The sequence below is a fragment of the Burkholderia sp. HI2500 genome, from assembly GCF_002223055.1.
Classification (GTDB): domain Bacteria; phylum Pseudomonadota; class Gammaproteobacteria; order Burkholderiales; family Burkholderiaceae; genus Burkholderia.
In genome coordinates, this window is the sequence record NZ_NKFL01000006.1 from 971,248 (window position 1) to 1,085,904 (window position 114,657).

Sequence of the window (114,657 nt, forward strand, 5' to 3'; positions counted from 1 at the left end):
CACCCACACGCGATGCAGCTCGTAGCGAATATACGACGGGTTCTCGTGGCCCTTGGTCAGCAGGTCCGCGTACTTCACCGAGCTGTCCATCGCCTTGTAGTTGTCGTACGGCACGTAGATCTCGCGCTTGCCGACGATCTTCCAGTCGTAGCGGTCGCCGGGGCCGTTGTACAGGCGGTCGTCGTCGACGGTACGGAAGCCGCCCGGGCCCTGCGGCTGGTCGTAGCCGTACTCGGGCGCCTGGCGCACGCGCCGCGTGCCCGGGTTGTACATCCACGTGCGCGACGAGTTGTCCGCGCCGGCCTTGTCCCAGTTCGTGAAGCCGACGATCAGCGACCCGCGGTCGGACAGCGGCAGCTCCGTCGCGTTGCGGTAGTACGTGCGGTTGTTCAGGTCGCTCTTCACGTCGTACTTGCCGGCGTTGCGCGGCGAGTAGATGTCGTAGCGCACCTTGCCCCATGCGATGTTGCCGTCCGAGTACACGACCGCCTGGTCGTAGGTCGCCTGCTCGGCGCCGATCGCCGACGAGAAGCGCTGGTTCCACAGCAGCTCGGCGGCCGTTTTAGGGATCGGGTAGGGCACCGTCGGCGGCGCGTTCGTGAGGCCGTTCGCGTCGGATGTCATCGTCGAATCCGGCGCGTACGTGCGGATGTCCTTGTACACGGCATCCGCGTAGCGGAAGTCGCGATGGCTCGGATAGACGATGATCTTGAACGTGGCCGGGTAGCGCTTGAACATCGCCTTCTGGCCGTCGGTCAGGTGCTCGGCGTACTGCGCCATGTTCTCCGCGGTGATCGTCGCGACCGGCTTCTCGCCCGCGAACGGATCGGGGTAGCGGTTGCCGCGCTTGTACTGCACGTCCGGCGGCGTGCCGAGCCACTTGCCCGACCACTCGGGCACGCCGCTGTCCTTGCTCGCGGCGCGCACCGCGCCCATCGGCGTCAGCGGGCCGTCGAGCGCCTTCAGGTCGTCCGGCGTGACCTTCGGGTACGACGCCGTCGCGACGACCGCGCACGCGGCCATCACCGACGCGCGCAGGAGGGGGAGATGAATGCGTTTCATATCGATCCTCATAGTGCTGAATGACGAGCGGCCGGGCCGCTCAGAAGTGGTAGGTCGCCGTGGCCAGCACGTAGTCGCGATCCGCGAGCGGGCGCGTGACCGGGTTCGGCGAGCCGAGGAACTTCGCGTAGACGAGCGACAGCTGCAGGTTGCTCAGGCGCGTGAAGGTCACGCCGGCCGTCACGCGGTGGTCGCCCTGGCCGGTCAGCGAGCCGAGCGCGCCGGCGAGCGGCGACGTGCCCGTCAGGTCGTGCGTGTAGGTCAGCGGCACGTCGAGATCCCAGCCGTTGAACACGTTCTTGTAGCTGAGCGTCCACGCGATCTCCATCGCGAGCGCGTTGCGCGAATTCGCGAGCGTGGTCGAGCCGTCGAGCTCGGAGATGCTGCCGGCATGCACGTACGTGAGTTCGCCGATCAGCGACTGCGAATTCGCGAGGAAGCTCGGCCCGATCGAGTAGATGCCGGACAGGTTCGTCTGCAGCACGTTCGCGCGGGTCGGCTGCGGGCCCGCCGGCGTGTTGACGAGCACGGCCGCGCCCTGGCGGTACGACACTTCGCCCGCGACGTTCACCGGGCCGACCTGCGTCGAGAAGCTCGCGCCGGTCAGCTTGATGTTGCTGAAATACTTCTGCTGGTACTGGAGCGTCGGGAAGTAGGTCGTGACGACGCTCGGGTTCATGTCGTTGTAGTGCAGGTGGTACAGGCCGAGCTCGGTGTCGCCGAGCACGCGGAAGCGCGCGCCGATCCCCCACTGGTTGCGCGCGCTCGGCTTGTCGTCGGGGCCGCGCGGAATGATCATCCCGCCCGGGCCGATGATGAACTGCGCGCCGGGGCCCGTGACGTCCGAATAGCTCCAGTACGTGCCGGGCGCGGTCAGCCGGTTCTGCTGATACGAGAACTGGTAGTAGCCGAGCAGGCTGAAGTTCGGCGTGATCTGCCACTGCGTCGAGATCTGCGGCACCGGCAGCAGGATGTCCTTCACTTCGGCGCCGGCCATGTACGACTTGGTCGCGTCGGACGGCCCCTGTGCGCCGGCGATGTTCGGGAAGAACAGGCTTTCGCCCCACGCGACGACCTGGTCGCCGACCTTCACGTTCAGGCTCGTCGAGCCGATCTTGAACGTGTTGTACGCGTATGCGGCCAGCAGCGTCGTGTGGCCGCCCGACCAGTAGCGCGCGTCGCTCGTGAAGTTGTTGTACTGGCCCGACTGGTTCACGGTGCCCGGCGCGTCGTTGTAGTTCGGGCGGCGATACGCCTGGTCGTAGAACGTGTCGGCGCGCACGAACACGCCCCAGTCGTCGTGCTTCAGGTTCACTTCGCCGAGCAGGCTGACCTGGTTCTCGATCAGCTTGTTCTTCGCGAAGTTGCGGTCGCCGTCGTCGCCGTTGATGTTCGCCGGCGTGAGGAGATTGCCGCTCGGTGCGCGGGTGCGCATGCCGAGGCCGTAACTGAGCGTGAACGTGTAGTCCAGCGTCGTGTCGGCGCCCAGCTCGATCGTGCTGCCTGCATGTGCGCCGGGAGCGGCACACGCGAGCAGCGCGGCGGCCAGCGTCGACAGCGTGGCGGCTGCCCGCTTGTCGGTACGGCGCGAAATCCGTTGATGCATGGTGTCTCCTCTTGGGGTATCGACGACGGTCGACTGTGTGTGTTGTCGTGAGAGGCAGAGTAGGGAGATCGCGGTAGCAGGGAATCGTCAAAATGAACTAGATGACTTCCCTAGGGCCTGTTCACGCTAATAACGGGCTTGCGCTGGCCCCCAGAAGGGCCGAGCGCAAGGAATGCGACGAAGCGAATACTCAACGTATTCGCAAGGAGCATGACGCGGCGATCGGCCCTTCTGGGGGCCAGCCCCACGAGAGAATTTTTCCAAACAGGGGAACGTGCCTTTCCGCCCGCATTGCGGCGTCGTTCGTCGTTGCAATAGCTACGGCTATTGCGCCTCCTCTCTCCTTGCACTGCGGGCGGAAAGGCACGTTCGCAAGCCCGTTATTAGCGTGAACAGGCCCTAGGACTGGCAACGATTCGTGCGGCACCGATTTGCCGTGCGTGCATCAACGTGCGGCCACCTGCGCGGCCGACAGGAACGCGGGCCGCTCGCCGCCGCCGTCGAGCCGCAGGTTTGCACCCGACGTGTACGACGCGTCGGGCGATGCGAGGAACAGGCACGCGGCGGCGACGTCGTCGGGGGTCGCGAGCCGGCCGGCGGGAATCGTCGCGCGGATCGCGTCGAGCGCATCGTCGTCGCCGTAGTGGCCTTCGGTGGCCGATTCCGTCTGCACGAGGCTCGGGCTGATCGCGCACACGCGCACGCGCGGCGCCCACTCGACCGCGAGCGACGTGACCGCGTTGACGAGGCCGGCTTTCGCGGCGCCGTATGCGGCCGTGCCGGGCGACGGACGCGACGCGCTGACGCTCGCGATGAACAGCATCACGCCGCCTTCGGGCTGCGGCTGCATGATCGCGTTCACGCGCTGCGCGAGCTGCAGCGGCGCGATCAGGTTCAGCCGCACGATCGATTCGGTGAAGCGCGGCGATGCATCGGCCGCGAGCGCGAACGGCGAGCCGCCTGCGTTGTTGACGAGCACGTCGAGGCGGCCGGCCGCCGCGCGAATCGTCGCGAGCATCGCGTCGACCTGTTCGATGTCGCGCAGGTCGGCCGCGACGAACGTCGCCGTGCGGCTGCCGTCCGCGGGCGGCGTGTCGGGCGCGCTGCGTCCGCACACGAACACGCGCGCGCCCGCCGCGAGAAACCGTTCGGCGATGCGCCGCCCGATGCCCTTGGTGCCGCCCGTCACGAGCACCGTCTTGCCGCTGTAGTCGAATCCGTTCATCGTTGCCTCCGTTTCGGTGGGCCGATGATAGGAAGAAGCGCGCGCGGCTTCGTAGTCTGAAAGGATGATGCCGGCCGGCGCCGGCGGCGCAATCATCGTGGCAGACAGCCATCGAACGACGAAGGAGACAACCCGCGATGACGATCCTCACGACGCCGCCGGCCGGCAGCTTCACCGACGTGCCGGGCGGCCTGCGCCTGCACCACTACGAGGCGGGCGCAGGCCGGCCCGTGGTGTTCATCCACGGCAGCGGCCCGGGCGCCAGCGGTTTCAGCAACTTCAAGCACAACGTGCCCGCGTTCGCGGCGGCCGGCTATCGCGCGATCGTCGTCGACCTGCCCGGCTACGGGCAGTCGTCGAAGCCGTCCGACGTCGCCTATACGCTCGATTTCTTCGTCGGCGCGCTGCATGCGCAGCTGACCGCGCTCGGCATCGGGCCGGCCGTGCTGCTCGGCAACTCGCTCGGCGGCGCGATCGCGCTGAAGTACGCGCTCGACTACCCGGACGACGTCGACGGGCTGATCATGATGGCGCCGGGCGGCGTCGAGGATCGCGACACCTATTTCCGGATGGAGGGCATCCAGCGGATGGTGAAGCTGTTCACCAACCGCCAGATGAATGACGACACGATGCGCGAGCTGCTGACGCTGCTCGTGCACGACCCGGCGATCGTCACCGACGCGCTCGTCGCCGAGCGGATGAAGGTGTGCGTCGAACAGCCGACCGAAGTGCTGTCGACGATGAGCGTGCCGAACCTGACCGACGCGCTCGGCGACCTGCGTACGCCGGTGCTCGGGTTCTGGGGCACGGACGATCGCTTCAATCCGGTCGGCGGCGCGCTGAAGTTCCTCGAACGCTGCCGCGATGCGCGCTTCGTGCTGATGAACCGGTGCGGCCACTGGGTGATGGTGGAACACGCCGACTATTTCAATCGGGAATGCCTCGATTTTCTTGCGACGCGGAATACGCGATAACGCCGGATGCCCTTGAAGGCCGGCCTCGATGCGGGCGGCCTGCCTGTCTGAACAAATACCTGGAACCTGGAGACGACATGAAGCTCATCGAAGACCTGTTCGACCTGCGCGGCAAGGTGGCCGCGATCACCGGCGGTGCGCGCGGCATCGGCGCGGAGACCGCGCGCACGCTGGCGGCCGCCGGCGCGAGCGTCGCGATTCTCGACGTGCTGTCGCAACCGGCGGAAGCGCTGGTCGAGGAAATCCGAGCGCAGGGCGGCCAGGCCGCGTTCTGGTCGCTCGACGTCACGCACGAAGCCGACGTGGCGCGCGTGTTCGGCGAGATCGTCGCGCGCTTCGGGCGCCTCGACGTGCTCGTGAACAACGCGGGCATCGAAGGCCACAACGTGCCGACGCACGAGCTCACGCTCGCGCAATGGCAGCGCGTGCAGGACGTGAACGTGAACGGCGTGTTCCTGTGCACACGTGCGGCAATTCCGCATATCGACGCGGCCGGCGGCGGCTCGATCGTGAACCTGTCGTCGATGTACGGGATCGTCGGCGGGCCCGACGTGCCCGCGTATCACGCGTCGAAGGCGGCGGTGCGGATGATGGCGAAGGTCGATGCGATGCTGTACGCGGCGAAGAACATCCGTGCGAACTCGGTGCATCCCGGCTATATCCGCACGCCGATGCTCGAGGACGCGTTCCGCCAGATGGGGCAGGACCCCGATCGCGCCTTCGAGTACATGCAGACCAACGTGCCGATGGCGAAGATCGGCAGCCCGCGCGACATCGCGGCCGGCATCCTGTATCTCGTGTCGCCGGCGGGCCGTTACGTCACAGGCGCGGAGCTCGTGATCGACGGCGGCTTTACCGCGCGCTGACGCGGCGCGGCGCACGCAACGGAACAGGAGACAGGCAGTTGAAAGCGCTCGTGGCAGTGAAACGCGTGGTCGATGCAAACGTGAAAGTCGGCGTGAAATCCGACCGGACGGGCGTCGACGTCGCGAACGTGAAGATGTCGATGAACCCGTTCGACGAGATCGCGGTGGAAGAGGCCGTGCGGTTGAAGGAGGCCGGCGTCGTGACGGAAGTGGTGGCCGTGTCGGTCGGCGTCGCGCAGGCGCAGGAAACGCTGCGCACGGCGCTGGCGATCGGCGCGGATCGCGCGATCCTCGTCGAATCGCATGAAGGCGTCGAGCCGCTTGGGGTCGCTAAGGTGCTGAAGGCGCTGGTCGACAGGGAGCAGCCGCAACTGGTGATCCTCGGCAAGCAGGCGATCGACGACGATTCGAACCAGACCGGGCAGATGCTGGCCGCGCTGGCGGGTTTGCCGCAGGCGACGTTTGCCTCGAAGGTTGTGGTGGCCGATGGCCGTGCGACGGTCGCGCGTGAAGTGGACGGCGGTGCGGAAACGCTGTCGCTTCAACTGCCCGCCGTCGTCACCACGGATCTGCGCCTGAACGAGCCGCGCTACGTGACGCTGCCGAACATCATGAAGGCGAAGAAGAAGCCGCTCGAAACCGTGAAGCCCGACGACCTCGGCGTGGACGTGACGCCGCGCCTGAAGGTGCTCGAGGTGAACGAGCCGCCGAAGCGTGCAGCCGGCGTGAAGGTGCCGGACGTGCAGACGCTGGTCGAGAAACTGAAGACCGAAGCCAAGGTGCTGTAACAGGGAGCGGAAAGAAATGACGATTCTGGTGATTGCGGAACACGACAACGCGTCGATCAAGGCCGCGACGCTGAATGCCGTCGCGGCCGCACAGGCGCTCAATGTGGTGGGCGGCGGCGACGTTCATGTGCTCGTTGCTGGACACGATGCACAAGCGGCAGCCGATGCAGCGGCGAAGCTCGCCGGTGTGTCGAAGGTGCTGCTGGCCGATGCACCGCAGCTGGCCGACGGTCTGGCCGAGAACGTCGAAGCGACGGTGATGACCGTCGCGAACGGCTACTCGCACATCGTTGCGCCGGCAACGGCCTACGGCAAGAACATCGCGCCGCGCATTGCGGCGAAGCTGGACGTCGCGCAGATCTCGGACATCACGGCAGTCGATTCGGCCGACACGTTCGAGCGCCCGATCTACGCGGGCAACGCGATCGCGACGGTGCAGTCGGGCGATCCGGTCAAGGTGATCACGGTGCGCGCGACCGCGTTTGATCCGGTGGCAACTGAAGGCGGCAGCGCGTCGGTCGATAAGATCGAAGCGGCAGCCGATGCCGGCAAGTCGCAGTTCGTGAGCCGTGAAGTGACGAAGCTGGACCGTCCGGAACTGACGAGCGCAAGCATCATCGTGTCGGGCGGCCGCGGCCTGGGCAGCGGCGAGAACTACACGAGGGTACTGGAGCCGCTGGCCGACAAGCTTCAAGCCGCACTGGGCGCCTCGCGCGCCGCAGTCGACGCCGGCTACGTACCGAACGACTACCAGGTTGGCCAGACCGGCAAGATCGTCGCGCCGCAGCTGTACATCGCGGTCGGCATCTCGGGTGCGATTCAGCATCTGGCCGGCATGAAGGATTCGAAGGTGATCGTCGCGATCAACAAGGACCCGGAAGCGCCGATCTTCAGCGTGGCTGACTACGGTGTGGTCGGCGACCTGTTCACACTCGTGCCGGAAGCGGCCGCGGCGCTCTGACCGATGCCGCTGTTCGAATTCAACGGGATGCGGCCGCGCATCGATCCGTCCGCGTACGTCGATCCGAGCGCGGTCGTGATCGGCGACGTGACGATCGGCGCGCGCTGCTACATCGGCCCGCATGCGAGCCTGCGCGGCGACTTCGGCGCGATCGTCGTCGAAGGCGGCAGCAACGTGCAGGACGGCTGCGTGCTGCACGTCGGGATCGGCGAGACGTGCCGGCTCGGCGTCAACAGCCACGTCGGCCACGGCGCGATCGTGCATGGCGCGACGCTCGAACCCGACACGATGATCGGAATGAATGCGGTCGTGATGGACGGCGCGACGATCGGCGCGACGACGATCGTCGCCGCGTGCGCGTTCGTGAAGGCCGGCTACGACGTGCCGCGCGGCGTGCTGCTCGCGGGCGTGCCGGGGCGCGTCGTGCGGCGGCTCAGCGACGCGGAGATCGACGCGAAGGCGAACGGTACGCGCATCTATCAGCAACTGGCGGCGGACTGCCTGAGGACGATCAGGCGGATCGACGGGTGAGCGGGCAGCCGGGCGGCCGGGTGGCCCAGGATGTGACGGATTGCCGGGCAGCTTGCCGTTGCCGTAAGATCGGCACAGGCTTTCCCACCGGCATCCGCGTCACATGAAAAAGCACGTCCGTTTGCGGCTCACAGTCATTGCGTCGGCATTTGCCGTCTACAGCGTTTATATGCACATCCAGCAGTTCATCAGTGGCTGTGTGTGGGTCAGGGGCCATCAGCGCTGCAGTTTCGAAAACAACACGAACTTCGAAGGCTGGATGGATCTCGACCTGATGATCGCGTGCTGCTGGGTCGCCGCGGCGGTGGTGGGCTGGATCTCCGTCATGCAGGCCGCGAAGAAGCCGGGTTGAAGCCGGGCGCTTCCGTCACGCGAAACCCATCGCTGTCAATCCGTGACAACGATCATCGATGCGGCATCGCCGCAATCGTCAGCGCCTCTTCCGCATCCTCGCGCCGCAGGCGCAACCGGCCACCGGGATCGGGCTCCGCTCGTTCGACGTGCTGGTCGGCTTCGACGTCGGGATGAGCGTTGCCGTCCGTCGGCCGTCATTGTGCTTTTTCCTGCCGTGCCCGGATAATGATCCGGCGTCGCGCACGCCGCGCGAGGGGAGGCTGCCATGCAATTTCCGACGGGATCGGTGGTCGCGCTCAGTTCGGCCGCCGCGACGATGTTTTCGATGGGCATGCTGTTTCTCGGCTACTGGGGCTGGCACGAGCCGCTGCCGTGGCGGATCGGCGACTACGTCGTGATCCTGCCGGCGCTGGCCGGGTTCGCGTGCCTCGTCAGTGTGCCGTTTCTCGCCACGTCACCGATGAAGACCCCCGACGACGAATCGCGGATGTTCGTCGCGCGGCGTGTGTTTCTGTGCGGTGCGAGTGCGCTGTGGTGTGCGATCGTCGCGTCGCTGGTCGTGTGAGATTCGCCGGGCGACGCGTGCATCACTCAGAGGCGTTGCCGAGATCCACGAAGACCTTGTTGACGCCTGCCTTGTACAGCCACTTGCCGAGCTTCGGATAGTCGCACACGTCGTGTTCCGGCCGGTCGCCTGCCACGAGATAGACCAGCGGCAGATCGCCGGTATTCAGCATCGTGTGTGCGGCGCCGCCGCGTGGAAATCCCATGAAGTCGCCCGGGCCGATCGCATGGGTCCGGCCATCGATGATTGCCTCGCCTGATCCCGAAAGCACGTAGACGCATTACTCCGCGTAGAGATGCCGGTGGTATTCGGTGGATTCGTGTCCGGGCATCAAGGTCATCAGGTGGACGCCGAGTTGTGTCAGTCCGGTTGCGTCCCCAAGCGAGCGCTTCAGGCGGACGGCATTCTCGTTCAACGGATGGACGGAATGCTCCGGTTCCATCGCCGCGATGTCGGCGGCAGCGCAGTTTCGCGTGCTGGGATGATGGCGATACAGGGCAGGACGATGTCTGTCGCCGCGCGATGCTACGTAACGCAGGGCCTCGTGTTACGCACGCGTTACCCGGGGCGCAAGGCGTTGTCGCGGTCGTGAGATCGGGCCCGGATGCCCTGCATCGCGCCCGGGAAGGCCGTCGGGATGAGGCTGTGCGGCGTGTGTGTGAAGTCGTCGTTGATGCCGATCGCAATGGCACGATAGGTGCTTGTCTGGATGATCGAGCTGAAAAGCGAACGGGGGCTTCCATGCAAAATCATTTCATCAAGGCGAACGTTGCGCTCGCCGCCATTGCCGCGGCTTGCGCGCTGGCTGCGTGTGGCGGCAGCGATGTTACGGCGCCGAAGCCGGGTGGTAACACCATCGGGACGAGTACGAGCGGGACGAGCGGGACGAGCGGGACGAGTGGGACGAGTGGGACGAGTGGGACGAGCGGAACCAGCGGAACCAGCGGAACCAGCGGAACCAGCGGGACGAGCGGAACCAGCGGAACGAGTGGAGCGAGTGGAACCAGCGGAACGAGTGGAACCAGCGGAACGAGTGGAACCAGCGGAACGAGTGGAACCAGCGGAACGAGTGGAACCAGCGGAACGAGTGGAACCAGCGGAACGAGTGGAACCAGCGGAACCAGCGGCACAAGCGGAACCAGCGGAACCAGCGGAACCAGCGGAACCAGCGGAACCAGCGGAACCAGCGGAACCAGCGGGACGAGCGGGACGAGCGGAACCAGCGGCACAAGTGGAACCAGCGGGACGAGTGGAACCAGCGGGACGAGTGGAACCAGCGGGACGAGTGGAACCAGTGGCACGAGTGGAACCAGTGGCACCGGCGGGACGAGCGGAACCAGCGGCACCCCCGGCACGAACGGCATCGTCAGCGCCGTCGGCGCGGTCGTCATCGACGCCGGCGCCACGATTTCCGGCGAGAGCCCGCCGGGACCGACCAAGGGCGTGACCACCGGCCTTGGCAACACGGTCGCGGGCGCGGGCACGATCATCCGCGACACGTCGAACGCCGTGAGCAACGGCATCGGCCAGACCGGCTTCACGGCGAACCCGGTCGGCACGACGGTCGCCGGGCTGGGCTCCATCGTCGGCTCGACCAGCAACCCGGTCACCGGCCTCAGCGACACGGTGAAGGCGCTCGGCACCGGCCCGCTGTCGCCGTTGGCGCCGCTCACGACGCCGGTCGGCGGGCTGCTCGATACCGTCGCCGGTGGCCTCAAGACGGGCGGCACGATGCTCGGCGCGGCCCTGTCGTCGGGCCCGGTCCAGCAGACGACGCAGGCGATCAGCACGGCGATCACGCCGCTCGTCACGACCGTCGGCCAGGTCACGCAGCAGGTCGGCACGGCGACCGGCCTCGGGCAGCCCGTCGCGGGCCTGCTCGGCCAGATCGGCGGCGCGATCACGTCGGCGGGATGGAAGGTGACGTCCACGTCGCCCCAGCCGCTGGTCAGTGGCGTCGGCGACCTCGTGCGCGCGGTCGGCAACACCGTGACCAATGCGGGCGGCCTCGTGAACCCGGGCGGTGCGAACGGCGCGGTGCCGGTCGCGGGCCTGGTGACGAGCGTGGTCGGCGGTAATACGGCGATCGTCCACAACGGTTCCACGACGGGCACGGGCGGCGGCTCACCGTTGGGCGGTCTCTCCAACCCGCTCGCACCCGTGACGGGGCTGGTGGGCGGCCTGCTCGGCGGCTTGGGTGGCTTGGCCGGCAAGTAACCGATCGATTGAGATCGTCATGGCGGTAACCGGCCAACCGACAATCGGCCTCCGGTTACCGCCAACCAGAATGGCTTGATGATCCCCTGCGGGAAGCGGATCGGACGGGGCCTCTCGATGCGTCAATCGCGCACGACGTCGCGCTGCGACGGCGGCCGCGCCAGCCCGCGTGCGGGCAGCGGCGTCGACATCACGATCGACGTGCGTGTTTCGCCATACAGGTTGATGCGTTCGATCAGTTGTTCGAGATGGGTCATGCTGATCGCGGCGAACCGCATCATGTACGAGTCCGCGCCCGTCACGTGATGGCATTCGACGACTTCGGGAATGGTCTCCAGCAACCGGAGGAATTTTGCTTTTGCCGGTTGCGGCACCGTGATGCCGATCAGCGCGCTGACCGGATAGCCGGCCGCGACAGGATTGATCCGGGCCGTGTAGCCCTCGACGACACCGGCCGCTTCAAGGCGCTTCACGCGCTCCGTCACCGCCGGCACCGACAGGTGCACCTGGCGCGCCAGCTCCGTGTAGCTGATGCGGCCGTTGGCCTGCAACAGCGTCACTACCTTCCAGTCCAGATCGTCCATCGCGGCGGTATTTTTTAAGGCGGAGTGGCCATTTTTCCTTAAAAACCGCATTCAGCGATGACGGGACTTTCCCTACGATGCCTGTTCCACCCGTTGCATGTTGCAAGGAGCAGGCGATGCTGTTCATCAAGTCCGTCGTGATGGGGCTGTCGATTGCGGTGCCCGTCGGCCCGATCGGCATGCTGTGCATTCAGCGCAGCCTGAGCCGCGGCTTTCAGGCGGGATTCGCGACGGGCGTCGGCGCCGCGTGCGCCGATGCGATCTACGGCCTGCTAGGCGCGCTCGGCATCGCGGGTGTCGTCACGGCGTTCCCGATGCTGACCGTCGGCCTGAAAATCGGCGGCGGCGCGTTCCTCGTGTGGCTGGCGTGGACCATCGCGCGTCAGGCGCCGGCCGCGTCGACGGCGCAGCGCGATCTGCCGCGCACGACCGTCCTGCGTGATTTTGTGACGACGTTCGGCTTGACGCTGTCGAACCCGATGACGATCCTGTCGTTCGTCGGGATTTTCGCGGCGCTCGGCCCGCTGTCGGGCGCGCGGGAAGGGGCGATGTGGCCGGCCGTGGCGCTGATGGTCGCCGGTGTGTTCATCGGTTCCGCGACGTGGTGGCTGTGCCTGAGCGGTACGACCGCCGCATTGCGCACGAAGATGTCGTTCGCGTTCATGCACGGGCTGTCGCGCGTGTCGGCGGCGGTGATCGCGGTATTTGGCGTGATTCAGGTGGTCGCGGGTGTACGCGGTGTCATTTAGGCCGATGCGCCGCGTGGATCGCGTCGACCGTCGTCCGAATATGCGCGAGCAACTCGACCACGACGGCTTTCCGGAAATACTGGTTCATTCGCGTGCTGACGACGAAATCGGACGGCAACGCGTCGATCGAATGCTGAACCGTCAGCAGATCGTCGGCGAGTCGCGCCAGCGCATCGCGATCCCGCGTGGCCACCGCAACCTCGATCTCGTCCGGCCAGAAACCGAACGCGTCGATGCCGCAGCATTTGGCGACACAGTTTGTCTCCAGCGCATCGATCAAAGGCATGACCTCTGCCAGACAGGCGTCGATCGTGGCCGCATGTGCGTGGCCACCCGACAGATCGCCGAATTCGATCCAGCGATCCGGGCCGATGCTGATGTCGTCCTTGTGGGGTTTGCCGTTCATCGGTTGACGCTCGACGGGTTCAATTCAACGCCGGCAAATGTGCATGCACGAAGCGCGCGATTTCCTGGCTCAGTTCCCTGTCCTCGGGCGCGCCCATGAACCCGCCATGCGGCATCCCTTCGAATACGTGAAGCTCGGTCGGCACCTGCGCGCGCCGCAACGCGCGATGCAGGCGTACCGCGTTCGACAGGAACAGATCGCGCGTGCCGCTCTGGATGAAGGTCGGCGGGAAACCGGCGGAGAAATCGCCGAACAGCGGCGACAGATACGGATGCGCGAGATCGGCGCCGTTCGCGTAGAGCAGGTTGTTCGGCATCAGCGACGCCGGCAGCACGACATCGACGAGGCGATTGGTTTCGAAGCTGTCGCCGGATTCGGTCAGGTCGACTTCCGGCGACAGCAGCACCAGCGCGGCCGGAAGCGGCAAGCCTTCGTCGCGGGCGCGCAGCACCATCGCCGCGGCGAGGTTGCCGCCCGCCGAGCGTCCGCCGATGACGATGTTTTCCGGCGCGTAGCGCTCGAGCACGTACGCATACGCCGCGATGCAATCGTCGAGTGCGGCGGGATACGGATGCTCGGGTGGCAGGCGATAGTCGACGCCGTAGCACCGAATGCCGAGCCGGTCGGCCTGCATCTGCGCGCCGGCGCGGCACGCGGCGCCGCCGCCGAGCACCAGCGCGCCGCCGTGCAGGTCGATGTACGCGCATTCGCCGGAAGCCGCTGCTTCGGGCGTGGCGACATGCACGTCCGCCGCGCCGGTCCGGATCGTCTCCACGCTCGAACGCAGATGGCCGCCGAGTTGCTCGATGGCGGCCGCGTAGTGTGCGTCGGCGGCCGCCTTCACACGCATCCATGCGTCGAAATCGTCCGGGGCCGGCATCACGTGCAGCGCGTTCAGCGGCACGCCGTCGCTGCCGACCAGACGTTGCAACGCGGCTCGCGCTTCGTCGCTGATCGAGGCCGGGAAGGGGACGACGCGGCTCGGCAGGGCGACGCCGTCGGGTTCGTCTTTCATCGATTCGGTTCCGTTGGACGTTGGGCGAGTCATGCGGCAGAGGGCCAGTGGCGCAGCATCACGTCCAGCGCATCGAGACTGCGCGACCACGACGTGTCGGAAGCCGGTGCGCTGTGCGCGAAACCGCCCGCGCTTTCAAGTGTGACGTAGCCCATGAAAAAGCCGCCGAGCAGACGGATCGCATGCGCCTGTTCGGCTTCCGGAATGTCGTAGCTGCGCAGCACTGCCGAGGTCATCCTGACGAGCCGCCCGCCCGCGCTTTCGGCGGCGCGTTCGGCGCTTACCGGGTGGCGCGCTGCGGCGAAGCGACCGGGGTGCTCGCGGGCGTAGTCGCGATAGACGTCGGCGAGCGCGGTGAGCGCGTCCTTGGCGGTGCGGCCGGCCAAGGCGTCGGTCGCGCGATCGGCAAGTTCCTTCAGCGCGAAGAGTGCGATGCGGCTCTTGAGGTCGTCGAAGCTCGGGATATGGGAGTACAGGCTGGCCAGTTTGACGTCGAAGTGACGTGCCAGCGCCGCGCCGGTCAGGTGCTCGAAGCCGGTTTCATCGGCGAGTTGCGCGCCGGCTTCGACGAGTTTGTCCAGGGTGATGCCGGCGCGTGCCATAGCGAATGCTATTCAGATTAGCGAAAAGGCTAATTGTATTAGGTTTTGGGTTGATGTCAATTTCCCGAATTCGGTCACAGCCATGTCCATGACGATCACCCCAGCTCGAACGACGTCACCCCGAACACGCGGTCGATCGCAATCGCCGGCGCTTCTTTCGTGTACATCCGTGCGGTTTCGAACACGCTCGTCATGCCGTGCCGTTCCGCCAGCGCGACGGCCGCGGGGTTCGTTTCCGGCACGTCGAGCACGACGACCTCGCCGGGCATTCGCGCCGCGAGCGCGCGAAACAGCCCGGTGGCGACGCCCGCGTCGTCGGCGAAAAGCGGGCCAATCTTGCAGCCCGTCCTGCAACGGCGCACGACACCGTAGCCGGCGACACGGCCGGCGTCGATCGTCGCGAGCGCAACGGCATCCGGCTGCGCGATCCAGGTGGAGATGAAACGCTCGCGCGCCGACGGAAAGCATGCGCGATCGTAGGCAAGCAATTGCTCGAACGGCACGTCGGCCGCTGCCACCACGTGCGCGCACCCGATGCCGTCCACGCGCCCCTGAAAGCGGATGTTGCGGTACGCGAGCGCGAACCCGGACTTCCTGTAGTTCGCCTGCTGGGCCACGACACCATCGAGCCCGATGTTGCGGTCGCCGAGGTAACGCATGCCGTGCTGCCAGATTCGCATGCCGAAGCCTTTGCCGCGAAACCCGGGTTTCACGATGTAGAGGCCGATGAAGCCGAAACGTTCGTCGTAAGCGACAGCGGAGAGGCACGCGACCGGTTCGCCGCGCCAGACGCCGACGAAGAACCCGGCCGGGTCCGCTTCCCTGAAACAATGAGGATCATGCAGGCCGGGGTTCCAGCCCTCTGCAGCCGCCCATTCGACCGACATCGCTACTTCGTCGGCCGACATGGTGCGCACGATAAAGTCACCGCCTTGGTCCATGGTTCACCCCAGTCGCTGCGCTCGGGAATGCGCGTTGCGTTACCGGCTGCCGAGCCGAAGCAGCCATGACGGGCGAGTTGCCCCGTTTGGCGCCGTTCCCGTCAGCGAAAAGTCTATGGATGGATGGTTTCGCCGCGATTCAGCATGTCGATGAATTCCCCGATTTTGCGCGCCCGTGTTTCCGGCTTCTTGGCATTCTGTATCCGATACAGGATGGCATATCGGTTACGGCTGTTCAGTGTCGCGAAAAACGTGCGGGCTTCCGGATTGGCGTCCAAGGCCGCCTGAAGGTCGTCCGGCACGGTCGAATTGCTTGCCGACGTGTAGGCAGCCTGCCAGCGGCCGTCCTTTCTCGCTTTCTCGATTTCGCACAGGCCGGGCGGGCGCATTCTGCCTGCGGCGATCAGCGCTTCAGCCCTGTCCGTGTTGAGTTTGGACCAGATGCTTTTTGCGGAGCGCGGGGTGAAGCGTTGCAACCAGTATTGCTCGCTCTCGGCCCGCTTTTGACCGTCGATCCAGCCATAGCAGAGGGCGCTTTCCAACGCCTGTTCGTAGGTGAGGGTTCGCTGCCCGGCGCCTTTTTTCGCCAGGCGCAGCCATGTTCCCGCCGACGTGCTGCCGTTCTGCCCTAACCAGTTTTCCCATTCGACCTGACTGGTGAATGTTAGGGCGCATTCGGTCATGTCGCTATCCTGAATGGTGGAGTACATGGGCGGGGACGGCGTCCGCAGTCTAACAGTGTTGATACGGACAGCAACGTGCGCAGTGCGACGAAAGACCGGTCGCTCGTCAGCCGTCAGTCCGTCGCCCGGTTTGGGGGCGGCATCACCCGTTTCAGGCATCCGGTGGCGCAGGTATCGGATGCTCGATTTCAAATGGGAGGCTTCGCCAGCTATCCGGCGAAGCCTCCCCATCCCGGTCAGAACGTGTAGCTGACCTTCCCGAACGCCGTCCGCCCGAGCGTGTTGTACCCATACGCGGTCATGTACTGCCGGTCGAACAGGTTCGACACCGTCGCCGACACGGTCAGATGCGAATTGATCCGGTACGACGCGCGCAGCCCCACCGTCAGATACGAAGGCAGATAGGTCGAATTGGCCGGATCGTCGAACGTCGTGCCGCCATAAAGCAACGACGCCCCCGTGCTCAACGCATGCAGGTGCAGTTCATCCCACGTGTGATCGATGTTGAGGCTGACCGTCTGGCGCGGCCGGCGGTTGAGCCACGAGTCGTTGGTTTCGTCCTGCGGATTCAGGATCCCGACCGCGACGCTCACCGGCGTCGAGCGGCCGATCGTCCCCTTGTACGACAGGTCGATGCCACGAATATGCGCGCGGCCGATGTTGATCGGCGAGAACGTCGCCGGGTTGTACGCGATCAGGTTGCTGACGCGCGTATCGTAGATCGCGGCCGTGAACGTACCGTACGACGTGTTCGCATCGACCGCGGCCTCGACCGACGTGCTGCGTTCCGGGCTGAGGTTCGGATTGCCGTAGCCGGGGTAGTACAGGTCGTTGAACGACGGCAGCTTGAACGCATTGCCGTACGACACACGCGCCGTGTACACCGGCGTGATCGCCCACGACAGCGCCGCGTTACCGGTATTCACCGACCGCCCGGCGATGATTTCATGACGCCCCGCGAGGAACATCGTCACGCTGCCGAGCGTCGCCGATTGATGCAGCGAGAACGCGGAATCGTTGCGCGTCGGCACGCCGTTCGGAATGTCGACCGGCAGGAATGCCTGCTCGCGGGTGAAGTCGTAGGCGAGCTTGGTTTCGCCCGACAGCGGCAGCCCGAACAGATGGAATCCGCGCGCCTGGTGCGTCAACGACGTCGACGTGCTGATGCGCTGCGAATTGATCTGGTCGGTCGGGGTGGTCGGATCGCTCGCGTAGATGAACCCGCGATCGTTCGCATAACCGAACGACTGGTCGAACTGCGTGTCCGGCGTGATATCGAGGTGGAACGCGATACCGGTCGTCAGCTGATGATCGAGCTGGCGATTCGCATAGCCGCGGTTGTCGTAGGACAGATCGGACCGGTGATACAGCGCGAACGTCGAGATCGACCAGTTGTCGCGCGCGTAGCCGAGGCGCGCATCGAGATCCTGCGCGTGGTACGGATTGCGGCCCGCCTCGTGCCCGTACGCGAAAGGCCGCGTCGCGTCGATGCCGGCCGTGTTGTACGAATGCAGGCCGAGCGAGTAGGTGAGCCCGCCGAGCGCGGCGAGCGGCCCGGTCGACGGCACGGTGCCCGACGTGCGCAGTTGCGTGTCGAACGTCTTGTTCGACCCGCCGCCGAACGACACGGTGGTCTGGTTCGGCTGGCTGGCCGCGCGGCGCGTGAAGAGTTGCACGACGCCGCCCATCGCATTGGCGCCGAACGACGCGGCGGCCGGCCCCGAGATCACTTCGACGCGTTCGAACGATTCGGTCGGCAGGTCCGCCCAAGGCGCGATGCCGGTGGTCGGCGAGCCGATCCGGATGCCGTCGATGAACACGGCGACCTGGCTGGCCGACGAGCCGCGGATGCTGACTGACGCGGACGAGCCGGGCCCGCCGTTCTGCGAGACGGTCACGCCGGGCAGCGTCGCGAGCGCCTGCGTGATGCTCGGGTCGCTCGGCGACAGCCGGTCGAGATCGGTGCGCGTGAGCACCTGGGTCGTCGCATAGCGCTGGTCGAACGACTCGGGCAACCGGCGTGTGTCGGTCACATTGATCGTCGGCAGGTTGGCGCCTTCGGCGGCCGGGGCCGGTTGCGCAACCGCGGTGTCGCCGGCTGCGTGGGCGAGCGGCGAGAGGAATGCGGTCGCGGCCGACGTGGCAAGGAGGTGTCGAATCTTCATGAGGCTGTCGTTGTGGTCGGGCTGCGCATGCGTCGATCGGGGGAGCGCGGCGGGCAGCGCCGGTTTTGTCATCGGTGATCGGGCTATCGCGCGAGCGGGCCGAGCGGGCCGCGGTCGCGGGCGTCGGCGCGGCACATGCCGGCGGACGCGATCGACAGAGAACGACGCGCGCGAGCAGGCGGGCCGTGCATGCCGGCGGCGTGCCGGCGCGACGCTTCCGGTGAGGAAGCGGATGCGGTAACAGTGGACATCGGGCGGATCCTGAGGTCGGGCCGTCCATGCAACGGGCACCGCCAAAGGCGGTGTTGGCGCATCGGGACACCCCGCCCGGTGCGGCTGCTTGGACCTCGGGTCGATGGCAGGTCTCCTGGCTCGCGGGTCCTGATTCGCGCCGGCCTTCCCGGTTTCCCAGTGGCACGCAGTGGCACGGATTCGCCGCTCACAGTTGCGGGGGCAGCCGCAGATTCGAGGCACTGCCTCTCCTGCGTTCCCTTTTGATCCCATCCCTGGGAACCATCAGCGCGCAAGGGTAATGGCGTGCGCGCCGGCGCGTCAATTGTCGGACAGCCCCCGGATGCGAAAAAACGTCATCGATGCGCAAAAACTTTCGAAATCCTGTCTTTCAGGCGTCGGCGGTGCGTTTCATGTCTGACGAAATGGCATGGTTCGCTGCGATGAAATCGCGCCGGTACCGGCTCGGCGCGACACCCGTCCACCTGACGAACGCGCGGCGGAAGGCTTCCTCGCCGCCGAACCCGAGATGCGCGGCGATCCGCGCGACCGGCCAGTCCGACTCGCGCAGGCAGCGGCGCGCGGCCTCGGAGAGGCATTGCTCCCGCAGCACGTGATAGCCGCTGCCTTCGGCCACCAGCCGCCGCCGCAACGTCGCCTCGCTCACGCCGAGCCACACGGCCAGCTCCGCGAGTGCCGGCAACGCCTGCTCGTGCGCGAGCGCCGCGTCGAGAAAACCGCGCACCTGCTGCGCCCACGACACGACGGCCGGCGCCGCATCGATCAGGCGAAACGGAAAATCGACGAGAAACGCGTCGAGTTCGGCTGGCTGCCGCACCACACGGCATTCGAGCCGCGCCGCATCGAATGCGAAGCCGTAGGTCTTGCGGCCCACTTCGACCGGCGCATTGAACAACCCGAGCAACGGCATCGCGTCGTCGCGGCGCGGATGGCCGAGCCATACGTCGGTCGGCCGCAGCGGCTGCCCGATCAGCCAGCCGAACAGCTGCAGATAGCAGAACAACCCCGTCAGGTCGACGAGGCACGCGGCCGGGCTGCGTGTGCGGCGCAGCGAATCCATCCGGAACGTCGCGCGCCCGTCACGCACGGTGAGCGACAGCGCGCCGGCGCGCGGGGTCAGCATCTCGCCGAATTCGCGCGCGCAGCGGATCGCGTCGGCGAGCGTCGCGCAGCTCAGCAGGCAGCGGCACATCAGGTCGACTTCGCGCTTGCGCATCGGTGGGTGGCCATCGCCGCGCGCGACCTGCGCCTCGAGGCGTTCGATCGCGTCGCGATACAGCGCGACGAAATCGCCCGGCGTCGCTGCCGGTGGCGGCGGCTGCGCATCGCGGTCGGCCGGCGGCGCGCCGCTGCGCGTGAGTTCGCTCAGCAGGCGCGCGCCGAGGCCCGGCAGGACGCGGCTGCGGGCCGGGATGGCGCGCTGTTTCATGAGTTTCCCGATCTGATCGTTGCGACAGGGGGCGGTGAGCGGGCCGGTAGGGGGCTGCGAATCGTCACCACGCAAGAATGCTATCCACGCCGACCGCCTTCGGCCTCGCCGGAACGGCGTAGGCCGGCTGCGCATCCCTGTCACGAACGACCACGGACGACACGCGAATGATCCAGATCGTAGACGAAATCACGCTCGCGCCCGAGCGCATTCCCGACGTGCTTGCACTGCTGCGCGACCGTTACCTGCCGGGCCATGCGGCGCGCGGGCTGACGGCGGCCGGCCGTTGGATATCACCGCCCGTCGCGGTGCCGGGGCAGCCGAGCACGCTGTGGCTGACCTGGCACGTGGCCGACGCGCCGGCCTATTACCGGATGCGTGCGTTGACGGATGCCGATGTGGTCGGATTCTGGATGGCGGTCGACGCGCTGTGCGACCTGCGCCGTCGCCATGTGATGACGGACGCCGACGCGCCGCTGCCCGCGCTGACGGAGGTCGATCATGCGGCATGACACGGCACAGGTATTCGTGTCCTCGGATTGCGATGCGAGCGCGATCGAGCATGCATTGCACGAAGCCGCGCACGCGCGGGTTGGCACGACACGCGTGGCATTGGCACGCAATCTGGACGGCAGCTGGGGCGCGGGCGACTACACGCTCGACGTGTTGCGCGACGATTCGGCGGCCGACGGCACGGCGGATTTCGCGGCGCTGGCTCAATTGCCGGGCATCGAGCGCATCGATGGCGCTCAATGCCGCTCGATCGGCGGCGGCCTGCGCGAACCGGCGCTGCGCGACGGCGTCTGGCGCACGCTGATGCTGCGCGTGCGGCCGCAGGCCGGCGCAGCGCAGATCGCCGCGCTCGAACGCGAACTGCTGCAGATGCCCGCGTTCATGCCCGGCATCCGCAACTGGCGCCTGAGCCGGATCGAAACGCCCGGCGCGTGGACGCATGTGTGGCAGCAGGAATTCGCGCACGTCGGCGATCTGCTCGGCGAATACCTGATGGATCCGTATCACTGGGGCTGGGTCGATCGCCGGTTCGACGTTGAAAGCCCCGACTGGACGGTCGATGCGATCTCGCATGCGTTCTGTCCGCTCGCGTCGAGCCTGCTGACGGACACGGCGGCGTGACGCGCAGCTCACATCGAGCTGACATCAAACCAACCCTGGAGACACGAAGATGCGAGCCCTGTTGATCGACCGCGTCGGTCATTCCGACACCTTGCGAATGGCCGACGTGCCGGCACCGACGCCGGGCCCCGGCGACGTGCTGATCCGCGTGGCCTACGCGGGCATCAATCCCGCCGACTGGAAATGCCGCGAAGGCTACCTCGGCGCCTTCATGCAATACACGTTTCCGTTCGTGATCGGCTTCGACGCGGCGGGCGTGGTCGAAGCGGTCGGCGACGGCGTCGACGGGTTCGCGCCCGGCATGCGCGTGTTCGCGCAGACCGACGTCGGCGCGGGGCGCTGGGGTGCGTATGCGGAATTCGTCGCGGTGCGTCACGACTCGGTCGTGCGCGTGCCCGACGCGGTGAGCCTGGCGGAAGCCGCCACGGTGCCGACGCCTGCGCTTGCCGCATGGGCCGGCCTGTTCGACGACGGCGAGCTGAAGGCGGGCCAGACCGTGCTGGTGCACGGCGGCGCGGGCGCGGTCGGAACGTTCGCGATCCAGCTTGCCGTGCAGGCCGGCGCGCGCGTCGCGGCAACGTGTTCCGCGTGCAACCGCGAGACGGTCGAATCGCTGGGCGCGGCGGCGAGCATCGACTATCGCGCGCAGGACGTCGCCGCGGCGCTGCGCGCCTGGGCGCCCGGCGGTGTCGACCTCGTGCTCGACGCGGTCGGCGGCGACACGCTGCCCGATGCGCTCGACCTGCTGGCGCCGGGCGGCACGCTGGTGAACATCATGACGCTCGCGGCCGGCGATGCGGAGCGGCTCGCCGCGACGGCGGCCGTTGCCGCACGACGCGGCCTGCGCACCGCGATGACCTACAGCCGGATGCCGAGCGGCGGCACGCTTGGCCGGATCGCGGCGCAACTCGACAAGCACGCGCTGCGCGTGCCGCGCTTCGACCGTTTCCCGCTCGAACAGGCGGCCCGCGCACTCGATCTCGTTCAAACGGGCGAGGCGAAAACGAAGCTGGTGCTTCATGTTGCGGATATCGCCCGCTGAGCGGCCCGCACGCACAACACAGGAGACAACGATGACCGATATCCGAACCGGCGTACTGGCCGGCAAGTGTGCGCTCGTGACGGGCGCAAGCCGCGGCATTGGCCGTGCGATCGCGCAGCGCCTCGCATCCGAAGGCGCGACCGTCGTCGTGACGGCGCGCAGCCTCACGCCATCGGCGACGACCGCCGGCACGCTCGCCGAAACGGTTGCGCTGATCGAGGCCGCCGGCGGCCGCGCGATTGCGCTGGCGGCCGACCTGTCGAACGCAGCCGAGCGCGACGCGCTCGTCGGGCACGCGGCGCAAGCCGCCGGCGGCCTCGACATCCTCGTCAACAACGCGGGCGTGGCCGACTACGCGTGCGTCGACGCGATGCCGATGACGATGTTCGACACGACGATCGAACACTATCTGCGGATTCCGTTCGCGCTGGCACAGGCCGCGATCCCGCTGATGCGCGCCCGCGGCGCCGGCTGGATCGTCAACGTCGGCTCGGTGACGGCGCTGCCGCCGCTGCGGCCGTTCGACGATTTCTCGCGCGCGGGCGGCGCGACCGTCTATGCGGCGGCGAAGGCAGCGCTGTCGCGCTTCACGCAGGGGCTCGCGGCCGAACTCGAAGCCGACGGCATCGCGGTGAATCTCGTCGCGCCGAGCACGGCGATCCGCACGCCCGGTGCCGCGCGCTACATCCCCGAAGGCTATCCGACCGAGGACGTCGCGTATCTCGCCGAGACCGCGCTCGCGCTGTGCCGCCTGCCGGCGCGCGAACGCACGGGCCTCGTCACGCACAGCCTGCATTTCCCGCTCGCGCAGCAACTCGCGGTGCGCTCGCTCGACGGCCGCACGGTGCTGCCGCCGCCGGTGGTTCCCGCGTATGCGCATCCCCACATCGACCCGACAGGACTTTGATTGACATGACGAACCCGATTCACTTCGACGGCGGCACCGCCGTGATCACCGGCGCGGCCAGCGGCATCGGCAGCGGGCTCGCACGCCACGCCGCCGGGCTCGGCATGCGCGTCGTGCTGGCCGATCTCGACCCGGCGAAGCTCGACGCCTTCGCCGCGACGCTCGACACCGACGTCCTGTGCGTGCCGACCGACGTCAGCCGGCCGGAAGCCGTCGACGCGCTGGCGGAAGCGGCCTGGCAGCGCTTCGGCGGCGTCGACCTGCTGTTCAACAACGCCGGGGTGATGGCGACCGGCTTCAGCTGGGAAATCACGCCGGAACGCTTCGAGCGCAGCTTCGCGATCAACGTGCACGGCGTGCTGAACGGCATCCGCAGCTTCGTGCCGCGGATGCTCGAGCGCAACGTGCCGGCGCGCGTCGTGAATACCGCGTCGGTCGGCGGGTTCCTGCCCAGCCCGCTGATGTCGCCTTATTCGGCAACGAAATTCGCGGTGGTCGCGCTGACGGAATCGCTGTATGGAGAACTGAAGATGCTGGGCGCACCGGTCGGCGTGTCGTTGCTTGCGCCGGGCCCCGTGCAGTCGGGCATCTTCAACGACCCGTTCGGCGCGGTGCACGACCGGCCGGAGGTGCGTGGCTTCGTCGACACGATGCGCGCGATGCTGAACGCGCACGGGCTCACGCCCGACGCGTTCGCCGCGCGGGTGTTCGACGGCATCCGGGACGGGCGCTACTGGCTGATTCCGCAACCGGAGACGATCGACGGCGCGCTGCAGCGGCGCACCGACGACATCCTCGCGTCACGCGATCCGTCGCTGCCTGCGTTCTGAGGGCCGGGCGCGGCACAGCGCCCGGCGCGTGCCGTCACATGCGCATGCCGGAGTGCGAACGGCCGCTCGGGTCGCCGCCGCGATCGGGCGGCGTATTGTTCTGATCGATCTTCGCGAGCACGAAGCCGGCGTGCGGCAACGCGCCGGGCGAGCGGTGCGTCGCTTGCGCGACGGCGTCGTGCGGCGACGCTGCGGGGAAACCGGATGACGTCACGCCCGGTTGAGCGAACGCCGAAAGGGAAGCAGCCGCCAGGGCGGCGGCGACGATCGCGTGCGATTTCATGGTGGCTCCTTCACGACTGACTGCGGGACAACATCATCAGTCTAGGGCGCGAAACTTAACGCGACGTGAAGGAGCGATGCGGCGCGGATGACGGAATATTCATGCGCGCCGCGACGTTCATGCCGGCGCCGACACCAGCGCGCAGAAGTTCTCGAGATCGACGTTGCCGCCGCTGATCACGATGCCCACGCGCTTGCCCTGCAGCGCGTCCTTCATCCGTCGCACCGCGGCGAACGACAGGCAGCCGGTCGGCTCGACAACAATCTTCATACGCGTGGCGAAGAAGCGCATGCAGTCGATCAGTTCCGCGTCCGTCGCGGTCAGGATGTCGTCGACGTCGCGCCGGATGATCGGGAACGTCAGGTTGCCGAGGTGCTGCGTCTGCGCCCCGTCGGCGATCGTGCGCGGCGTGTCGATATGCACGATCGCGCCGGAGCGGAACGATTGCTGGCCGTCGTTGCCGGCTTCCGGCTCGACGCCGTACAGCGTCGCGTGCGGCGACAGCGCGCGCGTGGCGAGCGCGGTGCCCGACAGCAGGCCGCCGCCGCCGAGCGGCGTGAATACCGCATCGAGCGGGCCGACTTCGTCGAACAGTTCCTTGGCCGCCGTGCCCTGGCCGGCGATCACGTCCGGGTGGTCGTAGGGCGGAATCAGCGTGAGGCCGTGCTGCGCCGCGAGATCGCGGCCGATCTGCTCGCGATCCTCGGTGTAGCGGTCGTAGGTCACGACCTTGCCGCCGTAGCCGCGCGTCGCGGCCATCTTCGCGGCCGGCGCATCCTGCGGCATCACGATCGTCGCGGGAATGCCGAGCATGCGCGCCGACAGCGCAATCGCCTGCGCATGGTTGCCGGACGAGAACGCGACGACGCCGTTGCGGCGTTGCTCCGCATCGAAGCGCGACAGCGCGTTGAACGCGCCGCGGAACTTGAATGCGCCCATGCGCTGCAGGTTCTCGCACTTGAAGAACACTTGCGCGCCGAGCGCTTCGTCGATCGTCCGCGACGTCATCACCGGTGTGCGGTGCGCATGGCCTTCGAGCCGGGCCGCGGCGGCGGCAACGTCGTCGTAGGTGGGGAGAGTCGGAGCGTTCATGGATTGCCTGGTGGTCGTTGAAATCGTTCAGCGGGAAAGCAGCGCGTGTCACGCGCCTGCGTCATTTCGCATCGTTGTAGACGGTCGCGCGCGAGACGCCGAGATGCTGCGACACGATCTCCATCGCGCGGCGCACTTCGAGGAAACCGTCGGCCTTCAGCGTCTGCATCAGCTCGCGGCGCTGGTCGGTCTTCAGTTCGCGCGGCGTCGTCGCGAGGCGCATCGCGAATGCGTCGATGCGTTGGCGGATCGCGTCCGCGCCGGCCGGATCGAGCGTTTCCGCGACGGCTTCGCCGTCCGTGCTGCAGAACTGGTTCAGCATGCCCTGGAAGCCGCGGAACAGCGTGACGTCGGCATTCAGGCACAGCGCGGCCACATAGCGGCCGGTCGAATCCTTGATGCCGATCGACGTGCTTTTCGCGGTGCGGCCGTCGGCGAAGCGGTTCGGGTAGTTCGCGAGCACGGGCGGGAAATCGTCGTCCGCGATGCGGGCGAGGCCGAGCTCGGTCGCGGGATCGCCGACGGCGCGCCCCGACAGGTTGTTGTGGATCGCGAGGATCGCGTGCTTCGGCGTGCGCAGGTCGTGAACCACGACCTCGGTGAACGGCGCGAACATCGCACCGAGCCCTTCGGCGATGCGCTGCACCTGTTCGATCAGCGACGCCTGTTCGGACAGCACGAGTTTCCGGGTAGTGGTCATGATGGTTTCGCGGTCAGGTTTCGGATCGATGCGACGGCTGCGGGGGAAGGGGCAACCGGCGTGTTACTCGCCTTCCGCGGCTTCCGGCCGCGTGATGTCGGCGAGCAGCGGCTGCGCGATCCGCACGTAGTCGGCCGCGTCGAGCACGACGGAGCGGTCGAGGCGGCCCGCGTTGAAAGCGATCTCGGTGTTGCGTTCGACCAGGGCGGGGTCGACGACGAGCGTCACGCTGGCGTCGAACACGAACGGCGGCACGGCGCCCATCACGCAGCGCGTGACGGTGGCCGCGAGGTCGGGCGACGCGAGGGTGGCCTTGCGGCGGCCGACCGCATCGGCGACCTTGCGGAAATCGATCTTCAGATGGCCGGGAATCACCGCGAGCGCGGTGGTGTTTCCGCCATCCTTGAACGTGCAGAGCATCGCCTTCGCGCCCTGTTCGGGGCGCGTGCCGCGCAGCGCGGCGATGGCGTCGGATTTCCCTTCGGCCGGATGCTCCAGCACACGGAACCGCGCGCCGGACGTGTTCAGCAGATCGCAAAGCGTGTCGAAAACGGGGTAGTCGCTCATGTCGCTCCGGGCAAATTGGGCCGGGGAATCGGGGGCGCGCTCGGGTTCGTATGCTTCGGCGTGCCGGTCGATGGATTGTCAAATTATAGACTTTTTGTCATGGGCGTGGCAAAGGGACGGGAGCGCGGGGAGTCAAGGACGTTCAGGCGCATCGACGAGAATGTGTCGATCGACCCATTTTGTGACGGGTATCGAACAAGTCATGTGTACGCTCGTCAAGCGACGTCGGTGCTTCTCCCCGGATTTCCAATCCTGCGTAGAATGTCGCCGTCAGGTTCCGCCTTGCGGTCCCTGCAGTGGAACCGACACGGCCGCGTGTGGGGCATCGATGTTTTGCAAAATCCGGTCGACCAACCTATATCACCACTTCCGTGCGCGGAGCGGATGCGGCGTGGTTGGTCTGCGACCGGGCATCAGCGGCGCTGACGCGCCATCAGCACCATCGCCCCGGGCATGCGCTCACGGGGCAGCAGGAGGAATTCTTGAAGAGGGCGGCTCTCGATAACGGACGCGTCTTGACCGAACGCGGCAAGAACGCTGTGAACAAGATTATGGCCAGTGCGATCGAGATCTTCGTGGACGAAGGCTACGGCGGGCTGACCATGAGGAAGGTCGCGGCAAAAGCCGGGTTGGCGCTGTCGAACCTGCAGCACTACTTTCCCACGCGCGAAGACATCTTCGAGGCGATCCTTGCCGTGACGCGGGAGGCGTACGCCAATACGTACGACGGCGTGCGCGCGGACACGTCGCTGACACCCGAGGGCCGGCTGGAGAAAGTGGTCAGACTCTTGCTCGAAGACAGCAAGCAGCCCAAGACCCAAAGCCTGTTCGTGAACTTCTGGGCACTGGCCCAAACGCAGGAGTTCGCGCGGAAGATGCTTGAAGAGGGGTATGAATTTCAACGCGGCGTGATCGCCGGCCTCATTGAAGCCGTGAACCCGGCGCTGCCACAAGCGGTGCGCATCCGGCGCGCGGCACTCGTTACGGCGCAGATCGAGGGGCTCATCGTGTTGATACCGCAAAGGAATCGGTTTCCGTCGGATATCAAGGGAATCGAGGACGATGCGGTGACGGCCATTCTGGCTTTGGCCAAGGCGCCGTGAGCTGCACTGTTGGAGCGATTGTCGGTAGCTCATGACCAGGGGGGCTTTTGCATACCATGCAGACGGAAATCGAAGCGCCGGGCCCTGCCGGTCCGTTGAAGGGCACGCTGTTGTCCCCGGACACCGGCGATATGCCGGTGGTGCTGATCGTGCCGGGCTCGGGCCCGACCGACAGAAATGGCAACGCGCCGAGCTGGCTTCAAGCGTCGACGTATCGGTTGCTCGCGGAAGGATTGTGCGAAGAAGGTATCGCGTCGGTACGAGTCGACAAGCGCGGCATGTACGGCAGCGCGTCGGCGATACCGGATGCCAATGATGTCGTGATCGACGACTACGCGGCGGACGTCCATTCGTGGGTAGCCGCCATCCGCGCGCGGACAGGTGCTTCCAGCGTATGGGTATTGGGGCACAGCGAGGGCGGTTTGGTGGCGTTGCTGGCGGCGCGGCAATCCGCCGACATCGCCGGCCTGATCCTGGTTGCCACGGCGGGGCGTCCGCTCGCGCCCGTATTGAGGCAGCAACTGCGGTCGAACCCTGCAAATGCGGCGATCCTGGAAAATGCAATGTCGATCCTCGATTCCCTGGAAGCGGGGAATGGGGTAGACGCGACCGACATCGATCCGGCGCTCATGCCGTCGTTCAGGCCGCAAGTCCAGCGCTTCCTGATCAGCGAATTGACCATCGACCCGGCAGCACTGCTGGCCGATTACGTGAAGCCCGTGCTGATCGTGCAGGGCGCGCGGGATATCCAGGTTGCCGTGCAGGACGCGGAACTGTTACAGCGAGCAAATCCGCAGGCCGAAATGGCGCTGATCGCCGACGCCAATCACGTTCTCAAGGCCGTCCGCACGGCGGATCTGCACGAAAACTTCGCTGCTTATTCGAACCCGGACCTGCCACTGGCGGACGGTGTCGTGGAGGCAGTTTCGGCGTTCGTGCACAGATTTGCAGTGAGTCGGCGCTAATCTCGATCGAATACGATGCGATTGTCGGGGCAGCCTGTAGCGGGCCGGCAGCCGCCGGATGGCGGCGAGTGTCTGCTGTCGCGAGCGTGACCGCATCGGCCCGTGCCGGTCACTCGCATCAGATGCACAGATCGGTGACCATTCCTGCACCGACCGGCTCATGGGTTCGTTTATACGGCCAAGCTGTTAGAGTCGTCATTTCTTTTCGAAGGGTGCGGTGATGCGACAAGCGCTACTCGAGCTAATTCAACGGATGACAGATCGTCAGGACTTCGTTAGCTCGGACGATTCCATCTCTTGGCAGGCACATCGCGAAGCGGAACTGCTTGGCGACATGTCTCTGGTTGATGAACTCGATGTATTCCTCGGCCAGAAGCCCAAAAAGGAGCAGCGGTCTGCAGCGTACTTCATCATCGGCAAGATCGGAAAGAACTGTCTCAGCGGCGAGTGCGCGGTACGCCTGATCGAATACTCGTCCAGAGAGCCGGACAAGTATGCGCTGGCAAGTCTCCTTGATCGGCTTGCTGACATCCCGAAGCCGGGAGGCGTCGATGTCCGGCCCCTGTTTCCACTTCTCAAGGACAAGCGCTGGCTCGTGAGGCATTCCGCAATACGGTCACTCAATGGTTGCGCAAACCCCCAGGCTGAAGACGAGTTGCTGGAGATTCTCGCGACCACTTCAGATCCCTACGACGTCATCTACTGTCAATCCACGCTCAACCGGATTGGCACGTGCAAAGCGTTGCCTGCCATCACGCAGAATCTAAAGTCGCGCAAGCGCGATGTGAAGATTTCGGCTCAGGCGGCGATAGAAGCGATCCAGGCACGTGACGGCCAGCCTGTCGCGGACGCCGCCGATGGATCTGCTCCTCCTCGACGGTAACGACAGGTGATTCAATGAACGTTGCGAAACGATGTGATCATCTATTGCGGCGGGCACCCGAATCCGTTCGCGTCCGGTAGTACTCGCCAGCATTCAGGCGTTCGCCGCAGTGCCCCACGTTCAACTATCGATTGGAGCGAGCCGTTGTGTGTTGGCGACGCTCCTCCGGCTCAAAATGGAACACGGCAGTCAATCGGGAATAGGGCGACCGCACCGTGCGATCACTCCAGCTCACCCCCGCACCGCCTTCACCACATACTGACTCGTCGGCACCACATCGATCTTGTCGAAGTCAATGAAGCGCCCGCAGCTGTCCATCATCTCCGCTACATTCCGCTGAAACTTCTCGTCATCACCGACCGCATCGAAGAACGCATGCGGATCGGTCATCGCCGCAGCGGGGAAGCATTCCTCGACGATCGCGTCGTACCCCGGCGCCGCATGCGTGAGCGCGCGCACGACGACGTTCTGCACGTACAGGAAGTTGTCCTGCGTATCGATCGCGACGCGCGTGTGATGCCCGTGCCACACGTCTAGCCACGCTTCGTGCGTCAGCCGAGGCGGCCGCTTCAAAAACGCGAGCTGCGAAAAACCCGTCGTCCGCTCGCCCGGTCGCGCCGGAAAGCGCGTATTCGGAATCGGCTGCGACTCGGTGACGAGATACGCCGCCATGTGCGGGACCACGGCGCGCACCGCGTCGTCGAACGGCTGGCGGAACATCGCATTCGCGCTATCGACCCACACCGCGACGATCCCGTCGATGCCCGGGTGCGTGTTGGTCTGCTTCAGGCCGGCGGCCGGCGCGACATCCGCATCGGCGACGTTCACCTGCACGCCGTGCGCACCGAGCGACAGCAGCTTGTCGGCTAGCTGCGCGCGCACCGTGCGGCTCCACTGATCGGGCGCGGCCTGCGTATCGCGCCACAACACGTAAATGACTTTCTCCATTGCTCCGGCTCCAGAGGGAAATGACAGGATCGGCGGCATCGCCGCCGGGATTCAGGAAGCGGCTTCAGTCGACCCGGCCGTCTGATGCGCGCCCGGTGCGAACCGGTTCGCGGTCAGCGTGAACGACGGCGGAATCGGTGACGTAACGGTTTCGAACAGCCGCTCGTGGCGTGTCGCGTGAATGCGCCACACACCATCGCGTTTCACGTACTGGTCGTCGTAGAACGCGGTGCCGTGCAGCAGGTAGTCATCCTCAAGATTGATCGCGTGATCCTCGAGAAACCACACGCCGCACGCGTGATCGGCCGAGACCAGCGTGAGCTCGGGGTGATGGCCGTGATGCATCGTCAGGAAGGTCGGCTTGCCGATCAGCGCGCGCAGGCTCGACACGAACGCGTCGCGGCCGTCGTACGCATAGCGGCCGCCATACAGCCGCGCCTCGCAGTCTTCGGTCAGGCAATCCGCGAGCAGCGCCCAGTCGTGCGTGTCGACCGCGCGGAAATACCGGTACTTCAGCTGTCGGATCTGCTCGTACTCGTGGAGCGTGCGGGTCGTGTCGTCCATCGCCGGGTCTCGTGGTGGTGTCGTTCGATGGTAGGAACGAAGCCGCCTGCATCACATCGTCTGTTCGGACGAATGCTGCGGACACGCTCAAACAGCGCTGCCGAAACGAATCGTGGATTTCATCCGAACGGGTGATGGCCGACCCATCGCGCGGCGGTAACGTGGCATCGACGCGGCCTTCGAACCGCGCCGGCACGAAACAAGGAGACAGGATGACCCTCATCGAATCGCTGGAAGCGCGCGTGCGCCGGCTCGAGGACGCCGACGCAATCCGCCGGCTGAAGGCGCGCTACTTCACCTGCTGCGACCGCAAGGATCCGGAAGGGATGCGCGACTGCTTCGCGCCCGGCCCCGTGCAGATCGACTACGGCCGGATCGGTACGTTCGATACACGCGACGCGCTCGTCGACGTCTTCGCGCAACTCGGCTGCCATCCGCACATCGTCGAGATGCACCACGGCGTGAATCCCGAGATCGATGTGCTCGACGCGACGCATGCACGCGGCACGTGGGGCCTGCACTACCAGATGATCGACACGAACGCGCGCACGCTCACGCAGCTCGGCGCGTACTACGACGACGAATACCGGAAGGTCGGCGGCGAATGGAAGATCGCGGGCACGCGCTGCGTCGTCACGTCGACGCTGTCGGCCCGCTACGAAGGCGATGCGCCGGGCGTGCTGTTCGCCGGCGCGCAGCCGCCGGCCGCCTGACGCACGCGAACGCCATCCACGTGGCGCCCAGCACATTCCACAGGAGACATCGAACATGACACAGAACCACGATGCGCCGGTCGCCGTCGTGACGGGCGCATCGCGCGGCGCGGGCAAGGGCATCGCGCGCGCGCTCGGCGCGGCCGGCATGACCGTCTATGTAACGGGCCGCTCGCAGAATGAAGGCGATGCGCCGCTGCCCGGCACGATCCACGAGACCGCACGCGAGATCGATGCGCTCGGCGGGCGCGGGATCGCGGTGGCCTGCGACCACGCGGACGATGCACAGGTGCAGGCGCTGTTCGAGCGTGTCGAACGCGAAAGTGGGCGGCTCGACATGCTCGTGAACAACGCGACCTACCTGCACGATCAGCTGATCCTGCCGGGCCCGTTCTGGGAGAAGTCGCTCGATCTCGTCAACATCCTCGATGTCGGGCTGCGCTCGGCCTATGTCGCGAGCTGGCACGCGGCGCGGCTGATGGCGCGGCGCCGCAGCGGGCTGATCGCGTTCACGTCGTCGTTCGGCGCGAGCTGCTACATGCACGGCGCGGCGTACGGCGCGCAGAAGTCCGGCGTCGACAAGTTCGCGAAGGACATGGCCGTCGACCTGAAGCCGTTCGACGTCGCGGCCGTGTCGATCTGGATGGGCCCGCTGCGCACCGAGCGCACGACGCGCGTGTGGGAAGAACACCCGGAGCTGTACAAGGAATTCTCGCTCGTCGCGGAAAGCCCCGAATTCACGGGCCGCGTGATTCACGCGATCCACGGCGATCCGCAGCGCATGGCGCTGTCGGGGCAGGTGCTCGTCGGCGCGGAAGCCGCGCTGCGGTACGGCATCGCCGATCTCGACGGCAAGCAGCCGCCTTCTTACCGCGAACTGCTCGGCGGGCCCGTGCAGGCGCATCCGGCGATCGTCGCCTGAGGAGCACGCATGGGCATCCTGACAGGCAAGGTCGCGCTCGTGACGGGCGCGGGGCAGGGCGTCGGCCAGGGCGTCGCGCAGGCGCTCGCGGCGGAAGGGGCGCACGTCGCGGTGGTCGGTCGCACCCTCGACAAGCTGCTCGCGACCTGCGAGGCGATTCGTGCACGCGGCGGCGTGGCCGAGCCGTTCGTGTGCGACGTGATGGATGCGACGCAGATCGAGCAATGCGTCGACAACGTCGTCGCGCGGTTCGGTGGCGTGCAGATCCTGATCAACAACGCGCAGGTCGTGCCGCTCGGCCGCCTGCTCGACGTGACCGACGCGAGTTTCCTGGCGGGGCTCGAATCGGGGCCGATCGCGACGTTGCGCATGATGCGCGCGTGCCATCCGCATCTGAAGGGCGACGGCGTGATCGTCAATTTCGCGTCGTCGGCCGCGGTGCGCTGGGATGCGTCGGGCTACGGCGCGTATGCGGCGACCAAGGAGGCGATTCGTGCGCTGACGCGCGCGGCGGCCTGCGAATGGGGCGTGGACGGCATCCGCGTGAACGCGGTCGCGCCGCACGCGTTGTCGCCGGGCCTGAAAGGCTGGGTCGACGCAAATCCGCAGGAAGCCGCGGCGTTTTTTCGCACGATTCCGCTTGGCCGCGTCGGCGACTGCGAGCAGGACATCGGGCGCGCGATCGTGTTTCTGGCGAGCCGCGATGCCGCCTACCTGACGGGCGCGACGCTGCCGCTCGACGGCGGGCAGGCTTACTGGGGCTGACGGCGGGGGCCGACGGCGCGCGGTGCTTGCCGCGTGCCAATCACGAACCGGCGAGCATGCGCACTTGCGCGCGGCAGCCGGCAAACCGGAATCGAAGCGAGGACGACATGGGTCGACTGGAAGGAAAGGTAGCGATCGTCACGGGTGGTGCGCGTGGCATGGGCGCGGCAACGTGCAGGCTGTTCGTCGAGGAAGGCGCGCGCGTCGTGATCGGCGACGTACTCGACGCGGAGGGCGAAGCGCTCGCGCGCGAGCTCGGCGACGCGGCGCGCTTCATGCGGCTCGACGTCGCCGACGAAGCGAGCTGGGTGCGCGTGACCGAAGCGACGATGGAGCAGTTCGGCCGGATCGACGTACTGGTCAACAATGCAGCCGTGCTGACGTTCGGCGGCATCACGGAGCTGTCGAAACGCGAATTCGAGCGCGCGGTGTCGATCAACCTCGTCGGGACGTTCGTCGGCATCCGGACCATCGCGCCGCGCATGATCGCGCAGAAGAGCGGGTCGATCGTCAACATCTCGTCGGTGGACGGGCTGCGCGGCGTGAACGCGCTGGCCGCGTACGTGTCGAGCAAGTGGGGCGTGCGCGGGCTGACGAAGGTCGCGGCGCTCGAACTCGGCCATCAGGGCGTGCGCGTGAATTCGATCCATCCGGGCGGCGTGAACACCGCGATGTCGAACCCGACCGGCGCGCCGCTCGAGGAAATCAACCAGCACTATGCGAACGTGCCGCTGCAACGCGTCGGCCTGCCCGACGAAATCGCGCGCGCGACGCTGTTCCTCGCGAGCGACGAAGCGTCGTACTGCAACGGCGCCGAGCTGGCCGTCGACGGCGGGATGGCGGCAGGCGCGTATTACCCCGGATTGCCCGGCGCGCCGTTTTGAGCAGGGGTGCCTGCGACCCGCTCACGTCAGATGTTTGTGTACGCAACCTAATTCAGGGTTTGCCTGAGTAGCGAAAACGTGAATTCGCCCGGCCCGCGCTCGCGTGGGCCCCACGCGGGAGCGGTGCGGCAATTTTGCCGCTTCCGCGAAACCCTTGCCGGACGGCCGTCCTGGCCGTTTCGTCCCCAAAGCGCGCGCCATGGCGCTGTAAAAAGCACGCACATGCAACCGGCGTGCCGGCGCGCCGACATAGTTGTTTCTTGTTGCAACGCAACGTTTGCCGAATAACGGCGATGGTATGCTGGCCGTCATGGAGTTGTACGGCAGGTTGCTTGTATGGCGAAACTCGCGTTCGCAATTACTAAAGAGACATCACCTTCTCTCGCACGCATCGCGGCATCGACGCGCGCTCCGCTCGCGCGTCCCGTCCTGCGCGCCGCCGCACCCTGCGCTCCAATCGCATACCCCATCTCGCGGGCTCGCCCCGCAACCCCCATCCCCGCCCAATAATCTGGAGACATCCTCATGTCGCAAAACACTTTGGCCGAAGCAACACACGGCCCGCTGATCGCTCCGCCGGCTTTCGTCAAACATCGCAAGCTGATCGACTGGGTGTCGCGTATCGCGGCGCTGACGGAGCCCGAGCGCGTCGTGTGGTGTGACGGTTCGCAGGAAGAAAACGACGCGCTGTGCCAGGCGATGGTCGACCAGGGCACGCTCACGCGCCTGAACCCGGCGAAGCGCCCGAACTCGTATCTCGCGCAATCCGATCCGTCCGACGTCGCGCGCGTCGAGGATCGCACGTTCATCTGCGCGGCCTCGCGCGACGACGTCGGCCCGACCAACAACTGGATCGAACCCGCCGAAATGCGCGAGACGCTCAACGGCCTGTTCCGCGGCTCGATGCGCGGCCGCACGCTGTACGTCGTGCCGTTTTCGATGGGCCCGCTCGGCTCGCCGATCGCGCACGTCGGCGTCGAACTGTCCGACAGTCCGTACGTCGTCGTGAACATGCGGATCATGACGCGCATGGGTCGTGAGGTGTACGACGTGCTGGGCGAGGACGGCGAGTTCGTGCCGTGCGTGCACAGCGTCGGCCATCCGCTCGAAGCCGGCCAGCAGGATGTGCGGTGGCCGTGCAACCCGGTCAAGTACATCGTGCATTTCCCCGAAACGCGCGAGATCTGGAGTTTCGGCTCGGGCTACGGCGGCAACGCGCTGCTCGGCAAGAAGTGTTTCGCGCTGCGTATCGCATCGACGATGGGCCGCGACCAGGGCTGGCTCGCCGAGCACATGCTGATCCTCGGCGTGACGTCGCCGGCCGGCAAGAAGTATCACGTCGCGGCTGCGTTCCCGTCCGCGTGCGGCAAGACCAACTTCGCGATGCTGATTCCGCCGCAGGGCTTCGACGGCTGGAAGGTCACGACGATCGGCGACGACATCGCGTGGCTGAAGCCGGGCCGCGACGGCCGACTGTATGCGATCAACCCGGAAGCGGGCTTCTTCGGCGTCGCGCCGGGCACCGGCGTGAAGACCAACCCGAACGCGATCTCGACGCTCACCGAAAACGTGATCTTCACGAACGTCGCGCTGACGGAAGACGGCGACGTGTGGTGGGAAGGGCTGACCGACACGCCGCCCGCGAAGCTGACCGACTGGCAGGGCAACCCGTGGACGCCTGAGATCGGCAAGGAGACGGGCCGCAAGGCCGCGCATCCGAATTCGCGCTTCACGGCGCCGGCCGCGCAGTGTCCGTCGATCGACGGCGACTGGGAGAACCCGGCCGGCGTGCCGATCGACGCATTCATCTTCGGCGGTCGCCGTTCGACGACCGTGCCGCTGGTGACCGAGGCGCGCGACTGGGTCGAAGGCGTGTACATGGCCGCGACGATGGGCTCGGAAACCACCGCCGCCGCGGTCGGCCAGCAGGGCATCGTGCGTCGCGATCCGTTTGCGATGCTGCCGTTCTGCGGCTACAACGTCAGCGATTATTTCGCGCACTGGCTCAAGCTCGGCAAGCAGCTCGAAGGCGCGGGCGCGAAACTGCCGAAAATCTACTGCGTGAACTGGTTCCGCAAGGACGCGAACGGCAAGTTCGTGTGGCCGGGCTTCGGCGAGAACATGCGCGTGCTGAAGTGGATGCTCGATCGTCTCGAAGGCACCGGTGGTGGCGGCGAGCATGCGTTCGGCGTATCGCCCGCGTATGAGGACCTGCACTGGGACGGCCTCGATTTCACGCGCGATCAGTTCGATGCGGTGACGTCGATGAACGCCGATGAGTGGCGCGAGGAGCTGAAGCTTCATGCGGCGCTGTTCGATATGCTGAAGCTGCGCCTGCCGGCCGAAATGACCGATACGATGAAGAAGATCGAGCAGCGCATCGGCGCCTGACGGATCGCATTCGCGTAGTCATCCTGACGTCCCGCCGCCGGCCTGCATCGCCGGCGGCGGGACGTTTTTGCATCGGCTCCGCACACGCGCCGTTCGCCGTTCGCTTACTGCGCGCGGCAATGCGCGACGACCTCGTCCACCGCGCGCTGCACGTCGCCGCGCCGGTAGCGCAGCAGCGCGCTGTCGGCCGGATCGGGCTCGTACGACACGACGTTGCCGCGCCCCGTGTAGATCGCCATGTCGGGCAGCAGCGGATGCTCCTGGTCGAGCGACGGCACGTCCTGCGGATTGCCGGCCGCGCGGAAGAAGGCCGCGAAGTAATCGGCGAAGCTGAGATTCTCGTCGCCGACGAGGTAGGCCTTGCCCGCTTCGCCGCGCTGCAATGCGCCCCAGATCGCTTCCGACAGCGATTGCGTCGAGATGAAATTGCTGCCGCCGGCCGGCCCGAACACGGGCAGCCCCGCGAACCGGCCCTGCGCGTAGCCCGCGTACGCCGCGAACATCTCGTTGCGCAGCCCCGGCACCGACCCGACGACGAACGGCGCGTTGACGCTGCACACGGCGAACGACGGCGTCGCGAGCGCGCGTACGCGTTCGTCGGCGAGATGGCGCGAGCGCACGTACGGCACCGTGTCGACGAGCGCCGGCGCGACCTGCGGATAGAAGCTGCCGACCAGCACCGCACGCTTAACGCCTGCCTCGCGCGCCAGCGCGAAGAAGCGCGGCACAGCGTCGACGTTCGCGCGTTCCCAGTGCGCGGCTTCGTCGGTGCCGGGCGGCAGGTGGCGGATGTCGTTGCCGGCCGCGAACACCACCGCGTCGAACGGTGCGAGGTCGTCGCGCGTGAAGTTGCCGGCCACGTAGTCGCGCAGCAGCACGTCGAACCGCGCGAGCGCGCTGCCGGGTGCGGGCGGCTTGCGCGCGGCGAGCGTGACGGGGTTGCCCTGCGCGTGCAGGTGCAGCGCGGCATGGCCGCCGATGAGGCCGGTGCCGCCGACGATCAGGATCTTCATGATGTCTCCGAAAGCGGCGCCATTTCGCCGCGTGAAATGAACAGGCGAGCGGTGCCGCTCAGAAATTGAAGCCGTTGCCCGTGACGACGGGCAGGTTGGTCCAGAAGCCGTTCGGGTCGCGATACCAGCCGGCCGCCGCGAGCGCGCCGCCGTCGACATGCAGCGTCGTGCCGGTGACCCAGGCAGCGAGCGGGCTCGCGAGGAACAGCGCGGCGCCCGCGATATCGCCGGCCGCGCCGAAGCGCCCGAGCGGGATCCAGCGCGGGATATGGCCGTGATGCTCGGCCGCGACCATCGCGCTGACGGGCACCTGCGGCGTCTCGGTGGTTTCGGGGGCGATCTGGTTCACACGAATGCCGGCCGGCCCGAGTTCGAGAGCAAGGCTCTTCGTGAAGCCGGTCAGCGCGGCCTTGAACGACGCGTACACGGTGCAGTTCGGAATCGCTCGAAAGCCTTCGATCGACGACACGCCGACGATGCTGCTGCCCGCGCCGCGCTTGCGCAGCAACGGCAGCATCGCGCGCGTGACGATGAAGACCTGGCGCAGGTTCACGTCGAACAGCCGTGCGATGTCGTCGTCGATGCAGTCGTCGAACGGTTTCGCGATCTGCAGGAAATCGCCGACATTGTTGACGAGTACGTCGAGGCCGCCGAAGCGTGCATCGACGGTGCGCGCGAATGCTTCGACCTCGTCGCGGCGCGTGACGTCCACGGTGCCGACGAGCGCATCGACGCCCGCCGCTTCGAGTGCCTGGCGCACGTCCTGCGCGCGGGTCGGGTCGATCTCGGCTACCGCGACGCGCGCGCCGGTCGCGCCGAACGCTTCCGCGCACGCACGGCCGATGCCCGCGCCGCCGCCGGTGACCAGCACGGTCTTGCCGGTGAATGAAATCATCGATGGACTCCTTTGAACGGGAAAGCAATGAGCCGCGTCACAGCGACGACACCAGTTGCGCGTTGTCGATCCGCAGCTCCGCACCGTTCACGAAACGCGATTCGTCGGACGCGAGGAACAGCACGAGATTCGCGACGTCTTGCGGGTCGCACATGCGCGCCATCGGATCGCTGCCGATGCCGAGCGCGGCCGGGTCGAGATCGGGCATCAGCGCCTGCGTCATCGGCGTCCAGATGCCGTCCGGATGGATCGAGTTGCAGCGGATCCGGTAGCCGCTGCGCTTGCAGTGCACGGCGACGCTGCGCGCGAGCGCCGTCACCGCGCCTTTCGACCCGGTGTACGCGCACATCATCGGCAGCCCGCCGAGCGCGGCGACCGACGACATCATCACGATCGAGCCCGGCGTGTCGTTGCCCTTCATCGCGCCGATCGCGTACTGGCAGCCTAGGAAATAGCCATCGGCATTGGTACGCATCACGCGCCGCCAGGTGTCGAGGCTCGTGTCCTCGATCGAGCCGACCGGGCAGATCGCCGCGTTGTTGACGAGCACGTCGAGGCGGCCGAAGCGGTCGAGCGTCGACGCGATCGCGTGCTGCCAACCGGCTTCGTCGGCGATGTCGTGGCGGACGAACAGCGCCGCGTCGCCGATCTCGCGGGCGAGCGCACGACCCGCGTCCTCGTCGATGTCGGTCAGCACGACACGCGCACCTTCCGCGGCGAGCAGCAGCGCATCCGCGCGGCCGACGCCGCTTGCCGCGCCGGTGACCAGCGCGACCTTGTTTGCGACTCGATTCATGTTCGTTCGGATTCCTTTGACGTTGAAAAAGGGCAGGCGCTCATGCGGTGCCCGGCACGCGGCCGGCCTTGATCGCGTCGAGCGCGGCCGTGCCGTAGATTTGCGCGATCGTGTCGTCCACACGCGGGTTGGTGCGCAGCTCATGGCCGCCGTCGACCGCGAAGCTCTGGCCGGTCACCCAGCCGGACTCGGGGCCGGCGAGATAGCGCACCGCATGCGCGATCGCTTCGGGTTCGCCGAGCGTGCCGAGCGGGATCTGCTCGAGAAAGCTGTCGACGAGCGCGCGGTTGTCGAACATCGGCGCGGTGGCTTCCGAGCGCGTGAGGCCCGGGCGCACCGCGTTCACGCGGATCTTCGCGCCGGCCAGTTCCTCGGCCGCGCCGCGCACGAGCGCTTCGAGCGCGGCCTTCGCGGTGCAGTACGCGGACAGCCAGCGGAAATTGATCTGCGCGGCCGTCGACGAAATGCAGACGATCGCGCCGCCGCCGCTGTCGGCGAGCCGCGGCGCCGCATGACGGATCGCGGCGAACGCGCTGTGCAGGTTCAGGTCGATTTCGGCGCGGAAGGTGTCGGCGTCGTGCAGCAGCAGCGGCCGGAAGCCCGCCCCGCCGACCGTCGGCACGACGATGTCGAGGCGATGGTCGAGCGCCCACGCGCAGTCGAGCGCGGCCTGCAGGTCGCCTTCGTCACAGGCGTCGCCCGCATGGATCGCGACGTGGCTGCCGGGCACGGCGTCGGTCAGTTGCCGCTGCGTGCGTTCGAGCGCGTCGCGGCGGCGGCCCATCAGCACGACGGCCGCGCCGTCGGCGACGAGCGCGTGCGCACAGGCCGCGCCGATGCCGCCGGCGCCGCCCGTCACGAGTGCAGTGCGGCCGTCGAGGGGAGCGGAGGTGCGCATCGTTCAGCCCTCCAGCGGCAGGTCTTGGGCCCAGTCGACGTGCAGCGTGCGCGCGGCGAAGCGCCACGTGCCGCCGTCGACCACGCAACGATCGCGATAGCGCAGCCCCCAGTCGAGCTTGCGCTTCACGCCGTCGCGCACGTAGACGTGGCAGGCGACGCCGTAGGTCTCGACATCGGCCTCGCCGCCGTCGAGCGTGACGAGCTGGTTGTGCACGTGATGCTGGGTCGCCTCGTAGCGCTCGATCACGCGCATGCCCGCGACGATCGCGTCGCGGTCGTCGAAGCGGAAGCCGGGGCCGGCCAGGGTGGCATCGGGGGTGAAGAGCGTGGTGAGGCGTGGCCAGTCGCGCCGGTCGACGGCTTGCGCGTAGCGGCACGCCAGTTCGTACAGCGCGTGGCGGGGATTGGAATCGGTCATGCGTGGGCTCCCGTGGAAGAACGGAACGCGTGGGCCGCGCAAGGCGGGCCGACGCGGCGGCATTGCGACGTCGACGCGCAGGTTCGCATCGCGCAGGCCGGGATTCATCATCCATACGGAGCAGGGCGCGGGTCGGGGAAAACACCGGGGCAGGCCGCCGCGAGTCACGTGAGGGCGCATGGATGGTGCGGTGCGGTGCGGTGGCCGGTGTGCGAGATGTGTCTGACGATTCGTGCGGCCGGCCGCGACAGGCGCGCGACGTGCCGCGTTTCCTCCGCGTGGGCGAAGCCGCGGCGCGCGATGTTGCGATGCGTCAGACCGCGCATCGTCCGCTCAGCGTTTGCCCCTAGTCGAAATGGACGATGGCCGGCGGCCGGGCGCTGGCTACCGTGCAGTCATCCGGTACCGCATGTGATGCACGCCGGACACGAACCGCACCAGCGGACAACCGGAGGGGACGACGATCATGAGACTGACGACTCGCAAGCTGTGCGTATTGGCGATAGGGACGTTCGCTGCCATGGCGATGGCGCGATACGGCGCCGATCAGGTCCCGTCGCCGCCGTATGCGGCCGGCATCCTGCAATGCCGTTCGGTCGACGCGAACGGTTTGCCGACCGGTTGCGTGCCGATCGATCCGTCGCACTTCGGTTTTGCCGCGATGCGCGGCATGTGACATCGGCGCGGCCGCGCGCCGCGCAGCGCGGAAGCGGTGGCGGCGCGATGGCGTATGGATGCGATTCGCTACGGCAACGGTGGAGTCGCCGCGCGCCGATCCCGCTTTACGCGCTTTGACTTCAACCGGACGAGAGACGGACATGCGCGTTGCACGCGCACCGTCGTACGCCCGTCTCGGCAACCGGATCGGCGGTAACGTCCGCGTCAGTCCCTTGCCACCTCCGCCGATTTCCGCAGATTTCCCCAAACGCTGACCCATTCCTCATGTCATCCGACTATTCCCTGACTCACCCCCTGAATACCCGCGACGTGCCTCGCTGGGACGCCGAACACGATGTCGTGATCGTCGGCTTCGGCGCGGCCGGCGCCTGCGCGGCGATCGAAGCCGCGAGCGCCGGCGCCGACACGCTGATCGTCGAGCGCGCGTCGAGCTACGGCGGCACGAGCGCGCTGTCGGGCGGCGAGATCTACCTCGGCGGCAGCGGCGGCACACCCGCGCAACGGCAGGCCGGCTTCACCGACGACACTGAGGATCTGTACCGCTACCTGATGCTGGCCGGCGGCCGCGACGCCGACGAGGCGAAAGTGCGCCTCTACGCGAACGACAGCCTGGCGCACCACGACTGGCTCGTCGCGCAGGGCCTCACGTACAAGAACACGTTCATATCCGAGCGGATCGTCGAACCGGAAACCGACGACTGCCTGATCTGGTCCGGCAGCGAGGAAGCCTGGCCGTTCAGCGAGGCCGCGAAGCCGTGCCCGCGCGGGCACACGCCGCAATGGCCGGGCTGGGGCGGCGGACAGATGCTGATGCGCGTGCTGGCCGAACGTGTGGCGGCGCTCGGCGTCGCGACGCGCTACGACACGCGCGCGCTCGCATTGATCGTCGACGACGGCGGCGCCGTATGCGGCGTCGTGCTGCGCGCCTATGGCGAGACGGCATTCGTACGGGCGCGTCGCGCGGTGATCCTGTGCGCGGGCGGCTTCGCGATGAACCGCGACATGGTGCGCCGGCATGCACCGCAGCTCCTGCGCTCGGACGAGCCGATCGGCAGCCCCGGCGATGACGGCTCGGGCATCCTGCTCGGCCAGAGCGCGGGCGGCGCGGCGATTCACATGGATCAAGGCTTCGTCAGCCTGCCGTTCTACGCACCCGAATCGCTGATCAAGGGGATCTTCGTGAACGCGCGCGGCCAGCGTTTCATCAACGAGGACGGCTATCACGGCCGCACGGGCCATCACGCGTTCCATCAGGCCGACGACCGGATCTACCTGCTCGTCGACCAGGCCACCTACCAGGAGCCGCCCGCGATCGCGCGGATCGGCATCGCGGCGGCCGGCGAAACGTGGGAGGAAGTCGAACGCGACCTGCAGATGCCGGCCGGCACGCTGACGGCGACCGTCGACGTCTACAACCGCCATGCGGCCGACGGCACCGATCCGCTGTTCCACAAGGCGAAGCAGTGGCTGCAGCCGCTGATCGAGCCGCCGTTCGTCGCGCTCGATTGCCGGATCGACTTCGCGTTCTATCCACACTTCACGCTCGGCGGGCTCGACACGCTGCCGACCGGGCAGGTGGTCGATGCATCGCGCGCGCCGGTGCCGGGGCTCTATGCGGCGGGCCGCACGACCTGCGGGCTGCCGCGCTGGGGCGCCGGGTACAGCTCGGGGCTGTCGCTGGCCGACGCGACGTTCTTCGGCCGGCAGGCCGGGCGTCACGCCGCGCAAGCGGGATGCGACGCAGTGCGCCGCGCCGCGTAGCGTTTTCAGGCGCGAAATGAACGACGCCCCGGGCAATCGCATTGCCCGGGGCGTCGTCGTTTCAAGCAGCCAAGCAGCCAAGCAACCAACCAGTCAGGCCAGTCGACCCTTAGCCCAGATCGAGCGCATTCGTCAGATCACCCGGCGGCGTCGCGCCGCGCGCGGCGAACGCCTTGTTGCGTGCAACCACGCCGTCGAGCGGCGCGAGCCCGTGCACGCGGCTGATGAAGCGCAGGATCGAGTTCGTGTCGTACAGCGTGTGATCGACGAAGCCCTTCTTCGCGAACGGCGAGATCACGAGCGCCGGAATCCGCGAACCCGGGCCCCAGCGGTCGCCTTCCGGCGGCGCGACGTGATCCCACCAGCCGCCGTTCTCGTCGTGCGTCATCACGATCACGGTGTGGTCCCATTGCGGCCCGCGCCGGATATGGTCGATCACGGTCGCGATGTGACGGTCGCCCGATTCGATGTCCGCGTAGCCCGCGTGCATGTTCAGGTTGCCCTGCGGCTTGTAGAACGTGACGGCCGGCAGGCGGCCCGCGTCGATGTCGGCGATGAAGTGGTTGGTCGACGGCTCGTCGCCGAGCCCCGCGTCGCGCAGGTGCTTGCGGCGCGCGTCGGTGCCCGGCGCGTAGTTCACGAAATAGTTGAACGGCTGGTGGTGGTACTGGAAATCGGGCACGGTGCCCGTGTCGCGATGCTCGAGCGCGTACTGCCATGCGCCGCTGTACCACGCCCAGTCGATGTTCTTTTCCGACAGGCGATCGCCGATCGTCGCATAGCCCTGCGGCGGCATCACGCGATGGTCGGCCGGATCCGCATACGCGGCGTTGCCCGGATCGGGCGGCGGCACGTAGCTCGGCTGGTACGGCGGCGCCATCGTGTTCACGCCGTAGCCGTCCGGCGTCAGCGGGCCGTCGGCCACGAACTTCGGCGGGCCGTCGAGCGCGGACGCCGGCGAATTGTCGGCGAGCTTCAGGCGCGTACCGGTCGGATCGTCGCCTTCGACCTTCGACAGCAGTTTCGCCGCATGCGGATGCTTGTGCGCGTCCGGATAGAGCGGCGGCTGCGCGGAGATCAGGAACATGTGGTTCATCCACGACCCGCCGAATGCCGCCATGAAGAAGTTGTCGCACAGCGTGTATTGCCGCGCGAGATTCCACAGCCGCAGCGTGTCGGCCGAATTGCGGTAATGACCCATCACGAGGCCGCCCGAATCGGCCCACGCGGCGAACTGGTTGTTGCGGCCGGCCGCGATCTGCATCTGGTTCTGGTAGAAGCGGTGCCACAGGTCGCGCGTGATCACGCCGTTCGGCAGCGCGTTGCCCTGTGCGTCCTTGATCAGGAACGGCGCATTCGGCAGCTTGTCGATGTCGCGCTCGGCGATCGCGTAGCGCTTGCCGTCCACTTCCTGCGCCTGCGGCACGAGCCCGCCCCAGATCTTCGGCAGCACGGGCAGCGGCGTCTTGCCGTCGCGATCGAGCTGCTGCGCATGCTCGGGCCGCACCTCGCTCAGCGGATGGCGCACGCCCGGGAAATCGCCGTACAGGTTCGCGAAGCTGCGGTTTTCCGCATAGATCACGACGATGTGGCGCACGCGCTGGCGCAACGCTTCGTCGATGCGCAGGTCGGCGGCCGAACGCGGTGCGCTGCCCGCCGTGGTTTCACAGCCGCTGAGCGCGACACCCGCACCGAGCGCGGCGAGGCCGCCGAGCACGCGGCGGCGGTCGGGATCGGCGGGAAGGTCGTCGGGGCGATCGGGGGTGTCGTTCACGTCGTGGGTTCCTCGAATGGGCGGGTGGACGGGGGCGTGATGCGCGGCGACGTCGCACAGGCTGCCGCGCCGCGGGATGGAAAGCAACGGCCCCGGTTACGGATGGGCTGGTGCGATGCATCTGTCACAAAAATGTCACGAATGCGACTATAACGCGGCAACGGGGGCGGATGAAAGGTGTTTGTCGGACGATTCGACGCGCGTTCCGGGCCATACGCGACGCCCGCGCGCGAACTAGACTGGATTCAGGGGCGGCGCGTCGCAGCGTGCCGCCCGGGCGAGGATTGCGCGGCGGCGCCGGCCGACGGCGTCGCCGCGGAGCCATTGATGCGACGAACGAGGCGATGAAGCGAGGCGACGATGGCGCGCATGAATGCCGCTTCCGCATGGCCGCCGACGGCGCGCGCCGGCTGCGCGCGTGCCCGCACCCGTCCGCCGTGCCGCGCAACGCAAGCGTAGCGCGCACGTCCGGCCCGACGCCATGGACAGGAAATTCGACTACCCGGGATTGCTGATCGCGGCGGGCTTCTTCGTGCTGTTCGCCGCGCAGTTGCTGATGCTGCGCCCGACGTCGGCGCCGATCGCGTACAGCGATTTCCACCAGCTCGTCGCCGCCCGGCTCGTCGACGATCTCGAAGTCGGCCCCGTATCGATCTCAGGCACGCTGAAGATGCCGCAGGCCGGCACGATGCTGCCGGCATCCGAAGCCGCGGCCGTGCGGCAGGCCGGCGCGCCGTGGCGCTTCACGACCAACCGCGTGACCGACGAGCACCTGACCGACACGCTGACCGCCGCCGGCATCCGCTATCACGGTGCGCCCGACACGAGCTGGGTTGCATCGCTTGCGTCGTGGCTGCTGCCGCTCGTGCTGTTCGTGTTCATCTGGAACATGATGCTGCGCAGGCGCGGCGGGCTGCAGGATTTCACCGGGATGGGCAAGAGCCGCGCGCGGGTGTACGTGCAGCAGGAAACCGGCATCACGTTCGACGATATCGCGGGCATAGACGAAGCGAAGGCCGAGCTGCAGCAGCTCGTCGCGTTCCTGCGCAACCCCGACCGTTACCAGCGGCTCGGCGGCAAGATCCCGAAGGGCGTGCTCGTGGTCGGCGCACCGGGCACCGGCAAGACGCTGCTCGCGCGCGCGGTGGCCGGCGAGGCGGCCGTGCCGTTCTTCTCGATCAGCGGCTCGGCGTTCGTCGAGATGTTCGTCGGGGTGGGCGCGGCGCGCGTGCGCGACCTGTTCGAGCAGGCGCAGCAGAAGGCGCCGTGCATCGTGTTCGTCGACGAGCTCGATGCGCTCGGCAAGGTGCGCGGCGTCGGCCCGATGTCGGGTAACGACGAACGCGAGCAGACGCTCAATCAGTTGCTCGTCGAGATGGACGGCTTCCAGGCCGGCTCCGGCGTGATCATCATGGCCGCGACGAACCGGCCGGAGATCCTCGATCCCGCGCTGCTGCGGCCGGGCCGCTTCGATCGTCACATCGCGATCGACCGGCCCGACGTGAATGGCCGAAGGCAGATCCTCGGCGTGCACGTGAAGCGCGTGAAACTCGCGGACGACGTCGATCTCGGCGAACTCGCGTCGCGCACGCCGGGCTTCGTCGGCGCGGATCTCGCGAACGTCGTCAACGAGGCCGCACTGCATGCGGCCGAACTCGGCAAGCAGGCAATCGGCATGGCCGATTTCGACGAGGCGATCGACCGCGCGTTGACGGGCCTCGAGCGCAAGAGCCGCGTGATGAACGCGCAGGAGAAGCTGACCATCGCGTATCACGAGGCCGGCCACGCGCTCGTCGCGGAAAGCCGCACCCATTGCGATCCGGTGAAGAAGGTGTCGATCATTCCGCGCGGTGTCGCGGCGCTCGGCTATACGCAGCAGGTGCCGACCGAGGATCGCTACGTATTGCGCCGAAGCGAGCTGCTCGACCGGATCGATGCGCTGCTCGGCGGCCGCGCTGCCGAGGAACTCGTGTTCGGCGACGTGTCGACGGGCGCGCAGAACGATCTCGAGCGCGCGACCGCGATGGCGCGCCACATGGTCATGCAGTACGGGATGAGCGAGAAGATCGGGCTCGTGACTTTCGATGACGGCGACACGCGTACCGGCATGCCGGGCGTATGGCATGCGGGCGACGGCCGCTGCAGCGAGCATACCGCGCGGATGATCGACGACGAAGTGCATACGTTGCTGACCGACGCGCATGCGCGCGTCGCGGCCACGCTCGGCGAACGTCGCGATGCGCTGGAACGCATCGCGCGCCGGCTGCTGCAATGCGAAGTGCTCGAACGTGATGCGCTGCAGGCGCTGATCGACGGGCGCGCCGAACCGTCGTCCGCCACCACGCCGGCGCCGGACGACGCAGCCGGCGCACGCGGCGGCGCGGTCGACACGGAGCACGCGTCCGCGGTCGAGCGCGATTTCGTCGCGTACGGGCCGCCACGCGAACCCGAGCGCTGAAGATGCCATGAATCGGCGAGCGGCGCGCGTCGAAGCGACTGCGTGCCGTCATTCCTTTCCCCGTTGATCTCCACGGAGTCGCCATGAGCGAGGCGCACGTATCGGTCGATGTCGCGCAGCAGGCGCGTTTCTGTTTCGAAGTGGTATTTGCCGGCACGACGCTGGCGCCGGTGCTCACGGACGAACCGCCGCCGCACGGCGACGGGCGCGGGCCGAACCCGATCCGGTTATTGGCCGCGGCCGTTGCAACCTGTCTCGCGGCGAGCCTGCAGTTCGCGCTGGAAAAGCAGCATGTCGATCCGCAGCCGATTGCCGCGCATATCGACGTCGACATGGTGCAGAACGAAGCGGGCCGGGTGCGCGTGGGCGCGATGTCGGTACGGCTGTCGATCGGCAAGACGTGGGCCGATCTCGCGGTCGCGACGCGTGTGCTCGATCAGTTCGATGCGTACTGCGTACTGACGGAGAGCCTGCGCGAAGGCATTCCGGTGTCGATCGACTTGTGCGACGTGAACGGCGCGGTGCTCGAACGCGCGACGACGGACGCGTGAACGCGCGTCAGGTGGGTCAGGATTCGGTCGCGGCCGCGACTTCGGCGGCCTCGGCGAGCGCGTTGAGAAAGCGCGTGCGCCACCAGTGCACGTCGGTCTTGCGCACGATCGCCATCAGCGCCGCGTGGCGCTGGCGGCGCTCTTCGAGCGGCATCGTGAGCGCGCGCTGGATCGCCTGCGCGGTGCCTTGCGTGTCGTACGGATTGACGAGCAGTGCCGACTTCAACTGCTCGGCCGCGCCGGCGAAACGCGACAGCACGAGCACGCCCGGATCGGCGGCATCCTGCGCGGCGAGAAATTCCTTCGCGACGAGGTTCATCCCGTCGCGCAGCGGCGTGACGAGCGCAACGCGGCTCGCGCGGTAGAGACCCGGCAGGCGCTTGCGCGCGACGGTGCGGTGAATGTAGCGCATCGGCATCCATTCGAGTTCGCCGTAGTCGCCGTTGATCGCGCCGCACAGGCTGTCCATCTCGCGCCGCAGGTCGTCGTATGCGCCGAGATCCTCGCGGCTCGGCGCGGCGATCTGGATCAGCGTCGCGCGGTTGCGGTTCTCCGGATATTGCTCGAGCAATTGGCGGAATGCATGCACGCGTTGCGGCAGCCCCTTCGTGTAGTCGAGGCGGTCGACGCCGACCAGCAACTGGCGGCGCGAGTATTCATCGCGCATTCGCTCGAACATGTCGAGGCCGTCGCGATCGCGCGCGAGCGATTCGAACTCGTCGACGTTGATGCCGATCGGGAATGCGCCGGCCGACAGCGTGCGGCCGAACGCGCGCAGGCGGCCGTCGGGCAGCCGCGCGGCGCCGGCTTCCGCTTCGACGTAATGCTCGAAGTGAAGCAGATCCGACTCTGTCTGGAAGCCGACGAGATCGTAGGCGAACAGCGAACGCATCAGCCATTCGTGTTCCGGGATCGCGGCCATGATCGGCGGCGGCGGCATCGGAATGTGCAGGAAGAAGCCGATCGGATTCGTGCAGCCCATCGCGCGCAGCTCGGCGGCGAGCGGAATCAGCTGGTAGTCGTGGACCCAGATGGTGTCGTCGGGGCGCAGCAGCGTGCGCAGCTTGCGCGCGAACAGCTGGTTCACGCGCCGGTAGCCGTCGGCGAAGCGGCGGTCGAACTGCGCGAGATCGAGCCGGTAGTGAAACACCGGCCACAGCACGTTGTTCGAATAACCGAGGTAGTACGCGTCGTAATCCTGCGGGTCGAGATCGATCGTCGCGAGCTGGATGCCGCCGACGTTCTGGATCTGCACCTCGTCGCCGTGCGCAGGCTGGTCGTCGCCGCCGCGTAGCCTCCCGCTCCAGCCGAACCAGACGCCGCCGGATTCCTGCAGGCTGTCCTTCACGGCGACGGCGAGCCCGCCGGCCGCGGCTTTACGGGGATCTGCAATGCGATTGGATACGACGACGAGTCGGCTCACCAGCTCTCCTGACGATTGTTGAGGGAAGGGTTCGTGCGGCCGTGGCGCGAGAAGCAGACGCCGCCATCGACGCGCGGTGCGCGCAGCGACGGGGCCGCAATGCGATCGGTCGGGAGTCAGGGCACGCGACTCGCAGTCCGATCGCGGAGTGCTTTTTTAAGCATACTCGTCATTCGGCTGTTTTAAAAGTCTGCATCGGCGCGCGACGCGCGTGCGAATGCAGCGCGATCTCCATGACGCCGGTATGGCAACGTGAGAAACATGGGCGGGACCGAAACTTGCGCAGCGCTGGCCATTCAGCGTGCGCCGCGTGATGCGCAAGCGCGCACGTCACGCGCGATCGAGCGTGACGATGTGCAATTCATGACGTGCGCCCGCGGCCCGCGCCGGTCGGTGGAAGGGACCGGCGATGCCGTGGCTGCGCCGACGCGCGAGCGACACCGAGTGACGTGCAGGCGTGCCGCGCACGCGCGACGTCGTGCAGGCGAACCGGCCGCGCCGGACGGCGACGATATGCAACTGCACCGCGTGCCGCATGCGGCCGCGCATCGCGCGGTGCGCGCAAGCGTGATGCAGGCGGATCGGCGGAACAGCGGGCGCATCGTCGTCTCCTTGCGGTATCGGTTACGCGGTTGCGCGGTTCCGAGGTTACGCAGTGGCCGGTTGCCAGTGCTGCACGGCGGGCGCTTGCGCGTACTCGCCCAGCGACGCCACGTGCGTGCCGGACGGCATCCGGAACGCGGCAACCGTTTCGGACAGCTCGTGGCCTTGCGCCTCGAGCGACTTCGATGCGGCCGCGGCCTGCTCGACGAGCGCCGCGTTCTGCTGGGTCGTCTCGTCCATCTGCGTGATCGTCAGGTTCACCTGGTCGATGCCGCGGCTCTGCTCGGCCGACGCGGCCGCGATCTCGCCCATGATGTCCGTCACGCGCGCGACGGCCTGCGTGACGTCCGACATCGTCTTGCCGGCTTCGCCCGCGAGTTCGGAGCCGTCGCGGATCGTCTGCACCGACGCGGAGATCAGTTCCTTGATCTCCTTCGCCGCCGTCGACGAACGTTGCGCGAGGCTGCGCACTTCACTGGCGACCACCGCGAAGCCGCGCCCCTGTTCGCCCGCACGCGCGGCTTCGACGGCCGCGTTCAGCGCAAGGATGTTGGTCTGGAACGCGATGCCTTCGATGATGCCCGTGATGTCCGCGATCTTCGACGAGCTTTGGCCGATCTCCGTCATCGTGTCGACCACGCGACCGACCACCGCGCTGCCGCGCTGCGCGACGTCCGATGCGTTCGCGGCGAGCGAGCTGGCCTGTTGCGCGTTCTCCGCGTTCAGGCGCACCGTCGACGTGAATTCCTCCATCGTCGCGGCGGTTTCCTGCAGCGACGCCGCCTGTTCCTCGGTGCGCTGGCTCAGGTCGAGGTTGCCCGATGCGATCTCGCTGACCGCGTGCGCGATGCTGTTCGACGAATCGCGCACGCGGCCGACGATGCCGATCAGCCGCTCGTTCATCGTTCGCAGCGCGTCGAGCAGATCGCGCGTCTCGTCGTTGCCGCTCACGTTGATGCGGCTGCCGAGATCGCCGTTCGCGACCGTGCGCGCGACGTCCACGGCCGAGCCGATCGGCACCGTTATCTTGCGCGTCAGCCACAGGCCGCCGCATGCCGCGACCGCGACGGCGATCAGGCAGATGCCGGCCAGCAGGTTGCGCTCCATCGCATAGCGATCCGCGAATTGCTGCGCGATCGCGAGCTCGCGTTCATGCGTATAGGTTGCGTATGCATCGGTTGCGCGCACCAGTTGCGCGAGCAGTGGCCGGCAGTTGCCGTCGATGTCGGCGGTCGCCTCGTCTTTCTTGCCGGCCTGCGCGAGCCCGACGATGCGCAGGGCGACGGGCCCGTAGCTGGTTTCGATACGGACGATGTCGGCCACCAGTTCGCGCGCGCGATCGGAGGTGTCCGTCGCGTTCGCCATCAGGTCCTTGAGCTTCGCGAGGTGATCCTGCACGTCCTTGTGCGCCTGGTTGACCTCGGCCAGTTCGAGCTCGACGTCGGATGGTTTGGTCACGAGCACGAGGTTGCGCGCGGCGATCGCGCGCCGGTCGACCGCGGTGCGGATTTGCGCGGAAACGGTCGCCCGCGCATTGATGCCGTTCATGTAGCGGGAAAATTCGGCGTTCGTATCGGATAGCGCCTTGAGTGCCATGCCCGACACGATCACGACGACCGCGGCGAGCAGGCCGAAGCCGCCAAGGAGTTTTGTTTTGATGCTCATTCTGGCGATTTTCACAGTGTGCCTCTGTGCGTGTGGTTGACGAATTGAATTTATTGTTCGACCAGATACGGGCTCGTGCCGGCATTAACGGGTATCCGGGATGATTCTTTACCCGTCGAAAACCCTGATATTAGTTTTTTTAGCGCTGGAATCGTTGCCAGACGGGCGCTCCTGATTTTGATCAATAATAAGCGGAGTGCCCGTAATTAAAAGGTTTATACGTGGAATTCGAAACCGGTTTTCATGGGTGAAACAAAAACACTTGTTTTGCTAATAATTGTCTGATGAATCTGTTTCGATTTATGGGTGAATATTGGAATTGGGTTTCGAATTAATTGGGGAGGGAACTGGTGCGCGTCGTCGGCGAATGCCGCGAAATTGGCGGTAATGGCGGATCAATGGAACTCGCGGCGCAGGGGGGCGCCGGAGAGAGGCCCGCGGCGGGCGCCGCGGACCATGAGAGGGTCAGAACGTGGTGCGCAACCCGGCCATCACGCTGCGGCCGCCTTGCGGCGCGAAGCCGCGCACGACCGAGGTCGAATAGCGGATCTCCTGGTTCGTCAGGTTGTCGCCGCGCAGGTACGCGAGCCAGTGCGTCGGGCCGACGCGGAACTTGTAAGTCAGCATCACGCCGAGCGACGTGTAGCCGTCCGTCGAAAAATCGTTGTCGGGCACGCGATGCTGCGACCACGCGTGCGTGACTTGCGCACGCGCGCCGAACGGGCCGTAGCCGTAGTCGGCCGCGAGCGTCGCGCGCAGCGGCGCGATGCGCGGCAGCGGCTGGCCCGTGTCGACGTTGCGCGCATGCGTGTAGTCGGCGGTCAGCTCCAGGTCGACAGTATGGCCGCGCCGCGAGAAGGCACGCCACTTGCCGTCGAGCTCGATGCCGTAGAACTCGGCGCGCACACCGCGATAGATCGCTTCGTTCAGCGCGCCGTCGGTGCCGGGCGCGACGGGCTCGTCGTCGCCGTTCACCACGCGGCCGGTGTTGTACTCGGTCAGGTAGTTCGAGAAGCGGTTGTAGAACACGCCGACGCTGCCACGGTTCGGCCCGCTCGCATAGCGCAGCGACAGGTCGGTCGACACGGCCTTTTCCTTCGACGCGTTCGGGTTGCCGATCAGGTACTGGCCGGTCGCGTCGTGCGGGCCGTTCGAATACAGTTCGTAGAAGGTCGGCGCGCGTTCGGTGTATGCGACGTTGGCCGCCACCGACCACACGGGTGTCAGCGAGAACAGGGCGCCGGCCGACAGGCTGCCCGCGTTGAATTCGCGCGGCTGCGCCCCCGCGAATTTCTCGACGCCGGCCGGATCGGGATCGACCTTCACGTGTTCGAAGCGGCCGCCGAGGCTCAGCTTCAGCGCCGGGACGACCTGCCATTCCTCGAGGCCGAACAGCGCGACGCTGTTGGTGCGCGTGGACGGCACGAGCAATTCGTCGCCGAGCGCGGAGAACGTGTTCTGGCCGAACTGCACGCCGATCGCGCCTTCGAACGGGCCGATCTTGCGATGCGTTGCCTCGATGCGCGCCTCGTAGCCGCGATTGCGGAAGGTGGTCGCGGTTTCGCCGTTGTTGACTTCCTTGTGACGGTAGTCGGTGTACGCGAAGTCGAATTTCAGCTTCGTGAACGGCCCGCTCAGGTTGCGCACCTCGGACGCGAGCGCGAGGCGCTCCTGGCGCATCCGCAGCCGCACGTCGCTTTCCGCGACGGAGCCGTAGTTCGATTCGTAGCCGCTGTAGGACAGGCCCGCGAAACCGTCCGCCCACGTGTACGACGCGCCCACCGCGCCGCCGTGCACGCGGCCGTCGCTGTTCGGTACGTTGCCGTACGGCTGCGGCGCGTCGGGGCCGTCGATCGCGCGTTGTGCGCTGCTGCGCGCGTAGCCGGGAATCCGCAGCTTGCTCGTCTCGCGGTCGAACGCATCGACGTGGAACGCGAAGCGGCCGTTGCCGCCTTCGACCTGCGCGGCGCCCGCGCGCACCGAGTTCGCGCCGCCGTAGCGCGCGTCGAGCGCGCCCGTCACGCCCTGGATCGCTTCGCGCGGAATCCGGTTGTCGATCGTGTTGACGACGCCGCCCACCGCATTGCCGCCGTACAGCAGCGCAGCCGGGCCGCGCACGATCTCGATGCGTTCGATCGACAGCGGGTCCTGCGGCACCGCGTGGTCGTACGACAGCGACGACGCGTCGTACGCCGCGACGCCGTTCTGCAGCAGCCGGATCCGGTCGCCATCCATCCCGCGGATGATCGGGCGGCCGACCATCGGCCCGTAGGTGGTGGTCGACACGCCGGGCAGCCCGTTCAGCGTTTCGCCGAGCGAATCGGCCTGGCGGCGCGTCAGCGCATCGCCGGATAGCTGGGCGGTCGGCGCGATCAGTTCGTTGTCGCCGAGCGGGTTCGCGGTCACGAAGATCGGGGCGAGCGTGGTGGTCGGCGGCGTGCCGGACCCGGCGGGCGGCTCGGTCTGCGCGTGCGCGACGGCGGCGAACAGCATCAGCGAAAGGGACGAGAGCGGGCGAAGCGGTAGACGAGGGAGGTCGCGCATGGTCGGTGAATCGGTTGGAATCGGATCGGATAACGAGCGATGCAGGTCACGGCTGGATACGATATATTGTTGCGTCAGCGACGCGCAGTGACCCGTTGGAACATGGCTCGGCGAGGCTCGGCCGCCCACAGTAGAACGGCGTCAGGCGGACGAGCACGCGAAATGATATGTTATATCATCTCAAAATCCAAGCCGGATGGCGGGATCCCGTCGGGTTTCTGTCGGACGGGGGAAATGGCGGCGGGAGCGGAAACCGTCTGCGCGGTGTGCGGAACGCTCGCCTGAACCGGAGGACGCGATGCGCATGCCGACGCGTTGCCGATTCGCCGGCCAGGTGCGTGTTGCCCGCGTCGGTGTCCATCGAAGCGGCCCGCCCGAAGCAGCCCTGCGCTGATCGATGCAGCGGGCGCGGACCGCCGCTCCTGAGTCGGGAGCCAGCGCGATTTCGCGTCGCGCGACGGTGCGACGCCTTGTAGCGGTGGCCATCGCCGTGCATTGCCCCGCGGGTTGATGCGTATCAACGTCGTTCGATTCCGAAACCGGATACTGGATCGCTCATTGACCAGGCAGGAGCGACCCATGACCCAAACCATGAAAGCGGCCGTCGTGCACGCATTCGGCGAACCGCTGCGCATCGAGGAAGTGCCCGTGCCGACGCCGGGGCCCGGCCAGATCCTCGTCAACATCAAGGCGTCGGGCGTGTGCCATACCGATCTGCACGCCGCAGATGGCGACTGGCCGGTCAAGCCGACGTTGCCGTTCATTCCGGGGCATGAAGGCGTGGGCATCGTCGCGGCGGTCGGTGCGGGCGTCACGCACGTGCGCGAGGGGGATCGCGTGGGCGTGCCGTGGCTCTACACGGCCTGCGGCCATTGCGAGTACTGCCACACGGGCTGGGAAACGCTGTGCCACGGCCAGCAGAACACCGGCTATTCGGTGAACGGCAGCTACGCGGAATACGTGCTGGCCGATCCCGACTACGTCGGCCATTTGCCCGCGCAGGTTACGTTCGACGAGATCGCGCCGATCCTGTGCGCGGGTGTCACCGTCTACAAGGGCATTCGCGTCACCGATACGCGCCCGGGCCAGTGGCTCGCGATCTCCGGCATCGGCGGCCTCGGGCACGTGGCCGTGCAGTATGCGCGTGCGATGGGCCTGCACGTCGCGGCCATCGACATATCACCCGACAAGCTCGCGCTGGCGCGGCAGCTTGGCGCGGAACTGACGATCGACGCGTCGACCGACGATCCGGCCAAGGTGATCCAGAAGGAGATCGGCGGTGCGCACGGCGTGCTCGTCACGGCCGTGTCGCGCAGCGCGTTCGCGCAGGCGCTCGGGATGGTGCGGCGCGGCGGCACGGTGGCGCTCAACGGCTTGCCGCCGGGCGATTTCCCGTTGCCGATCTTCTCGACCGTGCTGAACGGCATCACCGTGCGCGGGTCGATCGTCGGTACGCGGCGCGACCTGCAGGAATCGCTCGACTTCGCCGCCGATGGCCTGGTGCGCGCGCATATCCATCGCGACCGGCTCGGCAACATCAACGACGTGTTCGCGAAGCTGCGCGAAGGCAAGGTCGACGGGCGCATCGTGCTGACCGACATGCATTGATGCCGTGAACACGCCCACGCCGCCGCGCGACGCATCGCGTCGTGCGACGGCGTGGCGGTCATGCAGGTGTCATGGTGCGAAGAACACGTCGGTGCGGTTCGTCAGGTTGCCCGCGTTGGTCTGGACGAAGAACGGATGGAACGACGACGATGGAAGCACGTCGAGCCCCTGGTAGTCGCCGATGAAGAAACCTTCGGCATTGGGTGCGAGCTTCATGTCGAACGGGCCGCCGACACGCCGCTCGTCGGTGAACGTGGTGCCGCCGTCATGCGAGATCTTGCGCCAGAAGCCGGTCGGCAGCGTCGTGGTGTTGCCGGCCTGCAGGTCGCGGAAGTCGTAGTAGGTGACCATCACGGCCCCCGTGTTGTCGACGCGCACCGACGGATTGAACGCGGGGCGCCCGGTCGGCGTGTTCAACTGTTGTGGCGCGCTCCAGGTCGCGCCGCCGTCCTTCGACGTCGATACCGCAATCTCGTCGTACGTGCCGCCGTTGAAGCGGCTGTCCTGCCACACGACGTACAGCTGCCCCGACGCGGGATCGATCGCGGGTTCCGGAATGATGTCGCCGGTGCGCACCGGTTCGCCGGTGACCGGATCCGTGACGCCGACCGTCTGCAGGCCGGCGATCACCTGCGGTTTCGTCCACGTTGCGCCGTCGTCGGTCGACTTGATGAACGCGACCTTGCCGGCCGCCTTGCTGAACGGTGGCTGGATCAGGTCGAAGAAATCGTAGAGCGTGCCGTTCCTCGGATCGACCACGATCTGGTTGCCGATCGTCTGCTGGCGTGAAGGCACGTTGACGATCACTTTCGGGGCGCTCCACGTCTTGCCGCCGTCGGTCGTCTTCGAGAACAGCGTCGGGCCGCGGAATGCCTTCGTGTGCAGGTTCGCGTACGGGTTGCCGTTCGGCAGCTCGAGGCGGTCCCATACCGCATACGCCGTGCCGGCCTTCACCGGGTTCGCGGTGACCGATTCCTTGTCGTTGAAGAACTGCGTCGTCGGCTCGTCGTTCGCGATCAGCACGGCCGGGCTGCTCCAGGTCTGCCCGCCGTCGGACGAAACCGACGCGGCAACCGCATTGCTGTTGTTCGACTGGTTGAACGAAATCGACACCGAGTACGCGGTGCCGTCCGGCCCGAACGAGACCCACGGATCGGACGCGCGCTCGTACTTGAGCCCGCCCGGCGCGCATGCGCTGAACGGCTGCGGCGTGCGTGCCCAGGTCGCGCCGCCGTCGAACGTGTAGCCGGCGACGAGCCCGTGGGCGCCGCCGTTCGACCAACGGTCCTGCTGCCACACGCCGATCATGTTCATCGGGTTGGCAGGGTTGACCGATAGCCACGGCTCGACTTCGGCGTTCACGTAGTTGGTGCCGGGGCCGCCGATGGTGCAGGCGGCGAACGGGCTCGGGCCGGACACGACGACGGGATCGGCGTGCGCCGCGGCAGCGGCGGCCATCGCCATCGCGGCGGACAGGCGGGTGACAAGCGAGTGGGACACGATCATGCGTCGCATGGACTGCTCCTCGTTGACGTGCGGGTGCGATGGCGCGGCACGACGCGGCGGCGCGATCCGGCGCGCGGCGTCGTCTGCCGCGCATCAGGCCGATACGTGTCGTTCAGGATGCCGCTTCGGTCATCGCAATCCGCGTATGCTGGATGCCGCCAGCACTTCGGTTAAGACTCCTTTTCATTTTCATTGATTGTCGGGTGTGTCTGCGATGTCGACCGGGCGGGAAGACTTGCCCGGGCAGGCGACGAATGTGTCGAGGTGGATTGCAATGTAGGCGATTCGATTGCCACGCGGCAGGCAGTTTTTTGTAACAGTGCGTAGCCGGAAAGCGTTGCCGGAAGAGGGCGGCGGGCGCGCAAAAAATGCCGTCGAGGCGGCATGAAAATCGAATCGAAAATGCGAATCGGAATCGCTTTCGATGGGGCCGGTGAGTGCCGGTGGCGATGCCGGAAGGTGCCGCTCAGCGCTCCGCCGGAAACCGCTCCTGCAACGCATGCAGCCAGCGCGCGACGACATCGAGTTCGTCGTCGGAAAACCCGTCGCACAGCTTGCCGTTGAGTTCGCGCAGCAGCACGCGCGCACGCTTGAGCGCGGCGTGGCCTGCGTCGGTCAGGTACAGGCGCGTCGCGCGGCCGTCGTCCGAATCGGCGTGACGCGTAATGAGGCCGGCTTTCGCCATCCGATCGGCGAGCCCCGTCATCGCCGACGGCGCGAGCTGCAGCGCGGCGCCGACTTCACCGATCAGCGCGCCATCCTGTCTCGCGAGACAGAACAGCGCGCCGGCCTGCGCGGCGCTCGCGCGCGTCTCGGTCTCCGCCTTGCGGTCGATCCAGCGCTGCACGCGCCGCTGGCCGATGTTCAACATGAAAAACAGTCGTCGGTCTTCGCTCAAGCTGGGTTCCCGGCTGCAATGGAAAGGGAGGGGCGGCCCGCGGTTCGCGGCGAGTCGAGCGCCTGCGCGAGCCAGTCGGCCACGTCGGGCCACAGCACGGTGCCGGGGCGGCTGCGGAAGAAGCCCATGTGCCCGACCGGGCCGCTGCCCGCCGCGTGCGGATCGATCTGGCGGCGTTCGACCGCCGCGCGGGTCAGATAGCTTACCAGCAGCCCGATCGCCGGCGGGTTCGCCCATGGGTCGTCGTCGAAGCCGAGCGCGAGGATCGGCAACTGCTGTTTCGCGTAACGCTCGGCCGCGCCGAGTGTCGGATCGTCGAAGAAATAGTGCGGCAGCGTGGTCCAGCGGCTCCATTCGCGGAACACGCCGGCCGGCATGTCCTCGCCGAGCCCGAGCCGCTTGCCGGGCACGTAGCCGAGCAGCGCCGACATCAGCGGGCCGAGCACGCGCAGGATCAGCCGCACCTTCAGGCGTTCGGCCGCCTGCGTGATCAGCCGCGTGCTGCCCGCATGCGCGGCGACCAGCACGGCCGCACGCAGGTGCGGCGTCGCGGCGGACAGCCCGATCGCGTGCCCGCCGACGCTATGGCCGACCGCCAGCAGCGGCAATTCTTCGTACGCCTGCCGCGCCCACGCGGTCGCGGCGCCCACGTCGAGTTCCATCCAGTCGCGCATGCGGGCCTTCAACGCACCCAGGCGCGCGGGGCGAGACGCGCCGATGCCGCGATAGTTGTAGGTGAGCGCCGCGAAGCCGCGTTCGGTCAGGAAGCGCGCGAAGCCCGCATACAGCCGCTCCGGCACGGCCGTTGCCGGATGGATCAGCACCAGCGCGCGCGGCGGCGCGTCCGGCGACCACAGCGTGCCGTGCAGCGCGTAGCCGTCGGCGGCGGAAAACTCGATGGGCTCGGAGGTCATGGCTGTCCTCGTTACGGGTAGTTATTTCGTATGCGAAATATAGTTCGTGATTTATTTCGCGAGCGAAATATCTGTCGAGGATTCATTCGAACCGGGTTCCCCTGAGCGCGACCGGCGGCATCCGACGACGCTTGCCATGTCATAAAACATTTGCATCTTTGCATAGAAGAATATTGCGTTTGTTTCATGATGAAGATCGACGTATCTTCAGCGGTTCCATCCGTTCCGCCGACCACCGTGCACGGCGGACCACGGGCGCCGCTCTCGCGCGGCCGCCCGCCAACCCTCCGGGAGATCACGTTGTTGAGTCGAATCGTCACGGCACTCTTGCTGGCGCTGGCCGCGCAGCCGGGCATGGCCAAGGACACCGTCACGCTGCGCGTCGGTGAACAGAACTACTTCAACATCCAGGCGTCGATGGAGGCGTCCGGCGTGCTGAAGGACCTGCCTTACACGATCGAGTGGAAGCATTTCCAGGCCGCGGCGCCCGTCGCCGAATCGCTGAACGGCAATGCGATCGACGTCGGCTTTCTCGGCGATTCCGCGCTGCTCACGCTGGCCGCGCGCGGCGCGCCGGTGAAGGTGGTCGCCGTGTCGCGGCAGAGCCTCGACGGCGTCGCGATTCTCGTGCCGAAGAATTCGCCGGTGCGCACCGTGGCCGACCTGCAGGGCAAGACCATCGCCGTATGGCGCGGCGCGTGGAGCCAGCAGCTCGTGCTGCGCGCGCTCGAACACGCGGGCTTGCGCGCCGATTCGGTCAAGTACGCGTACCTGATGCCGATCGATGCGACCAACGCGCTCGCGAACGGCTCGGTCGACGCCGTGTCGCTGTGGGAGCCGTTCGTCAGCACGCTCGCGTTGCGGCAGGGCGCACGGCCCGTGACGACCGCGCAGGGGCTGATGCCGGCGCTGAGCTTCGTCGCCGCGAACGAGCAGGCTGCCTCGGGCAAGCGCGCCGAGATCACCGATTTCCTGCGGCGCGTCGTCGCCGCGCGCCAGTGGGTCGACAACCATCCGCGCGAGTACGCGGATCTGTGGGCGAAGCGCGCGAAGCTCGAACCCGATGTCGCGTACCGCTGGCTCAACAACGCGAAGCAGCGCGTCGGCCCGGTCGACGAGACGGCCGCGAAGGACGCGCAGAACACGGCCGACTTCCTGTACAAGGCCGGCGTGATTCCGGCCGCGTACGACACGTCGAAGCTGCTGGACCGCTCGTATGCGGGCGCGTTCGCGGCGCCGGCGCAGAAGACGGCCGCCGCGCAGTAAGCGGGCCATCCCGTCCACGATTTCCAATCGAGCACCCCAAGGACATCCCGACATGCCAGTCGACATCATCGGCATGATCACCGCGACACCGGGCGCGGAGGTCGACGTACCGGGCGGCGCGGCCGTCCAGCCCGACTACGTGCGCCGCTTCGCGCAGGCGCACGAGGCCGCCGGCTTCGACCAGATCCTGGTCGGCCATTTCAGCAACGCGGCGGACGGCTTCATCGTCGCGTCGTTCGCGGCTGCCGCGACCGAGCGCATCCGCATCCTGCTCGCGCACCGGCCGGGCGTGATCATGCCGTCGGCCGCCGCGCGGCAGATCGCGACGCTCGACGTGTTCAGCGGCGGCCGGCTGGCGCTGAACGTCGTGTCGGGCGGCGACGATGCCGACCTGCAGCGCGACGGCGATTTCGTGCCGCACGATGCGCGCTACCGACGCACCGGCGAATATCTCGACGTGCTGAAACGGATCTGGCAGGCCGACGCGCCGGTCGACCATGACGGTGCGTTCTACCGGCTGCGCGGTGCGTCGCCGCTCGTGAAGGGCGCGCAGCGGCCGCACGTGCCGATCTATTTCGGCGGGTCGTCGCCGGCTGCGCTGGCGGTCGCGGGCGAGCATGCCGATGTCTACATGACATGGGGTGAGCCGCTCGCGTCGGTGCGCGAGCAGATCGCACGCGTGCGCGAAGCCGCCGCGCCGTTCGGGCGTGCGCCGCGCATCAGCGTGTCGTTCCGGCCGATCGTGGCCGACACCGAGGCGGCCGCATGGGAGAAGGCCGAGGCGATCCGCGAACGCGTGCGCGCGGCGCGGCTCGCGAACGGCCAGCCGATCGCCGGCCATGCGCCCCAGAATGCCGGTTCGCAACGGCTGATGGCGGCGGCCGCGCAGGGCGACGTGCTCGACGAGCGGCTGTGGATGGGTGTCGCCAACCTGACCGGCGCACGCTGGAATTCGACCGCGCTGGTCGGCACGCCCGAACAGGTCGCGCGGGCGCTCGGCGCGTATTACCGGCTCGGCGTGTCGACGTTCCTGATTCGCGGGTTCGATCCGCTGGACGACGCGCTCGATTACGGGCGCGAGCTGATTCCGGCGATTCATGCGCAGGTCGCGGAACTCGACCGGTATCACGCGGCGGTGACGGCGTAGGCTTCTACAGCCAGCGATGTTGCTTCGACGCGCCCCGGCATTGCCATCGTGCAATGTGCCGGGGCGATGTCATGTCGGGCATCGCCCCATCGACGCCGTCAAAACGACGGCAGCCCCGGCGGATTGGTCTCCGCACGCGCAATCGCCTCACTCTGCAAACCCCAGCGCGCGAGCGCCTGCCCGTAGCGGCCGCTGCCGATCAGCGCGTTCGTCGCAAGCGTCAGCGCGGGTGCGAGCCCGCTGCCGCGCCGCGTCGCGATCGCCACGTCGGCGTTGGCCGGCCAGCCCGCATTGACGACGCCGACGCGGCGGATCTTGCCGGTGCGCGCGGCCTCTTACGCGAGCGACGCGTTCGGGTTCAGCTCCGCATCGGCGCGACCCGACAGCAGCGCGACGCGCGACGCCGCATCGTCGTCGAAATAGAGCAGCTCGGCCGGTTTCAGCCCCTGCGCCACGTTGCGCTTGTTCCACTCGAGCAGGATGCGCTCCTGGCTCGTCCCCGCGCCGGTGATGATGCGCAGGCCGGCGATGTCCTTCGGCTCGGCGAGCTTCGCGATCGGGCTGCCGGTACGCACGTAGAAGCCGTGCAACCCGAGCCGGTAGGTCGTGAAATCGTATTTCTCCTTGCGCTTCTCGGTCACGCCGACGTTCGAGATCACCGCGTCGTACTTGCCGGACGTCAGCCCGAGCGGCCAGTCGGCCCACGCGATCGGCAGCAGCACGAGCGTGCGGCCGAGCGCGTCGGCGACGAGCTGCGCATAGTCGGGGTCGGCGCCGACCACGGTGCGCGCGTCGGTCGCGTAGGTCGACACGGGCGGCGCGTGCGGTGAAATCGCGACCGTGAACGCGCCGTCGCGTACCCAGCGGTAGCCGGCTGCCGCACGGATCGCCGCGTCGTCGGGTTGCGCGCGCGGGCGGCCGGCCTGGCGCGGATCGAGATCCGCGGTCGCGGCGGCTGCCTGCACCGCGTGCCATGGAAGGCTGCCCGCTGCCGCGACCAGCGCCGCGGTCATGAACTGGCGTCGGTCGGTCATCGTGCGGCACCTCGCAGGTCGTGAGCGGTGCGCATCACAGCACCCGCGACAGGAACGCGCGCGTGCGCGGATGCGACGGCGCGTCGAGCACGACGGCCGGCGGCCCGGCTTCGACGATGCGCCCGCGCTCCATGAACAGCACGTTGTCCGCGACTTCGCGCGCGAAGCCGATCTCGTGCGTGACGATCACGAGCGTCGTGCCCGAACGCGCGAGTTCCTTGATCACGTCGAGCACCTCGTTGACGAGCTCGGGATCGAGCGCCGACGTCGGTTCGTCGAACAGCAGCACCTTCGGGCGCAGCGCGAGCGCCCGCGCGATCGCGACGCGCTGCTGCTGGCCGCCGGACAACTGGCGCGGGTACGCATCGGCCTTGTCCGCGAGGCCGACGCGCGCGAGCAGCGTGCGGGCGATGCGTTCGGCGGCGTCGCGCGTGATGCCGCCGACGACGACCGGCGCTTCGACCAGGTTCTCGAGCACGGTCAGGTGCGGGAACAGGTTGAAGTTCTGGAACACCATCCCGACGGCCGTGCGCCGCGTCAGCACGTCGCGCTCCTTCAGTTCGTAGAGCACGTCGCCGTCGCGGCGATAGCCGATCAGTTCGCCGTCGATGTCGATGAAGCCGTCGTCGACGCGTTCGAGATGGTTGATCGTGCGCAGCAGCGTCGACTTGCCCGAGCCCGACGGCCCGACGATCGCGGTCACGCTGCCGCGCGGCGCGACGAACGACACGTTGTCGAGCACGCGCTGCATGCCGAACTGCTTCGACACGCCATGCACGGCCACTTCGCCGCCGGCGCGCGGTGCGACGGCGGTCGCCGCGTCGCTATCGCCGTGAGCCTGCGCGACCGATGCCGCGTGACGGGACGTGACACGCCGCCACAGTGCGCCGAGGCGCGCGAGCGCGAACGTGATGACGGACGGCGGCGGGTTGCGCAGCGCCCCGCGCGCATAGTGCCGCTCGACCTGCACCTGGATGGCCGACAGCACGGTCAGGATGATCAGGTACCAGACGGTGGCGACCATCAGCAGCGGAATCACTTCGAGATTGCGGCGATAGATCACCTGCACCGTATAGAACAGCTCGGGCATCGCGAGCACGTAGACCATCGACGTGCCTTTCGCGAGCATGATCAGGTCGTTGAACGCGGTCGGCAGGATCGCACGCATCGCCTGCGGCAGCACGATCCGCGTGGTCTGGCGGCCGCGCGGCAGCCCGAGCGCGGCGGCCGCCTCGAGCTGGCCCTGGTCGACCGCGAGAATGCCGCCGCGAATCACCTCCGCGGAAAACGCCGCGTGGTGCAGCGTGAGGCCGAGCACGGCCGCGAGGAACGGGCTGATCAGGTCGGTCGTCGGCGTGTCGAACCAGACGATGTCGGTGAACGGCACGCCGAGCCGCACATGCTCGTACAGGTAGCCGAGGTTGTTTAGGATCAGCAGCAGCACGATCAGCGGAATCGAGCGGAACAGCCACACGAAGGTCCACGCGCTCGCCGACAGCAGCCGCGAACGCGACAGCCGGGCCAGCGCGACGAACGCGCCGAGCACGAGGCCGAACACCGCGCCGAGCAGCGTCAGCACCAGCGTGCGCGCGAGCCCCGACAGCACGGGCGGCGACAGGAACCATTCGGCGAACACCGGCCAGCCCCATTGCGGGTTGCCGAGAATCGAATGCAGGACGATCGCGATCAGCGCGACGGCGAGCACGGTGCCGGCCGTGCGCGACCGGTGGCGCGCGGGCACGATCCGGAAACGCGTGCCGGCGTCGCGCGCGCCGGGGGAAGAGAGCGGCGGCAGCGCGCCGCCGAGGTGGGTCGTGTCGCTCATGTCGTGGAAATCCTCGAATCGGTCGGGCGGGCGCGCCGCGCACGGGCGGCGCGGCGGCGGGTGTCAGGCGTGCGCTTCGGCCGCCGTTTCGTGCGGCGCGCCGGGCGCCGCGTGGCGGCTGGCCTTGCGCGGCAGCCCGAGGTGGTCGCGCAGCGTCGCACCGGGCAGGTCGCGGCTGTAGCGCCCGCGTGCCTCGAGCACCGGAATCACGAGTTCGACGAAATCCTCGACGCCCTGCGCCTGCACCGCGAAGCCGAGGATGAAGCCGTCGCCGGCACCGGCGTCGTGCCAGCGGATCAACTCGTCGGCGACATGCTCGGCCGTGCCGATGAAGTTCGGGCGCGGCGTGGCGACCGCCAGCGCCGTCTCGCGCAGCGACAGGCCTTTCTGTTTCGCGTCGGCCTTGATCCGGTCGGTGGTCGAGCGGAAGCTGTTGCGGCCGAGCTCGCCGAGTTCCGGGAACGGCGCATCGAGCGCGTACTGCGTGAAATCGTGGTGATCGAAATAGCGGCCGAGATACGCGAGCGCCTCGTCGATCGTCAGCAGGTTGCGGATCGCCTGGTATTTGTCCTCGGCCTCGGCCGCCGTGCGGCCGACGATCGGCCCGATGCCGGGGAAGATCTTCACGTCGCTGCCTTGCCGGCCGTGCTCGATCGCGCTCTGCTTCACGCGCCGCGTGAACGCGGCCGTTTCGTCGAGCGACGGCGAATGCGTGAACACCGCATCCGCATACTTGCCCGCGAGGCCGATGCCGGTGTCCGACGAACCGGCCTGGAAGATCACCGGCTGCCCCTGCGGCGAGCGCTGGATGTTGAGCGGGCCCGCGACCTGGAAGAAGCGGCCGTGGTGGTCGAGCGTGTGGAGCTTGTCGCGGTCGAAGAAGCGGCCCGTCGCGCGGTCACGCACGAAGGCGTCGTCGTCCCAGCTGTCCCACAGGCCCTGCACGACGTCGAGGTATTCGTCGGCGATCTCGTAGCGCAGTTCGTGATCGGGATGCGCCTTGCCGAAATTCTTCGCGGTGCCTTCGAGCGGCGTCGTCACGACGTTCCAGCCCGCGCGCCCGCCGCTGATCGCATCGAGCGACGCGAGCTGGCGCGCGACCGTGAACGGCTCGCTGTACGACGTCGAGATCGTGCCCGCGAGCCCGATCTTCTTCGTCGCGACCGCGAGCGCCGACAGCACGGTCAGCGGCTCGAAGCGGTTCAGGAAGTGCGGGATCGACTTCTCGTTGATGTACAGGCCGTCCGCGACGAACGCGAACGCGATGCCGGCGGCTTCCGCCTTGCGCGCGATGCCGATCGCGAAATCGAGGTTGATGCTCGCGTCCGGCGGGTTGCTCGGGTGCCGCCATGCATTCATGTGGCTGCCTGCGCCTTGCAGCATCAGGCCGAAGGGAATCGATCGTCGGGTCGTCATGGGAGCGTCACATGTTCTGGTCAGGGGAGAGGGAGCGGTCGGCCGCGAGGGCCGCGTGCAACGGCGTGGCCGACAGCGCGCCGCCGAGCCATTCGGCCGATGCGAGCCGCGCCGCGTAGTCGGTCACCGGCGAATCGATCACGAACGCATCGACGTCGAGCCGCCGGCTCAGCGCATCGAGCGCGCGGTGGATGCGCTCGGGCGTATCGGCCAGCACCGTCGGGCGCAACTCGTCGATCCGGTAGTCGGACGCGCCGCTCTGCCGCGCGAATTCGGCGGCCGCCTGCGCGCTGGCGAGATTGAAGCTCTGGCCGCCCGCGAACTGCAGCTTGAAGATCTTCAGCGGCCCGATCAGCTGCTCGGCCGCGTCGCGCGTGGGCGCGGCCACCGCGTACAGCGCGACCAGCGGCCGGGTGCCGCCCGCGCTGCGGTACGCGTCCAGCGAGCGTTCGAGGTTCGCGTCGTCGCCGTTGAAATGCCCCGCGTAGCAGAAGCGCCAGCCATTGCGCGCGGCGAGCGCGCCGCTGTCCGGCGAGCCGCCGAGCAGGATGCGTTCGGGCGCCTGCGGCGGCACGGGCAGCGCGACGGCACCGGCGAGCGGGTGATCCTCGGCGACGCCCCAGCCGAGAAACGCGTCGAGCTCCGCAAGCTGGCCCGCGAAGTCCGGCTTGCGCGCCTTGTCGTGGAACCACTGCAGCGCGCGCGTGGTCAGCGGCAACCCGCCGGGCGCCTTGCCGATGCCGAGATCGACGCGACCCGGCGCGAGCGCGGCCAGCACCTTGAAGGTCTCGGCGACCTTGAACGGGCTGTAGTGCTGCAGCATCACGCCGCCCGAGCCGACGCGGATGCGCGACGTGTGCGCGAGCAGGTGCGCGACGACGATCTCCGGAGCCGAGCTTGCAAAGGCCGGCGTGCCGTGATGTTCGGCGACCCAGAAGCGCTCGTAGCCGAGCTGTTCGGCGCGCTGCGCGAGCGTCGTGGTGAAGCGCAGCGCGTCGGCGGCGTTCGCGCCGTCGGCGATCGGACTCTTGTCCAGCAACGAAAGCGAATAAGACATGGTGGGCGGCGTTCCTGCGTGAGCGTGGCGTAAGCGTGAAGGGACGGTGAGCGTGCGCGGCGTTCAGCTCTTCGGCAGCCCCGGCGGATTCGTGCGCGACTGGTCGATCGCTTCCGAGGCGAGGTTCCAGCGGTCGAGCACCTGCTGGTAGCGGCCGTTCTTGATCAGCCCGTTCAGCGCGACGGTCAGCGGATCGGCGAGCCCGCTGCCGCGGCGCGTCGCGATCGCGATGTCGGCCGTGCGCGGCCAGCCGCCGCTGATCGCGCCGACGAGGCGCGTCTTGCCTTGCTGCGCGCTCTGGTACGCGAGCACCGAGTTCACGCTGAACACCGCATCGGCGCGGCCCGACTGCACGGCGACGATACGCATCGCCTGGTCGTCGTAGTACTGGATCTGCACGGGTTTCAGCCCGTGCGCGACGTTCTCGCGATCCCACGCGAGCAGGATCTTTTCCTGGTTGGTGCCGGCGTCGGTCACGACGCGCAGCCCCGCGACGTCCTTCGGTTCGCGGATCGCCTGGATCTTGCTGTCGTTGCGCACGTAGAAGCCGACCTGATCCTTGCGGTAGGTCGAGAAATCGAACTTCTGCTTGCGCTCCTCGGTGACGGTGACGTTCGAGATCACCGCGTCGACTTTCCCGGATTCGAGGGCGAGCGGCCAGTCGGCCCACGCGAGCGCGACGATCTTCAGCTTGCGGCCGAGGCTGTCGGACACGAGCTGGCCGACGTCGGCGTCGAAGCCGATCACCGTGCGCGCGTCGGTCGCATACGAGCTGATCGGCGGCAGGCTCGGCGCAACGCCGATCGTCAGCGTGCCGGGTTCGGCGAACTTGAACGACGCGGGCACCGCGCGCTCGACGGCCGCATCGGCCACGCCGCGCGGGCGGCCGCGCTGCTCGGGGCTCAGGTCGAATGTGGCGGCGGCCGCGGCTGCGGCGAACGCGGTCAGGCCGATCAGCGCGGCGGCCAGCGTGCGCACGGCACGGGAAGAAAGCGGTACGGCTCGTTGCATGAAAGCGTCCTGGGGTGGCAAGCGGAAATCGGAGGGAAGCGGGGGGCCGTCGCGGTCAGCGCGACAGCACCGGTTCGGGCACGGGCGCCCACAGGTCGGCCAGCGTCGACGTGCGCGACGGATCGGCGAGATCCTTGCCGAACCGCAGGTGGAAATACGCTTCGGGGTCGATCGACGCATCGAACAGCCGCGTATAGCCGGTGCGGTCGTACAGCGCCCATGCTTCGGGCTGGCGAAAACCGGTGGTCAGGTAGATGCGGCGATAGCCTTGCTGCGCGGCGCGCAGTTCGAGCGCGTCGACGATCACGCGGGCGAGGCCCTGGCGGCGCAGGTCCGAGCGGGTCCAGATGCGTTTGAGTTCGGCGGTCTGCGCGTCGTAGCGCTTGAACGCGCCGCCGCCGATCGTTTCGCCGTCGCGCAGCAGCAGCACGAACGCGCCTTCGGGCGGCGCGAACACTTCGGCCGGGTAGCGTGCGAGTTCTTCGCGGGCGGACGCGTGGCTGTCGGGCCGATACGCGTGGTAACGGGTCGAATACTCGTCGATCAGCGCGTCGATCAGCGGTTGCGCGCGGACGTCGAGCGGCGTCGTGTCGATGATGCGGTCGGTCGTGGCCATGGGCATCGCGAAGGGCGCGCGATGCGGACGTTCCTGGCGGGGTGCGGGCACGCGGCCCGTCCGGTCTGTTCCGTTATCGCGACGCGGTTGTCGTGATGGCGGCGGCCGGTGCGTATCCTGCCGGAATGCAGAGGGCGGGCCGCCGCCGTTTTGAACACGTTAGCGGCGCGGCCGGCAAAGGCGAACGAAGCAATTTCGATAAGGATTTCGCGGGAAGCGTCAGAAGGCTTGCAGCGGGAGTGGGGTGACGGGGGATCGCGCATGCGTCGAGGCGTGTGCCGGACGCATGCGCGATCCTGAAGCGCGAGCGCCTATGCCGCGCGAACTTCGGCGAGCAGATCGGGGTGACGATCCAGGAGCTTCAGCAATTTCACGAGGGCAAGCGGCGGATTCGTCTTGCCTGTCTCGTAACGGGAGAACGCATTGACGCCGCCGCCGAAGAGCTCGGCCGCCTCGCGCTGGTCCAGCTTCAGCTTCTTGCGCACCTTCGCGATGTACTGCGGGTCGACGAGGGTGGCGTTCACCTGCTTGTTGAATTCGGTGATCGCTTCGCCGAGACGGGTCGCCTCGTCGAGATCCAGCACCGATTCCCCGCAGGCCGGACAGAAATCGCCGGTGATATCGCGAACGACAGTCGACCGGCCCTTGTAGGTATAGGGGATGTCTCGCGTGTCGCGGACCAGCTTGGCGGCACCGCAGGCAGGGCACTTCATGTTCAACGCTCCTTGAAAGACACGATCAGCACATCGTCGATCACCGTCAGTTTCAGGTACACGTCGCCGCGCACCGTGAAAGGTCGGTAGACGTCCTGCCAGATCGTGTGGTCGGCGTACGTCGTCATGCTCTTGTGGAAGTCGAGATCGGTCAGCGACAGCACGACACCGAGCGCCTCCCTTTCCGTGAAACCCAATAGCCGGGCGCCGAGTACCGCGCTCGCCGTTAGCCGGACCTGGCCGGATTCGACGAGCGCTTTCACGCGCAGCAGCTTGCAATGAGGCGTTCTCTTTTCCATCTGCGATCATAACCAAGTAAGTTAATTTGTCAAGTTGGTTAATGGCGAGCGCATGCCGTCCGCCATGACTGGCAGACAGCAAGGAAAGGAGAGAGGTCCGGATTTAGGCCGTCTGGCCGATGCTCGGCGGCGCCGACAACTCCGCCAGCTGAAACAGGCAATCGCCGCGCTGCACCTGCGCGGGCACGCGCTTGCAGACCACTTCGCCGTCACCCTTGAAGCGGTGCAGCACCGGCTCGCGCAGCGGTGTGTCGGGGAAATGCACCCACGCGGCCGGCTGCCCGGCCTTCACCTGGTCGCCGAGTTCGACGAGCGGCTCGTACAGCCCGCGCTCGTACGCGTAGACGAAGTGGCGCTCGCCGTCGACGCGCATGAAGCGCGTGACGGTGGGTGGCGCATCGGGCACGAGCGTGCCGCGCAGCAGGCCGATATGGCCGAGGTAGTGCAGCAGCCCGTGGCGGCCCATCCGGATCAACGACGGATCGGCCATGCCCGCGCCGCCGAGTTCGGTCACGATCGAGATCGCGCCTTGCCGGCGCGCGGCCGACGCCGAATGCACGGGATTCGGCGCGTGCAGCAGCGCATTGTCCAGCCCGAACGCGACCAGCAGCCCGTTGAGCTTCGCGGCTTCGTCGGCGTCGAGCGGATCGATCGCGAGCATGTTGCCGCCCTGGTACAGCAGCGAGCTGCCGCCCGAGTGCAGGTCGACCAGATACTCCGCGCGCGACAGAAGCGCGTGCTCGATGTAGTGGGCGATCATCTGCGTCGGCGTGCCGGTCGGATCACCGGGGAAACTGCGGTTCAGGTTGCCTTCGTCGAGCGGCGACACGCGCAGGCCGGCATCCGCCGCCGGGAAATTCGCCATCGGCAGCAGGATCAGCTGCCCGCTGACCATCTCGGGCTCGATCTCGCGCATCAGTTGCGACACGATGATCTGGCCTTCGTACTCGTCGCCGTGATTGCCGGCCATCACGAGCGCGACGGGGCCGTCGCCGTTGCGGATCGACGCGATCGGGATCGGTAGCCAGCCGTACGCCGAGCGGTGGACGGAATGCGGCAGCCGCAGGTAGCCCGCGTGCTTGCCTTGTGCGTCGAGATCGATTTCGCAGTGGATGGGATTGCGGTGCGAGGAAGAGGCGGTCATGGCGGCATCGTTCGATGAACGGAATTCGCCATCTTATCGGGAAACGACCGCCGCGCGCCGGGCCCGACGCGTGCAACGCCGAACACCATCAACCGGCACGCGCATGGATCATGCGTACGGCGCGTTGCACAGCCGATACGCGAGGCCCCGTGCGATGTTGCAGCGATGAACGCATGCCGGCAGGTCGGCCGGCTGCATTCGGGCGGGATGTTTCGCGCCGGCCCCTTGCCGCGACAGGGCCGGCGCGCGCAACCGCGTTACCGGCCCGATGTTTCAGCTTCGAGACGTCCTTCTTCCCACAGCGCCCAGAAACGGCTGCCGGCGCGATACGGATTCCCGCGGCGTGCGCCGTGATCGGCGATGCCCTGGCGAAATGCGCCGTACAGCGTCAGCGGCGGATTGTCGACGCATCGGGCCTCGCGGGCGGCCGGCATGCGGCTTTCGGACACGAGCCGGCGGATCAGCGATTCGCCGTCGATCACGTCCAGTGCGTCGATGGTTTCGCTGCGGCTGAGGACTTCGACGGTATTCATGTTGGGTCTCCCTGACAACCTGTTTCCCTGACAGGGAGCAATAAGAGTGCCAGGCTTGAAACGCCTTGCGCTGCGTCGATCGTGCCGGCTTCTGCAGCCAACGTGACGGGTGGCGGGCGGCGATGTTACGGAACACGTCACGTGACACGCGAACGCGCGACGACACGTGCGGCCACGCAAAGCGTTGCGGAATTGAATCGTCGGGAGGAGGCGGAGGCGGGGGAAAGCGGGTGGCGCAGCCGGGTCAGCTCGCGGTGACCGGCGTGACCCGGCTGCTGCCGCTCGAATAGAAACGATAGATGCCCTTGCCTGCGGACTTCGCGTCGTACAGCGCGCTGTCGGCCTGCCGGATCAGTTCGTCGGGAGAGCCGTGCCCGTCGTCGAGCGCGATGCCGATGCTGATCCCGAGGCTCACGGTCTCGCCGATCGACAGCGTGTACGGCGCCGAGATCTGCCGGATGATGCGCGCGGCGAGGAGCGAGCACGTGTGCATCGTCGTATCGTCGATCGCGACCACGAACTCGTCGCCGCCGATGCGGGCCGCCAGCTCGCCGGACGACAGCGTCTTGCCGAGCCGCACGGCGACCTGCGTGAGCACGTCGTCACCGGCCTGGTGACCGAACCGGTCGTTGATCGCCTTGAAGCCGTCGAGGTCGAGATACATGACGGCGAGCGCGGGGCCCGGCGCGCGCGGCCGGCGCGCGAGCATCCGCTTGAGCTCGGCATGCAGTTCATGACGGTTCGGCAAGCCCGTCAGCGCATCGTGCCGCGCGAGATGCCGGATGTGCTGCTCGGTCCGGCGCCGCGCTGTGACATCCTCGACGATGATCACCGCGTTGCCGTCGGGCACGCGGTGGCGCGTCAGTTCGAGCTGGCGGCCGTCGGCGAGCACGACGTCGAGCGGCGCGGGTTCGTCGCAGGCCAGCCAGAGTTCGCACTGCGCGGCGAGAATGGCGCCGCCGGGATCGGTCGCGTCGTTCGCGCCGAGCGCCGCGACGACGGCGGGCAACGGCGTATCGAGCATGATTTCGCGCGGCGAGCCGAACAGTTGCGCGGTGCGCCGGTTCGCGACGATCACGCGGCGCTCGCCGTCGATCATGCACAGGCCGTGCGGCATGTAAGTGAGCGCGGCGTCGAAGCGCGCGACGAGTTCGGCGTTGCGCTGGCGCGCGGCGATCAGCGCGACGAGCACGCGATAGTGACGCTGGACGACCGTGCGCATCGCGGCGAGATAGATCGCGAGCGGCGGCAGCAGCAGCCACGCGCCCGACCGGTGGGCCAGCAGCGCACCGACGCCGATCGGCAGCACGCCGAGCGCGACCTGCATCATCGCGAGCCGCGGCAGCGCCGAATTGCGCGACGCGATTCCGCCGAACACGCCGCCCGCGACCATCACCGACAGCGTGCCGAGCTCGACGTCGACGGCCTGCACGCAGCCCATCACGCCGAGGCCGAGCACGAAGCACGCGACGAGCGACACAGGCGCATAGCGCAACGCCCAGTATTCGGCACGGTCGTCGCCGGCGTTGCGTTGAACGGTGTACGCGCGCGCGATCGAGAGCCGCGTGATGAGGAGGCCGACGTCGGCGATCAGCCACGCGAGGCACCACAGCTGCTGCAGCCGGATCAGCGCGACGGCCGCGACGAAGCCGCTCGCGAGCCCGGAGAGCGCCATCGGTCGGACGTCTTCGAACAGCGTAACGAGCATCGACGGGCGCAGCGCGGCCGTCACACGGTGGTTGCCGGAGGGGGGAGTGGCGAGAACGGAGTGCAGGAGAGATGCCCTGACTGCCATGGTTGTTAACCTCGACACGATGTCGCGTGATGTCGCGATGGCTGGCGGCGCCCGCACGGCACATGGCGGGCGCCCGGCCAGGCCGGATGCGCACGACATTACCATGAAACGCGGGCGGCGCGGATAGCCCGGGTGGATGCCCGGGGAGGCCAGCGGCACCGCTCGCCGCGCCGGCCACTCGTCGTAAACCACGCCCGCGAATGGCTTGCGCATTCGCCGGCGCCGGGGCAGCATCGTGGCGAACGGAATGCAGCTCGGCGACCCGCAGGAGACCGGTCACCGTGCACGGCGGGCCGCTGCAAACGGGCGCGCGACGCGGTCGAATCGACACCCGCGACCGGCTGCCGCAGCCCGGCTGAATACCGTTATAAGAAATTCAATAAGTATTTCATGCGAGAAATACTATAGGCGATATATCTAAAACAATGCCAGAATGCGCGCCGCTCCGAACGTCGCGACACCCGATCGCCGTCCGAGCCGCATCAGGAGGTTCCCCCCAAATGAAAAACCACGGCCTGTCACGGCGGGGTTTTCTGAAAGCCAGCGTGCTGGCGGGTGTCGCGGTGTATGTCGCGCCCCTGGGCAGCCGCGCATTCGCGGCGCTCTTCGAAGAAAAACTCCTCACCCCCGTCAAATGGGATAGCGTCACCGGCATCCCCCAATTCCGCATCGACGGCATCGCGAAGGTCACCGGCTCGAAAGTGTTCGCCCGGGACGTGCGCGCCGCCGACATGCCGCACTGGCCGCAGCAGCAGTCGCATGCGCTGATCCTGCGCGTCACGCAGGCCGACCGCACCTACGAAGGCTTCGACCTGTCGCTGCTCGGCGACGACCTGAAGCCGGACCGCGTGGTCACGGCCGACGATCTCGTGCGCGACGGCGTCGCGTTCCCGACGTTCTACGGCGACGACATGCTGCTGCCGGCCGGCAAGACGCCCGCGTATCTCGGCCATGCGGTCGCGATCCTCATCTATCACGACTTCGCGCGCTTCCGCTTCGCGAAGAACGCGCTCAAGTTCCGCGACGACGTGATCCGCTACGGCGCGGTCACGGGCCCGCTCGAGCGCGATCCGTGGGGCACCTTCCGCTATGTGCGCGTGGGCGGCAAGACGGCCTATGACGACGACGTCTATTCGAGCCTGAAGGACGCGCCGATCTTCCCGAGCATGATGCGCAAGCACCTGCCGGTGTGGCCGGACGGCAAGGAGCACGGCAAGCTCGACGAGCAGGGCATGTTCCTCGCCGGGCAGATCGCCAGCGAGCTCGACCATCCGTCGGCCGACTGGCTCGTGTTCGACCGCGAGTACAACACGCAGTCGGTCGACACGTCCGCGCTCGAACCGGACAACGCGAACTGCTGGTACGACACCCCGACGCAGTCGCTGCATCTCGTCGTGCCGACCCAGTCGCCGCTCGAAGTGGCGGAGAACGCGGCCGCGATGGTCGCGAAGTGCCGCTTCCCGGTGAAGAAGCTGTTCGTGCATCCGTGCTACACGGTCGGCTACGGTTCCAAGGATCACTTCAACGTGCCGTTCTACGGCCTCGTCTGCGCGCTGTACGCGGACGGCCGCCCGGTGCGTTTCGCGAACGACCGCTACGAGCAGTTCCAGACGTCGCTGAAGCGTCACGCGTTCAAGATGCATTACCGGATCGCGGTGGACCGCAACACGGGCCTGCTGCAGTCGTTCAAGGGCGACTTCGAGGCGAACGGCGGCGGGCGCTCGAACTTCTCGCCGTCGGTGGCGATGGTGGGCGCGACGGCCGCGCAATCGATCTATTACTTCCCGAAGAGCGACCTGGCCGCGGTCGCGATCGCGTCGCGCGCGATCGATGCCGGTTCCGCACGCGGCTACGGCACGCTGCAGAGCATGGCGGCGACCGAGATGGCGGTCGACGAGATCGCCGCGCAGCTGAACATCGACCCGATCGATTTCCGCCTGCGCAACGCGCTGCGCTCGGGGATGAAGAACACGCAGGGGGCGATTCCCGCCGGCGCGCTGCGCGTCGACGAGGTGCTCGAGCGCTCGAAGCAGCATCCGCTGTGGACGCGCCGCGCCGCGCGCAAGGCCGAATACGAGGCCGCGCATCCGGGCAAGCGCTACGGCGTCGGCTTCGCGTGCGTGCAGAAGGATTTCGGCACGGGCGCGGAAGCGTCGTTCGCGAAGGTCGAATTCGACGAGAACGGCAAGGTCTCGCTGCAGCACACGGCGGCCGAGATCGGCACCGGGATGTCGACGTCGCAGGCCGTCGCGGTCGCGAAATGGCTGGGCCGTCCGGCAACTGACGTGCGCGTGGCCGTGACCGAATGGCCGGACCTGCCGGTCGAGACCAGCGGCGATCCGTACCTCATGTCGCAGGCCGACCAGGATCGCCTGAGCGCGAACCCGCGCTGGTCGCCGAGCTATGCGTCGCCGTCGAGCGCGACGAACTCCGCGTACTACTTCACGCACAGCACGCGCGAAGCCGCGCGCGCGGTGTTCCGCTACGGCCTGTGGCCGGCGGCGATGTCGATCTGGACGCGCGGCCTCGGCGGCGGCCAGGCCGCGCCGTACACGATCCGCATCGAGGACGCGCGCTGGGTCGACGGCAAGCTGACCGCCGACGGCCTCGAGCCGCTGTCGTTCGAGCAGCTCGCGAAGCAGGCCCATGCGCTCGGCCTGCCGACCGGCGCCGTCGTGCACGTGTTCAACCGCTGGCAGTGGGCCGACGCCGAGTTCGAAGTGGGCGGCACGGTCGAGCGCCTGCCGATCGACGGGCTGTCGCTGCGTGTCGGCGCACCGAAGACGGGCGACAACGGCCCGGTGCCCGGCACCGCCGCACCGGCCGGCGCGACCACGATGCGCGGCACGCTGGCGCCGACCGCGAACGGCTACCGCGTGCTGGATCGCAAGCGCGTGTTCATTCCGCCGACGAGCCGCAACAACGCGGCCGTCACGTACTACACGGCAGTCGGCACGCTGGTCGAGCTGGCCGTGCACGAAGCGACCGGCAAGGTCGAGCTGCTCACGCACCACTCGATCATGGAATGCGGCAACCAGATTTCGCCGCAGCTCGTGTCGGGCCAGTTGCAGGGTGGTCTCGCGATGGGGATCGGCCACGCGCTGCACGAGTACCTGCCGCTCTATGAAGACGGCCCCGGCAACGGCACGTGGAACTTCAACCGTTACCAGCTGCCGCGCGCGTCCGACGTCGCCGTCTGGACGCAGACGGGCGACGTGCTGCCGCCGCTGTCCGAGACCGATCCGCCGAAGGGCGTCGCCGAAGTGGTGATGATTCCCGTCGTCGGCGCGATCGTGAACGGCATCGCGCACGCGATCGGCCATCGTTTCACCGACCTGCCGGTGACCCCGCAAAAGATTCAGGAGGTGCTCGCATGACGACCGCCCAAACCGCGGCTACGGCCGCGAGCGCCAGCGCCGCTGCGACCGGCGCTTCCGCGCCGAGCGCGGCTTCGGCCGCACCGGCATCGGCCCCGGCCGCGGCCGTGCCGGCTTCGGCACCGGCTGCCGTCGAGCGTCCGCTCGTCCGGTTCCAGTCGAAACCGCTGTCGATCAATATCAACGGCAAGTCCGTCGGCCCGATGCAGGTGCCGGAAGGGCTGATGATGATCGAGTTCCTGCACGAATACGCGGGCCTCACCGGTTCGCGGCTCGGCTGCGGGCAGGGCATCTGCCACGCGTGCGTCGTGATCGTCGACAAGCCGGACGGCACGAGCGAGGAAATGCGCACCTGCATCACCGGCGCGCACTTCTTCCACGGCCGCTCGATCCGCACGATCGAAGGCCACGCGAAGCGCAACGAAGCGGGCGAAGTGGTCGAGCTGTCGCCGATCCAGCAGAAGTTCCTCGAGCACTTCAGCTTCCAGTGCGGCTACTGCACGCCGGGCTTCGTCAACGCGGCGACCGTGCTGATCGAACGCCTGAAGCGCGAGCCGATCGCGAAGGCCGACGTCGAGCGCACGATCACCGAGGCGCTCGATGCGCACCTCTGCCGCTGCACGGGCTATGTCCGCTACTACGAAGCCGTCAAGGACGTGGTGCTGACGACGCCGGGACTCGTGAAGGACGCCGCATGAAACGCACATTCGCTCATCGTGTCGCGCGGGCTGCGGGCTTGCCCGCGCTCGCGGCCGCCTGCGCGTTGCTGCTCGCCGCATGCGGCGGCCACGACGCACCGGCCTCGAACGCGGCTTCCGGCGCACCGGGTGCCGACCCGATCGCGCGCGGCCGCTACCTCGTCAAGGCCGCCGACTGCGCGGCGTGCCACACCGCGAAGGACGGCGCACCGTTCGCCGGCGGCGCGCCCCTCGAATCGCCGTTCGGCACGTTCTACGGCTCGAACATCACGCCCGACAAGGATCACGGGATCGGCAGCTGGAGCGCGGACGATTTCTACGCCGCGCTGCATGACGGCAAGGCGCCGGGCAAGCGCCTGTATCCGTCGATGCCGTACACGTCGTACCGTCAGCTCACGCGCGCCGATTCCGACGCGATGTACGCGTACCTGAAGACCGTCAAGCCGGTCGCCCTGGAAAACCGCGAGCACGAGCTGAAGTTCCCGTACAACCTGCGTTTCGGGATGGTCTTCTGGGACATGGTGTTCCTGAAGGACAGCCTGCCCGATGCGTCGACCGGCCAGTCCGCCGACTGGCAGCGCGGCCGCTATCTGGCGGGTGCGCTCGGCCATTGCGCGGAATGCCATACGCCGCGCGCGTTCACGGGCCAGCTCGACAGCGCGAAGCCGTTCGCCGGCGCCGCGCTCGGCCGCGTGGCCGCGCCCGACATCACGCCGGCCGGTCTCGCCGCGCGCGGCTGGACGGGCGCCGACCTGCAGACGTTCTTCGGCGTCGGCATCGCGCCGCAAGGCTCGGCGTTCGGCGAGATGTACCCGGTCGTGCATCTGAGCACCCAGACCATGACGAAGGACGACCTGCGCGCGCTGTCCGTGTACCTGCTCGGCGATACGCCGCCCGCGCCGCAACCGGTGAAGCCGGTGTCGGCCGACGCCGCGCAGCTCGCGGCCGGCCGCTCGGTGTATCTCGCGGTCTGCGCGGGTTGCCACGGCTTCAACGGTGAAGGCAAGCCGCACGTGGCGGTGCCGATGAACGGCAATTCGACGGTGCGCCAGGGCGACCCGCGCAACCTGCTGGTCGCGATGCTCGACGGCATCGGCGAGCAGAAGTTTGCCGGGTTCGAGAACCTGCAGCCGATGCCCGGTTTCGCGCACACGCTGAGCGACGACGAACTCGCGCAGCTCGCGAACTACCTGCGTGCGACGTGGGGCGGCCAGCCCGCGAGCGTCACGCCGGCCGACGTGAAGGCCATGCGTTAAGTCGTGCCGCAGGGCGGGGCGTCGCGCGGGAGTCAGCCGGTTTCCGGTGCTCGCGCGCGACGCGTCGTCCGATTTTTTCGGCGGCGCTTCAGTAGCCGCTGCCGCCTCCGCCTCCGCTGCCTCCCGAGCCGCTACCGCCATACCGGCTCATGCCCGGTCCCTGCGCAGGGCCACTCCCCGATGACATGCATCCCGCCGACAGCACGAGCACCAGCGCGGCGATCAGCGCCGCGGCCCACCTTGCCGATTTCATGTCCGCCTCCTTGCCACGCGCGGGACGCTGGAAAGGCCGGTTCGCTTGAACCGCGCGTCTGCGTGCTGACGGAACATGAAACGTTTCGGGCGGGCCGCTTATTCCATGATTTTTTGTCGATGATCGGGCGAGAAAGGGCTGGATCGGCGCCGTTGCGCGACGCCTTGGTACACTCCGGCACGCCGCCATTCCGATTCCGACGACAAAAACATGAGTGCCACCGTTGAACGTCCGACGTCGCGTCCGTCCCATTCCGTCGTGCTCGGCTGCGTGTCATTTGCCGTCGGCGGCCCGCTGGTCACCTCGCTCGTCTGGCCGGCCGTGACGCTGGTCATGGGGTCGTTGCTCGACGGCCCGTCGTGGGAGCGACTGAATGTCAGCGCCGGCATGGTGCCGATCATCTTCTTCGGATCGTTCCTGCTGGGCTTTTTCCTGCCGGCGGCCGTGGCAGGCGGCATCATGGGTGCGATCGGCACGCGAATCCGGCGGCGCTGGTTCGTGCTGCTGGGGATGGTGGTCGGTGCTGGCGCGGCGCTCGGCTTCGTCGAAATCGTGAATGGCCTGGCGAAGAGCGACACGTCCCGCTCCCTCACGGCGGGCGCCACGCTCAATGCGATCGTGGCGTCGGCGCTGATGTCGCACTGGCTGCATCGCCGGCTCGAACGTCGGCGTTGAACGCGAAGCGGTATGTGATCGGCCGCCTGCGTGTCGATCGCTTGCGCGCATCGTACGAATCAGGCGGCGCCGCGCAGCCGCTTCTGCGGCCTGCGGGCTGCCATGCTGTGCCTGAAGCGGAGGCCGCCGTCGCGGCGGCCCGCGATCAACGATAGACGAGATCGGCGCGGCGGTTCTGTGCCCACGCATCCTCGTCGTGGCCGAGCGCGACCGGCTTTTCCTTGCCGAGGCTGACCGCCTCGAGTTGCGTGGCCGGCACGCCGAGCGTTTCGAGCCCGCTCATCACGGCCTGCGAACGGCGTTGGCCGAGCGCGAGGTTGTATTCGGACGTGCCGCGTTCGTCGGTGTTGCCCTGGATCAGCACGTGCCGCGCCGGATGGCTGCGCAGATAGTCGGCATGCGCCTGCAGCAGCGACTGGAATTCGGGCTTGACGGAGTACTGGTCGAAATCGAAGTAGATGCTGCGCTTCGCGAGCGGGCTGTTCGGATTATCGAGATCGTCGGCCGTCACCGTTGCGACGGCTTCGCTCGAGGGTGTCGGCGCCGTGCCGGCATTCTCGGGCGTCTTCGCCGCATGGTGGCAGCCGGCCAGCAGCACGAAGGTTGCCAGGACCGCAAATCGGTTCGTTTTGCTCATCGTTCGTCTCCAGCGGTTGACTGCGTTGAACGCGTGGGGCGTGCGACCGGCACGCCCGTATCCGGCCGGCATGGCGCGAAAGGCCCGGCACGCACGACGTGAAGCACGTTCGTAAGCCGGTGGTGCGCCATATGAAAGAGTGTCGCGACCGGAACGCCAAATCTCGGCGTCGCTGCAAACAGATTAGGAAAAATGTCACAGCGTGACCAGTTTCTCCGCATTTTTTTGCGCCGATGCGACAGTCCGGGCGGCATTCTTGCTGCCGTGCGGGCGTCGTCACAGTGAAAAGACCGCGCACGGGCGCGGCCTTTTCGGTTCGGGGCATGACGATCGGGCGGTGCTGGAACGCCTGCCTGATACGTCCGTCGGCGCAGCCGCGTTGCGCTGCACCGCTCCGTCTTGCATCGTCAGAACTTGTGCCGCAGCCCCAGTGCGACGACGACCTGGTTGCTGTTCGCCGACGGCGTCAGCGTCCAGACGGTCGCGTTGAATGCGGGATGGCCGTTGCCGCCGCTCACGCTCTGGTAGACGCCTTCGAGATACGCATCGGTGCGCTTCGACAGCGCATAGTCGGCCTGCGCCACGACCTGGTTCCATTTCGGGCGCGTCTGGCCGGTGCGCGTGTCGAAGCGGCCCATCGTGTACGTGTAGGCGGCCGAGAGGCTCAACGCCCGCGTGACGACGTAGCGCCCGTCGATCGAGAAGTTGTCGAACACCAGCGATTCGCCCTTCAGCGGCGCGATGCCGCCGCCCTGGAGCACGCCCGTCACGCCGTCGGTGGTCGAGTGCGACCACGCGGCGCCGACCGAATGCGGCCCGAATGCATAGCGGCCGGCCGCGGCCCAGATCTGCTGGTTGCCGCCGGTGATCGTCGCCGAGCCGTCGACCGTGCTGAGCGCGCCGTTCGGGTTCGGCGCATTGCGGTCGCGGCTGATCTTCAGGTAGCCGGCGCCGAGCTTCAGCGGCCCGTTCGCGTACGACACGCCCGTGCTCCATGCCGCGTTATTGGAGAACTGTCCGGCCGTGTTCGAGAACCCGAACATCGCGCCGAACGTCAGCCCGCGGTACGTCGGGCTCGTGTACTTCACCGCGTGGTTGATGCGGAGGTTGCGGTTCGAATCGTCGTTGTCGTACGGATGCACCGCGAGGTTGCCGCCCCAGCCGGGGCCGGACGCGCCGAGCGGCGTCACGAAATCGAGGATCAGGTCGTACTGGCGGCCGAACGTGAGCGTGCCGGCCGTTTTCGAGCTCAGGCCGATCCATGCCTGGCGGCCGAACAGGTCGACGCCTTTCTGCGACAGTGCGCCGGTGGTGCCCGAGAAGCCGTTCTCGAGCGTGAAGACCGCGGCCGTCCCGCCGCCCAGATCCTCGCGGCCGCGCAGCCCCCAGCGCGACGCGTTCAGTGCGCCGCTCGTCATCGCGACGGCACCGCTGCCCGGCGAGCCGGCGCCGTGCGTGCGCTGGTTGGTCGCATAGGTGATCGACGTGTCGATCAGGCCGTACAGCGTCACGCTGCTCTGTGCGTGTACCCCGCCCGATGCGAGGGCGGTCAGGCAGCTGGCAATGGCGGTCCCCGCGAGTCGAGTGCTGGCGTGCTGGTTCATCTTGTAGGAATGCATAGGAGTTTTTATCGTTTTTCCGGCCCGGCGGCCGGCGGATCGAGCGGCCATTATTGGAGATCGTATGGCGGTCGATTAAGGCGTTGCACAGGAAAGGTCCTCTGCAAAATCGCGTGGAATCGCGGCGAAGTGGGGGCGCAGAGAGGGTCAAGCGGCGGCCGCGTATTGACGCGACCGCGATGTGGGGGGGAGTGTGCGCGAGGGGCCGGCGCACGAAGCCCGGCCCCGCGCCCGTCAATGCGGCATCACGAGGCGCGGATCGATATACGCGTCGATGTCCTGCGACTGCTTGTATACGCCGTTGCGCACGTTGAACGCATTCGCGTTGCGCGTCGAGCCGTAGATCGAGTCGAGCCCGTCGCCCTTGCGGAACGCGCGCTTCGCGGCGGCTTCGTCGAGCAGGTGCGTCCCCTTCAGCAGCGGGAGGTATTGCTCCGGCGCAAGCCCGACGCGTGCGGACATGATCCGGACCGCGTCGGCCTGCGTTTTCGGATCGTTGATGTAGGCGACGCAGCGGTACCAGACCTTGATCACCTTGGCCCAGTCGGCGCGGCGCGCGGCGAGGCTGGCCGGCGCGACCGTAATCGCGTCGTAGATCAGCCCCGGCGCGTCCGCCGACGTGAAGATCGCACGTGCGCCCGGTGCGCGCTTCAACGCCTCGCCCGCGTTCGGCTGCCAGGCGGCCACCGCGGCGATGTCCGTCGACGAGCCGAGCACTTGGGGCAGTTCGTTGGTTTTCGCATTCACGAGCGTCACGTCGCCGTCCTTCAGCCCGTGCTTCTGCAGCGCGGTTTCGAGCAGCAGGTGATCGACGAGGCCGAGTTCGACGCCGACCTTCTTGCCCTTCAGCGCCTCGACGCTGCGCAGCGGCGGCTTGGCGACGATCATGTCGTTGCCGGCGGAATAGTCGGTGAGCAGGATCATCACGTTCTTCGCGCCGGCCGAGCCCGTGACGAGCGCGTCGCCGTTCGTCGCCGCGACCGCGTCGAGCTTGCCTGCCGAAAACGCGTCGAGCGATGCCGAGTAATCGAACCATTCGAAATCGACGTCGACACCGGCTTCCTTGAACCAGCCTTTGTCGAGTGCGACCTGGAACGCGACCCAGCCGGGCCAGTCGCTGTAGCCGATCTTGAGCGGCGCTGCCGCGTGCGCGGCGGGCGTCATGAGGAGCGTGGCGGCCGCGGCGGCGGCGCCCAAGGCATGACGGACGGAACGGCGGGACAGCAGGCGGCGGAGCACCAGGGCGGGGCGGGTCATCGTTTTCTCCAGGAGACCGGGATCGGGATCGTCGATACGGACCGTGCTCGTGCGCGGTCCGGCCGCGTGGCCGGTTCCTGCGGATGCGGAACGAATGAAGCGGCCACGGAGAGGCGCGACGGCCGTTGCCATCGCCAATCTCCCGGGCTTTTGTCCCGCCGTGTAGCGCGTGCGCGTCCGGTCTCGCGATCGGACGCACCCGCGCCGGGCTGCTCTCGGACCAGACGTTCGATGAACCGGAACCCTAGCACCCCTAAGATGCGACGCCGCCGCACCTCTCGGCGTCATGCCGAGCGAGAAGCGTGCCAACGGCACGCGGCGGGGCGGCTCAGGGGCGGCGCGACCTGCGCTGCAGTTCGATGAAGCGGGCGGAGAAGAGCGCGCTCAGCGCGCGCCGGAGCAGGTCGAGCTTGTTCATGAGGTGTCGCGTATCGAGTGAAGGTGCATGCATCGAGCAATGCCCATGCCATCGCCGGTCGTGTCGTGCAGGCCGGCTCGGCGCGCACTGCGCCGGTGCGGCCGCGCGTTCGCATGGTGCGCGGCACGCCCGCCGCGAGGGCGGCGATCCGCATCCGGTGCGGTGTCCGTCAGCGCGCGCACGCCGGAAAGCCGCGTGGCACGGCGATTCCTCGCACGCTGGCACGCAACTCGCTTATTCCGTGCCCGAGAGGTGCGAAGCAATTTGCATCATCTTCAGGATCGCTAGGGTTCCGGTCGTGCGGCGTTCGCGCCGCGCGATGGCTGGTCCGAGAGCAATCCGGTCTTGTCTTCTCCTCGCTTCGAGGAAACGGCGAGGCTCCACGGAGGGATAAAAGCCCGGGAGGTCGCGATGTCGTTCGGTCGCCCTCTCACGCCTTTTGTCCAACCGACCACGGAGCCGCCATGTCGCCGCGCCCCCAAGCCGTCCTTGCCCCGCCGCCACACGTCGTGTGGGAAACGCTCATTCCCGCCGGAACCCATTGGTCCGGCATCCTGCGCCGCGGTCTCGCGCTGCGTGTCGTCGATGTCGACGGCGGTGCGAATCTGTCCGCCGTGTTTCATCGCCAGGAAGATCCGCTCGAACGCTACAACATGGCCGACACGCTGAAGGCGCAGCACACCGCGCATCTCACCCGCGGCCATGCGCTGTACACCGACATGGGGCGTGTGATCGCGTCGATCACGGCCGACACGCTCGGCTGGCACGACCCGCTCGGCGGCGTCGGCGATGCGCGGCTGTTCGCGCACAAGTACGGCACGACGTCTTACCAGGCCGATCGCAACGCGATGATCCGCAATGGCCGGGACAGCCTCGTGCTCGAACTCGCGAAATACGGGCTGTCGGCGCGCGACCTCGTCGCGAACGTCAATTTCTTCAGCAAGCTCGACACGCGCGACGACGGCGCGCTCGATTTCGTCGCCGGACATTCGCCGGCCGGCAGCACCGTCGACCTGCGCTTCGAGATGAACACGCTGGCGGCGTTCTCGACCGCGCCGCATCCGCTCGATCCGCACCCCGACTACGCGCCGAAGGCCGTGAAGCTGATCGCGTACCGCGCGTATCCGGCAGACGGGGCCGCGCCCGAAGACGACCCGTGCCGCCGCGCGTGCGCCGAGAACGTGCGCGGCTTCGCCAACACCGATCGCCTGTTTGCGTAAGGAGCGCCGAGCCATGCCGATCATCGAAAGCCGTCTCGACCCGCGCGATGCCATTCACGACACCACATTGAACGCGGGCGAACCGTGGCTGCACGACCTGAAGCGCGGGCAGGTCTTCCGCATCCTCGACCTCGAAGGCAACCAGGCCGTCGACACGCTGTTCTACCGGTCCGACGACCCCGAGGAGCGCTACAGCGCGCAGGACACCATCCGCGCCCAGCGCAACCTGTACCTGAGCGCGGGCAGCGTGCTGCTGTCGAGCCGGGGCAACCCGATGGTGACGATCGTCGCCGATACCTGCGGCCGCCACGACACGCTCGGCGGCGCGTGCGCGGCCGAGAGCAACACCGTGCGCTATGCGCTCGACAAGCGGCACATGCACAACTGCCGCGACAGCTTCCTCAACGCGATCACGCACTGCACGTGCGGCGCGGGCGCGCGGCTCACCAAGCGCGACCTGGTCGGCAACGTCAACTTCTTCATGAACGTGCCCGTCACGCCGCTCGGCGGGCTGACCTTCGAGGACGGCATTTCCGCACCGGGCAAGTACGTCGAGATGCGCGCGGAGATGGACGTCACGGTGCTGATCTCGAACTGCCCGCAGCTCAACAATCCGTGCAACGGGTACAACCCGACGCCGGTGCGCCTCACGATCTGGGAGGCTGAATGAACGACCCCCACGCTCACTATTGTTCGCTGCCCCCCAAGGGGGCGGTTGCCGTCCACGGCCGGCTTTGCAAAGCCGGCCGGCTGCGCGGGCGCGGAGCGATGCTCCGCGAATTCCCCGCTACGCCCCTTGGGGCGGCCCGGCGGGAGGCAACATGAGATTCACGAAAGTCCTCGTCGCGAACCGCGGCGAAATCGCGTGCCGCGTGATCCGCACGCTGAAGCGGCTCGGAATCGCGTCAGTCGCGATCTACTCCGACGCCGATCGCGATGCGCGCCATGTGGCGCTCGCCGACGAAGCCGTGCGGGTCGGCCCCGCGCCGGCGGCGGACAGCTACCTGAACGTCGCGGCGATTCTCGCCGCCGCACGCGAGACGGGCGCGCAAGCCGTGCATCCCGGCTACGGCTTCCTGTCCGAGCACGCCGGTTTCGCCGACGCATGCGAAGCCGCGGGCCTGCGCTTCATCGGGCCGCGCGGCGACCAGATGCGCGCGTTCGGGCTCAAGCACACCGCGCGCGAACTCGCCGCCGCGCAGGGCGTCGCGCTGCTGCCGGGCACGGGCCTGCTCGACGATGCACGGACGGCGCTCGCGGAAGCCGACGCAATCGGCTATCCGGTGATGCTGAAAAGCACCGCGGGCGGCGGCGGGATCGGCATGTCCCTGTGTCGCGACGCCGCGCAGCTCGAAGCGGCGTTCGATTCCGTCGTGCGGCTCGGCGCCGCGAACTTCGCGCATGCGGGCGTGTATCTCGAGAAGTTCGTCGAGCACGCGCGGCACATCGAAGTGCAGATCTTCGGCGACGGCCGTGGCGATGCGATCGCGCTCGGCGAGCGCGATTGCTCGGTGCAGCGCCGCAACCAGAAAGTGATCGAGGAAACGCCTGCACCGGGCCTGACCGCTGAAGAGCGTGCCGCGTTGCACGCGAGCGCGGTGCGGCTTGCCCGTGCGGTCGGCTATGCGTCGGCCGGCACGGTCGAGTTCGTGTTCGACGCGACGACGCGCCAGTTCTATTTCCTCGAGGTGAACACGCGGCTGCAGGTCGAGCATTGCGTGACCGAGGCGGTGACGGGCATCGATCTCGTGGAATGGATGATCCTGCAGGCGGAGGGCGACCTGCCGCCGCTCGACACGCTCGCCGTTGCACCGCGCGGCGCGAGCATCCAGGTGCGGCTGTATGCGGAGGATCCGCACAAGCAGTTCCTGCCGAGCGCGGGACTGCTGACGCACGTCGCGTTTCCGGACGACGTGCGCGTCGACGGATGGATCGAGGCGGGCACCGAGATCAGCGCGTATTACGATCCGCTGCTCGCGAAGCTGATCGTGCATGGCGAGACGCGCCGCGACGCGCTGGCCGCGCTGCAGCGCGCACTGGCGCGCACGGAACTGTACGGCATCGAAACCAACCTCGACTATCTGCGCGCGATTGCCGGTTCGGACACGTTCGCGCGCGGCGCGTCGACGACCGCCTTCCTGTCGCGCTTCGCGTTCGCACCGCACACGATCGACGTGCTCGACGGCGGCGTGCAGACCACCGTGCAGCAGGCGCCCGGGCGCATCGGCTACTGGAACGTCGGCGTGCCGCCGTCCGGGCCGATGGACGATCGCGCGTTCGCGCTTGCGAACACGCTGCTCGGCAACGCGCGCGACGCGGCGGGGCTGGAATTCACGATGGTCGGCGCGACGCTGCGCTTCAACGCCGACACGCTCTTCGTGCTCGGCGGCGCACCGCTCGCGGCATCGCTCGATGGCGCACCTGCGCCGTTCTGGCAGGTGCTGCGCGCGCGGCCCGGCGCGGTGCTGAAGCTGGGCGGCGTGACGGGCGCCGGCGTGCGCGCGTGCCTGGCCGTGAAAGGCGGGCTGCAGGTGCCCGACTATCTCGGCAGCAAGGCGACCTTCACGCTCGGCCAGTTCGGCGGCCATGCAGGCCGTGCGCTGCGCAAGGGCGACGTGCTGCATCTGGACGCGGAAGCCGGGCGCGGCGACGCGGGCGCCATGCTGGCCGCGGCGGACATCCCCGCGCTGACGCACGCCTGGACGCTCGGCGTGCTCGACGGCCCGCACGGTGCGCCGGATTTCTTCACGCCGGACGACATCGCGATGCTGTACGGCACGCAGTGGACGGTCCATTACAACTCGAGCCGCACCGGCATCCGGCTGATCGGCCCGAAGCCGCAGTGGGCACGCGCGGACGGCGGCGAAGCCGGCCTGCATCCGTCGAACATCCACGACAACGCGTACGCGATCGGCGCGGTCGATTTCACCGGCGACATGCCGGTGATCCTGGGCCCGGACGGCCCGAGCCTCGGCGGCTTCGTGTGTCCGGTGACGGTCGTGCACGACGAATTGTGGAAGCTCGGGCAACTGCGGCCGGGCGATACGGTGCAGTTCGTGCGCGCCCGTGTGTCGACCAAGCTTTCCGCCGACACGGTGGTTGCGCGCCCGGCACCCACCGGCGTGCCGGACGACTGCGTGCTGCATCGCGACCCGGCGGCCGGCGGCGGCCTCGGCGTCGTCTACCGGCGCTCGGGCGACCGCAACGTGCTGGTGGAATACGGGCCGCTCGTGCTCGACCTGAACCTGCGTTTTCGCGTGCATGCGCTGATGTGCTGGCTCGACGCGCACCGTCTGCCCGGCATGCTCGACCTGACGCCGGGCATCCGTTCGCTGCAGGTGCAGTTCGACGCGCGGACCTTGCCGCTCGACACGCTGCTCGCGCATCTGCAGGCGGCCGAGCGCGAACTGCCGGAAGTCGCCGACATGCGCGTGCCGAACCGCATCGTGCATCTGCCGCTGTCGTGGGACGACCCGTCGACGCGGGTCGCGATCGAGCGCTACATGCAGTCGGTGCGGCCCGACGCGCCGTGGTGCCCGAGCAATATCGAGTTCATCAGGCGGATCAACGGCCTGGCCGGCATCGACGACGTGAAGCGCATCGTGTTCGACGCGCGTTATCTCGTGATGGGGCTCGGCGACGTGTACCTCGGTGCGCCGGTCGCGACGCCGATCGATCCGCGCCACCGGCTCGTCACCACGAAATACAACCCCGCGCGCACCTGGACGCCGGAGAACGCGGTCGGCATCGGCGGCGCGTATCTGTGCGTGTACGGGATGGAGGGGCCGGGCGGGTACCAGTTTGTCGGCCGCACCGTCCAGATGTGGAACCGCCACCGCACCACCCGCGAGTTCGAAGCCGGCAAGCCGTGGCTGCTGCGCTTCTTCGACGAGATTCGCTTCTACGAAGTCAGCGAGGCGGAACTGGCGGAACTGCGCGCGGATTTCGTCGCGGGGCGCGCCGGGCTGAAGATCGAGGAATCGGTGTTCGACCTCGGTGCATACAACCGTTTCCTGCGCGACGAGGCCGATTCGATCGCCGCGTTCAAGACATCGCAGCAAACGGCGTTCGAAGCGGAGCGCGAACGGTGGCGGGTAGCTGGGCATGCCGAATACGTCGGCGACGCGGTGCAGGGCGACGCGGATGCCGCGCGGGAGGCCGGCGCGCTCGCCGACACGCAGCGCGCGATTGCCGCGGACGTGTCGGGCAGCGTATGGAAGGTGCTGGTCGAAGCCGGTGAGCGCGTGACCGAAGGGCAGGTCGTCGCGATCGTCGAGTCGATGAAGATGGAGGTCGCGGTGACGGCGACGGAAGACGGCACGATCGAGACGATCGATTGCGCGCCGGGCGCGGCGGTGGTGGCCGGCCAGCGGCTGATGGTGATGAAGGCGGGCGCCGCCGAGGAGGTCGCATGAGCACGACGGAACGTTCGATCCTGCCGGGCGCCAGCTCGATCGCCGCGCTGCGTGCACGCTATGCGGCGGGCGACCTGACGCCGCACGCGCTCGTTGACGCGATCGCCGCGCATTTCGCCGCGGGCGATCCGCATCATGCGTGGATCCGGCCGCTGACGCATGGCGAGATGACGGCCTACGCCGACGCGCTGGCCGGGCGCGAGCTCGCGTCATTGCCGCTGTACGGCGTGCCGTTCGCGATCAAGGACAACATCGACCTCGCCGGCATCCCGACGACGGCAGCCTGCCCGGCCTACGCGTACACGCCGGCGCGCAGCGCGCCCGTCGTCGAGCAGCTGATCGCGGCCGGCGCGATCCCGATCGGCAAGACCAACCTGGACCAGTTCGCGACCGGGTTGTCGGGCCAGCGCTCGCCGTATGGCGCGTGCCGCAATGCGCTCGATCCGCGTTATGCATCGGGCGGGTCGAGCTCCGGGTCGGCGGTGGCCGTGGCGCTCGGCGTCGCGTCGTTCTCGCTGGGTACCGACACGGCCGGCTCCGGGCGCGTGCCGGCCGCGTTCCACGGGCTCGTCGGGCTCAAGCCGACCAAGGGCGTATTGAGCACGCTCGGTGTCGTGCCGGCCTGCCGGTCGCTCGATTGCGTGTCGGTGTTCGCGCAGTCGGCGGCCGACGCGCGCACGGTGTTCGCCGCCGCGCACGGCGTGACCGACGGCGATCCGTACGGACGCGTATGGCAACCGCTGCTGGGCGCGGACGGGCTCCGCGCGCAACCGGCGCGACCGTTCGGGCAGTTGCGCTTCGGTACGCCGCGCGCCGATCAGCTGCAATTCTTCGGTGACGAGTCGTATGGCGCGGCTTGGCGCGCCGCGCTCGAACGCTTGCGTGCGACCGGGGCGCGGATCGTCGAGATCGATTTCAGCGCGTTCCTGGCTGCCGCGCGGCTGCTGTACGAAGGCCCGTGGGTCGCCGAACGGCTCGCCGCGATCGGCGCGTTCGCCGCGCGGGAACCGGACGCGCTACATCCGGTGATTCGCGAAATCGTCGGTGGCGCGGCGCGCTTCAGCGCGGCCGATGCGTTCGCCGCATTCGACACGCTCGCGACATTGCGCGTCGAGGCCGGTCGCGCATGGGACGGACTGGACGCGATCGTCATGCCGACTTCGGCGACGACAGCGACCATCGGCGAACTCGAAGCCGACCCGATCGGCGTCAATTCGCGTTTTGGGTACTACACGAACTTCGTCAACCTGCTCGACCTGTCGGCGATCGCGGTGCCCGCCGGTCGCTGCGAAACCGGGCGGCATGCCGGGCTGCCGTTCGGCATCACGTTCGTCGGGCGAGCGCACGACGACGCGCGGCTGCTTGATCTTGCGCAGGCGTGGGGTGACGCGGAGGAACGTGGCCGCGGCGAGGGTGGCGGCCTGCAGACGGACGTCGCCGGCGACACGGGTGCAACAACAGCACCGGTGCCCGGCGCGTCATCCGGCGTCGTGCGCGTGGCTGTCGTCGGCGCGCATCTGCGCGGTGAGCCGCTCAACTGGCAGCTCACCCAGCGAGGCGGGCATTTCGTCGCCGCGACGACGACGGCGCCCGCCTATCGTCTCTACGCGCTGTCCGCGGCGGCATCCGGCGGCGTCGCCAAGCCGGGCCTCGTGCGTGTGCCGGACGGCGGCGCGTCGATCGCGGTCGAGCTCTGGGAGATGCCGGTCGACGCTTACGGCAGCTTCGTCGCCGGCATTGGCGGCCCGCTCGGCATCGGCACGCTGGCGCTCGCGGACGGCGCTCGGGTCCAGGGTTTCCTGTGCGAAAGCGCGGCGCTGGCCGGCGCGCAGGACATCACGCACTTCGGCGGCTGGCGTGCCTACCGTGCGAGCGCCGCGACCGGCGCACGCGCATTGCAATGAACGTCCGGTCGCGCGGCGCTCCGGCATGCGCGCGACCGGCACCTGAAACGATACGGAGATTTTCATGCCAATGACCCGCAACACGACCGGATGGCTTGCCGTGCGCCGCGAGCTGACGACCCGCGGAAAATGGACGCTCGGCGTGGCCTCCTTCCTGCTGCCATTCGCCGTCTGGTGCCTGATCAGCTATGTGCCGTTCATCTGGCATCCGCAAATGCGCGTCACGAATCCGGGTAGCGTCGACTATTTCCAGACCGGCATGCAGATCGATCGCGACGTGTTCGACGACGAACTCGCCCATGCGCGAGCGACCCACGCGGCCGTGCCCGAAGGCGTGCGCGCGAACCCGGTGTACCTGCCCGCGCCGCACCAGGTGCTGCGCGCGTTCTACACGGCGTTCACGACCCCGCCGGCATCCCGCGACGGCGTGTGGCTGCACGAGAGCCTGTGGCACAGCATCCGGATCATCTTCTGGGGCTTCGTGATCTCGTCCGCGATCGGCGTGCCGCTCGGCATCGTCTGCGGCACCTTCAGCGTGCTCGCGCGGCTGCAGGAACCGTTCCTGGAGTTCTTCCGCTACCTGCCCGCACCGGCGTTCGGCGCGCTGATGGTCGCGATCCTCGGCATCTACGATGCGCCGAAGGTCGCGATCATCGTGATCGGGACGCTGTTCCAGCAGGTGCTGATCATCGCGAACACGACGCGCAAGCTCGAGTACGGGCTGTTCGAGGCCGCGATGACACTCGGCACGAAGAAGCTGAAGCTGCTCACGCACGTCGTGATTCCCGGCGTGCTGCCGGACCTGTATCGCGACCAGCGCATCCTGCTCGGCTGGGCGTGGACCTACCTGATCGTCGCCGAACTCGTCGGCACGAGCTCGGGCATCACCTGGTACATCAGCCAGCAGGCGCGCTACCAGCATTTCGACAACGTGTATGCGGCGATCCTGATGATCGGGATCATCGGCCTCGGCACCGACATCGTGCTCGGGCTGCTCGGCCGCCGGCTGTTTCCGTGGGATCGCACGCTGAACGCGTGACGCCCGTTGACGCCCACCCATCGACCGATTTCCGCGGAGACCATCATGCAGAACCCGCAAGCCGTTCCCGATTACCTGATGCAGTCCGACGCGGTGCGCGAGCGCTTCGCGCGCCTGAAAACCCGCGACGTGATACTCGACGTGCGTCATGTCGGCAAGCGTTTCGCGACACCGCAGGGCGAGTGCACCGCACTTGACGACATCAGTTTCCGTACCTACCGGCGCGAATTCGTGTGCGTGATCGGCCCGTCCGGCTGCGGCAAGTCGACGCTGATCCGCATCCTGGCCGGGCTCGACGCACAGACGAGCGGCGAGGTGCTGCTCGACGGCAAGCCCGTGCAGGGGCCGGGCGCCGATCGCGGGATGGTGTTCCAGGGCTATACGCTGTTTCCGTGGCTCACCGTGAAGAAGAACGTGATGTTCGGACTCCGGATGAACGGAAGCAGCAGCGGCCAGGCCGAGCGCGAAGCGCTGCAGTGGCTCGATCTGGTCGGGCTGACGCGTTTCGCGGATGTCTATCCGCACCAGTTGTCGGGCGGGATGAAGCAGCGCGTGGCGATTGCCCGCGCGCTCGCGAACCGGCCGCGCATCCTGCTGATGGACGAGCCGTTCGGCGCGCTCGACGCGCAGACGCGGGCGCGGATGCAGACGCACCTGCTCGACATCTGGCGCAACATCGACGTGACGATCCTGTTCATCACGCACGATCTCGACGAGGCGATCTTTCTGGCAGACCGGATTCTCGTGCTGAAGGCGAACCCGGGGGCGGTGCAGGAACTGATCGAGGTGCCCGTGCCACGGCCGCGCGACTATGCGCAGGTCAATACGCCCGAGTTCATCGCGACGAAGGCGCGGCTCGAGGCGCTGATCCATCCGAAGGAGGCGGTGGCCATCGACGACGGCGTGAGGCCGCACATGATCCGCATGACGGATGTGTCGGACAACGTCGAGTAAGCCGTGATGAAAACGGGCGGACGGTTCGCCACGCGTCTAGGCGCGGGCGATCGCCAGCGCCGTCGCGACATCGCCACGGCGATACGCGGCCCGAACGGCCGGCGCGCGGTGCGCCGTTCAGGTTTTCGGCTGATCGCCGGACAGCAGCGCCGTATAACGCCGCTGCATTTCATCGGGTTCGACCGCTTCGATCGTATGCCCGATCAGCCAATCGTAGCCGAACGGGTCGCGAATCTTGCCGGAACGCTCGCCGTAGAACTGGTCCTGGATCGCGCGTGTCAGCTGCGCGCCGGCCGCGATTGCGGCGGCGATCGTCGCGTCGGCGTCGTCGACGTGCAGGTGAAGCGACATCGGCGCCTTGCCATCCGGGTCGAGCGCGAAGATATCGTATTCTGGGAACTCGTCCGAGATCATCAGCGTACATGGCCCGAGCTGCAATTCCGCGTGGCCGATGCGTCCCGACGGCTCGACGAGACGGAATTTCTCCTGCGCGCCGAACGCTTTCGCATAGAACGCGATGGCGTCGTCCGCACGCCTGGCGCGCAAATAGGGAAACACTTCGTGAATCGCCATGGTGCCCTCCGGTTTGGGGGTGTGGGTGTCGGCCGATCCTGTCGGGCCTCGCGGGGCGGGGATTGAGTCCACTGGGGCGGTGGCCGAGGATTTTGTCGTGTGGTGAACGGCTAACACGCTGATTCTACAGACGAAAATCGCGAGTAGGGGAAGGGCGGTGATGCGGCGGCGACGCCTGGCAGGCGGACGGTCTCCGCCCTCTACCGGCCGGTCGTCATCGCGATTCCGCCGCAGGCCGAAAGCGATCCCGATACGCTCCCGGGCTCAGTCCGACCTTCTCCTTGAACAGTCGGCAGAACGAGCTCGTGTCGCTATACCCGACCTGGGCCGTGATCCGCTCGAGGCTGAGATCGCCCGCCTCCAGCAAAGCGCGCGCGGCTTCGATGCGCAGGCTCTGCAAATACCGCAATGGAGACTGATTCAGCGTGGCCTTGAAGCGGCGGATGATCGTGCGCTCGCTCACGCCGAGGTCCTGCGCCATCGCCGACATCTTCACGTCCTTCGTCATGTGCCTCTGCAGCCAATGCTGCGCGCGGTGAACCAGCGAATCGCCATGCGTCTTCTCCGTCAGCAACGGGAGATACGGCAATTGCTTCGTCTGGCTGACGTCGATCAGCATCGTCTTGGCGCACTGCGCGGCAATCACCGCCCCGGAGAAACGCTCGATGACACGGATGGTCTGCAGCAGGTAGGACGCTGACGCGCCCGCACAGATCAGCCGGTCCGCTTCGGTGACGACTGGTTCCAGCTGAAGGTCGACCCGGGGAAACCGGCTGCGAAACGCGTCTGCCAGCCACCACGTGGTCGTCGCGGGCCGTCCGTCCAGAAGGCCGGTGTTGGCCAGCACGAACGTGCCGGTGCAGTTTGCCGCCAGGTAGGCGCCGGCGTGCCATTGCGAAACCAGCCAGTCGCATGCGGCGGATTGTCGTGCCAGCAATTGGTCGAACGCCTTGCCGCTCGCATAGTGCGCACTGGGAATGAAGACCACGTCGAATTGCTCGTGCGGCCGGATCGGCTCCGTGTTCAGCTGTAGCCCGTTGCTTGCCATGACGGGCGCCCCGGTCGGAGAGACGAACCGCCACTCGAACTGCGCATTGCCGTCGCCTCGCTGTCGCCGCACATGCGCGTTCGCAATCTGAAGGATGTCGGCGAACCCGCCCAGGCTGGACGCGTAGCAATCGTCGTACGCAAGGATGGCGGCGCGGGGCATGGTGTGTCGGATATCGCATGTAATGTGTCAGTTTAGCCAATGTCCGGCAATCCGTACTGCGAGGAAACTGTCGGTGTCCGCTGGCGCCAGCGTCGGGCGGCGACCCGATCGTCGACGCGGGCGGCCGTGCAAATGGGGCGGCATCGCATGCTGTCCGGGCCGCGCGAAGGCGAACGAGGCCGGCGCCCGGGAAGCTCGAGCGCCTCCGTTGCGTGGCCGCGTGGGTTTCCATCGGTTTCGCACCGGCGATTCGGCCGTACGGCAGCGCGCGTCGCGGTCGCCGCGCGTTCCCGGCATGCGAAGGCGCCTTCGTCTCAACCTGAACCGAAAACATCATGAAAACCAGGATCACCGAACTCTTCGGCATCGACTATCCGATCATCCAGGGCGGCATGCATCACGTCGGGTACGCGGAGCTGGCGGCGGCCGTCTCCAACGCCGGCGGCCTCGGCATCATTACCGGCCTGACCCAGCGGTCGCCGGCGGATCTGGCTGCCGAAATCCGGCGCTGCCGCGAGATGACCGACAAGCCGTTCGGCGTGAACCTCACCTTCCTGCCGACAGTCACGTCCCCCGACTATCCCGGCTATATCCGGGCGATCGTCGAAGGCGGCGTCAAGATCGTCGAAACGGCCGGCAACAACCCGCAGCCCTACCTGCCCGCGCTCAAGGACGCGCATGTCAAGGTGATCCACAAGTGCACGTCGGTTCGCCATGCGCTCAAGGCCGAGGCCATTGGCTGCGATGCGGTGAGCGTCGATGGATTCGAATGCGGTGGCCATCCGGGCGAGGACGACATTCCGAACTTCATCCTGCTGCCGCGCGCTGCCGACGAGCTCAGGATTCCGTTCGTGGCCTCCGGCGGCATGGCGGACGGGCGCTCGCTGGTGGCGGCACTTTCGCTGGGCGCGGACGGCATCAACATGGGGACGCGCTTCATCGCGACCCGCGAGGCGCCGGTGCACGAGAACGTGAAGCAGGCGCTGGTCGCGGCGACCGAACTGGACACGCGCCTGGTCATGCGTCCGTTGCGCAATACCGAACGCGTGCTGCGCAATGCCGCGGTCGATCGCATCCTCGAAAAGGAACGCACGCTCGGCGCCGATATCCGGTTCGACGATATCGTCGAAGAGGTCGCCGGCGTGTATCCGCGCATCATGAAGGAGGGCGCGCTCGACGCGGGCGCCTGGTCGTGCGGCCTGGTCGTCGGCTTGATCCGCGATATCCCGACCGTGAAGGAACTCGTCGAGCGCATCGTGAGCGAGGCGACGGAGATCATCCGCAGTCGGCTGGCACATATCGCGGTTTGAGCTGCAGGCTGCCCGAATTCCGGCAGCCGCTTGGCGAGCGTGAATTTGCAGCCGTGGTCGACCTTCAGTGGTGAACGGCCGTCTTTGGTTGCAAAACCCTGGTGCGTGTGGCTGTCGACGAAAGTCAACCTGAGCACTCGATCCGTGGGCCGAGCGCGAGTCGCGAGCGTGGCGACGCTCAAGACGGTGATGACGGCTGCACCCAGATATACCGCGAATCCAAAGCATCACAACCTGACCATGGCGATATCGCTGATCGCATCAGAACCGTTTCGTCGCCGACAGCGTCACCCGAGCCGGAATTTTTTCCGCAGGCTCGAATCGACGGGGCCGGCCGGCATGAAGCGCCGCAACTTGCGCAACAGCGACGCCTCGCCGGCCGGCGTGCGTCGCATCCGCCATGCGCCGAGCGCTGCGTCGACGATGGTGGCGGCCACTCCGTCGGGGTGCGGCGCGGCTTTCACGCTGTCGGCGACGGCGCGCGACGCAAGCGTTCGCTCGCGGTCGTACTCGGCGATCGGCGCGCCGGCCTGCGGCGCATTGACGTCCAGGCTGGTCCGTGTAAACGACGGTTCGACCAGCGTCGCGCGAACGCCGAACTGGCGCACCTCGTGATCGAGCGATTCGGTCAACCCCTCCACCGCATGTTTGGATGCCGAATAGAGTCCCATATAAGGCGCCGGCAGGAAGCCGAGCACCGAGCTGACATTGACGATCCGGCCGCGCCGTCGGGCCCGCATGTGCGGAAGCACCGCATGGGTCGTACGCAGGAGGCTGAATACGTTGGTGTCGAACAGGGCCGCTGCCTCGTCCACCGACGTTTCCTCCACCGCGCCGATCAGGCTCATGCCCGCATTGTTCACGAGCACGTCGATACGCGCCGCGCGATCGATGATCGCTTGGATACCCGATTGAACGGACGCGTCGTCACGCACGTCCATCTCGATCAACTCGACGCCGGCGACGGGCGCCGTTCTCGCAATGCTGCGCACGGTGCCGAACACGCGGCACCCGCGTTTGGCGAATCGTTCCGCGGCAACGCGCCCGATGCCCGACGACACGCCGGTCACGACGACAACGGTGGAATTCGACATGGCTGCTTCCTTCGATACGGTGAATGGATCGGCGTAATCAATCGCGCGCGTCGAGCGCGGGCTGAAGTGCGGGCTCGCCCGGCGATGCCGGTTCATGGCCGCCGTGGCGGGCGGCGGCGGACTGACCGGGCCGGATCCTGAACCAGATCGCATACATCGCCGGCAGGAACATCAGCGTGAGGATCGTCCCGGCGAACGTGCCGCCGATCAGCGTGTACGCGAGCGTGCCCCAGAACACCGAATGCGTGAGCGGAATGAACGCGAGCACGGCCGCCATCGCGGTGAGAATCACCGGGCGCGCCCGCTGCACGGTCGCTTCGACAACCGCGTGGAACGGATCCAGCCCCGCCTGTTCGTTCTGGTGAATCTGGCCGATCAGGATCAGCGTGTTGCGCATCAGGATCCCCGACAGCGCGATGAGGCCGACCAGCGCATTGATGCCGAACGGCTGCCGGAACAGGATCAGCGTGGGCACCACGCCGATCAGGCCGAGCGGGCTCGTCATGAACACCATCACCATCGCGGAGATCGAGCGCACCTGGAAGATGATGATCACGAGCGTGACCGCCAGCATGATCGGGAACAGCGGCAGCATCGCCTTCGTGGCCTTGCCGGATTCCTCGATGGAGCCGGCTTCCTCGATTCGATAGCCGCTCGGCAGCGCGGCGATGATCGGCTGAAGCTGCTGCGTGATCGCAGCCGACACGTCCGGCGGCTGCAAGCCTTCGGCGATGTCGCCGCGCACCGTGAGCGTCGGCACGCGATCGCGCCAGCGCATGATCGGCTCTTCCATCCGCACGTCGACCTTGCCGACCTGCGACAGCGGGATGCGCTGGCCGTTCGCGCCGGCGAGCGTGAAGTCGTCGAGCCGTGCCGGGTCGAGCCGCGCGTCGCCGCCCGAGCGTGCGATCACCTGTACGGTCCGGATATCCTCGCGCACCGCGGTGACGGGCACCCCGGTCAGCAGGAACTGCAGCTGCTGCGCGACCGCGCTGGACGTCAACCCGACTGCCTGCAGGCGGTCCTGCTGCAACGTGAAGTGCAGCGTCGGCGCGCGCGTGCCCCAGTCCGCATTGACCGTGCGCATCATCGGGCTGCCGTTCATCACGCGCTCGACATCGGTCGCGATGCCGCGCAGCGTGTCCGGATCGGGGCCCGTGATCCGGTAGGCCACCGGGAACGGTGAATACGGGCCGAACACGAGCTGCGTCACGCGCACGCGCGCTTCGGGCGCGAGGCCGTCGGCGATGGCCCGCCGCAGGCGCGCCTTCAACGCGTCGCGCTCGTCCTGGCTGTCGGTGCGGATCACGATCTTCGCGAACGACGGATCGGGCAGCTCCGGCCCCATCGCCAGATAAAAACGCGGCGCGCCCTGGCCGACGTACGCGGTGACGATCCTCGCTTCCTTCTGCTTCGCGAGCCACGCCTCGACCTTCGACGTGGCGGCGCTCGTTTGCGAAATCGACGTGCCGTACGGCATCTGCACCTCGACCAGCACCTCGGGGCGATCGGAGATCGGGAAAAACTGCTTCTTGACGACCGCCATGCCGAGAATCGCGAGCACGAAGAGGGCGACGACCGACCCGGCGACGAGCCATTTGCGGGCGATCACGCGCGTCAGCAGTTGCCGGAAGCGGTTGTAGCGGGGCGTGTCGTAGATCGCATCGTGACCGCCTTCGAACTTCTTGAAGTTCGGCAGCATCTTCACGCCGAGGTACGGCGTGAACGCGACGGCGACGACCCATGAGGCGATCAGCGCGATCCCGACGATCCAGAACATGTTGCTGGTGTATTCACCCGCGGTGGAGCGCGCGAAGCCGTTCGGCATGAAGCCGACCGCGGTGACCAGCGTGCCGGCCAGCATCGGCGCGGCCGTATGGCTCCACGCATACGCCGACGCGGCCACGCGGTCGTAGCCTTCCTCCATCTTCACGACCATCATTTCGATCGCGATGATCGCGTCGTCGACCAGCAGCCCGAGCGCGAGGATCAGCGAGCCGAGCGTGATGCGGTCGAAGTTCTTGCCGGTGGCGGCCATCACGACGAACACCACGGCCAGCGTCAGCGGCACGGCCGCGGCGACCACGAGGCCCACGCGCCAGCCCATGCTGACGAAGCTCACCAGCATCACGACGAGCAGCGCGGCGAAGAACTTGACCATGAACTCGTCGACGGCCGAGCTGATGTTCACGGACTGGTCGGTGACCTTGGTCAGGCTCATGCCGAGCGGCAGCGCGGCGTTGATCGCGCCGACTTCCCGGTCCAGCGCGCGGCCGAGGTCGAGCCCGTTCCAGCCGTCGCGCATCACGACGCCGAGCAGCAGCGCGGGTTCGCCGTTGTTGCGGATCATGAACGTCGACGGGTCTTCGTAGCCGCGCTCGACGGTCGCGATGTCCGACAGTTTCAGCGTGTGGCCCTGCGCGACGATCGGCGTGTCGCGAATCTTCTGCAGCTTGTCGAATGCGCCTTCCACGCGAATGAAGATCTCCGGCCCGCGCGTCTCGACGGAGCCGGCCGGCGTCAGCGCATTCTGGCCGTTGAGGGCGGCGAACACGTCCTGCGGGCTCACGCCGAGCGTCGCGAGCCGGTCGTGCGACAGCTGCACGTAGATGCGCTCGGCCTGTTCGCCGATGATGTCGACCTTCTTCACGCCGGGCACATGCAGCAGCCGCTGGCGCTGCGTCTCCGCATCGCGCACCAGCAGGCGCTGCGGTTCGCCCTTGGCCTTCAGCGCGAACAGCGCGAACGTGACGTCCGCGTATTCGTCGTTGACCAGCGGGCCGATCACGCCGGCCGGCAGATCGTTCGCCACGTCGCCGATCTTCTTGCGCGCCTGATAGAACTGCTCCTGCACCTCGGACGGCGGCGTGCTGTCGAGCAACGTCAGCGTCGTGAACGCGAGGCCGGGGCGCGTGTAGGTTTCGCTGCGGTCGTACCAGCGCAGCTCCTGCATGCGCTTTTCGATCTTTTCGGCCACCTGGTCGTGCATTTCCTGCGCGGTCGCGCCCGGCCATGCGGTGACGATGGTCATCACCTTGACGGTGAAGGCCGGGTCTTCCGCGCGGCCCAGCTTGAAGAACGACACGAGCCCCGCAAGCGAAATCAGGCAGATCAGGAACAGCGTGATCGCGCGCTCGCGTACCGCGAGCGCCGACAGGTTGAAGCGGCGCTCGCTCACGGCCGTGCTCCTTCGCTCGCGAGCGTGGCGGCCTGCGCGGCCACGCGGACCGCATCGCCGTCATGCAGCAACTGCGCGCCGAGCGCGACGACCCGGTCGCCTTGCTTGAGTGCGCCCGACACGCGTGCGCTGTCGTCATCCACATGCTCGACCGTGACCGGCCGCCATCCCACCTTGGCCGGATCGCCTGCGACGACCCACACGCCGGGCCCTTTGCCTCCGTCCAGCAGCGCGCCGATCGGCACCTGCAGGCCGGCTTGCGGCGTCGCGTGTGCGTCGTCCGGTAGGCGGATCGTGACGGTCGCACCCAGCGGCGCGGCGGCCAGCGTGCCTTGCAGCACGTAGCGCGCTTCGAACGTGCGCGTTCGCGCATCCGCGGTATCGGAGAGCTGCCGCAGCGTCGCGGGGACACGCAAGCCCGGCTTGCCGAACAACTCGGCCTGCGCCACGGAGCCGACCGCGGGGCGCAGGGTTTCCGGCAACTGGATCACGGCTTCCCGGCTGCCGGCGTGCGCGAGCCGCACGACCGGCTGGCCGGCGCTCACGACCTGGCCGGGCTCCGCGAGCGTGTCCATCACGACGCCGTCGCCGTCCGCGACGAGTTGCGCATAGCCGGTCGCATTGCGTGCGACGCCGGCATCGGCCTCGGCGGCGTTCAGCTGGGCTTTCGCGGCATCGGCCGCTGCCTTGACCTGGTCATAGGCCGATGCCGATATCGCGCCGGTGCCGCGCAAGTCACGGTAGCGCGCTTCGTCCTCGGCGGTCTGCCGCGCGCGTGCCCGTGCCGCGGCCACGGCTTCGTCGCGTGCGCGTGCCGCGAGCTTCAGGTCGACGGGATCGATCCGCATCAGCGGCTGGCCGCGCCGGACGGTTTGTCCGGTATCGACGAGCCGCTCCAGCACCTTGCCGGACACCCGGAACCCGAGATCGCTCTGCACGCGTGCGGCGACGGTGCCGGTAAACGAGCGGGACGCGGGCGCGGCTGCCTGAACGATGGCGGTACGCACGAGCGGCGCCTCCGTGCGCGGATCGGAAGGCGCTTTTCCGCTGCAGGCGGCTAGCGCGAGGGGCAGTGCGGAAGCGACTGCGAGGAGAGCGGGGCGACGCCGAACCATGAAAGACCCACAGACGAAGTGATCGGGGCTTTCATTGTGTATCTAGTGACCAAAAGAGTCAATGGTCACAATGGGTTTCGATTCACGGGGCGAGGCTGCGGAGCACCAGGCTCGACAACTGCGCGGGCGCGGCATCGGTCGTGTCGAGGTTGTATTGCAGCAGCAGCGGATTCAGGTATGGCCGCATCACGAGGTAGATCGCCGTCGCGGTTTCGTCCAGCGGCGTCTTGCGCTCGAACTCGCCGCTTTGCCGGCCCGCCTGCAGCACCTCCTGAAGCAGTTGCTGCACGCGCGCCTCATAGGCCTGCACCGACTGCCAGTTGCCGGTGGCGGCCGACGCGGCGATGTCGTACAGCTTGCGGTCGCGGAAGAACAGCCGCAGGCTCGCTTCGGTAAAGACCTTGAACATGCGCCGCAGCTTTTCGGTGGGTCGTTCCGTTTCGGCGACGGCGGTGCGCACGTCGGTTTCGATTTCATGCAGGCAGTTCGCACAGATCATCTCGCCGATCGCCTGTTTCGACTCGAAGAACTTGTAGATATAGGCCTTCGAGAAACCGATGGCCTTCGCGAGGTCGGACACGGTCGTCTTTTCATAGCCGTACCGGCTGAAGTGCTCGGTGGCGGCCGCCACGATCTGGTCCCGCACGTCGTGATCGGCCGGGCCGCGCGCGGGAGCCGGGGAAGCGGTGTTTTCTTTCATGGGTTGCGGCTGGCAAGGATGGACAACGAGTGACTATTTGGTATTATAGTCACCATCTGATCTTGGCTAAAACCGTCATGCTACCGAAACCCATCGTTGCCGCGGTGCTTGCCGCGCTCCTGTCGACGGGATGCGCCGTCGGTCCCGACTACGTGCGGCCGGACATCGCCATGCCGCAGCGCTTCCAGGGCCAGCGCGCCGTGGAGCAGCGGCACGCGGCGGCCGAAGCGGAACTCGCGACGTGGTGGACGGGCTTCGGCGATCCGCAGTTGACCCGGTTCGTCACGCTTGCGCTCGCGCAGAACCTCGATCTCGCGCAGGCCGCGGCACGCGTCACGCAAGCGCGTGCCGGGCTCGGTGCGGCCAATGCAGCGCTGTTGCCTTCGGGCACTGTGACCGGTCAAGCCGCGCGCGTCTACCAGTCGGTCGAAACGCCGTTGGGGCGCGTGCTGAACTCGACGCCCGGTTTCGACCGTCACGGCAACGACTACGAGGCCGATTTCACCGCGAGCTGGGAACTGGATGTGTTCGGCGGGTTGCGCCGCGGGCGGGAGGCGGCGCTCGCCGACTATCAGGCCTCCGAGGCGGCGGCGGTCGCCACGCGCCTTGCCGTGGCCGCGCAGACGGCGGACATCTACATCACGATTCGCGGGTTGCAGGGCCGGCTGAAGGTCGCGCGGCATCAGGTGCAGACCGAACAGGATCTGTTGTCGACCATCAATCTGCTGTATGGAAAGGGGCTCGCGGCGGAGCTTCAGGTTAGGCAGGCCGAAGGTGCGCTCGCTCAGGTCCGCGCAACGGTGCCGGTACTCGAAGCGGCGCTGGACACGGCGATGAATGCGCTCGACGTGATGCTCGGCTCGCAACCCGGTACGTATCGCGCGGAATTGCTCGACGGCGGCGAGGTGCCGGTCGCACCGCGGATCGCGGCGACGGGAACGCCCGGCGAACTCCTCAGGCGGCGGCCCGACCTGATCGTCGCCGAGCGGCGCCTCGCGGCGTCGAACGCGCGCATCGGCGTGGCCATTGCCGAGTATTACCCGAAGTTCTCGCTGAGCGGGCTGATCGGCAGCGCGACGACGATGGGCGCGGGCAACCTGTTTGCCGGCGGCGCGAACCAGGCTGCCGGCGTGCTCGGCCTGCGCTGGCGTTTGTTCGACTTCGGGCGCATCAATGCGCAGATCGCGCAGGCCAAAGGGCAGGATGCCGAAATGCTGGCTGCGTATCGGCTCGCGGCGCTGCACGCCACCGAGGACGTCGAGAACGCGTTCTCCGCGCTCGTCAGGCGCGACGAGCAGGCGGCGGTTCTCGCCGATGGCGTGGATTCGCTCGGCCGCGCACGGGCTGCGTCGTTCGCTGCGTATCAGAAGGGCGTCGTCAGCCTGATCGAGGTGTTGCAGGCGGACGAAAGCCTGCTGCGCGCATCGGACGAGCGCGTGCAGGCGAAAACCGAAGCGGCTCGGGCGTCGGTGGCTGCGTTCAAGGCGCTCGGTGGTGGATGGCAAGGGACGGCGTCCGAAGCCGTTGCGAGTCGATAGCGCGGTTGTACGTGCCGATGGCTTGCCACGTCCTGAATGACCTTGAATCGGTCCAGCTCGCGCATCGTCATCGTGATCCGCTCCGTTGCAGCCATCGAAGCCTCCGGCGCCGGACACCCGGCGGCCGGCCAGCTTACGCGGCCCGAAAGCGGCCATTTCAATCTAGCCGCTACAAACAATGTCATACCCGGATTCAGATGTCGTAGTGCCAGCTAAATACAGATGTCGCATGTTTCATCGGCCTTTCCATCCTTCAGTGTTGAAGTGCCGAGCCTGAGGCGGCAGGGCGCTTACGCTCACCCGCGGGCCTTGGCAGACCGCCGCTCAGTTTCTGCTTTTGACGCAACTTCCAGAATCGCGGCTTCCATGTCAGTCACCGTGAACCGGCGAGGTTTCTTCGTGCCGGGTTGCGCTTCATTTGCCCGCACCGGCAGCCCCCGATGCGTTCGCGACGGCGCAGTGCCGATCCGCCGGCTGTCGCGCTGCGCCTGAAACGCTTGTGCCACCTGCAACGCATGGCTCAGGCGCTTGTGATCCACGATCGCGCCTTGATCCACCTCGGCCAGCCGATCGTAGGATTGTGCCGACAGTAGCTGGCCAGCCGCCCGAAGCTCGATGCGTCCGTCCGGGTACTCCCACACCTCGATGTCACGATGTATCCACGCCCGATTCCCCGGCGTATCGTCCAGCAGATAGAGCACCCGGTCGTACTGCACCGTCAGCGCCTTCGTGACCCGGCGTGTCTCGCGCCAGGTCAGCAGCAGATCCAGATCCTCGTCGGACCGCAGCGGTCGATGCGCATCAAAGCCGCTCTTCGGTGGCTTCGCGAAGCGCTCGTTATACATGGCCATGAAGGAGGGCGCGTAAGCGTTCGCGTCGGCCACCGTGCTGATGCCGCGCAGTCTCAACTCCTTGACGAACCGATCCTGCAGCGTCAAGTGCGCTCGCTCGACACGTCCCTTGGCCGAGCTGCTGTTCGCGCAGAACGTGTCAATGTTCAGCTCGTACATCGCCCGACCGAAGTGCGTCACGCTTTGGCCTGTCTTGCTGGCGCTCGTATTGCGGAACACGCTGTACTTGTCGCTGTAGAACGCCACCGGCTTGCCGTAGCGCTCCAGATACGCTCGCGTGGCCTCGAAGTAGCTGAACGTCGACTCGGTCTGCGTGAAGTGCAGCATCATCAGCCGGCTCGTCGCGTCGTCCACGTACACCAGCAGCGTGCAGGCCGGCGCCCGTTCCTCGAACCACCGATGATCGCAACCATCGATCTGGATCAGTTCACCCAGACACGCCCGGCGCGCTCGCGGCTGATAAACCTTCGGCGGACGCTGCCGACGTGGAATCCACAAGCCAGCGTCCGTCATCAGCTTCCTGACCGTTTCCTTGGCCAGCCGAATGCCATGGCATTCCCACAGCTTCTCGCAGGCCAACGTCGGCCCGAAATCGGCGTAACGCTCTCGAATAGTGGTCAAGGCGCGTAACGCTAGTCCTTCGTCGAGCTTGCGGTTGCCTGGCCGGCCACGACGGCCCGAAGCAACGCCGCTAGGTCCATGCTCTCGATATCGGATGACCAGCCTTTCCACCTGTCGCACGCTCAGTCCCAGCCGTTCGGCCGCACGTCCGGGCTTCAGGCCCGTGTCCACCACGGCCTGGATTACCTTGAGTCGATCAAGCTCTCGCATCGTCAGTGTCACCAATCCGGCTGGCTGCATGGTCGGCTCCGCGCTCGCTCAACGAGCCGTCCAGCATGCCAGCAGTCAAAAACCCGACATCTGTAAATAGCCAGAACACGACATTAGGATATGGCTGCTACAACCAAATCCGACGATAATTCACGTTATGTCAAATATTGTGTCGACACGGACGGTCACTTCCAAGGCTTGTTGCTCACGTCCGAACGTGGACAGTCGCCACAGCGGTCTGGTCGCGGCGACCTCCTTTCCTGTAGGCCACCTAGGCGGAACTGTCTTTCCGATACAAGGCGCGATACTCCTGCAGGACCTGAAAATCCTCGTCATCCTCGCTCAACCGGAAGTCGTCCAGGAGTGTGCCGCGCTCATCCCAGCTTTTCTCCCACAGGGTGATCCCATATTCGTATTCGCCGTCCTCGGCAAGCTGGCCATTCTTGTGCCATTCACGTGCACGTCCATGGAGTACGCCCTTGAAGAACGTCGCTTCTCGCATCGGCCGTCCCGGTTCGTACCACTCTTTCGTCGTCCCCCACTGCAAGCCCTGGCGGATTTCCGTTTCCGATTTTTCCCATCCATCTCTGAGCGTATAAGAAACGCCGGAAAAAGGCTCGCCATCGAGATAATAGAGACCATCTCCGGGATACTCGAGTTGACTGGAAAGAATGCGTTGCATCAGAAAGTACCTCTTAGTCGGTTAGAGCAATAATGCCGTCAGTAATTGGCTTGCAGTTGTCGCATCGAGGCATAGGCTCGCCAGCGTCTGCCTTGTCCATTTCCGTGCGAACATTATAGACAGCCAACTCATTCAGTTGGGCACCAGGCCGTGCCTCCAACGCCTGGTTGGCCGCCTGCACTTCGGAGTGCGAACCCGGGATGCCTTTGTTTCGCGTCCACCCAGGATTGTTCGGATATGGGGAAGGGCTTTTTTCCTCGTTGGCGATCGCGACTTTCTCGGTCTGCTCCTTGAGCGGTGAACGCAACCCGCGCGGGCGCTTCCCGGTGTTCTGTCCATAGTAGATGGCGCCCGTTGTCAAATCCTTCACAACAGAAAGACACGGCCCCATCGTCGTGTCACCGGTCTTCAAGACAGTCCCGTCGTCAAGAGTGACCGTTCGATCACCTCGAGCATTGGCATCTTTCATCTTCTGCCAGGCGGCTTGTGCGAGCGCCCCAAGCTCTTGCCGAAGTTCGTCAAGGTTGTGCTCGCCGTGCGCGGGCGCGTCGTGTGCTTTCTCGGTCTCCGAACCCTTTTTCTTGTTGTCTGCGACTTCTTCGCCGAGGCTGGATCCGCAACCACTTTCCGCCAACCCCAGAACGTCCACCCGGACAACCGGATTTGCCGTATACGCATATAAATTGATGCCACCGGCCTGACCGGCGGGATCCGACTGCAGATAGCGCCCGAGTGTCGGGCTGTACGACCGAAACCGATTGGAATGTATGCCGGTTTCGACATCATGGTAGTGACCCGGAAAGCGGAGATCGTAGTCGATCAAGCTTTCGCTCGATACGGAAATGGCGCCGTATGGATCGATATCGTCGGGTTTCCAGACGACACCACGCTCCTGGTTCGTGATCAGGTCGGGCAGTCCAACCTGATTGTGTTGCAGAAAATATGCGATTCCGCTACCCGGCTCAGCATCCGCTGATTCGTAGTCGATGAGCATGAACGGGACATAGGCCGTTTCGCTTGGGTATACGTAAAGTCGCAGGCGCCCGTCGGGCCTTCTCTCGGCTACAAGGCGGTCATCGTCCCAAAAGAAGTCAGTGCGCTGTTCACCGATGGACTTGTAGATGCGGCGACACAGTCCGTCATATTCTGCGGTCCAGGAATTTTGTTGATCGCTCCAATCGACCGCTACCAGCAAGTCCATGCTGTCATAGCGGTAGACAGTACGACGGTCATCGCCGGTAATGTTTTCGGCAAGATGATTTCGGTCGGTATAGCGAAATATGCTCGTCGCCGCTGCCGAGAGTCGGTTGCCCTCGGTATAGCGCATCCACGCACATGTCGGCGATGACAGAAGATTCCCCCCCGCGTCATACTGGAAGCGCCGCGTGGGAAATCCGTCGCGAGTTTCGCCAATCAAGCGGTGCGCGGCATCGTATTGATACTCGGTTGTGCCCGTTGCGCTATCGGTTGCGCTCCGCAGTTCCCCCGTTGCACTGTATGCATACGTCACACAATGAACGGACTCAGGTTGATCGGAGACCCACCTGGTTCGTCCGATACACCAACCGTTCGCGTCGAAGGTATAGAGGATATTTGTGCCGTTGCCCAGGCATAGCAGGACCTGTCCATCGCGTGAACGCACAAGACGGTGGCTACCGCCCACTGGCGTATGAATGAGTATTTCGCCATGACCGACAGATTCATAACGAACGGTATATCGATCAAGATAGGTGGTACTGGCTAGCGATTTTTTGACGTAACCGTGTTCGACACCCAAGCCATCGCGTTTATCCGAAGTGCGCCGGCCCTGTGAGTCATAGGTTAATTTGACGTCGAACCTGTTCGTCGAGGCCTTGGTAATATTCGCGCGCGAATCGTACTGGTAGAAATGTGTGGCACCACTCGATAGCACTCGCTTGCTGTGCAGGCCATTGTCGCCAATCTCAAAATGGAGCAGTAGATTGCCGGACCCATCCCGCTTTTCGATCAATCGATCGCCGGTGTCATATTTATAGGTTTCGCGCAATACACCGTGCCGCGTTACGCTTTGAATTCGACCTTTGAAATCGTAGCGGTAGGCGCTCTCATTGCCATTCGCGTCGACTATCGCAGCGACCTCCTCCTTGGCTGTATACCTGTACCTGACTGCATTGCCCGCCGGTCCTGTCTCGCTTTCACGCAAGTTCCAGGACGTGACGTTGTAACGATATTCGCGCCCGTCTCTGTCTCGCAGTCGCACGAGATTCCCCGCAGCATCGTATTGAAGGCGCTCTGTATGTCCGTACATGTCAGTGCGGCTGACGATGTGCCCGGCTGGATCGCACTGCTCGGTCGGCGATGATGTAACACGTGCGACTGGAAAAACCGTTGTTGAAAAGCTGTCGATCTCCAGTGGCAGGAGTAATCGATCTGCCATTTCGGATGGTCGAACCCAGCCATACAACAGTCCCATCGGTGTGGCGGGAACCCGATGCGTCAGGGGATTTGGCAAGGCTGGCACTTCTTCCCTCGTAGGCCAACTGTTTCCCCAGCGATCCAGCCGCCCGGTGTTTGCTCCGCGCTGGTCGTAAAGCCAGCGCATCGTGCGTCCACCGGAATCAATCTCGCACAGAATTCGACCGTCGCCACCGGTTACGCGCTCGGTCGTTCCGCCATACGGGTCGATGATCCGTGTCACCGTACGCGATCGGTCGTACAGGAAAGACCACTTGCCTCCGTCGGCACGCGTCACTACGGTGCGGCCCGGTTGGTACTCGAGCGCGACATGCCACAATCCGTCCTGTCCCCTGCTTTCGATACATCGGCTCTCGTCGTCGTACTTGTAGTGGAACGAGTAACCGTTCGCATCCGTCTCTCGGGTCATTCTTCCGCGGGTGTCATAGCCGTAAGACATTTCCGCGCCGAGCGGATCGGTCGCTACCTCCAGGCATCCGTATGCGTTGTAATGATAGTGAGCAATGCACTGCCTCTTCCCCTGCGGCGGTGTGACGTAAATCGCCGAGACATGACCGGAATCGTTGTAGTGAATTTCAATCGTCCGTCGAAGGTGGCCGCGTCCGGCTTCCTGGATGATGTGTATCAGTGAGCCGCTTTCGTCATACACAAGCCTGAATCCGAATTCCGGTTTGACATGATTCACGAGCCGGGCAACATGAACGTCTTTATCCGTAAGCTCGAAAGTCATTTTTCCGAGCCGCGTATGACGGATCACGAAGCGGCGTTCATCGCACTGCTCCAGTTCATAACCGGCAACGCATCCTTCATAACGACCGGCGCCGTTCCGAGGAAATGGATGCTCCCGGTTGCGCGCATCGACATAAATGGCGCGCGTTCGCAGAAGACGCAACTCGTGTTGGAAAACGTGTCGAAAACCAAAGCCAATCGGACTGTCTTGTTTGTGCCAGCCGCTGCAGTAGTAGCGCTCCCACTTGAATGCAGGCGCCTCTCGCGTTTTGTAATCGATGAATTCGTTTTCCGCCGTACCCCTGACAACATCGACGGGATGTCCGTCGGTGCACGGGCTGACTTCTTTCTGTCTGTTCGCAACCCGTGCCTTGACCTTCTTCCCGATCCCGTGCTTCGCCCCGTGCCACATCATCTGCGAGTCCGGCAGCGGAAATCCGCCGATCAGTACCGTCGGATCCCCAGCGAGCAGCGTCCCCATACTTGGCTCGATACCGGGATCCTTGCCCATCAGGTTGCTGAGCGCCATGAACGCGAGATCGGCCGCAGTTTGTGCGGCCATCATCGCTGCTGCTGCGATTTCTCCTTGCGATGCGTCATCGGCAGCAGTCGCTACCCCGGACGCTGGCCCGACCGCGGCGTTACCAACCGACCATGCCTTCCCTGCCCGTCCCAACGTCTTCGCCCTGCTGGTCACTTGGGCAGCCTCGCTCGCCACCTCCTCGCCTTTCTCCGCAGCGCTCGCCGCTTCACCACCCGAGTGCCCGACATGCCCCATCGGATTGCAGTGGCGCGTCATGTCGATTCCCATGCGCGCAGCACGCATTCCGCCGATGAACGTGTTGCTCGATCCAGTCTGAATATCGAAGAAAGGCGTTATCCCGCCACACGTCGGCGCGATACCGATATCCAGCACGCGTGCCGCAGGAATCCCCCCAATCAGCACGCTCAAACATCCGCTACCGATCGTCGCCCCGACGCTCGGCAACGGAAAACCGCTGCTTGGCGGATGACTATGCGCATGCGGCGTACCGAGATGCGGAACACCGATGGTGGCCGCCGGCATCCCCGGCATCTTGTCGAGCAGCGGGATCTGCGCAATGCCGGTGTTGAGTAACTGCGACGGCATGCCCTGCAACGACGCGAGCGAGTTCACGGCTTCGCTGACGTGGTGAAGCGTGCCGCCTTCCGACGAGAAGGTCTCCTTGAACAGATCGAACGTCGACTTGACCGTACCGAGCAGCGAATCGCACGCGGTGTCGGCCTTCGACTCGGATTGCGATGCATGGCTCTCCGCAGGCGCCGATGCGCGCGTCAGCCGGGTTTCAAATTCACTCATTGGCGCGCCCGTTCGTACCCGGCGATCGCATCGTGTACCGTCGGCGCGACCACTCCACGGAGGCGAGTCATGTAAAGCGGATCCTTCTCCAGCTCATACGCCCTCGCCTCGGTTTTCAGGCCGGCGTTCCCGTAGAGCGAAACGAGTCGATCGAGGAGGGAAATGCGCTGTCGTTCGCAGCCGAACTTTTCGCACAATCCCTTCGCGGCAATCCAGCTTTTCGCGGCTTCCGCCGCCTGGCCACATGCCAGCAGCGCGACACCGCCTTTCTCCATCGCCTCGATCTTCGTATGCACGAGCATCAGCCTGCCGGCGGCACCGCTCGCGAGATCAAAATAAGTCGCCGCCTTCGCATGCTCGCCGAGCGTGTTGCAACAGCTACCCGTGGCCATCAGCGCATTCAGCACGACCAGCAGGTTCCGACCATCGAGCGCAGCCGGCAGCGCGCGCATGTACCAGTCCTTCGCATCGCGCGGCGACCCGTGGCGCAACGCTACATCGCCGAGGCCGTGCAATGCCACTGCGCAGCCTGTCGCATCCTTGCGCTCGGCGTGGAAGGAAAAGAGCGCGTAGTACTTGCGCTGCGCTTCGGGCAATCGGCCATGCGCAAGATCGATCCCTGCGATTTGCAGCAAGGCCCCCATGCGCTGCTCGATCGGATGCACCGCGTCGTTCGCGATGTCGACCAGATGACGGGTCGCTTTTTCGGACGAGAAATCTACCGGCAAGATCAGCACGTGCTCGGCCTTCTTCTCGCGAGCGAGCGGAATCAGGCACGGATGCTTCCGGTCGTCGCGGATGCAGAACCGATGCCCTTCCATCCACTCTTCAAAGCCGTTCAGCGCCAGGCATTGCAGCACCAGCTTTGCAAAGCCGCCGAAATCGCCCATCGGTGACGGCAACCATGCCCATACGACCTTGGTGCCTTCCGGCATCAGCGTGTGAACATGCGTGACGGCATCGCGCAGCCGTGCCGCCGGCGCACGCCTCGGGTCGGTGCAGGTCAGCGGCAACGGTGGCCAGCTTGTTTCGCCACGTTCAATGCGTGCGCTGCTTGCGTCGTCGATCTGACGTGCAAGTGCTTCCATGCACGTCTGCAGATACGCGTCGGCAGAGTCGCAAGGAAACGGAAAATTCAGGAAAACGGCATCGCCGAGTCGTTCGTCGAGCGACTGCATCATCTTGAGAACTGGCACGAGGTCGTTGTCGGTTGCCTCGATCAACAGCGTGGGATCATCGGGCTGATCGATGAACGCTTCGAGCGACGATTCGATGGCGGAGAATTCACGATGCATGACGTCAGGCAGCCTTCTCAGTTCAGGCGAACGTAACGGCTGCGCACGACGGTGTCCGCTTCGGTCCGGATATCGACACCGCCTCGCCCGCCCTCCAGTTCGAGGGTCTGCGCGCTCAGCCGCAGCTTGCCGGCGACTTCGATATTCACGTTCCGGTTCAGCAGCGTCACGACCGGCCCATCCGGAGAAGCACGCACCTGCAGCAGCGGACAGCCAGATGCATCCGCGATCTGCACGCACTTGTCGGTTTCAAGCGAAAGTGCCATCGCGGGTTCGACCGCTGGTTCGACCGGTTCACCGTGCCCTTTGCGCGTGAGAAGACCGGCGATCAGGTACTCCGGCCAGTTCGCAGGAGATTGCAGCAGCACGCGATCGCCGATGTGGGGCTTGATGCCGTCCACGCATTCGAGCCAGCGTTCGCACGTGGTGTCGTCCTGCACAACCCACTTCACACGAATGAGCCCCATCGCGTCGGGATGATGCGTATCGGTCACTTCGCCGATCATCGTCGACGATTCGCGACGTTCGTCGGGCGGTGTACGCTCCGGCGTCGCATCGTTGGCGAACAACCGGCGCAACGCCTCGACTGTTTCGGCTTCGAGGGCTTCGTCGACCATCACCTGATCCGATTCGTTGTCCATCGAATGTCTCCCATGCTTCGAATGCAATCGTGTGACCGGCAGGCGCCGGTCGAAATCAATTGATGTGGGCAATCGTCCCCTGGATCGTCACGCCCGATCCGTCGAGCGTGATCGAGCCGCCACCGGTCGCCAGAACGATCCTCGTCGCGTTGACGTTGACGGTGCAACTGGCCTTGCCGTTGTCGATGTTGACAGTCGGTGCCTGAAGATTTGCCGTCGACTTGCCGGAAAGATTGAGATCGTTCTCGCCGTAAATCGTCACGCCAGGTGCGTAGCCCGCAATGTTGACGCCCTTGCCGTATCCGGCGATGGCCACACCGCCACCCTGGCCGCTGATCCCGACACCGGTATCGCCTCCGGTTCCGCCGATGGAGACGCCGACGTTGTCCTTGTTGATCGACACGCCACTCTTTCCTGAACCCATGTCGATGTATTGGCCGGCCGCCAATGAAGCGACTTTGTTAACGTCCACGGAATGGTTTCCGGCATTGACCTTCGTCGCATACGACCCGGTGCCGACGACATGCGTGCTGTTCCCCTCGACGAAGACGTCGTGCGTGCCGGCGATCACCGCCAGGTTGTGATTCCCCTTGGTCACGGTATGCGAACTGTTGCCATCGACCGACACGCTGCGATTCCCCGTCACCCCATGCGTCTCGTTCGCCCCAATCTGCGCGACCCGGTTCTGCCCGATATTCACCGTCTCGTTCTGCCCCACGCTCCGTTGCCGGTTGTTCTTCACCTGCATCGTTTCGTCGTTCCCGACCGTATGCGTATGGTTGTTCCCGACGGAAAGCGAATGATCGAGCTCCGTCTCCGCATCGAAATTCCTTTCCGCGTGCATCCACAGTTGCTCGGCGCCCTTCTTGTCCTCGAACCGGAACGCATTCGCATGGTCGGTCGTCCCGCCCGGCGAAGAGCGTGACAACAGCCCGCTCTGCGTCGCACTGCCCGGCAGCCCCCACGGCGGCATCTTCTCGCCGTTGAAAACCCGTCCGGTGACGATCGGCTCATCCGGATCGCCGTTCAGAAAATCCACGACGACCTCATCACCCACCCGCGGAATCTGCACGCCCCCGAACCCACCCCCGGCCCACGGACTCGACACCCGCACCCAGCACGACGAATCCTGATTGCTCTGCCCGTATCGATCCCAGCGGAACTGCAGCTTCACGCGCCCGTACTGGTCGGTCCAGATTTCCTCCCCCGGCGGCCCGACGACGGTGGCCGTCTGCGGCCCGTTGGTGCGCGGCCGCGGCGTCTCGCGCGGCGACCGGTAAGGCAGGCTCGACGGCTGCACGAGCATCATCGTCTGATGCACGACGGCCTCCGCGCCCTGGTCGCTCGCATACGCGTTCTCCTGAAAGCGGTACTGGCAGCGCACGATCAGGTATTCGCGGTTCTGGTCCGCCCGCGGGCAATGTTCGAGCGTGAACAGATAACCGGGCGCGACACCGCGCACATCGGTATCGGCGCTCGCCCGTTCATGTTCGGCCTGCTGTTCCTCGAGCCGCACGCGGCTGTAATGCGCACCGGGCGCATCGTCGCGATACCCCCCCGGCCACTCGAACGAAGCGAAACTGTCGTGATCGTGCCCACGCGGATCGACTTTCTGCGACGAAAGATCCGCGCGCGGCTTCGTATAGTCATAGTCGGTGGTCTGGTGCCGGCCGACGCTCACCGCCTGCGCGGGCAGCCAGCCGTCGATATGCTCCTCGTCGGCGATCGCGGTGCGGTCGCGCGCGATGTACGGAATCGTCTCGTAGCCGGGCAGCACGGTATGCGACGACATCGCGTCGCCGAGCATCAGCGTATGCGTGTCCTCCGCATGCCGGAACCAGAAGTAGATCCCCTCGAACTCCATCAGCCGCGACACGAACGCGGCATCGGTCTCGTTGTACTGCACGCAATAGTCGCGCGGCACATACGATTCGGCGAGGTGGTTCTCGATCGGAAAGCCGTACGTCGACAGCACCTCCTGCACGATCTCGGGCACGGTCTTGTTCTGGAAGATCCGGCAATCGGAGCGGCGCGTCGCGAGCCAAAGCCATGGGCGCACGATCAGCTCGTAGCCGTAGTAGCGCTCGGCGCGCCGGCCGGAAAGCGATGCGCGCGCAACGATCCCGTTCAGGTAGCGGGTCGACCGGTCCTGCTGTTCGATCCGGACCGTCACGGGCTTGCCGAGCATGTCCTTCAGCGACAGGCTGTGACTGTCGGCGAGCGCCTCGATCCGGAATTCGAACAGGCGGCCGAGCTCGTCGCTGCCGTCGAGCGTATGGAACTTGAGGCCGTCGCCGTGCGGGCTGTCGAGTGTGAATACGCGATTCAAGTCGTTTCCTCCTCGTCGAACCGGTACGTGAATTCGCCGTCGGCGGCGCTCAGTTCGATCGACGACAGCGTGCGGCCCTCGAGCGTGGCCTGCAGGATCGCGCGGCCGATGCGCGGCATCACGGTGTGCGTGAGGAT

98 protein-coding genes, 2 pseudogenes and 3 riboswitches (2 of these 103 cut by a window edge) are annotated in these 114,657 nt (G+C 66.9%); of the genes and pseudogenes, 41 read left to right on the forward strand and 59 right to left on the reverse strand.

Annotation, left to right across the window (positions count from 1 at the left end):
* From CFB45_RS22130 to CFB45_RS22140, 3 genes are all read right to left on the reverse strand, one after another.
* Positions 1-1,062 carry the 5' portion of a DUF1329 domain-containing protein gene (locus CFB45_RS22130; protein WP_089427381.1) on the reverse strand. The gene continues 321 nt to the left of window position 1, outside the view, so 1,062 of the gene's 1,383 nt are visible here — the first part of the coding sequence; it begins with the start codon at positions 1,060-1,062; its stop codon lies off the left edge, out of view.
* Between the two features lie 40 nt (positions 1,063-1,102).
* Positions 1,103-2,668 carry a DUF1302 domain-containing protein gene (locus CFB45_RS22135; protein WP_089427382.1) on the reverse strand — a complete coding sequence of 522 codons (1,566 nt, stop codon included), beginning with the start codon at positions 2,666-2,668 and terminating at the stop codon, positions 1,103-1,105.
* Between the two features lie 445 nt (positions 2,669-3,113).
* Positions 3,114-3,893: an SDR family oxidoreductase gene (locus tag CFB45_RS22140; protein ID WP_089429089.1), complete on the reverse strand. Its 780-nt coding sequence runs from the start codon at positions 3,891-3,893 to the stop codon at positions 3,114-3,116.
* A gap of 137 nt (positions 3,894-4,030) precedes the next feature.
* Between CFB45_RS22140 and CFB45_RS22145 the strand changes: the two genes are divergently transcribed.
* The 7 genes from CFB45_RS22145 to CFB45_RS22175 all read left to right on the forward strand — a co-directional run bounded on the left by CFB45_RS22145 (position 4,031) and on the right by CFB45_RS22175 (position 8,932).
* Positions 4,031-4,867 (forward strand): alpha/beta fold hydrolase, encoded by an 837-nt coding sequence (locus CFB45_RS22145; protein ID WP_089427383.1) that lies wholly within the window; start codon positions 4,031-4,033, stop codon positions 4,865-4,867.
* Between the two features lie 77 nt (positions 4,868-4,944).
* Positions 4,945-5,733, forward strand: coding sequence for an SDR family NAD(P)-dependent oxidoreductase (locus CFB45_RS22150; RefSeq protein ID WP_089427384.1), 789 nt, complete (start codon positions 4,945-4,947; stop codon positions 5,731-5,733).
* Between the two features lie 38 nt (positions 5,734-5,771).
* Positions 5,772-6,521, forward strand: a complete 750-nt coding sequence (locus CFB45_RS22155; protein ID WP_089427385.1) for an electron transfer flavoprotein subunit beta/FixA family protein — start codon at positions 5,772-5,774, stop codon at positions 6,519-6,521.
* A gap of 16 nt (positions 6,522-6,537) precedes the next feature.
* A complete protein-coding gene (locus CFB45_RS22160) occupies positions 6,538-7,482 on the forward strand; it encodes an electron transfer flavoprotein subunit alpha/FixB family protein (protein ID WP_089427386.1) in 945 nt (314 codons plus the stop codon).
* A gap of 3 nt (positions 7,483-7,485) precedes the next feature.
* Positions 7,486-8,013: an acyltransferase gene (locus CFB45_RS22165; protein ID WP_089427387.1), complete on the forward strand. Its 528-nt coding sequence runs from the start codon at positions 7,486-7,488 to the stop codon at positions 8,011-8,013.
* Positions 8,014-8,116: 103 nt separating this feature from the next.
* Positions 8,117-8,365 (forward strand): hypothetical protein, encoded by a 249-nt coding sequence (locus CFB45_RS22170; protein WP_089427388.1) that lies wholly within the window; start codon positions 8,117-8,119, stop codon positions 8,363-8,365.
* A 267-nt stretch (positions 8,366-8,632) separates the two neighbouring features.
* Positions 8,633-8,932 (forward strand): hypothetical protein, encoded by a 300-nt coding sequence (locus tag CFB45_RS22175; RefSeq protein ID WP_089427389.1) that lies wholly within the window; start codon positions 8,633-8,635, stop codon positions 8,930-8,932.
* Positions 8,933-8,954: 22 nt separating this feature from the next.
* Here CFB45_RS22175 and CFB45_RS22180 read toward each other — a convergent pair.
* Positions 8,955-9,374, reverse strand: a pseudogene (locus CFB45_RS22180) (cupin domain-containing protein).
* A gap of 384 nt (positions 9,375-9,758) precedes the next feature.
* A complete protein-coding gene (locus tag CFB45_RS39885; RefSeq protein WP_256978448.1) occupies positions 9,759-10,163 on the reverse strand; it encodes a hypothetical protein in 405 nt (134 codons plus the stop codon).
* Between the two features lie 176 nt (positions 10,164-10,339).
* Here CFB45_RS39885 and CFB45_RS39890 point away from each other — a divergent pair, with 176 nt between their 5' ends.
* Positions 10,340-11,149 carry a collagen-like triple helix repeat-containing protein gene (locus CFB45_RS39890; protein ID WP_256978441.1) on the forward strand — a complete coding sequence of 270 codons (810 nt, stop codon included), beginning with the start codon at positions 10,340-10,342 and terminating at the stop codon, positions 11,147-11,149.
* A 122-nt stretch (positions 11,150-11,271) separates the two neighbouring features.
* Here the strand turns inward: CFB45_RS39890 and CFB45_RS22195 are convergent, their stop codons facing one another.
* Positions 11,272-11,733, reverse strand: a complete 462-nt coding sequence (locus tag CFB45_RS22195) for an Lrp/AsnC family transcriptional regulator (protein ID WP_089427392.1) — start codon at positions 11,731-11,733, stop codon at positions 11,272-11,274.
* A gap of 116 nt (positions 11,734-11,849) precedes the next feature.
* Between CFB45_RS22195 and CFB45_RS22200 the strand changes: the two genes are divergently transcribed.
* Positions 11,850-12,482 (forward strand): LysE family translocator, encoded by a 633-nt coding sequence (locus CFB45_RS22200; protein WP_089427393.1) that lies wholly within the window; start codon positions 11,850-11,852, stop codon positions 12,480-12,482.
* Here CFB45_RS22200 and CFB45_RS22205 read toward each other — a convergent pair.
* The 7 genes from CFB45_RS22205 to CFB45_RS22235 form a co-directional block, all read right to left on the reverse strand.
* A complete protein-coding gene (locus CFB45_RS22205; protein WP_089427394.1) occupies positions 12,475-12,888 on the reverse strand; it encodes a DUF6331 family protein in 414 nt (137 codons plus the stop codon). The genes CFB45_RS22200 and CFB45_RS22205 overlap by 8 nt on opposite strands.
* A gap of 19 nt (positions 12,889-12,907) precedes the next feature.
* A complete protein-coding gene (locus CFB45_RS22210) occupies positions 12,908-13,903 on the reverse strand; it encodes an alpha/beta hydrolase (protein ID WP_089427395.1) in 996 nt (331 codons plus the stop codon).
* 29 nt (positions 13,904-13,932) lie between these two features.
* Positions 13,933-14,505 (reverse strand): TetR/AcrR family transcriptional regulator, encoded by a 573-nt coding sequence (locus CFB45_RS22215; RefSeq protein ID WP_089427396.1) that lies wholly within the window; start codon positions 14,503-14,505, stop codon positions 13,933-13,935.
* Positions 14,506-14,600: 95 nt separating this feature from the next.
* Positions 14,601-15,446, reverse strand: coding sequence for a GNAT family N-acetyltransferase (locus tag CFB45_RS22220; protein WP_089427397.1), 846 nt, complete (start codon positions 15,444-15,446; stop codon positions 14,601-14,603).
* A gap of 113 nt (positions 15,447-15,559) precedes the next feature.
* Complete coding sequence (locus tag CFB45_RS22225) at positions 15,560-16,129, reverse strand: YdeI/OmpD-associated family protein (RefSeq protein ID WP_089429090.1); 570 nt, start codon at positions 16,127-16,129, stop codon at positions 15,560-15,562.
* Between the two features lie 236 nt (positions 16,130-16,365).
* Complete coding sequence (locus CFB45_RS22230) at positions 16,366-18,294, reverse strand: TonB-dependent receptor domain-containing protein (protein WP_089429091.1); 1,929 nt, start codon at positions 18,292-18,294, stop codon at positions 16,366-16,368.
* Between the two features lie 340 nt (positions 18,295-18,634).
* A riboswitch (cobalamin riboswitch) is annotated at positions 18,635-18,827 on the reverse strand.
* Positions 18,828-18,916: 89 nt separating this feature from the next.
* A complete protein-coding gene (locus tag CFB45_RS22235) occupies positions 18,917-19,975 on the reverse strand; it encodes a helix-turn-helix domain-containing protein (protein WP_089427398.1) in 1,059 nt (352 codons plus the stop codon).
* Between the two features lie 167 nt (positions 19,976-20,142).
* Between CFB45_RS22235 and CFB45_RS22240 the strand changes: the two genes are divergently transcribed.
* Genes CFB45_RS22240 through CFB45_RS22260 form a run of 5 tightly spaced genes read left to right on the forward strand, consistent with a single transcriptional unit; the run spans position 20,143 to position 23,888 of the window.
* Entirely contained in the window at positions 20,143-20,487 is a 345-nt protein-coding gene (locus CFB45_RS22240; protein WP_089427399.1) for a hypothetical protein, read from the forward strand.
* Positions 20,477-21,109: a Dabb family protein gene (locus CFB45_RS22245; protein WP_089427400.1), complete on the forward strand. Its 633-nt coding sequence runs from the start codon at positions 20,477-20,479 to the stop codon at positions 21,107-21,109. The genes CFB45_RS22240 and CFB45_RS22245 overlap by 11 nt, the downstream gene beginning before the upstream one ends.
* A 49-nt stretch (positions 21,110-21,158) precedes the next feature.
* On the forward strand, positions 21,159-22,151 hold the full coding sequence (locus CFB45_RS22250) for an NADP-dependent oxidoreductase (RefSeq protein WP_089427401.1): 993 nt from the start codon (positions 21,159-21,161) through the stop codon (positions 22,149-22,151).
* A gap of 31 nt (positions 22,152-22,182) precedes the next feature.
* A complete protein-coding gene (locus CFB45_RS22255; protein WP_089427402.1) occupies positions 22,183-23,058 on the forward strand; it encodes an SDR family NAD(P)-dependent oxidoreductase in 876 nt (291 codons plus the stop codon).
* 5 nt (positions 23,059-23,063) lie between these two features.
* Positions 23,064-23,888 (forward strand): SDR family NAD(P)-dependent oxidoreductase, encoded by an 825-nt coding sequence (locus CFB45_RS22260; protein WP_089427403.1) that lies wholly within the window; start codon positions 23,064-23,066, stop codon positions 23,886-23,888.
* 34 nt (positions 23,889-23,922) lie between these two features.
* On the opposite strand, the gene CFB45_RS22265 is transcribed toward CFB45_RS22260, so the two are convergent.
* The 4 genes from CFB45_RS22265 to CFB45_RS22280 all read right to left on the reverse strand — a co-directional run bounded on the left by CFB45_RS22265 (position 23,923) and on the right by CFB45_RS22280 (position 26,530).
* Positions 23,923-24,171 carry a hypothetical protein gene (locus CFB45_RS22265; RefSeq protein WP_089427404.1) on the reverse strand — a complete coding sequence of 83 codons (249 nt, stop codon included), beginning with the start codon at positions 24,169-24,171 and terminating at the stop codon, positions 23,923-23,925.
* Positions 24,172-24,288: 117 nt separating this feature from the next.
* Positions 24,289-25,263 carry a threo-3-hydroxy-L-aspartate ammonia-lyase gene (locus CFB45_RS22270; protein WP_089427405.1) on the reverse strand — a complete coding sequence of 325 codons (975 nt, stop codon included), beginning with the start codon at positions 25,261-25,263 and terminating at the stop codon, positions 24,289-24,291.
* Positions 25,264-25,324: 61 nt separating this feature from the next.
* Positions 25,325-25,963 carry a helix-turn-helix transcriptional regulator gene (locus CFB45_RS22275; protein ID WP_011355097.1) on the reverse strand — a complete coding sequence of 213 codons (639 nt, stop codon included), beginning with the start codon at positions 25,961-25,963 and terminating at the stop codon, positions 25,325-25,327.
* Positions 25,964-26,026: 63 nt separating this feature from the next.
* The gene (locus tag CFB45_RS22280; RefSeq protein ID WP_089427406.1) at positions 26,027-26,530 is read right to left on the reverse strand and encodes a YbaK/prolyl-tRNA synthetase associated domain-containing protein; all 504 of its coding nucleotides are present in this window, start codon (positions 26,528-26,530) and stop codon (positions 26,027-26,029) included.
* A 515-nt stretch (positions 26,531-27,045) separates the two neighbouring features.
* On the opposite strand from CFB45_RS22280, the gene CFB45_RS22285 reads away from it, so the two are divergent.
* The 3 genes from CFB45_RS22285 (at position 27,046) to CFB45_RS22295 (ending at position 29,481) form a co-directional block, all read left to right on the forward strand.
* A complete protein-coding gene (locus CFB45_RS22285) occupies positions 27,046-27,633 on the forward strand; it encodes a TetR/AcrR family transcriptional regulator (RefSeq protein WP_144025221.1) in 588 nt (195 codons plus the stop codon).
* A gap of 56 nt (positions 27,634-27,689) precedes the next feature.
* Positions 27,690-28,598, forward strand: a complete 909-nt coding sequence (locus CFB45_RS22290; protein WP_089427408.1) for an alpha/beta hydrolase — start codon at positions 27,690-27,692, stop codon at positions 28,596-28,598.
* 253 nt (positions 28,599-28,851) lie between these two features.
* Positions 28,852-29,481 (forward strand): HEAT repeat domain-containing protein, encoded by a 630-nt coding sequence (locus CFB45_RS22295; protein ID WP_179255091.1) that lies wholly within the window; start codon positions 28,852-28,854, stop codon positions 29,479-29,481.
* Positions 29,482-29,712: 231 nt separating this feature from the next.
* Here CFB45_RS22295 and CFB45_RS22300 read toward each other — a convergent pair whose 3' ends face one another.
* Both CFB45_RS22300 and CFB45_RS22305 read right to left on the reverse strand, forming a co-directional pair.
* Positions 29,713-30,429: an EthD domain-containing protein gene (locus CFB45_RS22300; RefSeq protein WP_046547904.1), complete on the reverse strand. Its 717-nt coding sequence runs from the start codon at positions 30,427-30,429 to the stop codon at positions 29,713-29,715.
* Between the two features lie 51 nt (positions 30,430-30,480).
* Entirely contained in the window at positions 30,481-30,993 is a 513-nt protein-coding gene (locus CFB45_RS22305; RefSeq protein ID WP_089427410.1) for a nuclear transport factor 2 family protein, read from the reverse strand.
* Positions 30,994-31,205: 212 nt separating this feature from the next.
* Here CFB45_RS22305 and CFB45_RS22310 point away from each other — a divergent pair, with 212 nt between their 5' ends.
* The 5 genes from CFB45_RS22310 (at position 31,206) to CFB45_RS22335 (ending at position 36,668) form a co-directional block, all read left to right on the forward strand.
* On the forward strand, positions 31,206-31,706 hold the full coding sequence (locus CFB45_RS22310; RefSeq protein ID WP_089427411.1) for a nuclear transport factor 2 family protein: 501 nt from the start codon (positions 31,206-31,208) through the stop codon (positions 31,704-31,706).
* Positions 31,707-31,761: 55 nt separating this feature from the next.
* A complete protein-coding gene (locus CFB45_RS22315) occupies positions 31,762-32,628 on the forward strand; it encodes an SDR family NAD(P)-dependent oxidoreductase (RefSeq protein WP_089427412.1) in 867 nt (288 codons plus the stop codon).
* 9 nt (positions 32,629-32,637) lie between these two features.
* A complete protein-coding gene (locus tag CFB45_RS22320) occupies positions 32,638-33,393 on the forward strand; it encodes an SDR family NAD(P)-dependent oxidoreductase (RefSeq protein ID WP_089427413.1) in 756 nt (251 codons plus the stop codon).
* A 107-nt stretch (positions 33,394-33,500) separates the two neighbouring features.
* Positions 33,501-34,277, forward strand: coding sequence for a glucose 1-dehydrogenase (locus CFB45_RS22325; RefSeq protein WP_089427414.1), 777 nt, complete (start codon positions 33,501-33,503; stop codon positions 34,275-34,277).
* A gap of 525 nt (positions 34,278-34,802) precedes the next feature.
* Entirely contained in the window at positions 34,803-36,668 is a 1,866-nt protein-coding gene (locus tag CFB45_RS22335; protein ID WP_089427415.1) for a phosphoenolpyruvate carboxykinase (GTP), read from the forward strand.
* A 104-nt stretch (positions 36,669-36,772) separates the two neighbouring features.
* Here CFB45_RS22335 and CFB45_RS22340 read toward each other — a convergent pair whose 3' ends face one another.
* Genes CFB45_RS22340 through CFB45_RS22360 form a run of 5 tightly spaced genes read right to left on the reverse strand, consistent with a single transcriptional unit; the run spans position 36,773 to position 40,690 of the window.
* A complete protein-coding gene (locus tag CFB45_RS22340; RefSeq protein ID WP_089427416.1) occupies positions 36,773-37,681 on the reverse strand; it encodes an NAD-dependent epimerase/dehydratase family protein in 909 nt (302 codons plus the stop codon).
* 58 nt (positions 37,682-37,739) lie between these two features.
* Positions 37,740-38,573 (reverse strand): SDR family NAD(P)-dependent oxidoreductase, encoded by an 834-nt coding sequence (locus CFB45_RS22345; protein ID WP_218828882.1) that lies wholly within the window; start codon positions 38,571-38,573, stop codon positions 37,740-37,742.
* A gap of 40 nt (positions 38,574-38,613) precedes the next feature.
* Positions 38,614-39,372 (reverse strand): SDR family oxidoreductase, encoded by a 759-nt coding sequence (locus CFB45_RS22350; protein ID WP_089427418.1) that lies wholly within the window; start codon positions 39,370-39,372, stop codon positions 38,614-38,616.
* Positions 39,373-39,412: 40 nt separating this feature from the next.
* Entirely contained in the window at positions 39,413-40,270 is an 858-nt protein-coding gene (locus CFB45_RS22355; RefSeq protein WP_089427419.1) for an SDR family NAD(P)-dependent oxidoreductase, read from the reverse strand.
* Between the two features lie 3 nt (positions 40,271-40,273).
* A complete protein-coding gene (locus tag CFB45_RS22360) occupies positions 40,274-40,690 on the reverse strand; it encodes a nuclear transport factor 2 family protein (RefSeq protein ID WP_089429092.1) in 417 nt (138 codons plus the stop codon).
* Positions 40,691-41,156: 466 nt separating this feature from the next.
* Between CFB45_RS22360 and CFB45_RS22365 the strand changes: the two genes are divergently transcribed.
* Together CFB45_RS22365 and CFB45_RS22370 are read left to right on the forward strand one after the other, a co-directional pair.
* Positions 41,157-41,366: a hypothetical protein gene (locus CFB45_RS22365; protein WP_089427420.1), complete on the forward strand. Its 210-nt coding sequence runs from the start codon at positions 41,157-41,159 to the stop codon at positions 41,364-41,366.
* 266 nt (positions 41,367-41,632) lie between these two features.
* On the forward strand, positions 41,633-43,129 hold the full coding sequence (locus tag CFB45_RS22370) for an FAD-dependent oxidoreductase (protein ID WP_089427421.1): 1,497 nt from the start codon (positions 41,633-41,635) through the stop codon (positions 43,127-43,129).
* Between the two features lie 109 nt (positions 43,130-43,238).
* Here CFB45_RS22370 and CFB45_RS22375 read toward each other — a convergent pair whose 3' ends face one another.
* Positions 43,239-44,903 carry an acid phosphatase gene (locus CFB45_RS22375; protein ID WP_089427422.1) on the reverse strand — a complete coding sequence of 555 codons (1,665 nt, stop codon included), beginning with the start codon at positions 44,901-44,903 and terminating at the stop codon, positions 43,239-43,241.
* 481 nt (positions 44,904-45,384) lie between these two features.
* Between CFB45_RS22375 and ftsH the strand changes: the two genes are divergently transcribed.
* Positions 45,385-47,361 (forward strand): ATP-dependent zinc metalloprotease FtsH, encoded by a 1,977-nt coding sequence (ftsH, locus tag CFB45_RS22385; protein WP_089427424.1) that lies wholly within the window; start codon positions 45,385-45,387, stop codon positions 47,359-47,361.
* Between the two features lie 83 nt (positions 47,362-47,444).
* Positions 47,445-47,912: an OsmC family protein gene (locus CFB45_RS22390; protein ID WP_089427425.1), complete on the forward strand. Its 468-nt coding sequence runs from the start codon at positions 47,445-47,447 to the stop codon at positions 47,910-47,912.
* 16 nt (positions 47,913-47,928) lie between these two features.
* Here the strand turns inward: CFB45_RS22390 and otsA are convergent, their stop codons facing one another.
* From otsA to CFB45_RS22410, 3 genes are all read right to left on the reverse strand, one after another.
* Entirely contained in the window at positions 47,929-49,335 is a 1,407-nt protein-coding gene (gene otsA, locus CFB45_RS22395; RefSeq protein ID WP_089427426.1) for an alpha,alpha-trehalose-phosphate synthase (UDP-forming), read from the reverse strand.
* A gap of 648 nt (positions 49,336-49,983) precedes the next feature.
* The gene (locus tag CFB45_RS22405; RefSeq protein ID WP_089427428.1) at positions 49,984-51,603 is read right to left on the reverse strand and encodes a methyl-accepting chemotaxis protein; all 1,620 of its coding nucleotides are present in this window, start codon (positions 51,601-51,603) and stop codon (positions 49,984-49,986) included.
* 465 nt (positions 51,604-52,068) lie between these two features.
* Positions 52,069-54,147 (reverse strand): TonB-dependent receptor, encoded by a 2,079-nt coding sequence (locus CFB45_RS22410; protein WP_256978301.1) that lies wholly within the window; start codon positions 54,145-54,147, stop codon positions 52,069-52,071.
* A gap of 579 nt (positions 54,148-54,726) precedes the next feature.
* Here CFB45_RS22410 and adhP point away from each other — a divergent pair.
* Complete coding sequence (gene adhP, locus CFB45_RS22415; protein WP_089427430.1) at positions 54,727-55,755, forward strand: alcohol dehydrogenase AdhP; 1,029 nt, start codon at positions 54,727-54,729, stop codon at positions 55,753-55,755.
* Positions 55,756-55,824: 69 nt separating this feature from the next.
* On the opposite strand, the gene CFB45_RS22420 is transcribed toward adhP, so the two are convergent.
* The 3 genes from CFB45_RS22420 to CFB45_RS22435 form a co-directional block, all read right to left on the reverse strand.
* A complete protein-coding gene (locus CFB45_RS22420) occupies positions 55,825-57,270 on the reverse strand; it encodes a sialidase family protein (protein WP_089427431.1) in 1,446 nt (481 codons plus the stop codon).
* A 457-nt stretch (positions 57,271-57,727) separates the two neighbouring features.
* The gene (locus CFB45_RS22430) at positions 57,728-58,159 is read right to left on the reverse strand and encodes a MarR family winged helix-turn-helix transcriptional regulator (protein ID WP_089427433.1); all 432 of its coding nucleotides are present in this window, start codon (positions 58,157-58,159) and stop codon (positions 57,728-57,730) included.
* Positions 58,156-59,073: an alpha/beta hydrolase family protein gene (locus CFB45_RS22435; RefSeq protein WP_089427434.1), complete on the reverse strand. Its 918-nt coding sequence runs from the start codon at positions 59,071-59,073 to the stop codon at positions 58,156-58,158. The genes CFB45_RS22430 and CFB45_RS22435 overlap by 4 nt, the downstream gene beginning before the upstream one ends.
* A 300-nt stretch (positions 59,074-59,373) precedes the next feature.
* Between CFB45_RS22435 and CFB45_RS22440 the strand changes: the two genes are divergently transcribed.
* Complete coding sequence (locus CFB45_RS22440) at positions 59,374-60,339, forward strand: ABC transporter substrate-binding protein (RefSeq protein ID WP_174974265.1); 966 nt, start codon at positions 59,374-59,376, stop codon at positions 60,337-60,339.
* A 52-nt stretch (positions 60,340-60,391) separates the two neighbouring features.
* On the forward strand, positions 60,392-61,486 hold the full coding sequence (locus CFB45_RS22445; RefSeq protein ID WP_089427436.1) for an LLM class flavin-dependent oxidoreductase: 1,095 nt from the start codon (positions 60,392-60,394) through the stop codon (positions 61,484-61,486).
* A gap of 98 nt (positions 61,487-61,584) precedes the next feature.
* Here the strand turns inward: CFB45_RS22445 and CFB45_RS22450 are convergent.
* The 11 genes and pseudogenes from CFB45_RS22450 to CFB45_RS22500 all read right to left on the reverse strand — a co-directional run bounded on the left by CFB45_RS22450 (position 61,585) and on the right by CFB45_RS22500 (position 72,929).
* A pseudogene (locus tag CFB45_RS22450) lies at positions 61,585-62,520 on the reverse strand (ABC transporter substrate-binding protein).
* Between the two features lie 34 nt (positions 62,521-62,554).
* Complete coding sequence (locus CFB45_RS39755; protein WP_089427437.1) at positions 62,555-64,345, reverse strand: amino acid ABC transporter permease/ATP-binding protein; 1,791 nt, start codon at positions 64,343-64,345, stop codon at positions 62,555-62,557.
* A gap of 63 nt (positions 64,346-64,408) precedes the next feature.
* On the reverse strand, positions 64,409-65,761 hold the full coding sequence (locus CFB45_RS22460) for an LLM class flavin-dependent oxidoreductase (RefSeq protein ID WP_089427438.1): 1,353 nt from the start codon (positions 65,759-65,761) through the stop codon (positions 64,409-64,411).
* 7 nt (positions 65,762-65,768) lie between these two features.
* Positions 65,769-66,818, reverse strand: a complete 1,050-nt coding sequence (locus CFB45_RS22465; protein WP_089427439.1) for an LLM class flavin-dependent oxidoreductase — start codon at positions 66,816-66,818, stop codon at positions 65,769-65,771.
* 63 nt (positions 66,819-66,881) lie between these two features.
* A complete protein-coding gene (locus CFB45_RS22470; RefSeq protein ID WP_089427440.1) occupies positions 66,882-67,829 on the reverse strand; it encodes an ABC transporter substrate-binding protein in 948 nt (315 codons plus the stop codon).
* 55 nt (positions 67,830-67,884) lie between these two features.
* Positions 67,885-68,445, reverse strand: a complete 561-nt coding sequence (locus tag CFB45_RS22475; protein WP_089427441.1) for a GNAT family N-acetyltransferase — start codon at positions 68,443-68,445, stop codon at positions 67,885-67,887.
* A 311-nt stretch (positions 68,446-68,756) separates the two neighbouring features.
* The gene (locus CFB45_RS22480; RefSeq protein WP_089427442.1) at positions 68,757-69,158 is read right to left on the reverse strand and encodes a type II toxin-antitoxin system MqsA family antitoxin; all 402 of its coding nucleotides are present in this window, start codon (positions 69,156-69,158) and stop codon (positions 68,757-68,759) included.
* Between the two features lie 2 nt (positions 69,159-69,160).
* Positions 69,161-69,457, reverse strand: a complete 297-nt coding sequence (locus CFB45_RS22485) for a type II toxin-antitoxin system MqsR family toxin (protein ID WP_089427443.1) — start codon at positions 69,455-69,457, stop codon at positions 69,161-69,163.
* 103 nt (positions 69,458-69,560) lie between these two features.
* Complete coding sequence (locus tag CFB45_RS22490; protein ID WP_089427444.1) at positions 69,561-70,601, reverse strand: succinylglutamate desuccinylase/aspartoacylase family protein; 1,041 nt, start codon at positions 70,599-70,601, stop codon at positions 69,561-69,563.
* 257 nt (positions 70,602-70,858) lie between these two features.
* Entirely contained in the window at positions 70,859-71,134 is a 276-nt protein-coding gene (locus CFB45_RS22495) for a hypothetical protein (RefSeq protein WP_089427445.1), read from the reverse strand.
* 244 nt (positions 71,135-71,378) lie between these two features.
* Complete coding sequence (locus CFB45_RS22500; protein WP_089427446.1) at positions 71,379-72,929, reverse strand: sensor domain-containing diguanylate cyclase; 1,551 nt, start codon at positions 72,927-72,929, stop codon at positions 71,379-71,381.
* Between the two features lie 500 nt (positions 72,930-73,429).
* On the opposite strand from CFB45_RS22500, the gene CFB45_RS22505 reads away from it, so the two are divergent.
* Genes CFB45_RS22505 through CFB45_RS22515 form a run of 3 tightly spaced genes read left to right on the forward strand, consistent with a single transcriptional unit; the run spans position 73,430 to position 78,260 of the window.
* Positions 73,430-76,306, forward strand: coding sequence for a xanthine dehydrogenase family protein molybdopterin-binding subunit (locus tag CFB45_RS22505; protein WP_089427447.1), 2,877 nt, complete (start codon positions 73,430-73,432; stop codon positions 76,304-76,306).
* Complete coding sequence (locus CFB45_RS22510; RefSeq protein WP_089427448.1) at positions 76,303-77,004, forward strand: (2Fe-2S)-binding protein; 702 nt, start codon at positions 76,303-76,305, stop codon at positions 77,002-77,004. The genes CFB45_RS22505 and CFB45_RS22510 overlap by 4 nt, the downstream gene beginning before the upstream one ends.
* Positions 77,001-78,260 carry a cytochrome c gene (locus CFB45_RS22515; protein WP_089427449.1) on the forward strand — a complete coding sequence of 420 codons (1,260 nt, stop codon included), beginning with the start codon at positions 77,001-77,003 and terminating at the stop codon, positions 78,258-78,260. Before CFB45_RS22510 ends, CFB45_RS22515 begins: the two co-directional genes overlap by 4 nt.
* An 88-nt stretch (positions 78,261-78,348) precedes the next feature.
* On the opposite strand, the gene CFB45_RS39080 is transcribed toward CFB45_RS22515, so the two are convergent.
* Complete coding sequence (locus tag CFB45_RS39080) at positions 78,349-78,513, reverse strand: hypothetical protein (RefSeq protein WP_179255092.1); 165 nt, start codon at positions 78,511-78,513, stop codon at positions 78,349-78,351.
* 258 nt (positions 78,514-78,771) lie between these two features.
* Between CFB45_RS39080 and CFB45_RS22520 the strand changes: the two genes are divergently transcribed.
* Positions 78,772-79,188: a hypothetical protein gene (locus CFB45_RS22520; RefSeq protein ID WP_256978302.1), complete on the forward strand. Its 417-nt coding sequence runs from the start codon at positions 78,772-78,774 to the stop codon at positions 79,186-79,188.
* Between the two features lie 145 nt (positions 79,189-79,333).
* Here the strand turns inward: CFB45_RS22520 and pal are convergent, their stop codons facing one another.
* The 3 genes from pal to CFB45_RS22540 form a co-directional block, all read right to left on the reverse strand.
* On the reverse strand, positions 79,334-79,825 hold the full coding sequence (gene pal, locus CFB45_RS22525; protein WP_089427451.1) for a peptidoglycan-associated lipoprotein Pal: 492 nt from the start codon (positions 79,823-79,825) through the stop codon (positions 79,334-79,336).
* 407 nt (positions 79,826-80,232) lie between these two features.
* Entirely contained in the window at positions 80,233-81,444 is a 1,212-nt protein-coding gene (locus CFB45_RS22535; protein ID WP_089427452.1) for a porin, read from the reverse strand.
* Positions 81,445-81,678: 234 nt separating this feature from the next.
* A complete protein-coding gene (locus CFB45_RS22540; protein WP_089427453.1) occupies positions 81,679-82,701 on the reverse strand; it encodes an ABC transporter substrate-binding protein in 1,023 nt (340 codons plus the stop codon).
* 137 nt (positions 82,702-82,838) lie between these two features.
* A riboswitch (guanidine-I (ykkC/yxkD leader) is annotated at positions 82,839-82,960 on the reverse strand.
* A 432-nt stretch (positions 82,961-83,392) separates the two neighbouring features.
* Positions 83,393-83,526: riboswitch (guanidine-I (ykkC/yxkD leader) on the forward strand.
* A 57-nt stretch (positions 83,527-83,583) separates the two neighbouring features.
* Between CFB45_RS22540 and CFB45_RS22550 the strand changes: the two genes are divergently transcribed.
* The 6 genes from CFB45_RS22550 to CFB45_RS22575 all read left to right on the forward strand — a co-directional run bounded on the left by CFB45_RS22550 (position 83,584) and on the right by CFB45_RS22575 (position 92,651).
* Positions 83,584-84,339 (forward strand): urea amidolyase associated protein UAAP1, encoded by a 756-nt coding sequence (locus CFB45_RS22550; RefSeq protein ID WP_089427455.1) that lies wholly within the window; start codon positions 83,584-83,586, stop codon positions 84,337-84,339.
* A 13-nt stretch (positions 84,340-84,352) separates the two neighbouring features.
* Positions 84,353-85,009 (forward strand): urea amidolyase associated protein UAAP2, encoded by a 657-nt coding sequence (locus CFB45_RS22555; RefSeq protein WP_039357735.1) that lies wholly within the window; start codon positions 84,353-84,355, stop codon positions 85,007-85,009.
* A gap of 151 nt (positions 85,010-85,160) precedes the next feature.
* On the forward strand, positions 85,161-88,754 hold the full coding sequence (gene uca / locus CFB45_RS22560; protein WP_089427456.1) for an urea carboxylase: 3,594 nt from the start codon (positions 85,161-85,163) through the stop codon (positions 88,752-88,754).
* Positions 88,751-90,658 (forward strand): allophanate hydrolase, encoded by a 1,908-nt coding sequence (gene atzF / locus CFB45_RS22565; protein WP_089427457.1) that lies wholly within the window; start codon positions 88,751-88,753, stop codon positions 90,656-90,658. Before uca ends, atzF begins: the two co-directional genes overlap by 4 nt.
* Positions 90,659-90,722: 64 nt before the next feature.
* Positions 90,723-91,697: an ABC transporter permease gene (locus tag CFB45_RS22570; RefSeq protein WP_089427458.1), complete on the forward strand. Its 975-nt coding sequence runs from the start codon at positions 90,723-90,725 to the stop codon at positions 91,695-91,697.
* Between the two features lie 45 nt (positions 91,698-91,742).
* On the forward strand, positions 91,743-92,651 hold the full coding sequence (locus tag CFB45_RS22575) for an ABC transporter ATP-binding protein (RefSeq protein ID WP_089427459.1): 909 nt from the start codon (positions 91,743-91,745) through the stop codon (positions 92,649-92,651).
* Between the two features lie 117 nt (positions 92,652-92,768).
* Here the strand turns inward: CFB45_RS22575 and CFB45_RS22580 are convergent, their stop codons facing one another.
* Entirely contained in the window at positions 92,769-93,224 is a 456-nt protein-coding gene (locus tag CFB45_RS22580; protein WP_089427460.1) for a VOC family protein, read from the reverse strand.
* 214 nt (positions 93,225-93,438) lie between these two features.
* Positions 93,439-94,434, reverse strand: coding sequence for a GlxA family transcriptional regulator (locus tag CFB45_RS22585; protein ID WP_089427461.1), 996 nt, complete (start codon positions 94,432-94,434; stop codon positions 93,439-93,441).
* A gap of 335 nt (positions 94,435-94,769) precedes the next feature.
* Here CFB45_RS22585 and CFB45_RS22590 point away from each other — a divergent pair, with 335 nt between their 5' ends.
* On the forward strand, positions 94,770-95,744 hold the full coding sequence (locus CFB45_RS22590) for an NAD(P)H-dependent flavin oxidoreductase (protein ID WP_089427462.1): 975 nt from the start codon (positions 94,770-94,772) through the stop codon (positions 95,742-95,744).
* Positions 95,745-96,031: 287 nt separating this feature from the next.
* On the opposite strand, the gene CFB45_RS22595 is transcribed toward CFB45_RS22590, so the two are convergent.
* The 4 genes from CFB45_RS22595 to CFB45_RS22610 form a co-directional block, all read right to left on the reverse strand.
* Positions 96,032-96,838, reverse strand: coding sequence for an oxidoreductase (locus CFB45_RS22595; protein ID WP_089429093.1), 807 nt, complete (start codon positions 96,836-96,838; stop codon positions 96,032-96,034).
* A 37-nt stretch (positions 96,839-96,875) separates the two neighbouring features.
* A complete protein-coding gene (locus tag CFB45_RS22600) occupies positions 96,876-100,016 on the reverse strand; it encodes an efflux RND transporter permease subunit (RefSeq protein ID WP_089427463.1) in 3,141 nt (1,046 codons plus the stop codon).
* A complete protein-coding gene (locus CFB45_RS22605) occupies positions 100,013-101,131 on the reverse strand; it encodes an efflux RND transporter periplasmic adaptor subunit (RefSeq protein WP_089427464.1) in 1,119 nt (372 codons plus the stop codon). Before CFB45_RS22605 ends, CFB45_RS22600 begins: the two co-directional genes overlap by 4 nt.
* An 82-nt stretch (positions 101,132-101,213) precedes the next feature.
* A complete protein-coding gene (locus tag CFB45_RS22610) occupies positions 101,214-101,831 on the reverse strand; it encodes a TetR/AcrR family transcriptional regulator (protein WP_089427465.1) in 618 nt (205 codons plus the stop codon).
* Positions 101,832-101,908: 77 nt separating this feature from the next.
* On the opposite strand from CFB45_RS22610, the gene CFB45_RS22615 reads away from it, so the two are divergent.
* The gene (locus CFB45_RS22615) at positions 101,909-103,369 is read left to right on the forward strand and encodes an efflux transporter outer membrane subunit (RefSeq protein WP_089427466.1); all 1,461 of its coding nucleotides are present in this window, start codon (positions 101,909-101,911) and stop codon (positions 103,367-103,369) included.
* A 296-nt stretch (positions 103,370-103,665) separates the two neighbouring features.
* Here CFB45_RS22615 and CFB45_RS22620 read toward each other — a convergent pair whose 3' ends face one another.
* From CFB45_RS22620 to tssH, 7 genes are all read right to left on the reverse strand, one after another.
* Positions 103,666-105,081 (reverse strand): ISNCY family transposase, encoded by a 1,416-nt coding sequence (locus CFB45_RS22620; protein ID WP_089430276.1) that lies wholly within the window; start codon positions 105,079-105,081, stop codon positions 103,666-103,668.
* Positions 105,082-105,322: 241 nt separating this feature from the next.
* A complete protein-coding gene (locus CFB45_RS22625; RefSeq protein ID WP_089427467.1) occupies positions 105,323-105,733 on the reverse strand; it encodes a toxin-antitoxin system YwqK family antitoxin in 411 nt (136 codons plus the stop codon).
* Positions 105,734-105,746: 13 nt separating this feature from the next.
* Positions 105,747-110,255 carry an RHS repeat-associated core domain-containing protein gene (locus tag CFB45_RS22630; RefSeq protein ID WP_089427468.1) on the reverse strand — a complete coding sequence of 1,503 codons (4,509 nt, stop codon included), beginning with the start codon at positions 110,253-110,255 and terminating at the stop codon, positions 105,747-105,749.
* Positions 110,252-111,550: a hypothetical protein gene (locus CFB45_RS22635; RefSeq protein WP_089427469.1), complete on the reverse strand. Its 1,299-nt coding sequence runs from the start codon at positions 111,548-111,550 to the stop codon at positions 110,252-110,254. Before CFB45_RS22635 ends, CFB45_RS22630 begins: the two co-directional genes overlap by 4 nt.
* 17 nt (positions 111,551-111,567) lie before the next feature.
* On the reverse strand, positions 111,568-112,191 hold the full coding sequence (locus CFB45_RS22640; RefSeq protein WP_089427470.1) for a hypothetical protein: 624 nt from the start codon (positions 112,189-112,191) through the stop codon (positions 111,568-111,570).
* A 55-nt stretch (positions 112,192-112,246) separates the two neighbouring features.
* Positions 112,247-114,520, reverse strand: a complete 2,274-nt coding sequence (gene tssI / locus CFB45_RS22645) for a type VI secretion system Vgr family protein (protein WP_089427471.1) — start codon at positions 114,518-114,520, stop codon at positions 112,247-112,249.
* Positions 114,517-114,657: the end of a type VI secretion system ATPase TssH gene (gene tssH / locus CFB45_RS22650; protein WP_089427472.1), read on the reverse strand. It continues 2,520 nt past the right edge of the window; the window shows 141 of its 2,661 coding nt (coding positions 2,521-2,661); the start codon falls outside the window, past its right edge; it ends in the stop codon at positions 114,517-114,519. Before tssH ends, tssI begins: the two co-directional genes overlap by 4 nt.

What these genes read in the sequence shown, in the direction of transcription:
- CFB45_RS22580 (WP_089427460.1), bottom strand. Translation starts at nt 93,224, where the DNA reads ATGGCGATTCACGAAGTGTTTCCCTATTTGCGCGCCAGGCGTGCGGAC.
- CFB45_RS22420 (WP_089427431.1), bottom strand. Translation starts at nt 57,270, where the DNA reads ATGCGACGCATGATCGTGTCCCACTCGCTTGTCACCCGCCTGTCCGCC.
- CFB45_RS22300 (WP_046547904.1), bottom strand. Translation starts at nt 30,429, where the DNA reads ATGGAGAAAGTCATTTACGTGTTGTGGCGCGATACGCAGGCCGCGCCC.
- CFB45_RS22215 (WP_089427396.1), bottom strand. Translation starts at nt 14,505, where the DNA reads ATGGCACGCGCCGGCATCACCCTGGACAAACTCGTCGAAGCCGGCGCG.
- CFB45_RS22625 (WP_089427467.1), bottom strand. Translation starts at nt 105,733, where the DNA reads ATGCAACGCATTCTTTCCAGTCAACTCGAGTATCCCGGAGATGGTCTC.
- CFB45_RS22270 (WP_089427405.1), bottom strand. Translation starts at nt 25,263, where the DNA reads ATGAACGCTCCGACTCTCCCCACCTACGACGACGTTGCCGCCGCCGCG.
- CFB45_RS22575 (WP_089427459.1), top strand. Translation starts at nt 91,743, where the DNA reads ATGCAGAACCCGCAAGCCGTTCCCGATTACCTGATGCAGTCCGACGCG.
- CFB45_RS22165 (WP_089427387.1), top strand. Translation starts at nt 7,486, where the DNA reads ATGCCGCTGTTCGAATTCAACGGGATGCGGCCGCGCATCGATCCGTCC.
- CFB45_RS22605 (WP_089427464.1), bottom strand. Translation starts at nt 101,131, where the DNA reads ATGGTTCGGCGTCGCCCCGCTCTCCTCGCAGTCGCTTCCGCACTGCCC.
- CFB45_RS22590 (WP_089427462.1), top strand. Translation starts at nt 94,770, where the DNA reads ATGAAAACCAGGATCACCGAACTCTTCGGCATCGACTATCCGATCATC.
- CFB45_RS22150 (WP_089427384.1), top strand. Translation starts at nt 4,945, where the DNA reads ATGAAGCTCATCGAAGACCTGTTCGACCTGCGCGGCAAGGTGGCCGCG.
- CFB45_RS22615 (WP_089427466.1), top strand. Translation starts at nt 101,909, where the DNA reads ATGCTACCGAAACCCATCGTTGCCGCGGTGCTTGCCGCGCTCCTGTCG.
- CFB45_RS22140 (WP_089429089.1), bottom strand. Translation starts at nt 3,893, where the DNA reads ATGAACGGATTCGACTACAGCGGCAAGACGGTGCTCGTGACGGGCGGC.
- CFB45_RS22390 (WP_089427425.1), top strand. Translation starts at nt 47,445, where the DNA reads ATGAGCGAGGCGCACGTATCGGTCGATGTCGCGCAGCAGGCGCGTTTC.
- CFB45_RS22620 (WP_089430276.1), bottom strand. Translation starts at nt 105,081, where the DNA reads ATGCAGCCAGCCGGATTGGTGACACTGACGATGCGAGAGCTTGATCGA.
- CFB45_RS22405 (WP_089427428.1), bottom strand. Translation starts at nt 51,603, where the DNA reads ATGAGCATCAAAACAAAACTCCTTGGCGGCTTCGGCCTGCTCGCCGCG.
- CFB45_RS22240 (WP_089427399.1), top strand. Translation starts at nt 20,143, where the DNA reads ATGATCCAGATCGTAGACGAAATCACGCTCGCGCCCGAGCGCATTCCC.
- CFB45_RS22310 (WP_089427411.1), top strand. Translation starts at nt 31,206, where the DNA reads ATGACCCTCATCGAATCGCTGGAAGCGCGCGTGCGCCGGCTCGAGGAC.
- CFB45_RS22235 (WP_089427398.1), bottom strand. Translation starts at nt 19,975, where the DNA reads ATGAAACAGCGCGCCATCCCGGCCCGCAGCCGCGTCCTGCCGGGCCTC.
- CFB45_RS22550 (WP_089427455.1), top strand. Translation starts at nt 83,584, where the DNA reads ATGTCGCCGCGCCCCCAAGCCGTCCTTGCCCCGCCGCCACACGTCGTG.
- CFB45_RS22500 (WP_089427446.1), bottom strand. Translation starts at nt 72,929, where the DNA reads ATGGCAGTCAGGGCATCTCTCCTGCACTCCGTTCTCGCCACTCCCCCC.
- CFB45_RS22495 (WP_089427445.1), bottom strand. Translation starts at nt 71,134, where the DNA reads ATGAATACCGTCGAAGTCCTCAGCCGCAGCGAAACCATCGACGCACTG.
- CFB45_RS22505 (WP_089427447.1), top strand. Translation starts at nt 73,430, where the DNA reads ATGAAAAACCACGGCCTGTCACGGCGGGGTTTTCTGAAAGCCAGCGTG.
- CFB45_RS22355 (WP_089427419.1), bottom strand. Translation starts at nt 40,270, where the DNA reads ATGCGCACCTCCGCTCCCCTCGACGGCCGCACTGCACTCGTGACGGGC.
- CFB45_RS22350 (WP_089427418.1), bottom strand. Translation starts at nt 39,372, where the DNA reads ATGAATCGAGTCGCAAACAAGGTCGCGCTGGTCACCGGCGCGGCAAGC.
- CFB45_RS22640 (WP_089427470.1), bottom strand. Translation starts at nt 112,191, where the DNA reads ATGGACAACGAATCGGATCAGGTGATGGTCGACGAAGCCCTCGAAGCC.
- CFB45_RS22230 (WP_089429091.1), bottom strand. Translation starts at nt 18,294, where the DNA reads ATGAAGATTCGACACCTCCTTGCCACGTCGGCCGCGACCGCATTCCTC.
- CFB45_RS39755 (WP_089427437.1), bottom strand. Translation starts at nt 64,345, where the DNA reads ATGAGCGACACGACCCACCTCGGCGGCGCGCTGCCGCCGCTCTCTTCC.
- CFB45_RS22210 (WP_089427395.1), bottom strand. Translation starts at nt 13,903, where the DNA reads ATGAAAGACGAACCCGACGGCGTCGCCCTGCCGAGCCGCGTCGTCCCC.
- CFB45_RS22200 (WP_089427393.1), top strand. Translation starts at nt 11,850, where the DNA reads ATGCTGTTCATCAAGTCCGTCGTGATGGGGCTGTCGATTGCGGTGCCC.
- CFB45_RS22570 (WP_089427458.1), top strand. Translation starts at nt 90,723, where the DNA reads ATGCCAATGACCCGCAACACGACCGGATGGCTTGCCGTGCGCCGCGAG.
- CFB45_RS22470 (WP_089427440.1), bottom strand. Translation starts at nt 67,829, where the DNA reads ATGCAACGAGCCGTACCGCTTTCTTCCCGTGCCGTGCGCACGCTGGCC.
- atzF (WP_089427457.1), top strand. Translation starts at nt 88,751, where the DNA reads ATGAGCACGACGGAACGTTCGATCCTGCCGGGCGCCAGCTCGATCGCC.
- CFB45_RS22340 (WP_089427416.1), bottom strand. Translation starts at nt 37,681, where the DNA reads ATGAAGATCCTGATCGTCGGCGGCACCGGCCTCATCGGCGGCCATGCC.
- CFB45_RS22480 (WP_089427442.1), bottom strand. Translation starts at nt 69,158, where the DNA reads ATGAAGTGCCCTGCCTGCGGTGCCGCCAAGCTGGTCCGCGACACGCGA.
- CFB45_RS22305 (WP_089427410.1), bottom strand. Translation starts at nt 30,993, where the DNA reads ATGGACGACACGACCCGCACGCTCCACGAGTACGAGCAGATCCGACAG.
- CFB45_RS22465 (WP_089427439.1), bottom strand. Translation starts at nt 66,818, where the DNA reads ATGTCTTATTCGCTTTCGTTGCTGGACAAGAGTCCGATCGCCGACGGC.
- CFB45_RS22280 (WP_089427406.1), bottom strand. Translation starts at nt 26,530, where the DNA reads ATGAGCGACTACCCCGTTTTCGACACGCTTTGCGATCTGCTGAACACG.
- CFB45_RS22635 (WP_089427469.1), bottom strand. Translation starts at nt 111,550, where the DNA reads ATGCATCGTGAATTCTCCGCCATCGAATCGTCGCTCGAAGCGTTCATC.
- CFB45_RS22410 (WP_256978301.1), bottom strand. Translation starts at nt 54,147, where the DNA reads ATGCGCGACCTCCCTCGTCTACCGCTTCGCCCGCTCTCGTCCCTTTCG.
- ftsH (WP_089427424.1), top strand. Translation starts at nt 45,385, where the DNA reads ATGGACAGGAAATTCGACTACCCGGGATTGCTGATCGCGGCGGGCTTC.
- CFB45_RS22160 (WP_089427386.1), top strand. Translation starts at nt 6,538, where the DNA reads ATGACGATTCTGGTGATTGCGGAACACGACAACGCGTCGATCAAGGCC.
- CFB45_RS22275 (WP_011355097.1), bottom strand. Translation starts at nt 25,963, where the DNA reads ATGACCACTACCCGGAAACTCGTGCTGTCCGAACAGGCGTCGCTGATC.
- CFB45_RS22610 (WP_089427465.1), bottom strand. Translation starts at nt 101,831, where the DNA reads ATGAAAGAAAACACCGCTTCCCCGGCTCCCGCGCGCGGCCCGGCCGAT.
- CFB45_RS22320 (WP_089427413.1), top strand. Translation starts at nt 32,638, where the DNA reads ATGGGCATCCTGACAGGCAAGGTCGCGCTCGTGACGGGCGCGGGGCAG.
- CFB45_RS22290 (WP_089427408.1), top strand. Translation starts at nt 27,690, where the DNA reads ATGCAGACGGAAATCGAAGCGCCGGGCCCTGCCGGTCCGTTGAAGGGC.
- CFB45_RS22630 (WP_089427468.1), bottom strand. Translation starts at nt 110,255, where the DNA reads ATGAGTGAATTTGAAACCCGGCTGACGCGCGCATCGGCGCCTGCGGAG.
- CFB45_RS22170 (WP_089427388.1), top strand. Translation starts at nt 8,117, where the DNA reads ATGAAAAAGCACGTCCGTTTGCGGCTCACAGTCATTGCGTCGGCATTT.
- CFB45_RS22265 (WP_089427404.1), bottom strand. Translation starts at nt 24,171, where the DNA reads ATGAAATCGCACGCGATCGTCGCCGCCGCCCTGGCGGCTGCTTCCCTT.
- CFB45_RS22445 (WP_089427436.1), top strand. Translation starts at nt 60,392, where the DNA reads ATGCCAGTCGACATCATCGGCATGATCACCGCGACACCGGGCGCGGAG.
- adhP (WP_089427430.1), top strand. Translation starts at nt 54,727, where the DNA reads ATGACCCAAACCATGAAAGCGGCCGTCGTGCACGCATTCGGCGAACCG.
- CFB45_RS22220 (WP_089427397.1), bottom strand. Translation starts at nt 15,446, where the DNA reads ATGGACCAAGGCGGTGACTTTATCGTGCGCACCATGTCGGCCGACGAA.
- CFB45_RS22325 (WP_089427414.1), top strand. Translation starts at nt 33,501, where the DNA reads ATGGGTCGACTGGAAGGAAAGGTAGCGATCGTCACGGGTGGTGCGCGT.
- CFB45_RS22585 (WP_089427461.1), bottom strand. Translation starts at nt 94,434, where the DNA reads ATGCCCCGCGCCGCCATCCTTGCGTACGACGATTGCTACGCGTCCAGC.
- CFB45_RS22535 (WP_089427452.1), bottom strand. Translation starts at nt 81,444, where the DNA reads ATGCATTCCTACAAGATGAACCAGCACGCCAGCACTCGACTCGCGGGG.
- uca (WP_089427456.1), top strand. Translation starts at nt 85,161, where the DNA reads ATGAGATTCACGAAAGTCCTCGTCGCGAACCGCGGCGAAATCGCGTGC.
- CFB45_RS22365 (WP_089427420.1), top strand. Translation starts at nt 41,157, where the DNA reads ATGAGACTGACGACTCGCAAGCTGTGCGTATTGGCGATAGGGACGTTC.
- CFB45_RS22145 (WP_089427383.1), top strand. Translation starts at nt 4,031, where the DNA reads ATGACGATCCTCACGACGCCGCCGGCCGGCAGCTTCACCGACGTGCCG.
- CFB45_RS22205 (WP_089427394.1), bottom strand. Translation starts at nt 12,888, where the DNA reads ATGAACGGCAAACCCCACAAGGACGACATCAGCATCGGCCCGGATCGC.
- CFB45_RS22460 (WP_089427438.1), bottom strand. Translation starts at nt 65,761, where the DNA reads ATGACGACCCGACGATCGATTCCCTTCGGCCTGATGCTGCAAGGCGCA.
- CFB45_RS22370 (WP_089427421.1), top strand. Translation starts at nt 41,633, where the DNA reads ATGTCATCCGACTATTCCCTGACTCACCCCCTGAATACCCGCGACGTG.
- CFB45_RS22255 (WP_089427402.1), top strand. Translation starts at nt 22,183, where the DNA reads ATGACCGATATCCGAACCGGCGTACTGGCCGGCAAGTGTGCGCTCGTG.
- CFB45_RS22490 (WP_089427444.1), bottom strand. Translation starts at nt 70,601, where the DNA reads ATGACCGCCTCTTCCTCGCACCGCAATCCCATCCACTGCGAAATCGAT.
- CFB45_RS22315 (WP_089427412.1), top strand. Translation starts at nt 31,762, where the DNA reads ATGACACAGAACCACGATGCGCCGGTCGCCGTCGTGACGGGCGCATCG.
- CFB45_RS22335 (WP_089427415.1), top strand. Translation starts at nt 34,803, where the DNA reads ATGTCGCAAAACACTTTGGCCGAAGCAACACACGGCCCGCTGATCGCT.
- CFB45_RS22295 (WP_179255091.1), top strand. Translation starts at nt 28,852, where the DNA reads ATGACAGATCGTCAGGACTTCGTTAGCTCGGACGATTCCATCTCTTGG.
- CFB45_RS22435 (WP_089427434.1), bottom strand. Translation starts at nt 59,073, where the DNA reads ATGACCTCCGAGCCCATCGAGTTTTCCGCCGCCGACGGCTACGCGCTG.
- CFB45_RS22360 (WP_089429092.1), bottom strand. Translation starts at nt 40,690, where the DNA reads ATGACCGATTCCAATCCCCGCCACGCGCTGTACGAACTGGCGTGCCGC.
- CFB45_RS22245 (WP_089427400.1), top strand. Translation starts at nt 20,477, where the DNA reads ATGCGGCATGACACGGCACAGGTATTCGTGTCCTCGGATTGCGATGCG.
- CFB45_RS22515 (WP_089427449.1), top strand. Translation starts at nt 77,001, where the DNA reads ATGAAACGCACATTCGCTCATCGTGTCGCGCGGGCTGCGGGCTTGCCC.
- CFB45_RS22510 (WP_089427448.1), top strand. Translation starts at nt 76,303, where the DNA reads ATGACGACCGCCCAAACCGCGGCTACGGCCGCGAGCGCCAGCGCCGCT.
- CFB45_RS22485 (WP_089427443.1), bottom strand. Translation starts at nt 69,457, where the DNA reads ATGGAAAAGAGAACGCCTCATTGCAAGCTGCTGCGCGTGAAAGCGCTC.
- CFB45_RS22135 (WP_089427382.1), bottom strand. Translation starts at nt 2,668, where the DNA reads ATGCATCAACGGATTTCGCGCCGTACCGACAAGCGGGCAGCCGCCACG.
- CFB45_RS22175 (WP_089427389.1), top strand. Translation starts at nt 8,633, where the DNA reads ATGCAATTTCCGACGGGATCGGTGGTCGCGCTCAGTTCGGCCGCCGCG.
- CFB45_RS22555 (WP_039357735.1), top strand. Translation starts at nt 84,353, where the DNA reads ATGCCGATCATCGAAAGCCGTCTCGACCCGCGCGATGCCATTCACGAC.
- CFB45_RS22225 (WP_089429090.1), bottom strand. Translation starts at nt 16,129, where the DNA reads ATGACCGAATGCGCCCTAACATTCACCAGTCAGGTCGAATGGGAAAAC.
- CFB45_RS22250 (WP_089427401.1), top strand. Translation starts at nt 21,159, where the DNA reads ATGCGAGCCCTGTTGATCGACCGCGTCGGTCATTCCGACACCTTGCGA.
- CFB45_RS22475 (WP_089427441.1), bottom strand. Translation starts at nt 68,445, where the DNA reads ATGGCCACGACCGACCGCATCATCGACACGACGCCGCTCGACGTCCGC.
- CFB45_RS22260 (WP_089427403.1), top strand. Translation starts at nt 23,064, where the DNA reads ATGACGAACCCGATTCACTTCGACGGCGGCACCGCCGTGATCACCGGC.
- CFB45_RS22540 (WP_089427453.1), bottom strand. Translation starts at nt 82,701, where the DNA reads ATGACCCGCCCCGCCCTGGTGCTCCGCCGCCTGCTGTCCCGCCGTTCC.
- pal (WP_089427451.1), bottom strand. Translation starts at nt 79,825, where the DNA reads ATGAGCAAAACGAACCGATTTGCGGTCCTGGCAACCTTCGTGCTGCTG.
- CFB45_RS22595 (WP_089429093.1), bottom strand. Translation starts at nt 96,838, where the DNA reads ATGTCGAATTCCACCGTTGTCGTCGTGACCGGCGTGTCGTCGGGCATC.
- CFB45_RS22195 (WP_089427392.1), bottom strand. Translation starts at nt 11,733, where the DNA reads ATGGACGATCTGGACTGGAAGGTAGTGACGCTGTTGCAGGCCAACGGC.
- CFB45_RS39080 (WP_179255092.1), bottom strand. Translation starts at nt 78,513, where the DNA reads ATGAAATCGGCAAGGTGGGCCGCGGCGCTGATCGCCGCGCTGGTGCTC.